This is a genomic window from Pseudoalteromonas sp. PPB1 (assembly GCF_015356275.1).
Classification (GTDB): Bacteria; Pseudomonadota; Gammaproteobacteria; order Enterobacterales; family Alteromonadaceae; genus Pseudoalteromonas; species Pseudoalteromonas rubra_D.
On the sequence record NZ_JACEQV010000007.1, the window covers coordinates 56,660 to 172,002 of the forward strand.

General features: G+C 46.9%; 86 protein-coding genes, 2 pseudogenes and 1 riboswitch (1 of these 89 cut by a window edge). Of the genes and pseudogenes, 57 read left to right on the forward strand and 31 right to left on the reverse strand.

The features are described from left to right. Positions 1-209: 209 nt before the first annotated feature. Positions 210-815: a DUF998 domain-containing protein gene (locus IY568_RS08995; RefSeq protein ID WP_125561607.1), complete on the forward strand. Its 606-nt coding sequence runs from the start codon at positions 210-212 to the stop codon at positions 813-815. Positions 816-859: 44 nt separating this feature from the next. Here the strand turns inward: IY568_RS08995 and IY568_RS09000 are convergent, their stop codons facing one another. Beyond that, a complete protein-coding gene (locus tag IY568_RS09000; protein ID WP_194867366.1) occupies positions 860-1,447 on the reverse strand; it encodes a class I SAM-dependent methyltransferase in 588 nt (195 codons plus the stop codon). A gap of 215 nt (positions 1,448-1,662) precedes the next feature. Here IY568_RS09000 and IY568_RS09005 point away from each other — a divergent pair, with 215 nt between their 5' ends. Then, the gene (locus IY568_RS09005; protein ID WP_194867367.1) at positions 1,663-2,502 is read left to right on the forward strand and encodes a DUF6279 family lipoprotein; all 840 of its coding nucleotides are present in this window, start codon (positions 1,663-1,665) and stop codon (positions 2,500-2,502) included. A gap of 47 nt (positions 2,503-2,549) precedes the next feature. Here the strand turns inward: IY568_RS09005 and IY568_RS09010 are convergent, their stop codons facing one another. From IY568_RS09010 to IY568_RS09020, 3 genes are all read right to left on the reverse strand, one after another. After that, positions 2,550-4,733, reverse strand: a complete 2,184-nt coding sequence (locus IY568_RS09010; RefSeq protein WP_194867368.1) for a DUF6359 domain-containing protein — start codon at positions 4,731-4,733, stop codon at positions 2,550-2,552. Between the two features lie 261 nt (positions 4,734-4,994). Further along, positions 4,995-7,181 (reverse strand): bifunctional 2',3'-cyclic-nucleotide 2'-phosphodiesterase/3'-nucleotidase, encoded by a 2,187-nt coding sequence (locus IY568_RS09015; RefSeq protein WP_194867369.1) that lies wholly within the window; start codon positions 7,179-7,181, stop codon positions 4,995-4,997. A 377-nt stretch (positions 7,182-7,558) separates the two neighbouring features. Next, entirely contained in the window at positions 7,559-8,512 is a 954-nt protein-coding gene (locus IY568_RS09020) for a LysR family transcriptional regulator (RefSeq protein WP_010381740.1), read from the reverse strand. A gap of 129 nt (positions 8,513-8,641) precedes the next feature. Here IY568_RS09020 and IY568_RS09025 point away from each other — a divergent pair, with 129 nt between their 5' ends. The 5 genes from IY568_RS09025 (at position 8,642) to IY568_RS09045 (ending at position 15,676) form a co-directional block, all read left to right on the forward strand. Then, positions 8,642-9,805 (forward strand): efflux RND transporter periplasmic adaptor subunit, encoded by a 1,164-nt coding sequence (locus IY568_RS09025; RefSeq protein WP_138539595.1) that lies wholly within the window; start codon positions 8,642-8,644, stop codon positions 9,803-9,805. A gap of 9 nt (positions 9,806-9,814) precedes the next feature. Continuing rightward, entirely contained in the window at positions 9,815-12,982 is a 3,168-nt protein-coding gene (locus IY568_RS09030; protein WP_194867370.1) for an efflux RND transporter permease subunit, read from the forward strand. A gap of 154 nt (positions 12,983-13,136) precedes the next feature. Beyond that, positions 13,137-14,144 (forward strand): zinc-binding dehydrogenase, encoded by a 1,008-nt coding sequence (locus IY568_RS09035; RefSeq protein ID WP_125561591.1) that lies wholly within the window; start codon positions 13,137-13,139, stop codon positions 14,142-14,144. Between the two features lie 249 nt (positions 14,145-14,393). Beyond that, a complete protein-coding gene (locus IY568_RS09040) occupies positions 14,394-14,834 on the forward strand; it encodes a hypothetical protein (protein WP_125561589.1) in 441 nt (146 codons plus the stop codon). A 551-nt stretch (positions 14,835-15,385) separates the two neighbouring features. Next, positions 15,386-15,676: a hypothetical protein gene (locus tag IY568_RS09045; protein ID WP_194867371.1), complete on the forward strand. Its 291-nt coding sequence runs from the start codon at positions 15,386-15,388 to the stop codon at positions 15,674-15,676. A gap of 1,294 nt (positions 15,677-16,970) precedes the next feature. Here the strand turns inward: IY568_RS09045 and IY568_RS09050 are convergent. After that, complete coding sequence (locus IY568_RS09050) at positions 16,971-18,440, reverse strand: glycosyl hydrolase family 28-related protein (RefSeq protein ID WP_194867372.1); 1,470 nt, start codon at positions 18,438-18,440, stop codon at positions 16,971-16,973. Between the two features lie 364 nt (positions 18,441-18,804). Between IY568_RS09050 and IY568_RS09055 the strand changes: the two genes are divergently transcribed. Together IY568_RS09055 and IY568_RS09060 are read left to right on the forward strand one after the other, a co-directional pair. Further along, positions 18,805-19,143: a hypothetical protein gene (locus IY568_RS09055; RefSeq protein ID WP_194867373.1), complete on the forward strand. Its 339-nt coding sequence runs from the start codon at positions 18,805-18,807 to the stop codon at positions 19,141-19,143. A 630-nt stretch (positions 19,144-19,773) separates the two neighbouring features. Continuing rightward, a complete protein-coding gene (locus IY568_RS09060; protein WP_194867374.1) occupies positions 19,774-20,307 on the forward strand; it encodes a hypothetical protein in 534 nt (177 codons plus the stop codon). Between the two features lie 215 nt (positions 20,308-20,522). Here the strand turns inward: IY568_RS09060 and IY568_RS09065 are convergent, their stop codons facing one another. Next, entirely contained in the window at positions 20,523-20,729 is a 207-nt protein-coding gene (locus tag IY568_RS09065; RefSeq protein ID WP_194867375.1) for a hypothetical protein, read from the reverse strand. 284 nt (positions 20,730-21,013) lie between these two features. On the opposite strand from IY568_RS09065, the gene IY568_RS09070 reads away from it, so the two are divergent. Genes IY568_RS09070 through IY568_RS09080 form a run of 3 tightly spaced genes read left to right on the forward strand, consistent with a single transcriptional unit; the run spans position 21,014 to position 23,415 of the window. Continuing rightward, complete coding sequence (locus IY568_RS09070) at positions 21,014-21,451, forward strand: hypothetical protein (RefSeq protein WP_194867376.1); 438 nt, start codon at positions 21,014-21,016, stop codon at positions 21,449-21,451. Between the two features lie 10 nt (positions 21,452-21,461). After that, on the forward strand, positions 21,462-21,935 hold the full coding sequence (locus IY568_RS09075) for a hypothetical protein (protein WP_194867377.1): 474 nt from the start codon (positions 21,462-21,464) through the stop codon (positions 21,933-21,935). After that, entirely contained in the window at positions 21,919-23,415 is a 1,497-nt protein-coding gene (locus tag IY568_RS09080) for a hypothetical protein (protein ID WP_194867378.1), read from the forward strand. Before IY568_RS09075 ends, IY568_RS09080 begins: the two co-directional genes overlap by 17 nt. Positions 23,416-24,283: 868 nt before the next feature. Here IY568_RS09080 and IY568_RS09085 read toward each other — a convergent pair. Further along, positions 24,284-26,647 (reverse strand): TonB-dependent receptor plug domain-containing protein, encoded by a 2,364-nt coding sequence (locus IY568_RS09085; RefSeq protein WP_194867379.1) that lies wholly within the window; start codon positions 26,645-26,647, stop codon positions 24,284-24,286. 301 nt (positions 26,648-26,948) lie between these two features. Beyond that, complete coding sequence (locus tag IY568_RS09090) at positions 26,949-27,473, reverse strand: acyloxyacyl hydrolase (protein WP_125563925.1); 525 nt, start codon at positions 27,471-27,473, stop codon at positions 26,949-26,951. Positions 27,474-27,708: 235 nt separating this feature from the next. Here IY568_RS09090 and IY568_RS09095 point away from each other — a divergent pair, with 235 nt between their 5' ends. The 15 genes from IY568_RS09095 (at position 27,709) to IY568_RS09165 (ending at position 47,851) form a co-directional block, all read left to right on the forward strand. Then, a complete protein-coding gene (locus tag IY568_RS09095; RefSeq protein WP_138539583.1) occupies positions 27,709-28,320 on the forward strand; it encodes an MlaC/ttg2D family ABC transporter substrate-binding protein in 612 nt (203 codons plus the stop codon). Positions 28,321-28,605: 285 nt separating this feature from the next. Continuing rightward, positions 28,606-29,205 (forward strand): recombination mediator RecR, encoded by a 600-nt coding sequence (gene recR / locus IY568_RS09100; RefSeq protein WP_125563929.1) that lies wholly within the window; start codon positions 28,606-28,608, stop codon positions 29,203-29,205. Positions 29,206-29,374: 169 nt separating this feature from the next. Then, the gene (gene htpG / locus IY568_RS09105; RefSeq protein WP_194867380.1) at positions 29,375-31,291 is read left to right on the forward strand and encodes a molecular chaperone HtpG; all 1,917 of its coding nucleotides are present in this window, start codon (positions 29,375-29,377) and stop codon (positions 31,289-31,291) included. A 759-nt stretch (positions 31,292-32,050) separates the two neighbouring features. After that, positions 32,051-34,750: a TonB-dependent receptor gene (locus IY568_RS09110; protein WP_125563932.1), complete on the forward strand. Its 2,700-nt coding sequence runs from the start codon at positions 32,051-32,053 to the stop codon at positions 34,748-34,750. 143 nt (positions 34,751-34,893) lie between these two features. Continuing rightward, complete coding sequence (locus tag IY568_RS09115; protein ID WP_194867381.1) at positions 34,894-36,435, forward strand: tryptophan halogenase family protein; 1,542 nt, start codon at positions 34,894-34,896, stop codon at positions 36,433-36,435. A gap of 86 nt (positions 36,436-36,521) precedes the next feature. Continuing rightward, complete coding sequence (locus IY568_RS09120; RefSeq protein ID WP_049866574.1) at positions 36,522-37,232, forward strand: SapC family protein; 711 nt, start codon at positions 36,522-36,524, stop codon at positions 37,230-37,232. Between the two features lie 123 nt (positions 37,233-37,355). Further along, on the forward strand, positions 37,356-38,396 hold the full coding sequence (locus IY568_RS09125; RefSeq protein WP_194867382.1) for an isoaspartyl peptidase/L-asparaginase family protein: 1,041 nt from the start codon (positions 37,356-37,358) through the stop codon (positions 38,394-38,396). Positions 38,397-38,493: 97 nt separating this feature from the next. Then, positions 38,494-38,922 (forward strand): CBS domain-containing protein, encoded by a 429-nt coding sequence (locus IY568_RS09130; protein WP_125563938.1) that lies wholly within the window; start codon positions 38,494-38,496, stop codon positions 38,920-38,922. Between the two features lie 164 nt (positions 38,923-39,086). Beyond that, positions 39,087-42,971 carry an ATP-dependent RNA helicase HrpA gene (hrpA, locus tag IY568_RS09135; RefSeq protein ID WP_194867383.1) on the forward strand — a complete coding sequence of 1,295 codons (3,885 nt, stop codon included), beginning with the start codon at positions 39,087-39,089 and terminating at the stop codon, positions 42,969-42,971. 87 nt (positions 42,972-43,058) lie between these two features. Further along, a complete protein-coding gene (locus IY568_RS09140; protein WP_010381687.1) occupies positions 43,059-43,457 on the forward strand; it encodes a response regulator in 399 nt (132 codons plus the stop codon). Between the two features lie 42 nt (positions 43,458-43,499). Continuing rightward, a complete protein-coding gene (locus IY568_RS09145) occupies positions 43,500-43,793 on the forward strand; it encodes a PilZ domain-containing protein (protein ID WP_010381684.1) in 294 nt (97 codons plus the stop codon). Positions 43,794-44,147: 354 nt separating this feature from the next. After that, the gene (locus tag IY568_RS09150) at positions 44,148-45,746 is read left to right on the forward strand and encodes an ATP-binding protein (RefSeq protein ID WP_194867384.1); all 1,599 of its coding nucleotides are present in this window, start codon (positions 44,148-44,150) and stop codon (positions 45,744-45,746) included. A gap of 73 nt (positions 45,747-45,819) precedes the next feature. After that, positions 45,820-46,494, forward strand: coding sequence for a response regulator (locus IY568_RS09155; protein ID WP_125563945.1), 675 nt, complete (start codon positions 45,820-45,822; stop codon positions 46,492-46,494). 4 nt (positions 46,495-46,498) lie between these two features. After that, complete coding sequence (locus IY568_RS09160; RefSeq protein ID WP_194867385.1) at positions 46,499-47,371, forward strand: kinase; 873 nt, start codon at positions 46,499-46,501, stop codon at positions 47,369-47,371. A 48-nt stretch (positions 47,372-47,419) separates the two neighbouring features. Beyond that, on the forward strand, positions 47,420-47,851 hold the full coding sequence (locus tag IY568_RS09165) for a cupin domain-containing protein (protein WP_125563949.1): 432 nt from the start codon (positions 47,420-47,422) through the stop codon (positions 47,849-47,851). A gap of 44 nt (positions 47,852-47,895) precedes the next feature. Here IY568_RS09165 and IY568_RS09170 read toward each other — a convergent pair whose 3' ends face one another. Beyond that, positions 47,896-48,957, reverse strand: a complete 1,062-nt coding sequence (locus IY568_RS09170) for a DUF6765 family protein (protein WP_194867386.1) — start codon at positions 48,955-48,957, stop codon at positions 47,896-47,898. Positions 48,958-49,105: 148 nt separating this feature from the next. Between IY568_RS09170 and tmk the strand changes: the two genes are divergently transcribed. The 8 genes from tmk (at position 49,106) to IY568_RS09210 (ending at position 58,868) form a co-directional block, all read left to right on the forward strand. Further along, a complete protein-coding gene (gene tmk, locus IY568_RS09175) occupies positions 49,106-49,759 on the forward strand; it encodes a dTMP kinase (RefSeq protein ID WP_194867387.1) in 654 nt (217 codons plus the stop codon). A 13-nt stretch (positions 49,760-49,772) separates the two neighbouring features. Continuing rightward, the gene (gene holB / locus IY568_RS09180) at positions 49,773-50,678 is read left to right on the forward strand and encodes a DNA polymerase III subunit delta' (RefSeq protein WP_194867388.1); all 906 of its coding nucleotides are present in this window, start codon (positions 49,773-49,775) and stop codon (positions 50,676-50,678) included. Between the two features lie 8 nt (positions 50,679-50,686). Further along, a complete protein-coding gene (locus tag IY568_RS09185) occupies positions 50,687-51,013 on the forward strand; it encodes a PilZ domain-containing protein (protein WP_010381666.1) in 327 nt (108 codons plus the stop codon). 8 nt (positions 51,014-51,021) lie between these two features. Beyond that, positions 51,022-51,810 carry a TatD family hydrolase gene (locus IY568_RS09190; RefSeq protein WP_010381663.1) on the forward strand — a complete coding sequence of 263 codons (789 nt, stop codon included), beginning with the start codon at positions 51,022-51,024 and terminating at the stop codon, positions 51,808-51,810. Beyond that, entirely contained in the window at positions 51,800-53,668 is a 1,869-nt protein-coding gene (locus tag IY568_RS09195) for an alkaline phosphatase D family protein (RefSeq protein ID WP_194867389.1), read from the forward strand. The genes IY568_RS09190 and IY568_RS09195 overlap by 11 nt, the downstream gene beginning before the upstream one ends. 69 nt (positions 53,669-53,737) lie before the next feature. Then, positions 53,738-57,430 carry a two-component regulator propeller domain-containing protein gene (locus tag IY568_RS09200; protein WP_323744738.1) on the forward strand — a complete coding sequence of 1,231 codons (3,693 nt, stop codon included), beginning with the start codon at positions 53,738-53,740 and terminating at the stop codon, positions 57,428-57,430. A 359-nt stretch (positions 57,431-57,789) separates the two neighbouring features. After that, entirely contained in the window at positions 57,790-58,230 is a 441-nt protein-coding gene (locus IY568_RS09205) for a GNAT family N-acetyltransferase (RefSeq protein ID WP_125563961.1), read from the forward strand. A 74-nt stretch (positions 58,231-58,304) separates the two neighbouring features. After that, positions 58,305-58,868 carry an NADAR family protein gene (locus IY568_RS09210; RefSeq protein WP_125563963.1) on the forward strand — a complete coding sequence of 188 codons (564 nt, stop codon included), beginning with the start codon at positions 58,305-58,307 and terminating at the stop codon, positions 58,866-58,868. Between the two features lie 53 nt (positions 58,869-58,921). Here the strand turns inward: IY568_RS09210 and metG are convergent, their stop codons facing one another. Then, on the reverse strand, positions 58,922-60,958 hold the full coding sequence (metG, locus tag IY568_RS09215) for a methionine--tRNA ligase (protein WP_194867391.1): 2,037 nt from the start codon (positions 60,956-60,958) through the stop codon (positions 58,922-58,924). A gap of 241 nt (positions 60,959-61,199) precedes the next feature. On the opposite strand from metG, the gene IY568_RS09220 reads away from it, so the two are divergent. The 3 genes and pseudogenes from IY568_RS09220 (at position 61,200) to IY568_RS09230 (ending at position 65,676) form a co-directional block, all read left to right on the forward strand. Continuing rightward, positions 61,200-62,282, forward strand: coding sequence for an Mrp/NBP35 family ATP-binding protein (locus IY568_RS09220; protein ID WP_194867392.1), 1,083 nt, complete (start codon positions 61,200-61,202; stop codon positions 62,280-62,282). A 3-nt stretch (positions 62,283-62,285) separates the two neighbouring features. Continuing rightward, positions 62,286-62,872 (forward strand): annotated as a pseudogene (gene dcd, locus IY568_RS09225) (dCTP deaminase). 293 nt (positions 62,873-63,165) lie between these two features. Further along, positions 63,166-65,676, forward strand: coding sequence for a putative bifunctional diguanylate cyclase/phosphodiesterase (locus tag IY568_RS09230; protein ID WP_194867393.1), 2,511 nt, complete (start codon positions 63,166-63,168; stop codon positions 65,674-65,676). Here the strand turns inward: IY568_RS09230 and IY568_RS25280 are convergent. Both IY568_RS25280 and IY568_RS09240 read right to left on the reverse strand, forming a co-directional pair. Further along, complete coding sequence (locus IY568_RS25280; protein WP_194867394.1) at positions 65,627-66,430, reverse strand: CLCA_X family protein; 804 nt, start codon at positions 66,428-66,430, stop codon at positions 65,627-65,629. The two genes, IY568_RS09230 and IY568_RS25280, sit on opposite strands and share 50 nt — an antisense overlap. Beyond that, complete coding sequence (locus IY568_RS09240; RefSeq protein WP_194867395.1) at positions 66,420-67,028, reverse strand: tRNA-uridine aminocarboxypropyltransferase; 609 nt, start codon at positions 67,026-67,028, stop codon at positions 66,420-66,422. Before IY568_RS09240 ends, IY568_RS25280 begins: the two co-directional genes overlap by 11 nt. 129 nt (positions 67,029-67,157) lie before the next feature. Between IY568_RS09240 and IY568_RS09245 the strand changes: the two genes are divergently transcribed. Next, positions 67,158-67,502, forward strand: a complete 345-nt coding sequence (locus tag IY568_RS09245; RefSeq protein ID WP_010381640.1) for an Hpt domain-containing protein — start codon at positions 67,158-67,160, stop codon at positions 67,500-67,502. Positions 67,503-67,871: 369 nt separating this feature from the next. Then, positions 67,872-69,089 carry a pyridoxal phosphate-dependent aminotransferase gene (locus IY568_RS09250; RefSeq protein WP_125563975.1) on the forward strand — a complete coding sequence of 406 codons (1,218 nt, stop codon included), beginning with the start codon at positions 67,872-67,874 and terminating at the stop codon, positions 69,087-69,089. A gap of 19 nt (positions 69,090-69,108) precedes the next feature. Here the strand turns inward: IY568_RS09250 and IY568_RS09255 are convergent, their stop codons facing one another. From IY568_RS09255 to IY568_RS09285, 7 genes are all read right to left on the reverse strand, one after another. Further along, complete coding sequence (locus tag IY568_RS09255; protein WP_194867396.1) at positions 69,109-69,789, reverse strand: M15 family metallopeptidase; 681 nt, start codon at positions 69,787-69,789, stop codon at positions 69,109-69,111. Then, the gene (dapE, locus tag IY568_RS09260) at positions 69,786-70,925 is read right to left on the reverse strand and encodes a succinyl-diaminopimelate desuccinylase (protein ID WP_194867397.1); all 1,140 of its coding nucleotides are present in this window, start codon (positions 70,923-70,925) and stop codon (positions 69,786-69,788) included. The genes IY568_RS09255 and dapE overlap by 4 nt, the downstream gene beginning before the upstream one ends. After that, on the reverse strand, positions 70,922-71,272 hold the full coding sequence (locus IY568_RS09265; protein WP_125563981.1) for an ArsC family reductase: 351 nt from the start codon (positions 71,270-71,272) through the stop codon (positions 70,922-70,924). Before IY568_RS09265 ends, dapE begins: the two co-directional genes overlap by 4 nt. After that, on the reverse strand, positions 71,269-71,775 hold the full coding sequence (locus tag IY568_RS09270; RefSeq protein WP_125563983.1) for a PTS glucose transporter subunit IIA: 507 nt from the start codon (positions 71,773-71,775) through the stop codon (positions 71,269-71,271). The genes IY568_RS09265 and IY568_RS09270 overlap by 4 nt, the downstream gene beginning before the upstream one ends. Further along, the gene (locus IY568_RS09275; RefSeq protein ID WP_010381627.1) at positions 71,775-72,155 is read right to left on the reverse strand and encodes an ACT domain-containing protein; all 381 of its coding nucleotides are present in this window, start codon (positions 72,153-72,155) and stop codon (positions 71,775-71,777) included. Before IY568_RS09275 ends, IY568_RS09270 begins: the two co-directional genes overlap by 1 nt. 146 nt (positions 72,156-72,301) lie before the next feature. Continuing rightward, on the reverse strand, positions 72,302-74,449 hold the full coding sequence (pta, locus tag IY568_RS09280; protein ID WP_194867398.1) for a phosphate acetyltransferase: 2,148 nt from the start codon (positions 74,447-74,449) through the stop codon (positions 72,302-72,304). Between the two features lie 3 nt (positions 74,450-74,452). Continuing rightward, positions 74,453-75,652, reverse strand: a complete 1,200-nt coding sequence (locus IY568_RS09285; protein ID WP_125563987.1) for an acetate kinase — start codon at positions 75,650-75,652, stop codon at positions 74,453-74,455. Between the two features lie 326 nt (positions 75,653-75,978). On the opposite strand from IY568_RS09285, the gene yfbV reads away from it, so the two are divergent. Further along, positions 75,979-76,422 carry a terminus macrodomain insulation protein YfbV gene (yfbV, locus tag IY568_RS09290; RefSeq protein ID WP_125563988.1) on the forward strand — a complete coding sequence of 148 codons (444 nt, stop codon included), beginning with the start codon at positions 75,979-75,981 and terminating at the stop codon, positions 76,420-76,422. A gap of 30 nt (positions 76,423-76,452) precedes the next feature. Here the strand turns inward: yfbV and rlmA are convergent, their stop codons facing one another. Genes rlmA through xthA form a run of 3 tightly spaced genes read right to left on the reverse strand, consistent with a single transcriptional unit; the run spans position 76,453 to position 78,709 of the window. Further along, complete coding sequence (rlmA, locus tag IY568_RS09295; protein ID WP_194867399.1) at positions 76,453-77,271, reverse strand: 23S rRNA (guanine(745)-N(1))-methyltransferase; 819 nt, start codon at positions 77,269-77,271, stop codon at positions 76,453-76,455. Further along, positions 77,268-77,894 carry an energy-coupling factor ABC transporter permease gene (locus IY568_RS09300; RefSeq protein ID WP_125563991.1) on the reverse strand — a complete coding sequence of 209 codons (627 nt, stop codon included), beginning with the start codon at positions 77,892-77,894 and terminating at the stop codon, positions 77,268-77,270. Before IY568_RS09300 ends, rlmA begins: the two co-directional genes overlap by 4 nt. A 5-nt stretch (positions 77,895-77,899) precedes the next feature. Continuing rightward, entirely contained in the window at positions 77,900-78,709 is an 810-nt protein-coding gene (gene xthA / locus IY568_RS09305) for an exodeoxyribonuclease III (protein ID WP_125563993.1), read from the reverse strand. Positions 78,710-79,029: 320 nt separating this feature from the next. Between xthA and IY568_RS09310 the strand changes: the two genes are divergently transcribed. Beyond that, the gene (locus tag IY568_RS09310; RefSeq protein WP_125563995.1) at positions 79,030-79,464 is read left to right on the forward strand and encodes an exonuclease III; all 435 of its coding nucleotides are present in this window, start codon (positions 79,030-79,032) and stop codon (positions 79,462-79,464) included. Positions 79,465-79,690: 226 nt separating this feature from the next. Beyond that, entirely contained in the window at positions 79,691-82,357 is a 2,667-nt protein-coding gene (locus IY568_RS09315; RefSeq protein WP_194867400.1) for a TonB-dependent receptor plug domain-containing protein, read from the forward strand. Between the two features lie 68 nt (positions 82,358-82,425). On the opposite strand, the gene IY568_RS09320 is transcribed toward IY568_RS09315, so the two are convergent. The 4 genes from IY568_RS09320 to IY568_RS09335 form a co-directional block, all read right to left on the reverse strand. Next, positions 82,426-83,007: a DUF4136 domain-containing protein gene (locus tag IY568_RS09320; protein WP_125563999.1), complete on the reverse strand. Its 582-nt coding sequence runs from the start codon at positions 83,005-83,007 to the stop codon at positions 82,426-82,428. 104 nt (positions 83,008-83,111) lie between these two features. Next, entirely contained in the window at positions 83,112-85,889 is a 2,778-nt protein-coding gene (locus tag IY568_RS09325) for an ATPase (protein WP_194867401.1), read from the reverse strand. Then, positions 85,886-86,437: a condensin complex protein MksE gene (locus IY568_RS09330; protein WP_125564001.1), complete on the reverse strand. Its 552-nt coding sequence runs from the start codon at positions 86,435-86,437 to the stop codon at positions 85,886-85,888. The genes IY568_RS09325 and IY568_RS09330 overlap by 4 nt, the downstream gene beginning before the upstream one ends. 8 nt (positions 86,438-86,445) lie before the next feature. Further along, positions 86,446-87,702, reverse strand: a complete 1,257-nt coding sequence (locus IY568_RS09335; protein ID WP_194867402.1) for a hypothetical protein — start codon at positions 87,700-87,702, stop codon at positions 86,446-86,448. 157 nt (positions 87,703-87,859) lie between these two features. Between IY568_RS09335 and nhaD the strand changes: the two genes are divergently transcribed. The 7 genes and pseudogenes from nhaD to rdrB all read left to right on the forward strand — a co-directional run bounded on the left by nhaD (position 87,860) and on the right by rdrB (position 99,359). Further along, on the forward strand, positions 87,860-89,107 hold the full coding sequence (gene nhaD, locus IY568_RS09340) for a sodium:proton antiporter NhaD (RefSeq protein ID WP_125564005.1): 1,248 nt from the start codon (positions 87,860-87,862) through the stop codon (positions 89,105-89,107). A gap of 117 nt (positions 89,108-89,224) precedes the next feature. Continuing rightward, positions 89,225-89,398: riboswitch (Lysine riboswitch) on the forward strand. A gap of 84 nt (positions 89,399-89,482) precedes the next feature. Continuing rightward, positions 89,483-90,829 carry a lysine-sensitive aspartokinase 3 gene (gene lysC / locus IY568_RS09345; protein ID WP_125564007.1) on the forward strand — a complete coding sequence of 449 codons (1,347 nt, stop codon included), beginning with the start codon at positions 89,483-89,485 and terminating at the stop codon, positions 90,827-90,829. A 90-nt stretch (positions 90,830-90,919) separates the two neighbouring features. Then, a complete protein-coding gene (locus tag IY568_RS09350) occupies positions 90,920-91,450 on the forward strand; it encodes a DUF924 family protein (RefSeq protein ID WP_194867403.1) in 531 nt (176 codons plus the stop codon). Positions 91,451-91,632: 182 nt separating this feature from the next. Beyond that, positions 91,633-92,957: pseudogene (locus IY568_RS09355) on the forward strand (sodium-dependent transporter). Between the two features lie 240 nt (positions 92,958-93,197). Next, positions 93,198-93,986 (forward strand): hypothetical protein, encoded by a 789-nt coding sequence (locus IY568_RS09360; RefSeq protein WP_125564012.1) that lies wholly within the window; start codon positions 93,198-93,200, stop codon positions 93,984-93,986. 2 nt (positions 93,987-93,988) lie between these two features. Beyond that, positions 93,989-96,811, forward strand: coding sequence for a hypothetical protein (locus IY568_RS09365; protein ID WP_194867405.1), 2,823 nt, complete (start codon positions 93,989-93,991; stop codon positions 96,809-96,811). Further along, on the forward strand, positions 96,795-99,359 hold the full coding sequence (gene rdrB / locus IY568_RS09370; RefSeq protein WP_194867406.1) for an antiviral RADAR system adenosine deaminase RdrB: 2,565 nt from the start codon (positions 96,795-96,797) through the stop codon (positions 99,357-99,359). The genes IY568_RS09365 and rdrB overlap by 17 nt, the downstream gene beginning before the upstream one ends. Positions 99,360-99,431: 72 nt before the next feature. On the opposite strand, the gene IY568_RS09375 is transcribed toward rdrB, so the two are convergent. Further along, positions 99,432-100,409: a 2-hydroxyacid dehydrogenase gene (locus tag IY568_RS09375; protein WP_125564017.1), complete on the reverse strand. Its 978-nt coding sequence runs from the start codon at positions 100,407-100,409 to the stop codon at positions 99,432-99,434. After that, positions 100,375-100,890 carry a glutathione peroxidase gene (locus IY568_RS09380; protein WP_125564019.1) on the reverse strand — a complete coding sequence of 172 codons (516 nt, stop codon included), beginning with the start codon at positions 100,888-100,890 and terminating at the stop codon, positions 100,375-100,377. The genes IY568_RS09375 and IY568_RS09380 overlap by 35 nt, the downstream gene beginning before the upstream one ends. Positions 100,891-101,022: 132 nt before the next feature. Here IY568_RS09380 and IY568_RS09385 point away from each other — a divergent pair, with 132 nt between their 5' ends. Next, positions 101,023-101,907, forward strand: coding sequence for an NAD(P)-dependent oxidoreductase (locus IY568_RS09385; RefSeq protein ID WP_125564020.1), 885 nt, complete (start codon positions 101,023-101,025; stop codon positions 101,905-101,907). A gap of 84 nt (positions 101,908-101,991) precedes the next feature. On the opposite strand, the gene IY568_RS09390 is transcribed toward IY568_RS09385, so the two are convergent. Further along, positions 101,992-103,338 carry a dicarboxylate/amino acid:cation symporter gene (locus IY568_RS09390; protein ID WP_194867407.1) on the reverse strand — a complete coding sequence of 449 codons (1,347 nt, stop codon included), beginning with the start codon at positions 103,336-103,338 and terminating at the stop codon, positions 101,992-101,994. Positions 103,339-103,516: 178 nt separating this feature from the next. Between IY568_RS09390 and IY568_RS09395 the strand changes: the two genes are divergently transcribed. The 3 genes from IY568_RS09395 to topA all read left to right on the forward strand — a co-directional run bounded on the left by IY568_RS09395 (position 103,517) and on the right by topA (position 111,328). Next, positions 103,517-104,674 (forward strand): hypothetical protein, encoded by a 1,158-nt coding sequence (locus tag IY568_RS09395; protein WP_194867408.1) that lies wholly within the window; start codon positions 103,517-103,519, stop codon positions 104,672-104,674. Next, positions 104,671-108,432: a hypothetical protein gene (locus IY568_RS09400; protein WP_194867409.1), complete on the forward strand. Its 3,762-nt coding sequence runs from the start codon at positions 104,671-104,673 to the stop codon at positions 108,430-108,432. Before IY568_RS09395 ends, IY568_RS09400 begins: the two co-directional genes overlap by 4 nt. A 253-nt stretch (positions 108,433-108,685) precedes the next feature. After that, on the forward strand, positions 108,686-111,328 hold the full coding sequence (gene topA, locus IY568_RS09405) for a type I DNA topoisomerase (RefSeq protein WP_125564027.1): 2,643 nt from the start codon (positions 108,686-108,688) through the stop codon (positions 111,326-111,328). 72 nt (positions 111,329-111,400) lie between these two features. On the opposite strand, the gene IY568_RS09410 is transcribed toward topA, so the two are convergent. Beyond that, entirely contained in the window at positions 111,401-111,649 is a 249-nt protein-coding gene (locus IY568_RS09410) for a hypothetical protein (RefSeq protein WP_194867410.1), read from the reverse strand. Positions 111,650-111,869: 220 nt separating this feature from the next. Here IY568_RS09410 and IY568_RS09415 point away from each other — a divergent pair, with 220 nt between their 5' ends. The 3 genes from IY568_RS09415 to IY568_RS09425 are packed head-to-tail and all read left to right on the forward strand — an operon-like array spanning position 111,870 to position 115,232. Next, positions 111,870-113,363 carry an alpha/beta hydrolase gene (locus IY568_RS09415; RefSeq protein ID WP_194867411.1) on the forward strand — a complete coding sequence of 498 codons (1,494 nt, stop codon included), beginning with the start codon at positions 111,870-111,872 and terminating at the stop codon, positions 113,361-113,363. A 1-nt stretch (position 113,364) separates the two neighbouring features. Then, positions 113,365-114,099 (forward strand): ATP-binding cassette domain-containing protein, encoded by a 735-nt coding sequence (locus tag IY568_RS09420; protein WP_125564230.1) that lies wholly within the window; start codon positions 113,365-113,367, stop codon positions 114,097-114,099. Further along, complete coding sequence (locus tag IY568_RS09425; RefSeq protein WP_138536401.1) at positions 114,096-115,232, forward strand: ABC transporter permease; 1,137 nt, start codon at positions 114,096-114,098, stop codon at positions 115,230-115,232. The genes IY568_RS09420 and IY568_RS09425 overlap by 4 nt, the downstream gene beginning before the upstream one ends. 38 nt (positions 115,233-115,270) lie before the next feature. On the opposite strand, the gene IY568_RS09430 is transcribed toward IY568_RS09425, so the two are convergent. After that, a protein-coding gene (locus tag IY568_RS09430) for a hypothetical protein (protein ID WP_125564233.1) crosses the window boundary here: on the reverse strand, positions 115,271-115,343 show its 3' end. 173 nt of this gene lie beyond the right edge of the window; only the last 73 of its 246 coding nucleotides appear in the window; the start codon falls outside the window, past its right edge; its stop codon occupies positions 115,271-115,273.

Here is a 115,343-nt window from a genome sequence, read left to right on the forward strand (position 1 = left end):
TTAAATATTTTATTTTGTTTTGTGAATTTTTATACCCTGGACGTGGTATCGTCGGTTGCGTGGTGTAGCCCATTCTTTTGCAATTTGAGTCGTTAATGGGTACATTGTGTTAGCACTTAGTATACAAGTTGTTTTTTATATTGGTGCAGAACAATAAAAAAAGCGTTTAACCGTCATCTACAGCTTTACCTGAAACAAGGAGCAAGCAGATGTTTGAATATTTTGCAGCGTTATTAGGCCTGGTCGCAACCGTGTGGATAACATGCGGTGTTTATATAGCGGGTCGATTTTATCCAAACTATGATCATTTTAATCAATTTTGTAGTGAACTGGGGGCCGCCGGAAGCCCAACTCAAAAGCTATCGCCCTGGATTAATAATTACCCATTGAGTGTGATGTTTGTGATTTTTGGCTGGCATGTCACACAGTTACCTGAGGTCAGTATCGCGTTTTACATTACCGGGATGCTGATTGTTTTTCATGGCATTGGTACCTGGATTGCGGGTTATTTTCCAATGGATAAAGACCCTTATACACCAACCCCCAGCCGCCACTGTTTGATCCATTCCACTGCCGGCTCGGTCGTAATGTTAACCTTATTACTGGCCCCGGTCTTTGTGGCTATTAGCCCGAGCTCTGAACTGGTTTCTCCCTGGTTTCGTGTTTTTTCTATCCTGATAGTCTTAATTTCGATGTTTTTTACGGCCAAACTGGTCAAGGCATTTCAGGTTAAGCACGGTGCGGGTTTGTACCAACGCTTGTCCTACTGGACTCAATTGATCTGGCTGAGTGTCTTTTCTCTGGTACTGATGTAATGATAGTCGCCCGGACATAAAGCCGGGCGCTTTGTTTAGCTGTTTTATGACGGCTTAAGTGCTTCAATTATCAGAAATTCACCTTCATGACTGCGATGGACTTTATGTGATAGCTGGGTAAAACCAGTGTGTTGCAGCAGTCCTTTAACGCCGTTAAGTGTCTTCAATTCAGTGTGCACCTCTGTATTTCCTTCGGTAGGTGCATTCAGATCCTCGCATAACCAGATCTTACCGCCGGGCTTAAGTGCGCCGTAAATCAGTGCCATAGCTTGCTCCGGGCTTTGCCAGTGGTGGACAGAAAATGCAGCGATCACTAGGTCCTGAGTGTCTGCACTGACATCCAGTGCCTCTGCACCGGCTTCAAAAAACTGTAATTGAGCGTGTGAAAGGTTTGTTTTGCGTTGCCGCGCCTGCGCCAAAGCAATCATTTTAGGGGTTGGATCCAAAGCTGTTACACGTACGTTTACAGCAGCCTGTGCCAGGCATAAGCTCAGATACCCGCCACCGCAACCCAGTTCGATAATATTGAAATTAGATTGTACGCCTGCAAGTTCAGGGATCTGCTGGTGGAACGCCAGTTCCCCCCATTTGTTGTCGTAGCTGATGGCATCTTCATCATTCCAGTGGCTCATAAGTGTTCCTCGTGTATTGTCTTCTGGGTATCAGTATGCAGGTAAGCTATCGTGCGAGGCAGGGCTCAGATTTTGCGATAATCGGCTTATTATTAGATTTTGAGGTTGGACGGAGTTTGTAACGAACGAAATATTTACAGACACTTTTTTAGTCCACTTTTTGTCGAATTCCGTATTAACTAAAGAGACTAATAACACGGACTATGGATACGACGATGAGAAAGTTCTTTCTGGTGCTGGCATTGCTGACGATGACCGGCTGTTCAACTAAATTTATCTATAAAAATGCCGACTGGCTGAGCTATTGGTATCTTGATGACTACATTTCGCTTACCGATGAACAGGAAGCACAGTTTGACGAGCGTTTGCTTGTCTGGCTGGACTGGCATAAGTCACAAGAGCTGACACGGTATGCCGAGCAGCTCACTATGCTGAAATCAGATATAGAAAATGACAAAATTACGTTGGAGCGCATTGGCTACCACCGCACACAGATGCTTGAGCATTGGCATCGCCTGCGCAACAAAGTGGTGCCAGATCTGGTCGAAATGGCCCCGATGCTCAGTGAAGCACAGGCCAGTGAATTATTTGATGAAATTGCTGAAGGAGAAGCTGAGCGGGCAGAGGAAAGGGCAAAGCGTTCTGAGCAGAAAAAGTACAAGCGTTGGCTAAAAGAGCGCAATAAGAACCTTAAGCGCTGGATAGGCAGATTGTCTGCTGAGCAGGAAAGTCGTATTGAGCAGTTATATGGGCAACTGGTCAGTACCTCAGATTTATGGTCAGACTATCGTGCGCATTATCAGGCGGAGCTCAGAGCCTTGTTTGCTCAGCCTGAGCGTGGAGATGCATTTAAGGCGAGGTTGTCCGAGTTGCTGATGGCACCTGAGGTATTCCGCTCTGAGCAGCTCAACCTGGCCAATGAGCAAAATAGCAAAGCCAACCATCAGTATTTACTGGATGTGTATCAAAGTTTCAGTGATAAACAGAAAAAACGTTTAATATCAGAGTTAGAAGAGCTGATTGAGGACATTCAATCACTTGCAGCAGAAGACTAATGAAAAAGGCGACGCGCAATGCGTCGCCTGACTTCAAACCCGTTGGTTTAGTCTAGTAGAGTCAGTGCGGTGACGTTACGTACACCCGGCTGGCTCATATAGTCATTTTTAACACCGGTTACACGCAGCTTTTTACCCAATAGAGAAGGGTTTAGCTGAGGGCTGTATGTCGCGCGCTGTGATGATTCCAACTTGATATACAGCTTGTTACCTGGCGCGTTTGGATCGCTCAGTTCCAGGGCATAAATGTTGTTGATGGCAGAAGTTATGGTACCGGCCACAACAACGGGTGTGCCATTGCTTTTTGCCAGTACTTCGCTGACGGTCATATCCAGATTTGGATCCGGATCTGGTGAAGTCGACGACGCCTTGGCAATTTCAGAGACGTTACGGATCCCCGGCTGGCTCATGTACGAGTCGCGCTTACCGGTGATCACTAAAGTCTCATCCAGAATGCTCGGGTTCAGCTGCGGGCTGAATTCGGCGCGTTGGCTTGACTCAAGCTTGATGTTGATGGTGGTGCTGTCGTCAGATAAGTCTGACAGGACCAGAGCATAGATGCTGTTCAGCGGTGCTTTGACCTTACCGGTTAACGTGATGGTTTCACCCTGTGCGGTGGCCAGCGCCTGAGAGACGGACAGTGCGCTTGGTGCGATAACCAAATCCGTGACGTAACGGATCCCTGGTTCACCCATGTAGCTGTTACGCTTACCGGTTACCAACAAGGTTTTACCCAGAATTTCAGGGTTCAATTGCGGGTTGAAGTCGGCACGTTGATTAGACTCTAATTTGACATTAATGCTGACAGCCGGGTTATTTAAGTCAGTCAGTAACAGGCCATAGATACCATTGACGGCGTCAGTCACTTTACCTTGAACAACTAACTCAGTACCGGTTGTCGCTGCCAAAGCGTCAGCAACGGAGACCGCAGTACCAGGTGTCGGATCAGGATCCGGATCAGGATCTGGGTCTACCTGGCCCTGGCCATAAGGTGCATTGAAAGAGTTGTCTTTATAGGTATCAGTATCCCATGGGTTGAAGCCATTGCTTGGGTTGCTCCAGGGCTGGCCATTGTTAGGATCGAACATCTCCTCTGAGGTCATCGGCACTGGTGTTACGCGACCTGGTGTGCGGCCATTGGCACCATCAAAATGGGTATAACTCTCTGGCGTAGCCAGCCAGTTGACGATGTTAATTGACAGTACGGATGCGTGGCCCGGATCTGTCCAGCCTGGATAAGTCTTCTTAGTGTTGCCACTGTCCTGACGACGATACTTAGGTGTTGCATCTTCAATTGGTGAAGAGTCACCAATGAAGGCTGCTTTACCAGCGCCTGATTTAGCGATTGCTACATAAGGGCCTTCAGCTTCTCCGCCAAAATACAAACCTGAGTCTTTCGCATGTCGCCACTTAGTTGGATTATCGGTTTCAGCAAAGTAAACCAGTCCTTTGGCTTTTTGGCCGTCGACGATAGCCAGGGTTGCACCAGCAGCCATTAGGATAGGCGCGACACCTTGTGTCAGACCTTCGGTCTGATAAGCTGGTTCAACACCGCTCACGCCTTGTTTGTAGTCAACACCGTTAAAGCGAAAACGAATTCCGAAGTTTTCTACTAACCAGCCTTGTTGCGCGCTTTTTGGGTTACGCCAGTCACCATAAACGCCACCCATATTGTACTTGCTCAGATCAGAGCGGTTGTAACCGTTGAAGACTTCAGTTGCATCCCAGGTATTGAGGTTGCGATCCGCATCATAATGGTCGGCGATAAAGAAAATACCTTTACCCGCGGCTACGAAGGTTTCGAGCGCCTGTTGCTCTGCCAGGGTAAATGGACGGTTAGTTTCTGCCAGGACAAACACGTCAGCATGTTTGATGGCGTCATAAGTAATGATGGCTTCGTTTGCCTGAGTTGAGAAGCTGCGATCATCAAAAAAGCGAATTTTACCATCGTTATTCAAATCGACGCCGCGATATTCCTCAACGCGGTAACCTTCAGCGACCAGGGCGTCGGCGAAGTCTGAAAATGCGCCGTCGATAACCCAGTCGGCATTACCTTCAACGCCACCGTGCGAGACGTCGAACAGAACGGTTTTGCCATTGTTTTGTTGTGCACTCGGTACTTTGACCGGTGCGGTATTATTCCAGTTATACGGTGTTGCAGCTTGCAAAGCGGTTGCGCTAAGCGCAAGCGTTACACCAAGGCCTAAAACTGTGAGTTTAGATAGTTTCATTATCAATTCCCGTTGTGAATATCAACCTGCCTGACTACCTTTGCTAAATGAGCGCATTAACTCAGTGCGTAAACCGATTGCGAACTAAGTTAAGCTCGCTGAATAGCCAAGCTTCCCTGGCAAGCACACAATCCTTTGGCCTCAAAATTGCGCGTTCAGTTCAGCAAGTTGATATGAAATTGCCGCATACTGCCTGTGATTACGGCGCGATATAAAAGCCACGCAAATGCGTGGCTTTTAATTTGTTTATCGCTCTGAAGTTCAGTTAGCAGACTGAGTCAGGTCGATTTGATAGATTGCAAAACCATCATCAGTGGTTTTGTTCAAAGGTGTGATATGGGCAAAGCGCGCACTGAATGCGGCAGCTTTATCGGACGGAGAGCTGTAAAATACCACGTTTGCGCCCTCTACCGGTGCGAATGACCAGTTACCATCCGCGCTTGGATCCATGCCGGTTTCAGGATTCTTGTTTGACTGAAGTGCAATGTAGTCGGCGACGACCTGACGGTTTTCGTTGGGAGAATCAACCACAATTTTCTCACCTGAGATCCCCGGGAAGTTACCGCCACCTGATGCACGATAGTTATTCGTTGCAACCAGGAACACCTGTTCATCCGTTACCAATTCGCCCTGGTAGGTGAGGGCTTTAATGCGGTTACCATCAGAGACTTTATTGCCTTTGGTGTCGTATCGAGCAGGCTCGGTCACATCAATTTGATAGCTCACACCATCCAGCACATCAAAGTTATAAGAAGGGAAGTCGGTATTAACCAGAACCTGAACATCTTCACTGTTTGGCATGATTTGGTTAAACTGACCCGCAGACATTTCCAGCCATTGCTTAACTTCAGCACCATTGAGTTTAAGGACTTTCAGTACATTTGGGTAAATATACAGGTCGGCTACGTTGCGATAAGCAATGTCTCCTTTATCGACCGCTGTAAAGTCGTCTGGGCCACCACGTCCTGCTCTGAACGGCGCGCCTGCAGATAATACAGGTAGACCGTCTAGTTCAGTCCCTTTGACAATTGTTTGCGTATACCAAAGCTGAGCATCGGTAACGATTTGAATTGACGGATCGTCGTTAACGAGTGCGAAATAGCTGTTGACCTCATCAGCAATCTTAGCAAACGGCTCGTTTACCCAGGTTTTGGTTTCTTCATGTGCGGTCATTGACGCGTTTTCGACCTGAGCATCGTTAACTGCTAAAGACGTGACGGTGCGATCTGGGTTGGTGATAGAAATCGGTTGCAGCGTAGACTGAGAGTCTTTTACCTGCCACCCATCTGCACCGTATTCTAACGTCATGTCTATGATACCTAGGTTATTACCCCAAAAACCAGGCATCACGGCAGCTACGCCATTGATGGTGCCCTTCTCATTGTCGACACCATGTTCTTCAAGGCCTGCATAGCGCGAACCCGGGAAATTAGCATGGGCATGGCCAAACATGATGGCGTCAATGCCGTCGACTTTTGACAGGTAGTAGCTGGCATTCTCAGCCAGAGGTTTCTTTTCAGCCGTTTCCAGTCCAGAGTGAGGAATAGCAATGATGATGTCCGCGCCTTCTTCTTTCATCTTAGGCACATAGTGATTGGCCATATCGACGATGTCTTTGGCAATAACCTGACCTTCCAGGTTTGCTTTGTCCCACTGCATGATCTGAGGTGGAACAAAACCGATGTAACCGATTTTCAGGGTTTGTGTGTCACCATTTTTATCAATGACTTGCTTCTCTTTGATCAGATATGGAGTGAAAAGTGGTACGTCATTGCTTGGGTCATCGTCACCGTCATCCTTAAATACGTTGGCAGAGATATACGGGAACTTGGCGTCGTCGATGGCCTCGTCCAAAAACTCCAGACCAAAGTTAAACTCATGGTTACCGATATTCGCTACATCGTAATCCAGCGTGTTCATCGCCTCATAAATGGGATGTACATCACCTTCTTCAAGGCCTTTGACTTTTGCCATATAGTCGCCAAGCGGGCTGCCCTGGATCAGGTCACCATTGTCAACTAATACAGAATTCTTAACTGCCTCACGCGCCTGGCGGATCAGAGTTGCGGTTTTGACCAGACCGACTTTGTCATCTGCTTTGTTCGAGAAGTAGTTGAAGTTCATTAGGTTAGCATGCAGATCAGTGGTTTCCATGATGCGCAGCTCAAGCAGTGTACCTTCAGCAATCACGGGCTCATCAGGCTGCTTATCGTCATCCGTTGGCTTATCGTCGTCTGTTGGCTTATCGTCGTCCGTTGGTTTATCGTCATCTGTCGGTTGCTTGTCGTCGTCAGTTGGCTGCTTGTCATCTACAGGCTGCTTATCATCGTCCGTTTGCTGCTCTTTAACCGGCGGTTTGATTGGCACCTCATTGTCATTATCAGAACAACCAGTGAGTAAAGCGGCACTGCCGCAAAGCATTGCAAGTGTTAGTAATTTTAATTTCATAATCCTGACTCTGTAATTGTTTCAGGGGCAGTACTATAGAAACCAAAAAAGACAAAGAGGCTAAGAATTCATGGCATCTGTGTGCCATATATATGGCTAACAAATGACTTTAGTTTGGGTGTTAACATCTCGGAAAACATCCTGTTTTAAACTGTATTACTATGAAAAGTATAGGCTTTCTCTGTTCTGATGGTGTGTATGTGTGACTCTTTGTGAAATAACATTATTGATGTACGCGGAGTTGAGTTAAACCTGAAAAACGCTCTTTCTCTCGAGTTTTTGCGCTTCACAGCGCACAGAATGTCATTATGACTGTTATTTTATCGTTGTCATTATTGAATATTTTGTATGAGTATAAATATACCCATACAGTGCAATTATTTATTGTTAGCTTGGTAAAGCTGATCAATACCGGGAATATTCAGCTCCCAGCGCGGTTTATGCTCGCCGATATAGTGCCGTGCAGCATCCAAAAATAATCGGGTTCTGACCGGCAGATCCCGGTGTGGATAGACGGCATACACCGCGCTGTAGTCGGGCAGGTTGACATGCGTCAGCATCGGGACCAGCTGATCGGTATCGACACCATCGGCAAAAAAGAAGGCCGGTGCGGTAAAAAATGCGGTATGTGATAACACTTTGGACATCAGGGCTTCGGCATCATTGGAGCGAAACACAGGTGTAATGGGCTGTTCCTGAGGCTTGCCATTTTCGTCGATATAGCTGATGGACTCAAAGCGCAAATGGGAGCTGCTGTAGGAAGCCGCAGGTAAGTCGGCCAGATCAGCCATGGTTTTGGGCTCGCCATAGGTGTCGATAAAGCGCTGTGTTGCCAGGATCAGCATTTTGTTTCGGGCTATCTTGCGGGCAACCAGAGACGAGTCACGTGGCTCACCAACCCGAAAGGCCAGATCATACCCTTCAGAGATCATATCAACGACCCGATCATCCATGCGTATCTCAACACTGACCTGAGGAAAGCGCTTCTGGAAGTCATTGATGACTGGCATCAGGTAATGTTGGCCAATATAACTCGATGCGGTAATGCGCAATAACCCTCTGGGCTCCTGGTGATAGTTTTCAGCCAGTTGCACGGTATCTTGCAATAACAAGCGCAGATCTGCTGCCTTTTTTACCATTTCAGCACCGGCCGCAGTCAGGGAAAAGGATCGGGTGGTGCGATTCAGGAGTCGAACCCCCAGCTCTTCTTCGAGCTTGCCTATTTGTTTGGAGATCACTGAACGGTCTATATTTCTCAGTTCAGCGGCCTTAGAAAATGACCCCTGCTCAACAACTTCGAGCAACATAATCAAGCGGCTGGTGGTATCCATAATCTGTCCTTTCAACACAAAGAAAAGTTTATTGGTGCCATTCTGGCACTAATGTTTTTAAAAAACTACCATTTTTCTTCACGGTAATTCTTCGTACCATCATATCAACTCATACTGTCGGAGAATGTCATGAATAAAATTAGCTATACACTCAGTGCGGTCGCACTTGCTTTAGTGCTTAGTGGTTGTAGTCAGCCAAGCGCACAGGAAGGGCAGCAGCCACCGCCACTGACCATTGATGTGGCACAGGTCAAAATGGCGCCGGTCCAGTCCTGGCATACCTTTACTACGCGTTTGCAGGCACCAGAGCGGGTTGTGCTTAAGCCGCGTGTGTCTGGCCAGGTGGAGCAGATGACATTCAAAGAAGGTGAGCGGATTGAGAAAGGTCAGATCCTGTTCAGACTCGATCCTCGTCCGTTTGAGGTGCAGGTTGAAACCCTGAATGCACAACTGGTGAGTGCCGATGCAGCCCTGATGCAGGCCAAAAGTGAAGCGCGTCGTGCTAAGCAGCTGGTGGCTGAGAAAGCCATGTCAACCGAGCTGGCTGAGCAGCGTGCGGCGACATTGCGTCAGGCACAAGCTAATCGTGATGCCATTGCGGCGCAACTGAAAAAAGCGCGTCTGGATCTGGAGTTTAGTCAGGTTGAAGCGCCGATCAGCGGGGTTGTATCTCGTGCTATCGTGACCAAAGGTAACTATGTGAGTGCGGGCGAAACCACACTGGCAACCATAGTGTCAGATCAGCAGATCTATGCTTATTTTGATGTGGACGAACGCACCTGGAGCGACAAATTTGCCGGTGTTGATGCTACCGATGCGGTCACGGTGCAATTGCAGCGTATTAATGGTGGCGCATCTGTACCTGGCGTGGTCGATTTTATCGACAATGAAATTAACCCGAATACCGGTACGTTAGGTGTTCGCGCAGTATTTGATGCGCAGCAGCATGGTCTTAAGCCGGGTGCGTTTGCTCGAATTTCTTTAGGCGCCGCCGATGCGACCACAATGCCGTTAGTGCCTGAGCGTGCCATTGGCACTGATCTGAAAAACCGCTTTGTGTTGACCGTTGATGCTAACAACACCTTGCAATATCGCCTGGTGGAGTTGGGCGAGCGCTATGGTGCATTCCGCGCGATTAAATCAGGCCTGGAAGATGGGGATAAAGTGGCGGCCAATGGCCCTGCTCGTGTCGGCCCGGGTATGCCAATTACGCCAAATATGGTCACGCTCAACCTGGATGACACCCGTCTTGTGATTGCACAGCGCGACATTCAGCTCAGCGCTGCAAACTAAGAGGCCGTTATGAACTTTTCTCACTTTTTTATCAGCAGGCCGATTTTTGCGGCCATGCTCTCGCTGGTGTTTGTGATCACCGGTGCTATTTCACTGTTTCAGTTGCCGGTCAGTGAGTATCCGGAAGTAGTGCCACCCACGGTTGTGGTGAATGCCAGCTACCCGGGCGCAAACCCCAAAGTTATTGGTCAGACTGTTGCAACGCCCCTTGAGCAAGAACTGAATGGCCTCGAAAACATGTTGTACCATTCATCTCAGGCAACCAGCGATGGTCGTTTAACTTTGACTGTGACGTTTGCCTTGGGTACCGATCTGGACCAGGCACAAGTTCAGGTGCAAAACCGCGTGAATAACGCCTTGCCTCGCCTGCCGCAGGAAGTTCAGCGGCTGGGTGTGACAGCACAAAAGTCATCACCTAACCTGGCGTTGGTGGTCCACTTGGTTTCTCCGGATGGTCAGCAGGATACCTCTTACATGGCCAACTATGCGGACATCTATATTAAAGATGAGCTGAAGCGTTTGCCAGAAGTAGGCGATCTGCAACTATTTGGTGGTGCTAAATACTCTATGCGTGTGTGGTTAAACCCCGATGCGCTGGCTGCCCGCAACTTGACAGCAGGTGATGTGATCAGCGCATTACGTGCGCAAAACCAACAGGTAGCAGCAGGCTCTCTGGGGGCTCAACCTTCACCGGATGAAAACCAGTTTCAGGTATTGTTAAACGTAAAAGGTCGCTTAACTCAGATTGATGAATTTGAAGAAGTGATCATTAAAGTGGGCGAGCAGGGCCAGATCACACGCTTAAAGGATATTGCCCGCGTTGAACTGGGTCAGGAAAACTATGCGCTACGCGCCATGCTGGACAATCAGCCTGCGCTGGCCATGCCTGTCTTCCAGCGCCCGGGCTCTAATGCCATTGCCTTGTCAGATAACGTACGTGCGACAATGGCACGTCTGTCTAAAGACTTCCCGACGGGCATGACCTACGAAATTGCCTATGACCCGACTGTATTCGTGCGCGGCTCAATTGATGCGGTTATTCAGACCTTGCTAGAAGCCATCCTGCTGGTTGTTGTGGTTGTGGTGGTATTTTTGCAAACCTGGCGTGCGTCAATCATCCCATTAATTGCTGTGCCGGTGTCACTGATTGGTACCTTCGCCGTAATGCAGATGCTGGGCGTGTCTATTAATACGCTGTCATTGTTTGGTCTGGTACTGGCCATCGGTATTGTTGTGGACGACGCCATTGTGGTGGTTGAAAACGTAGAACGTAATATTGCTGACGGATACAGTCCGTTCGAGGCAACTAAAATTGCCATGACCGAAGTAACCGGTCCAATTATCGCGATTGCCTTTGTACTGTGTGCGGTCTTTATTCCGACGGCATTCATTACCGGACTGTCGGGTCAGTTCTACAAGCAGTTTGCTCTGACCATCACGATCTCAACCTTGATCTCTGCCTTTAACTCACTGACCTTGTCGCCTGCGCTTTCAGCCTTGTTGTTGAAGTCGCATGATGCGCCTAAAGATGGTCTGACTCGTGTACTGGACAAACTGTTTGGTGCCTGGTTGTTCAAACCGTTCAATCGCATGTTCGACAAAGGTGCACAAGGTTACGAGAAGCTGGTACAAAAACTGATCCGCATGAGCGTTGTCGTGGGTGTGGTTTACTTAGGCCTGGTTGGGTCAACGGTTGGTCTGTTTAACTCAGTGCCGGGTGGCTTTATTCCTCAGCAAGATAAGCAATATCTGGTTGCGGTAGCACAACTGCCAGATGCCGCCAGTCTGGACAGAACAGAAGCCGTTGTCAGACAAATGCAGGCGATTGCGCTGGAAGTACCAGGTGTTGCCCATACTGTGGCATTCCCGGGTCTGTCGGTAAATGGCTTTACTAACAGCACCAACAGCGGCATCGTGTTTACGCCACTGGCTGATTTCTCGGAACGTCAGGATCCCAGCCTCTCGGCCCACGCGATTGCGATGCAGCTGAATATGCGTTTTGCTGAAATTGATGAAGCTTTTGTTGCGGTCTTCCCGCCGCCACCAATTCTTGGTCTGGGTACCACAGGTGGCTTTAAGCTGCAGCTTCAGGACAGAGGCAATAAAGGGTTCGAAGCCTTGTTTGCGGCACTTCAGAATACCATTGGTCAGGCTCAGCAACATCCGGCACTGACGGGGCTGTACTCCAGCTTCCGTATCCAGGTACCACAGATGGACATTAACGTTGACCGTGAGCAGGCGTTATTGCAAGGTATTCCGCTGGATGAAGTGTTCAGTGCACTGCAGGTTTATTTGGGCTCTGTATATGTGAATGACTTTAACCTGTTTGGTCGCACTTACCAGGTAAAAGCACAGGCCGACGCTGAGTTTCGTGCTAAGCAGTCACAGATCAACAACCTGAAAGTACGCAATGCCGCTGGCAATATGGTACCGCTGGGCTCGGTAGTTACGGTGACACCCACCACAGGTCCGGATCGGGTAATGCACTATAACGGTTATATGACGGCTGAACTGAACGGCAGTCCAGCGCCGGGTTACAGCTCAGATCAGGCCAAAGAAGCGATTGAAACTGTACTGGCCGAGAGTTTACCGGAAGGGATCAGTTATGAGTGGACTGAGGTAACCTATCAGCAGATCCTGGCGGGCAATACCATGGTGTATGTGTTCCCTCTGGTTGTGGTGTTGGTCTTCATGGTACTGGCCGCACAATATGAGAGTCTGCGTTTACCGCTTGCCATCATCTTGATAGTGCCAATGACGATATTCTCTGCACTGGCGGGTGTCTACATGCTTGGTGGTGACAATAATATCTTCACCCAGATTGCGTTGATTGTACTGGTGGCACTGGCCTCGAAGAACGCGATTCTGATGGTTGAATTTGCCCGCGATAAGCATAAAACCGGGGCGACCCATCTGGAAGCCATTATGGAAGCGTGTCGCTTACGACTGCGTCCTATCCTGATGACCTCAATTGCGTTCACAGCTGGTGTAGTCCCTCTGGTACTGGCGTCAGGGGCAGGTGCTGAGATGCGTCAGGCAATGGGTAATGCAGTGTTCTTTGGTATGATTGGAGTAACGGTATTTGGCTTGCTATTTACGCCAGTGTTCTACCGCCTGCTTACCTTAAACGATGGCTCAAAGGACAGTGCGAACGAGCCTGTTATAGAGAAAGAGTAGTTAACAGGATTTAAACACCTGTCACAACATTGAGTTGTTTGACAGAGACCAAGATGGTTTAATAGCAACAATTGCGAAGTTTTGCCCATAATCGGAAAGTTAAAATTATGGGCAACCAGGCCTCAAAATGGCCGAAAAGCGGAGAAAACCACTCATGTCAGTCGAAAAATCCACCATGCGAGCGCTGGAACTGCGTCAATGTGGCGCCGAGTTTGACTTAGCGATGGCAGAGCACGCTATGCCAGTGCCGGGAGACAACGAGTTACTGGTTGCCATTGATTATGTGGCACTGAATCACCTGGATGCACGGATGGCAAAAGACGGATTTTGCCAGTGGCAGTATCCTCACGTTTTGGGACTGGATGCCGTCGGAACTGTGGTCTCAGCTGCTAAAGGGGTATTTCCGCCTAAAGGCAGTCGGGTGTTGTTTAATGCCAGTCTGGCAGAGCAGGGGATGCTCAAAGAGTACGCAGTTGTACCCAGCCACGCCGTGTCGGAAGTACCGGATGGCATGAGCGGCGAAGTAGCAGTGTCCTTACCCAATGCGGGGATGGCAGCACTGCTTGCACTGGATAAAATGCAGGTGCAGGACGGCGACTCACTGGCCATAAACAGCGCGCAGGGTGCCGTAGCTCACTTTGCAGTGCAATATGCCAAACAGCGCGGTGCTCAGGTGTTTGCTTTTGCACAGAAAGAACACCACAAGAGACTGAATAAACTTGGTGCAGACTGGGTGTTCGATTGCGAATCTGAGTCAGTATGCGAACAGATCAAGCGAGAAATGGGACCAGGTGGTTTTGACTGTATCCTGAATACACAAGGCGGCGACTCCTTTTTGAATGACCTGCGTCATCTTAGGTTCTGTGGCCGGATTGCCTGCCTGAATGGATTTGGCACCATTCCCGAAGAGCTCCTCTTTGAGAAAGCGCCTAATATTGGGGTAGTCTCAGTCGCCGGTGCCTGGATGGCCAATAGTTTGTGTGCCCAGCAGCATTTGTGTTTTATGGGCCGACAGCTGCTCGATGATGTGAGCAATGGCCGAATTAAGGCTCCTGAGGTTAAATTGCTCGACTTTAGTGTTGATACCGTACGCGATGCACTGAGTTGCCTGTTGGGCAAAACCTGCCAGCAACGCCCGGTGATCCGCATTACGCGCGATTAAACCGAAATGATATTTATGAGTTGTAAAGCCCGGCCTGATAGTCGGGCTTTTTTAATTTTTGTCCGAGTATGTTGTTACGCTCCATTTTGTCCAACTTTTAAAAAACACCTGTCTTTGGTAACCGCAACCTTATGTTTACTTTGGGTTTATTCCGTGGGACTATGGAATTAGTTATAAAGCCCTTTTTTTGTCGGATTGCATTCCGACATTTTGGCGTCGGGTAAGTAGTTATGTTACAAGGAAGCTTTGATGAAGATTGATTTGCAAAGTAAAACACGAGTCGAGAATGGAGTTATTGAGTCATATTGGTTTGAAAATAAGAACATCGGGTTATCAAAGACTCTTTTTCATAGAGTAATACTCCCTCTTGCTGCGTTTGATTCTGGCCTTGATTGTGATGTGCAACCAACTAAAACTGAAATCGTTCTAGATTGGTATGAATTGGATTTAACTGACCCTTCTAATTTGGATGGCGTGAATTTGAGTCATTCCGCTTATACAGAGGCTGAAGGATCTGTATATATCGGCTGCGTTCATAATTGGTGTGATGTTAAAGAGTTAAATATTTATAAAAACCAGGATGGTAGTTTCAAGGTGTCTGGAAGCATTTCCGTTGAGTTTAACAACGAGGGGGTTGCTGAAAATGAAGATTTTTCATTCCAGACTTGTTGTAAGTACATTGAAACTTAGTACATACATCAACATGTGGGCTAGTAAAGCTGGGTGGCTCATATCTTACCTATTTTTAGCTAATCATTCTCCTATTCCATATGGTGCATTGTAAGTAAAGAATATGTCGAGCCGTACTTATCTTAAATTTAAAGTTCTGATAATTATAAATTTTATTCTTTCAGTAGTGGCGATAATGTCAATTTATGGGTGTTTATCAGATGGTCAGACAGGGGATGGACCTTGTGCTATAACCTTTGCTTTCAATGTACTGTCTCTTTTCGTAATTAGCATACTGGTTAGTTTTATATGGTTTGTTTTTTCCTTCAAAAATTCAAAGGAGCAGGCTGGCTACTTTGCTTTAGTAATTTTATTATTATGGCTTGCTACGTATCTTTTTATGTATGCAAAGATAAACAGTCTCTTATGACAGGCCAATTATCAGAGCTGCATGCTAGATTGCAATGTATAGGTTTACCTGTTCGAGCAATCAATGCTGTTATTGATTCGGAACACAAATATCTGAGGTTTCTCAGGTACGGGCGTCATATACAAAGGGGAAACAGGCTACTATGAAAATTCAAATCACAAATATATCTGGTCATCAGACAAGCAAAGTGTTCGCAATTACGTTAGCAATTTTAATGTTGCCGTTTAGCTTTATATCCATACTTTTCTTCTTAATGACTCCAGAAATGAAGACCAACAATGGAGAACAAATCCCAAACTTTCCATTTTTATTTTTCGCTTTTGCACCCGTATTTTATGGGGTTATGTTTTACTTTATGCAGCGCTTGTTTTGTTGGGTTTACAACTTGGTCGCCAAAAAGGTAGGCGGCTTTGAGTTTGAAACCTCCGAGTAATTGGTACATAACAGGCGCCTAAAAAAGTAAAGTTGTTTAGGTACTCAGCGTAAGCGGTTTAGTAATTGGGCCTTATACGGGAATGGTTGTGGCGTCAGAGATCAATAAAAAAACTTGGTCTAATTTGGCTATCAAAAGCGCTGCAACCTACAGGGGTAAAACAGAAGGCTTGCGTTTTGTTGTTGCTAATTTAGTCTGATATTTTGAGTTGGCTAAGCGATCGCTATGTGTCTTGTCTGAAAATGAAGATTTAAATGAACTCCTTACTCCTTCTAAGTTTGATTATTCTGGGTGCTTTTATAGGCCTCAGTAATTGGTATGCGTACTTCTCCGCTATTTTTAGAAATGGTAGCACTTCATTTGTGCCCTATGTTGGTGCAATTTTATTGTTTCTGGGATTGTGGTTTGGGCCATACAAGGCATTTTGGCCGTTAGCGTTCGTGCTAGACTTCACGGTACTACCCATGTTGTTGGTGGCAGTTTTCGGTGCATTAAAGCAAAGCCGTAAAAACACCGGGTGATTGTAACTACGAGCGAGCGTCTGCCAATAACTGGACGTCGCACATGTCTCAATTATGATGATAGAAGGGGACCGAGTAGTAACCCAGGATGTAAATGCTCGCGGTGTCACTTCTGCGTTCGAACGCACCTAATGGTTTACGTACACGCAAACCTGCAAAACACCTTTTGTCAAATCAATATTGATCACTGTAGTATTGTTCATAACTGTATGGCTCCAATCATAAAAGCTAGCTGGCAATAAGCATTGCAGGAAGGACGGAGTCTAATGACTATGGCGTCAATAACCAAATTTCAGCAATTGGCGCTTCTCACATTATCCCGTCTCTAAGCCTCGAGTTCAAGGTAACGACCATCTCACTAACACAGGTAACCAGGGTAACTTTTTTGGCTTTCCTGAGGTGAACAGCTGTTCATATTGTGCTTTGAAAAAAATGACCTATTGCAGTATGAATTAATTCAAAAGAATGCTTTTTCTTTTGCTGATGAAGGGCTCTATGTCAGACACAAATCTAGGTTTACATTTGCTAACCAGCTTCAATGTAGTAAAAAAGAGTTCATTGTATTTAGAGGCGAAAAGATGGCAGGTAGAGCTTTATCTAGTTTACTTTTTGCTATGGGCACTTCCAGAACCTTAAAGTTCTATGTCAACGGGTGTACAAACGACTACCCTTTAGCTGTGAGCATAATGGTTAAGAACTGATGCATGACTCGCCTTTAAACTGACAGGAACTAAAGTCACCCAAAGTGATTTTGGGTGACGTCTTTCAGGGGGCTAAACTCGCCTGATTACAAATGTTTGAGCGACCTCAGTTGAGGCAAAGTCATTCGCTGTTGAGTTTGCAATTCGGTATTTGACTTGTCCGGGGCTGGAAACCCAAGCTTTTAGGTCAAGCCCCTGGCCATCAATATTCCATAACACAATACACTCATCGCTGAAGTCGGCCTGTCGGATACTGATTTGTCCTTCATATCTCTCACCTGCCAAAAGCGCTGGTAGCTGGATGCGCTCCGTAACCTTTACTTTAATGCCATTAACCGTCACTGTGTCGCTGTAGTTAATCACTTCTCCCAAAGCTGTGCCCATAATTGAGTTGGCTTCAACATTACCATTGCTGCAATTTGCATGGACGTAAACACCGCTGGAGGCAGCTGCGTGCGCATAACATTGGTTAGCAACCACATTAAAGCGATCAACTCCTCGTAAGTCGATGAGGTTTGCGGATGTTCTGGCCGCATAAATCGTATTTCCAGTAATGTTGACGTCGTTTAGCTTGAAATCGTTTACCTGTGAATTGATTGATATCGCGGAGCCATCGGTAGCGGCGAGATTAAGCTGATTGTTGGCGATAACGATTCGACCAAACTCCCGAGCAGCTGTATCTTCAGGATAAACAAAAAAGCGTATGCCTGTATTTGTTTGGTTCTCTATACTGTTACTATTAATTAATACGACAGAAGAGCTTTGATTGGGGCTGATATCGACACCAATTAACCCACCATTTACTTTGTTACCAATAAAGCGAAGCCCGCCAGCTTTGTATCTTACACAAATCGCATTCGAATATTTTGGTGAAGTAAAAAAGTAATTGTTTATAAAGCCATTATCACCGTTGTCGGCAAATGTTTCATTATTCATGTCAGAGTGAATACCGAAATCTCGAAAGTTGACGAAATAGCAATTTTCAATATTCATATAAGAAACAAGCGACGTTTTGATACAGGTTGAGAAATTTCGTATAGTTACATTTGATATATAAGAAGTATAATTTTCAACTGGGTTACCATCAGATAATTTTGATGGCGTGAGGTTAATACCGATGCCATTTTTTTGTTCATTTTCATAGCGAAGTAAAAAATCTCTAAACAGCGCGCCTCTTTCGTTAATGAGTACGCTGTCAGGATCCTCAAGAGTGTGCGTAATTGCGTGTTGCTCTACAGAATCAGTACAGGTGAGGATCGTATTCTTGCCTTCACCTATGATCCCTCCCGTTCGCATTTCAAGAGATGTAAATCTATATTCACCCGCGGGATAATAGACAATCCTTCCGGTTGCATGTGCCGCTCTCATTGCTTCTGTATCATTCGTTTTGCCATCACCTGTTGCACCGAAGTCAATGACATTTACAATCTGAGAGGTATCGTAGGTACCAGTCTGTAACTCAGTAGCATGGGCTTTTAAGCCTAGCATTCCCCCTGTACCAGCAATCGCAGCTACGCTAGTTATAAAATCTCTGCGTTTCAAAATCTATATCCCTTATTATTTTAAAGTGAGTGAAACAAGCGTCCGACAATGATTTAGCGACGACAATGAAAAGTGACGCATAATTTTCATATGGATAGCATCTTTAAAAGGTACAAATGTTATCTGGTTTTGTTGCTCAAATCCAGGTAACCATATGTTATTGATGTTTTATGGCACTGTTCAGTCTTATGATGCGAGAACGCTCAAGTATCTATGTGCCAGCCTATGCCTTTGAAAAAAATTCTATGAGGTGGCTATTTTTATTTTTAGGGTTACACTGTTTTTAATTATGTTTTGAATGGCTTTGGTGACCGGAATTGGCCCATATAAAGCCAATAGGTTATTATTTTTTTGGGGAGTACAAATGAAAAAACTGTCACTTTTTTCACTTTTTATTTTATTGCCTTTCCATTCACTGGCTGGAGCAAGTTTTACGGGTACCATTAAACAAGTGGTTTGCCATACAAAGCACGTTTCTCCATTATGCCAAATTCAAGTAAATGGGAACGTTAGTAATCAAACATGTGGTACACAAGCATGGAAGTTCAGTTTTGATGCTACGACTCCTGAAGGCAAAAATATGCTATCAATCTTGTTAGCAGCTCAAATAGGTAAACAACAAATAACACTAGGTGGTACCGGTAGTTGTTCACTTGCAACTGCCTCAGAAGATTTGAGACATGCTTACATTACTACAAACTAAAAACAACAGGCCAGCTCGGCGGAAAAAGACTCGCCACACTTTTATCTTCTGCTGGTTGAAGCATTAACACATAGGATGTTTATGCAGAGGAAAGCAGGCGATACCCTCCTAAAAATGGCGTACTTTTGCAACGATGTCTACGCTTAGAACGTGCTCAAAGGGTTGAGGCTAATAGACTATGCCAACTGCAAGGAAGAAGCTGGTCAGCTTAACCGGTACTAGATATCATCACTGTATATCCCGGCGTGTTTGCCGGACATTTTTGTGTGACACAGACCGTGTAACAGGCGAGTCATATTTATATCGGCGAGATTGGATCGAGGGTAAGTTATTGAGCATTCACGGGGTGTACTGGAAGAGTAGAAGAGCGCAGGGTCCAATTGTCTTGCATTTCTATATTATCCCTGTCTATATTGGTCTGTGAATTTACGGGTGGATGCCTCTGATAAATTCAGCTTTTCTAGGTATACCGTATAGGATGGTGGTATCTCGCAGGGGTTTCTATATGGTGAATTTTTTGCGAAATAAATTAGAAGAAGCAATGTTATGTAAAGCTATCATATTGAATTGAAAAGTAAATATATCGGGGATCCTTAGAACAAGCCGCTAGTTATCAATCAAGGAAAGATAATGAAAAAGCTTTTTTTTGTATTTGTAGCACTATTTTTGTTTGGCTGCTCGAGCATTCCGATCTCGACAATGCTTAAATATCGCAACTTTGATGAACAAAGTTTTGCCGCGCTAAACCCTTCGCAAATTCGCTCGAAAATTTGGTTGTCAGAGCCTTTTACGTTAAACATGGAAAAAATTAATCTAAGCCTCAGTTTAGTGAATGAAAGAGGGCATAGTAATTTTACATTTCCACTCATTCTTGTAAAACGGGATAAGATAGCTGCGCAAGAAGGCTTTTTTTCGTCCGAACCTGCAAAAACAGAATACACATTCAGACTTTCAGAACTTGCAGTCAATAACTTCCAGAAAACACAAAACTTACTATCACAAGAAGTACATCAAAAGCTATCTTTCTCAATTGGTGCGGGCTTTAACGAAGAGCCTGAAGACGGGGAAACTGTTTATATCTCAATATCGCTTCAACTTGAAGATAAGGAGGGGTATTTTACACTTATCAATGAGGCTGAGGTCGATTTTAGACAAGGCGGCTGACAAGAGAATGTAACTTCACCCTTAACTGGCGTACGGAAGGTACACCGTCTACATTTATTCAAATAGTACTCAAAGGATTGAGGGGAATAGAATATGCGAACAGCAAGGAAGAGGCAGTGCAACCAATCGGATATCAAATATTACAAAGGTGTAGGTTGTTGTGAGTGGAAAGGTTTGGGGGCAGGTGTTTGAACGACATCTACGCTAAAACGCTGTCATAACTTTGGAGTTAGCATGCGATATTGTGTTTGTTTTCTTTTACCATTAATTTTTTCAGGTAATGCTTTAGCTACATGTAGTGGTGTGAGTTGTACTGGGGTTAAAGTTACAAGAATCGTTGTTGAGTCTGATGGCGGTACGACAATAAGCACTTCTGGAGATGAGTCAAAATTATCATGTGACGCTGGTAGTAATGGATACATTAAACTAGATCCGAGCTCTAAGAATTATGACTCTGTGTATTCACTTTTGCTAACCGCTCACACAACAGAACATCCGATTTGGGTAAGAACTACAGATAGTGGTGTGTGTAAGTTGATTTACGCCGTATCTGACAAATAGTTTTAACAAGACATTCAATCGGACAATATACCCTTGGCTTCTTTCTTTAAGGGCGCACTTATTTTTTGCGACTATTAATGGCCGTTTTAGTTGGAGTTATGTTTACTCTAAGTAGAGTTAAAAGGACAAAGACAGCGAGGGCAGCATGCTAAATAAAGTATTAATGAAAAATATTTCTATGTTTTCTTTAGCCTTAATTCCAATCGTCTCTGTAAACGCTAAAGCAGATTCAATTATTAACGAGCTTGCTGGATCATCTGAGAAAATTTGGCAAGTGCAGGCGTTTGATATCGACCTGGGAACTTCAAGTAAATGCACAGAGGGTCTTCAATATATTTTTGATATCAGCGGTACACTGACTATACGCTTTTGCAACAATGCTAAAGTCGAAATCAGTCAATATCCTTTTCATACTGAGGCTGACGGGATAGATAAGTTCATCTTTTATAATGGACAGAAATATCGGCTAGTTTACTCGAAAAAGACAAATTATTTAGGGCTGGAAGAGGAAGAGTTGGTGATTCGTGAGGATGGGTCTAAGCAGAACGCTACAATTGACATCATCATGATTCATATTCCTTGAGGGACAGAGCATGGAACGAGCGGAGCTCCTGAATTTTCGGATTAGCATAGTTAGTACAGTGATTGCTGGATTCAGCGTCATATCTGGCGTGGTCATATACATCCATGGTTTGAACGAATCGATTGAGAAAGAACAAGCTCTTATCAACATGCGTTCTAAGGTTGAGTACCAACGCAAGCTGTGGGATGAACGTCGTGAAAGCTACAAGGCACTGGCGGTTACTCTCGGAAGCATTGCAGCGGAAATTGATATCGACAAAAAGATATCGTCGGAATCTCTGAAATCATTTTCGGAGGCTTATTGGGGTTTACTAATTTTGGTGGAAAACGAGTCCGTAAAGTCTGAACTGGTTAAGTTGAAAGACGATTTGCGGGATTTAGAGAAAAGTCGCATCTCGGCTAACAAGATTAAGTTGCGTATAGAGCGAATAATTTCTCTGAGTAAAACCCATATAGATGAGGCGGTAGATGCACAAAAATTTTAGGTTCTTTGCCCTACTTGTATGCTTCTATTTTTGTTTTTGGCCGGCATGGGCGACAAGTGCACAATTCGATAAGGTTCACTTACTCTTAGTCAGTAACGGTCATTATGTTGATAAGTCCAGGGGTGACAAGGAGCGTGATGCTGCAGCCCTCGTCGATTTCAGTGGTGCTCACGTTTCAGCAATGGTTGTTCATTCTCTACTCGATAAACACTTAGGGTTGGCTTCATCCACTTTGCTGCGCTCTGATAACCGTCGTATCGTCAGTAAGGATGACGTTTTCAATGTGCTGAATTCTCTTAAACGAAAGATCGACACGAAAGGTCAGAATGAATACCTTATTGTTTACTACGTGGGGCACGGTTTTGGGGAAGGCATTGCTTGGAACTACTTCCTTCAACCTGGGAATGTCGAACTCCCTGGTAGGATAAATTCCTTTGATATAGAAGCCTTAGCCAATCAACTTATTTACGTGGGAAGTTTGAACGATAAATTGATAGAACTTGGTCTTCCTTACACATTATTGATTGACGCATGCTATGAAGGCAGCGCCGTGGATTTAGCTGGTGTATCGCTTTTATCGGATAAGGCCAAACAAAACCTCAAAGATGTCTCTGCTCATTTAAAGTTCATGAACCAATTTCGAGGAGTCAACCCGGTTGTTTTCTCGGTGCAACCGGGAGGCACTGTTCGCACCGTCACTCACCCTCTTAATCCCAGTCTTTCATATAATATTGGTCCTCTGGCACGCCGTCTCGTCTTGGGAGCGCGTCAATGGCCATCAAATAGTGCTGTATCACTTGAGCAGATTATCCGCTCGATACAATCCCCGCAACTAGATGAACGGACAAAAGCTGCCGTGTCTTTCGCAGATTTTGGGCCTGGTTATTCTTTTCATAGGACGCACAGTGACACTCGTGTAATGGTCGATAGGGTTTGGGGTTCGGCCAAATCAACTGATTTACATCTACTACAAGAAACATACCCAAACAATGAAGCATCAACTAACGCAAACTTAGGCGACTCGATTGAAATTGAGTTCGCCACAATAGCTATCTTGGGTAATTCTGGTGAGTACATATCTGATGGTAAGGATTATGTCTTCACCACTGGAACCGAAAAAATAAGCATCGAGACTTGGACTGAAGATGAGCTTGTCTTGCACATGGAATTAGAGGGTGAGAGCTGGTCATTCTCTATTGCAGCCCCTGAGGGGGAGCGATTTGAGGCTAAGCATTACAAAAATGTCCACCGACATCCTTTCCAAGAGGGCGTACAAGCGGGTTTGGAAGTATCTGGTGCCGATCGAGGATGCAACGAAATTTCAGGCGACTTCGAGATAGATTCGATTAGCTACACAGGTGGCATACCAAGTGCCTTGTCCTTGTCTTATAGACAGTTCTGCGAGAATGAACAGCACCCTATCAGAGGAACGGTAATAATTGAAATTCAAAAGGCGAAAATGCTTATGACAGGCTCCTGATGGAAATACTGGATACTTTCAGTTTATCCAGAGACTTGAGTTAGTGACCGGGTAACAATTTCATGCATTCGAACAGCAAAGTATTGCACCTCGTTAAAGTGTTTTCTGTTAGTAAAAATTCTAATCAGGAACTGTTTATAGGGGAATTCCAGGCCACTTTTCGGTTTCCAAAAGCCACCTGTTTATCAAATTTCGACTCGACTACTGGCTTAGCTTACATAGAAGTAGTGCTTGGGGATCGCGGGCCCAGTTTTATTCTCTGTATTCTATAAATCGTCTTCGTGCGGTTGCAGTAAGTACTATATTGATAGAAAGAGACAGGCACTTAGTGTGCTTGTGTATTTGCTAAATATAGTGTTCCGATTGGTGCGATCTTGAGCGAGGATGAAACGATGAGAAGTATGATTCTATGGTTGTTGGTTGCATTTGCTTCAGCGAATGTGATGGCGAAGAATATCTGGTGTAATGGTAAAATCACCAATATATATTGATGCAAGCAATAATGTCATCATTAATGGTAGTTGGAGAAATCACTATACAAGAATATGTAATACCGCAGGCACACCTGAGGTCAGTGTTGTAACCTGTTCCTTATGGACTTCACTGGCAACTACCTCTTTAACAAACGATTTGCAGGTAACTTTAATGTACGACGAACAGGGCGGGACAATGACCTGCGCTAATATCCCTACTTACACGGGCGCACCCAAGCCTCAGTACTTAATGCTCCTTAAATAGTGTATACGCATAGCACATTCTTTGTTCTATTTACTCAATAAGGCTAATAGTAGTTTCGTGCAAAAGGGGGCTGGGACCGCGTGTTGTGGTAAAGCCGTTGGTTAGACAGATTTTTAATGTCAGGAGCTATCTAAAACTGCATATTCACAGATAGCATAAAGCTGCGTTTGGGCTGAGGGATCAGGGAGTTGGCCCAGCCTTGCGAACGCTGCTCAAAATCATCGCCACTTGCGGCGGCTTCTGCGCCGGAATGGTAATAGATTTCATTAAAGAGATTTTTTACCTTAAACGCGACTTCAATCGATTCGTACCGATAAATGATGTTGGCATCTAGTGTTAAATAGGCGTCATTTTTTCTGTCTTTAGCGCGCAGTGTATTTCTCAAATACAGCGGTTTACTTGAAACCCAGTTGGCTCTGACGTTGACATTGAGTGCTTCATTGACTGGTACATTTAGCCCGGCACTAACTTTGTGTGGAGCTATATCTCCCAGCTCTGCATCCATATCCTGGCAAGGATCATAAGATAATGTGTGGCTCTGGGCGATGTTCTGACAATTTTCTATCCCCTGACCAACCCACAGATCCAGTGTGTGGTCGTAACTGACACTGCTTTTGGTTTTTGTATGGGTGTAATACAGATAACCGGAGATATTGGCAGCGCCTGGGATAAAGTTACTGAACTCAAATTTACCTCGATATTCCAGCCCATAGGTGCTGCGCTTTCCGGCGTTTTCTGCTTCTTCTTTCACAACGTCGTCGTATCTGGCGGTAAACAAGGATAGGTCATGCAGCCAGTTGTCCTGCTGATACATATAGATGAACTCAAAATTCTCGGCTTTTTCTGGTTTCAGGTCTGGGTTGGCAGAGCGGCCGCTCCAGCCTCCCCACAGTTGTATCGGGGCTGGTTCCTGAAAAGCCGTGCCGTACAGCATCTTAATGGTTGATTTATCTGAGAGAAAATAAATTGCGGAAGCTCTGGGGTTAGTGGTACTGCCGTACAGACTATTCTTGTCGTATCTTACACCGGCGTTGACCCGCCAGTCATTGATATTCCAGATGGCCTGAATGTATGCGCCTCTGTCGGTCAGACTGGCGAGGTTTTCGTCTGGCATCCGACTGAGTGTATCTGGCTGAATGTTGATGGTGCTGTCCCTATTGCTCGCAACCCCGTCACCGGCGGTCTCAGGCGTATCTGATGAGCAAAAGGTTTCGGGAAAATAGCCGCAGGCGTCGTAAGCTTTGGTGAGTTCTTTATCCTCAAATTTAATGCCGCCGCTGAGCTTTAACTGCTCAGAGTAATCAAACTCGTAGTCTTGCTTAAACAGCCAGCTCTTATTACTTGTTCGCCAGTGTGAAATGGTCAGTGTTGATACCACATCCGGACCGGTCAAAGCGGTAGAGCCGGGGAAGGATTCGACCCAGTAACCGCCATTGCCACTTTTTCTGCTCAGCAGCAGGGTATCTACCTGTAAGTTATTTTTAATTGCGCTCGTGTGTCGCAGGTAATATTGTTCAGAGTTTCGATACCACTGCGCCGCTGGCTGCGCTCTGTCATGAGGATATTGCGGACCCCAGCCATGGCGCATATCCCATTCTATGATCCCTAAGGTCAGGTTTTTGAACCCGACATCGGCAAGAATGCCCCATTCCCGTTGTGGGTCGTGATAGGCACCAAACTCATTGTATTTAGAGCTGTGGGGACAGCCATCCGCCTCGCAATTAGCGGACAGGGCAGTGTCATAGATGACAGGTCCCCAGATATCGCGGTTGCTCAATAGTTCGTTACTGACAAACCCCCAGGGCGCCAGATCATCTATGTCGGCTTCGTCACTCGAGTAGTATTTAGCTGACAGATTATAGGTCAGGTTGCTATGGTTGCCGCCCGCGGCAATATCAACACTTTGTGTGTCATAGCTGCCAGACTGAATATTCACTTTAAAAAAATCATTACTCTCATGTGTCTCTTGGGCATTGGACGTAACCAGGTTTATGATCCCCAGAAATGCATTGGGGCCGTACACTGCACCTACCGGGCCATACAGCACTTCTATCCGCGCTATATTCGACAATGGATAATTTTTTGACAAGGTGGCTTCGTGATACCACAAGTGATTATCGACTATACCATTGACCAGCATTAACGTGCGCTGGGTGAGCGGGGTACGATAGCCGCGCTGATAGGTGATAACGCCACCATTACCATTGGTGACTGTGCTATCAAACCCGGGAAGATCAAGGATCACTTCATCAATGCTGGTATAACCGCGTTGCCTGATATCTGCTGCAGTAATGATCACCATAGCCGCAGGAGCATCACGCAGTGTTTCTTCAATACCGGAAGCGGATGACACGGTGACATCGAGCAAGTCTTCTAAGCTCAGCTCCATTAGTGTATCAAGTTCATCATCTTGTGCTGCGCTGTGCGAACTGATGAGTAGAATGGATGATAGCAAGAACGCTGTTGACGTTTGGCCGGGGAGTTTACTGGTCATAAGTCTCCCTGAGCCTACTGATTGTAGTGCGCCAATGACGTGTTTCTCTATCAAAACGCTGATATGACATGGTCAGCAACTAACTTACTCTAATCTTTGGAGGTTAGAATAAACTGCCTGTTTGTCAAGGTTGGCTGGCTCTAATATGGGGAACCAGAAGGCACATTCGGGTCAGTGGTAACTAACCCTGGTTGATAAAGTTAATTCGTAGCGACTTTTCTTCGTAGGGATCAGATGATTGAACCATCCCATTTTCGCTATTTGAGCTACAGCCCAGTGAACAGTGCAGGGCATAAATTGCTTAAAAATACGCTGAGTAGGACAGGGAGAGAAAATCCAGCCCGGGGTTGGGGCTTTTAAATCCTGCATTGGAGTAATGCATATAGCGGATAGCAACATTGGCTTTGTCCATCTGATACACCAGCCCTAATCTGTCTTCAAACTGGTAATGGGTACTGACGTCTTTACCTGCAAACTGGGTATCATCCAGTAAGGCCAGGCCAATGCCAAATTCTAGAGCCACCGGGTGACCGTTAAAGGTCGTGAATGGATAGCGGATCACGGGGGAAACCGCCAGAACAAAATTGCCATCATGATGGTTCTCTTCCCCATACTGCCAGAAGTTGATACTGCTTTCGAAGTGTACATCAAAGTGACGCCAGGCTTGTGGTAAGTCCAGCTCCGGATGATATTGGTAAGCTAATTTGATCCCGTCGACACTGCCTTCGCCATGAATATAGTGAACGGCATAACCATGCTGCTGCGCGTATACAGGTGCAGTAATAATAGTAAGTAGTGACAGCAGAAATAGAATTGCTCTGATCATAATGAAATCAAACCCAGTAGAATTGAATATCCTTATTGTCTGGATGTCCGTTGCTTTTAAAAAGGCATCAAATAGAAACTAATTGATGCCTTTTTGACACCAAAAAACTAGGTGTTTGATTTTAATAGAAAATTCAATTGATGCCAAAGTGGCACTAATATGGTGCTAATTTGTGTATTTTTCATCTGCAAAGTTAGCGCTAAACTAGCTTCATTAACATAGAACGGAGCGGATCATGAAAAAACTACTGCAACTTATGCTGGTGGCATTGCTGGCGTTTGGCAGCCTACAAAGCGTTGCTGCGACGGATACACAAAGCGATCCTTATGGCTTGATCAAGTCGGTTGGTGATCAACTGTTTGTGGATATCAGCAAGCTAAATACCCTGGAAGAAGCGCACAAGAAAGCTGAGCTGAAAAAATTGGTACGGGAACAGTTGATGCCGCATATCGACATTAAATATGTGTCTTTTAAGCTGTTGGGTAAACATGTCCGTGAGATAAAGCGCGAGCAGGCGGTGACGTTTATCGATGCCGTCGAGCAGTATCTGGCAAACACGTATGCAAATGCGCTGATGAGCTATAAAGGTCAGCAGGTCAATTTTATTGAACCGGTTGTCAGTGCCGACAGTAAATTTGCCTCAGTTAAGTCTGAGATAGTTGAGCCCAATGCCCCAACCATCGACATTGTATTCAAGTTTCGCAAAAACAAAGCCGGAGAGTGGCAGGTCTATGATCTGGTTGCTGAGAGCATCTCATTGCTTAGCGCAAAGCAAAAAGAAATTACGTCTCGGATCAGCGAAGTAGGTATCGATCAGGTAAGTAAAGAGCTGGTTGCTAAGAGTTAATTGGCACGAATTAAAGAGACAATTTGCGTCCTTCAGGCGGGTATTCACTCTTACCCATGAGATCCAATCTTCTCCGATTGCCCGCCTTTTTCTTTTTACCTAACGTGCTGTGATACCTAATTCGTGATTTATCTTAGGCTTGTCGCTACTGTGCCAGGCATAGTAAGATGGCTACCATTGAACGACAATGAACAGTGTCATAGATAGCCGTCGTACTGGTGTTATGTCATCGAGTGTCTGGTTACCATTGTGCAACGCTGTCAGCAAATTTAAGAACGCTTTATTATGCAATTATCCCCCTCACTTTCCGCTTTGGTTGAAGCCTTGCGTTGTTTACCCGGCATTGGACCTAAATCAGCACAAAGGATCGCCTTTCATCTGCTTGAAAGAGACCGTAGTGGCGGCACTCAGTTAGGCCAGAGTCTGTTACAGGCGATGGATAAGATTGGTCATTGTGAGTCTTGCCGAACATTTTCAGAAACTCCGGTATGTGATATCTGCAGCAACGTTAAACGTCAGGATACCGGGTTGTTATGTGTGGTTGAATCCCCGAGCGATGTACTGGCAATTGAACAAACTGGTCAGTACCAGGGGTTGTATTTTGTTTTGATGGGGCACTTGTCACCGTTAGATGGGATTGGTCCAAACGAAATTGGTATGGATGTTCTGGAAAAAACGCTCAGCAATGGCAACATCAATGAAGTGATCCTGGCAACCAATCCGACGGTTGAAGGAGAGGCCACAGCTCATTTTATTGGTGAAATGTGTCATCAACACAATGTGACGGCCTCGCGGATCGCACACGGTATGCCTGTTGGGGGTGAGCTGGAACTCGTCGATGGTATGACTTTGATGCATGCGTTTAGCGGCAGAAAAGCGATTTAATGAATGCCCGAGAGGGCTTTCTCCTTGCTCCGAATATATACAATTCGCAATTTTTTTACTTTATCACTCTTGAAAAATATCTCCCCAGCACAATATACCTCAGCATAACGCAAGTTAACTGATTAACTATGTACTACTATTGTGTACCAAATAAGTTAGGGTGTACCAAATGACTACCGAAAATACCAAAGAAAATCATTCATTTAGTGCCAACACTAAGCAACTACTACAGCTGATGATCCACAGCTTATACTCAAACAAAGAGATCTTTTTACGTGAGCTGGTATCCAATGCGTCGGATGCCGCTGATAAGCTGCGCTTCTTAGCGCTGCAAAACGGTGACCTGTATGAAGGGGACGCCGACCTGCGTGTACGTATCAGTGCCGACAAAGACGCAAAAACAGTGACCATTTCTGACAATGGTATTGGTATGACCCGCGACGAAGTGATCAGCTCTTTGGGTACCATTGCAAAGTCAGGCACTGCTGAATTCTTTAAAAACCTGACCGGTGATGAGGCAAAAGACTCTCAGTTGATCGGTCAATTTGGTGTGGGTTTCTACTCAGCGTTTATCGTTGCCGACGAAGTGACAGTGCGTACGCGCAAAGCGGGTGAAGCGCAGGCCGTTGAGTGGCAGTCAAAAGGCGAGGGTGAATACACGCTGGCAGATATCGAAAAAGCAGAGCGTGGTACAGAAATTATTTTGCACCTGCGTGATGAAGAGCTGGAGTTTGCCGATGACTTCCGCCTGCGTTCAATCGTGACTAAGTATTCTGATCATATCTCTATCCCGGTTGAAATGTTCAAAGCGCCAGTACCTGAATCTGAAGGGCCGGACGGCGAGAAAATTGAAGCTCATCCTGGTGAATGGGAAGGGATAAACCGTGCTACGGCGTTGTGGACGCGCGATAAGTCTGAGATTAGCGAAGAAGAATATAAAGAGTTTTATAAGCATGTTGGCCATGACTGGGAAGAACCACTGACCTGGGCACACAACAAAGTAGAAGGTAAAACGGAATACACCAGCTTGCTGTACATTCCTAAAAAAGCACCTTTCGACATGTGGAACCGTGACCGTCAGACAGGTCTGAAGTTGTACGTACAACGTGTATTCATTATGGATGACGCTGAGCAGTTTATGCCAAGCTATCTACGTTTTGTAAAAGGTCTGTTGGATTCTAACGATCTTCCACTGAACGTATCTCGTGAAATCTTGCAAGACAACAAAGTTACTCAGGCAATCCGTAAGGGCTGTACATCACGTATCCTGAAGATGCTTGATCGCATGGGTAAGAATAAAGCAGAAGACTACCAGACTTTCTGGAATGAGTTCGGCCAGGTTATCAAAGAAGGCCCGGCTGAAGATGCAGCAAATAAAGAAGCGATTGCTAAACTACTGCGTTTCAGCTCGACACATACTGACGAGAGTGTGCAAAATGTATCACTGGAGCAGTATATCGAGCGTATGACTGAAGGTCAGGACAAAATTTACTACGTGGTGGCAGACAGCTTTGAAGCTGCGAAGAGCTCACCGCACCTCGAGATCTTCCGTAAGAAAGGCATTGAAGTACTGTTGCTGTCAGATCGCGTTGACGAGTGGATGATGAGCCACCTGACAGAGTTTGCTGAGAAATCATTCCAGTCAATTACTCGTGGTGATTTAGACCTGGGTGATATGGAAGACGAAGAAAGTAAAAAAGCGCAGGAAGAGAGCGAGAAGCAGGTAGAAGGTTTGGTTGAGCGCATCAAAGAAGCGCTGGGTGATAAAGTAAAAGAAGTACGCTTTACGCACCGTCTGACAGATTCTCCGGCTTGTGTGGTTGTTGATGACCACGACATGAGCTCACAAATGCAAAAGCTGATGGAATCAATTGGTCAGTCTGCACCTGAGTCTAAGCCAATTTTTGAACTTAACCCGGAGCATCAACTGGTTAAACATCTGAACGTTGAGCAGGATGAAGATAAGTTTGCTCAATGGTCAGAGGTACTGTTAGATCAGGCATTGCTTGCAGAGCGCGGCAGTCTGAAAGACCCGGCAGGGTTCGTTGCTCGTCTGAATAAGCTAATGCTTGATCTGAGTAAATAATTCAACGCAGTTATTATTGTGTTTTGAGAAGCCCGGCGAGTAATTCGACCGGGCTTTTTTGTTGCCCTTAATGGCACAGTGCAGGAAGCGAATCAAATAGGGTGGTACATTGCTCATTTGTTTTAAGCACGTCTGCCCGTTTGTAATCAAGGCACATTCCTCTGTGAAAGCGCTACATGAGCCTCATCATTTAATTGGCGATGATGCATATCTAAATTAAAAAGAAAGGGTAGTGACAAATTTTCATTCCCGTTACTCAGTTTAAGTACTTGTTTTGCAGTGATGAAATGCCCTACAACACCGAGTTTAAAGGCTTCTTCGCAAATTTGTCACACAAATATACTGGACAAAGTAATGATGAAAAAGATAAAATGACAGCGTTGTCATTGAGATCTATTATCACCTTGAATCCGCTTCTGCCCGAACGTTTATGGAATAATCAGACAGCACAACTTGCCTAAATTAGATTAGTTTATTAATTAGGTCCAATTCTTCTACATAACTCATCGCAACTGCTGTTAAAAAGTGCATAGCTTGTGATATATTCTTCTCGTTTGTAACAAACTATAACCACAAAATTATTTATTCTATCTATTTCAGTGGCTTAGGATTTTGTTGAAAAAATCTTATGTAAGCCACAAAAAAAGATGTAGCGAATCTGTAATTTTGGGTGTATGGTTTGTTATTAGATGACAGCGTTGTCATCATCACTGGGCAGAAGTGATTTAAAAACCAACAAAATGATTCAAGGGGAATCCTGTGTTAGCTAATAATTTTAAAAAAAGCTTACTGGCAGCTAAGGTTGGCCTCATCCTAAGTACGGGTGTGACAGGCGTGGCGTTTGCTGAAGATAACCAGACTGGCGTTCAAGAAAACGTTGAAGTCATTGAAGTGCGCGGTATCCGCCGTTCATTGGCCGAAGCAGTTAATACTAAACGATTTGCAACCAGCGTTGTAGATGCGGTATCAGCAGAAGATATCGGTAAGTTTCCAGACAGTGACGTAGGTGAAGCACTGGGTCGTATCCCAGGCGTAGCTGTTAGCCGTCAGTTTGGTCAGGGCCAGCAAGTATCTATTCGTGGTGCGTCTAGCCAGCTAACTTTGACAACTCTGAATGGTCAGAACGTTGCTTCAACAGGTTGGTACACAGAGCAAGCAATTGACCGAAGCTTCAACTACACATTGTTGCCACCAGAACTTATCTCAGGTATCGACGTGTATAAGTCTTCACAAGCAAACATCGTTGAAGGTGGTGTTGGTGGTACGGTTAACGTAAAAACCCGTAAACCATTAGACCTGGATTCCGGAACCGTTTTCGCTTCTGTAAAGAGCGTATATTCAAGCCAGTCTGAGCAGTGGGATCCTGCTTACAGTGGCCTTGCAAGCTATAAAAACGATGACGAAACATTTGGTGTACTTGCTGCATTAGCAGTACAGGAAACTGACTATGTTCGTCGTGGTAACGAATCACTTGCTGGCTGGAATGGTGCAGTTTCTGCAAACTACTTCCTACAAGAGCGTGAAAGAACAGCAACTAACGTAGCGTTCCAGTACGCACCAAATGATGAACTGTCATTCGATCTGACTTATATGAACCTTGAGTTAGAAGCGAACAACAACAACAGCAGCTTCTGGATTTTCCAGGCTGGCGCAAACTGCCTGGGCGAAAACCCGGATGGCGTATGTATGTTGTCTGAAGCAACGGCAGCAACACCTACAGATAACCCATCTTGGCTACAAGCCTTTGCACGTCGTGCGAAGATGGAATCTGAAACGGTTGATTTTGGCTTTGAATTCAAACGTGACACGTTCGAAATTTCTGGTCGTATCGGTCGTTCAGAAGCAACGGGTGGTACAGAAGCGCAAACAAACTATGGTGGTTTGATTGGTTCTCATGAAGATCGCTACGGCATGATTGACATGACGGGCAAGCGTATCAAGATCCAGCTGAAAGAAAATGATTATCGCGTTGGTCACTGGAATGAGGGTAACCCAGGCGTAGCAGCATGGGCAGTACGTAATCAGCCGAATACAGATGAAGAAACGTACGCACAACTTGATACTAAGTTCATGCTTGACCATGACATCATTACTGCTGTTCACGTTGGTGCTCGTTTCACTAACCACAAGGTTGAAGAAGACAACTTTAAAGGCCTGGCAAACATTCAGCGTAATGCAGATGGTACGCCTGTGCTAAGTGATCCAAATAACCCAACTAGTGTAATTGCGGACATTGCTGATATCGCACCTGCTCAATTATATGGCAACGGTGTAAACGAAGCTGGTTTTGAATACATCACTATCCCAGGTCCACACCTGGACGCGATGTTCAACCATACTGCGGAGAACTTCAGCGAATACGTACGTGACCGCAGTGGTTATGCCGCGCTTGAAGAAGAAAACTTTGCGTTTTACGTAATGGCTGATTTCAGCGGTGAAAACTACCGTGGTAACTTCGGTCTGCGTTACATCTCTACAGATGTAAACAGTGACTACTATGGTTCAGACATCACCGTGACAGGTATCACAGATTCAGGTAACTTCTACGGCGGTAATGCACTGAAATCTAAGACTCTGTCTAACAAAGAAGCGGATTACTCAGATATCCTGCCAAGCTTCAATATCGCGTACGACCTGGATGAAGACACAATCCTGAGAGGTTCAATCGCACAGGTTATCAGTCGCCCTAACTACCAGGATGTGTTTGCACGTTCTAGCCTGAGTGGTTACGACAACGAAAACCCTAACGACCAGCAAGAAGTAACTGGTAACCCAGGTCTTGAGCCGTTCAAAGCAACTCAGTTGGACGTGTCTTACGAGTACTACTATGGTGACAGCAACTTCGCAAGTGCGACGTTCTTCTACAAAGACATCGAGACATTCGTAACGTCATCAACCACGCCAAATCAGTCTATCGGTATTAATGACCCGGCATGTAACTGTGACGTGTGGAATATCGTTAACCGTGTTAATGGCGACGGTGGTGACGTAATCGGTCTTGAACTTCAGCTTCAGCACGCGTTTGACAATGGCTTCGGTGCGATTGTTAACTACACGTATGCAGACAGCTCATCTGAAGAAACAAACTTCGATGACCGTATCGGCCGTTTCTCAGACAGTTCTGACCACACAGTTAACCTGGTTGGTTACTATGAGAATGATGACTTCGGTGCTCGTCTTGCTTATAACTGGCGTTCTGAGTTCATGATCCGTGAAACGGGTTTCTACTCTTCACGCGAGCACATGGACTTCGGTACTTTGGATTTCACTGGTAACTACCAGGTGAACGACAATATCAGCCTGACGCTTGAAGTTGTAAACATTCTTGAAGAAGACAGCTACCAGATCGGTATCTCTGGCTCTGACGGTCTGTTGAAAGAAGAAACGAAACACAACTTCCCTGCATGGAGCTATGTAGGTGAGCGCAAGATTGCACTGGGTGCAAACTTACGTTTCTAATTTTGTTGTTTGGAAAAGCCCTGCTTAAATAGTGGGGCTTTTTTATGCCCGTTTTATGGCAAGATCGAGACAGGTGTAGTTTGTATGTATCAATAGTGGCATGCCTGTCCGTGGTGGTCTTTACAGTGGTTGTGAGGTGAATTGTGCAAAATGCAGAAACCAAAATTAAGCGTATCGTCATTGTCGGTGGTGGCACAGCGGGTTGGCTGGCTGCCAATCATTTGGCCGCAGATGCGTCCGAGGATGTGAGTATTACATTAGTAGAGTCTCCTGACATTCCGACGATTGGTGTCGGAGAGGGGACTGTCCCGGTGATTGTCGATAGCCTGAAGAAGTTTGGCATCCGTGAGTCGGACATGTTTCGCCTGTGCGATGCTACGTTTAAAAATGGCATTCATTTTGTTGGCTGGAATAAGCCAGTTAACGGACAACCCCATTGCTATTTTCATCCATTTGACGACCCAAATGTTAACGGGGTTAATCTGTTGCCTTACTGGTTGCATCAACTGCCAGAGGCCAGGGCTCGTTTTGACCAAAGTGTTTCCATTCAGGCCCATATCGCACTCGAAAACAAGGCGCCTAAGCTGATCACGAATGCTGAATATGAGCGCATGATTAATTATGCTTTTCACCTGGATGCTGGCAAGTTTTCGGCATTGTTGTCAGAGCATGCGATTAAAAACCGTCAGGTTAACCACGTGCTGGATGAGGTAGAATCGGTCAAGCTCGCACTGGATGGGTCCATATCGGGATTACAGCTGAAACAAGGCGGGTTGCTTGAAGGCGACTTGTTTATTGATTGCAGTGGTTTCCAGTCTTTATTGCTTGGCAAAGCGCTTAATACCCCGTTTATTGATAAGAGTGACGTCCTCTTTGCCAATCATGCTGTGGTGACGCAAGTCCCTTATGAAAATGAGCATGAGGTGCCGCCTTATACTATTTCAACCGCTCAGCAGGCTGGCTGGATTTGGGACATTGGCCTGCAAACCCGCAAGGGGGTTGGTCATGTGTATAGCGATCAGTTTACGAGCCATGAACAGGCGCATCGCGACCTATCTGCTTATCTCGGAAAGCCAGAAGACACCGTCGAATCTCGGCTGATTAAAATGCAGGTGGGTTATCGAGCGCAAGCTTGGGTGAAAAACTGTATTGGTATTGGGCTGTCCCAGGGCTTCGTTGAACCACTTGAAGCGACAGGGTTGTTAGTGTTTGATTTGGCAGCCAGAATGTTGTCAAAGCGCCTCCCTGGTGAACGTCAGGAAATCCCCGCCATTGCACAGCAGTTTAATCAGCACATGACACATGCCTGGCAGTCAATCGTTGACTTTATTAAACTTCATTACTGCATTTCTAATCGTGACGATAGTGAGTTTTGGCGTATGAACCGTTTGCCAGAAACGATCCCGGAATCACTGCAACATAAACTGGCATTATGGCGTAGTGACATTCCTAATGAGTATGATTTTGTCAGTAGTTTGGATGTGTTCAGATTGGAGAATCATCTGTACGTGTTGTATGGCATGAATTATCCAAGTCAATGCAATTACCCGTCGCCACAAAAACTGTCACAACAGGAAGCTATGCTGAAGCTGGTGGCCCAGCAGCAACAAAAAGCTGGAGCAATGTTAGAGACGCACAGCGACTTGGTTGCAAAAGCAGCAAGATATGGCTTTCAAAGAATTTAACCACAATATTTCTTTTCTTTTACCTTGAAAAGCTATAGCCTTGGACGCATATAAATAACAACTTTATGATAAAACGGAGCAGTATTATGGCGGAGCAACAAGTGCAGCCTTTACACAACGAGAAACATGCCAACACTAAAGTAAAAAATGGCATCAATGTAGAATTTTTAAAATCTCAGCACTTGATCCCGGTCGTTGCACACGAGTTTGCACGTGTTGCAACAGAATTCCCGATGGCATTTGTTAAGAACACAGAGAGCGGTCAATATCAGGCGGTTGCTTTATTTGGTCTTGAGCCAGGTGAAAACCTGTTTGTACAAGATGGCGAGTGGACTGCGGGTATCGCACCTCTGGCTGCATCTCGTTACCCATTTGGTCTGGTTAAGCACCCAGAGCAAGATCAGTACGGCATCGTGATTGATGAAGCGAGCCCGCTGGTAGGTGAAGAAGAAGGCAATGCTTTGTTCGAAGACGGCAAAGAAACTGAGTACCTTGAGCGTCGTAAAGAAGCGCTGGTTAACTTCATCGAGTTCTCTCGCGTTACTGAAGCGTTCACACAATACCTGGCAGAGAAAGATCTGCTGGTACAACAGACTCTGACGGTTGAAATCGCTGGTGAAAAGAAAGACATCAACGGTATCTACCTGGTAGACGAGCGTAAGCTGAATGAACTGAGCGACGAAGCTTACCTTGAGCTGCGTAAACGTGGCTATCTGGCACCGATTTTCTCTTTCCTGACTTCTACACATCAGGTTGGTCGTCTGGCACGTCTGAAAGCAAAGCGTCAGGCAAGCTAAGTCACGAGTGACTATGAATTGCAAGAAAGCGCCTTAAGGGCGCTTTTTTTATCGCTTTTTTTTGTAACAAGAATTTATATCCGGCACCTTAGTTCAACAATAAAAGAACAACAGGAATTCGACATGCGCCGTTTATTAGTTACTTCATCTTTACTTGCTGCATTAAGCGCAGCATATCCCGTTTTTTCAGCTCCAGCTCATTCACCCATTGCTATCGCAATCCATGGTGGTGCAGGCACAATTGAGCGTACCAAATTTACGCCAGAGCAGGAGCAGGCTTACCGACAAACTTTGCAATCAGCTGTTGAGCAAGGGTATGCGGTTTTGGAACAAGGCGGCGAGAGCCTGGATGCAATTACGACCGCAATTAAGGTGCTGGAAAATTCCCCATTTTTTAACGCCGGAAAAGGTGCGGTATATACCTATGACGGCACGCATGAGCTGGATGCGTCAATTATGGATGGCCGGGATCGCCAGGCTGGTGCAATTTCCGGAGTGACGCTGATAAAAAATCCCATTGAGTTAGCCAGAGCAGTCATGGAAAAGTCGGTGCACGTGATGTTGAGTGGCGAAGGTGCACAAGAGTTTGCAAAGCGTGAAGGGATTGCGTTCGCCAATAAGGATTATTTTGATACACCTCATCGCTATGAGGCCTGGCAAAAAGCGCGAAAGAAATTGGAGCAGGCAGAGCAGGGGACTAAGGATTATCAGGCACTGCATCAACAGTTACCACAGCAATACAAAATGGGCACTGTGGGGGCCGTCGCACTGGACAAACAGGGCAACCTCGCGGCAGGCACCTCTACAGGTGGCATGACGGCGAAACGATTCGGTCGTATCGGTGATTCACCGATCATTGGCGCAGGTACATTCGCGGATAACGATTCGTGCGCAGTCTCTGCGACCGGACATGGTGAGTATTTTATTCGTTATAACGTCGCGGCGGATATCTGTGCGCGGGTACAATATCAGGGAAAAACAGTGGCACAAGCGGGACAGGATGTTATTTTTGGCCCAATGCTTAAAGCTGGGGGCACCGGCGGAGTGATCATTTTAGATGCCGAGGGCAATATCAGCATGCCATTTAATACCAAAGGGATGTATCGCGCCAGCAAATCTAACACACAACCTACCTATGTCGGTATTTTTGACGACACAAAGTAACCCTAATTAATGTGCTTAAGGCCTGTAAACTTGGGCAATTTTTGTAACGCCAGCTACTATTTAATATGAAGCTGGTGTTTTTTTAGGGGAATGAAATATGCAATCTGTCAAAGTAGCAGACTATCTTAATCATCGTCCGGTTACCTTTAAAGCGGACATGCGCATCGAATCGGCAGTGGAAAAGTTACTACAAAGTGGTCAGGCCGGAGGCCCCGTGATTGATGACATGCAACACGTCGTGGGATTTCTGTCTGAGCAGGACTGTATTCGCACTATGCTCGAAGCTACTTATCAGAACGAATCACACAGTATCGTGGCTGATGTGATGAATACCGAACCTTTGTGTGTTAGCCCGAACGACAGCATTTTGAAGCTGGCTGACAGAATGACGGCCGATAAACCCAAATTATATCCCGTGTGCGATGACGATTGCCGTTTGGTAGGGGTGATCAGCCGGACTAATGTGCTGTATGCAATTGACAAGCACCTTCATGATACCTATGAGTCGGGCAATCGCTTTGTTTAAGCGCTGATCAGGCCTCAGTATACCGGCAAGCGTGTCACATAGAGTTTACCAGGTTAAGCCTGCCTGTCGGTATTTAGTGCGCAGCCCCTGTCAAAGGGACTGGGCTGTACTCATGCTTTTTGCTAGACTACGCGACGATTTTCTCAGTAACAAGGTGTCGTGTAGTGGATTTGCAGTCGTTGTATTCGAACATAGCGGATTGCCTCAAAAAGGATCAGTTTCTCTTTAAAAAGCGTCTTCAGGGCGTCAAAAAAATAAAAGATGAAGCGAAACAGCAAAAGGTAATCACACAGATAACGCGTGACATAGCGCACAGCCAAACGCTCAGAGTAAAGCGCCTGGCTGGCCTGCCGAGTGTGCAATACCCCGAATCACTGCCTGTCAGTCAGAAAAAAGACGATATTAAAAAAGCCATTGCTGAAAACCAGGTCGTCATAGTGGCGGGTGAGACTGGTTCAGGTAAAACCACTCAGTTACCTAAAATTTGTCTGGAGCTGGGTCGTGGCGTCGATGGCTATATTGGCCACACTCAGCCTCGTCGTCTGGCTGCACGTAGCGTGTCCAACCGTATTGCCGAAGAGCTTAATTGTGAGCTTGGTCAGGAAGTGGGTTTTAAGATCCGCTTTAGCGATCAGGTTTCTGACAAAAGTTATATTAAATTGATGACTGATGGTATTTTGCTGGCTGAAATCCAGCAAGACAGATATCTGAATCAGTACGACACAATTATTATCGATGAAGCCCACGAACGCAGTCTGAACATTGACTTTATCCTCGGTTACCTGAAAAACCTGCTCCCTAAACGGCCCGATCTGAAAGTGATCATCACCTCAGCAACCATAGATCCGGAGCGTTTTTCCAAGCACTTTAATAACGCACCAATCATAGAAGTCTCGGGACGTACTTATCCGGTAGAAGTGCGCTACCGACCGGTGATTGACGCCAGTGGCGATGAAAGCGAAGCTGAAAACGATCAATTACAGGGCATTTTCGATGCTGTTGACGAGCTGTGCGCTGAGGGTCCCGGTGATATTCTGATTTTTATGAATGGTGAGCGGGAAATCCGCGATACCGCGGATGCATTGAGCAAGCGCAATCTCAAAGGGGTTGAGATATTACCTTTGTATGCTCGCCTGTCGAATGCGGAGCAGAATCGTATTTTTGCCGCGCATAGCCACCGCCGTATTGTCCTCTCAACCAACGTTGCTGAAACCTCTCTGACGGTACCCGGGATCCGCTACGTTATTGACCCGGGTACTGCGCGGATCAGCCGCTATAGTTACCGAACCAAAGTACAGAGGCTACCTATCGAGGCCGTCTCTCAGGCCAGTGCAAATCAGCGTATGGGTCGATGCGGCCGGGTTGCTGCGGGGGTGTGTATCCGTTTGTATTCAGAGGAAGATTTCCTGGGTCGCCCTGAATTCACAGATCCTGAGATCCTGCGCACTAACCTGGCATCGGTCATTTTGCAAATGTTAGCGCTGGGTCTGGGCGACATTAAGCGCTTCCCGTTTGTTCAGGCACCAGATAACCGCAACATCACAGACGGTGTCAGTTTGCTCGAAGAGCTGGGGGCGGTTAAGCCTGCTGCCAGACGTGAACAAACCTCATTGACTCAGACCGGCCGTAAACTGAGCCGTTTACCTATCGATCCTCGCCTCGCGCGTATGGTCCTGGCTGCCGCACCTTTAGGGGCGCTACGTGAAGTGATCATTATTGCAGCTGCTTTGTCTATTCAGGACCCCAGAGAGCGACCGCAGGAAAAACGCGGCGCAGCGGATGAAAAACATGGTCGGTTCGAAGATGCTGATTCGGATTTCATGGCGTTTCTTAACTTGTGGCAGTATCTGGAAGAGCAGCAAGAGGCGCTGAGTCGTAGCCAGTTCAGAAAGCAGTGCCAGAAGGACTTTTTGGCCTATATGCGGGTGAGAGAGTGGCAGGACATTGTTTACCAGCTAACCACAGTCTGCACTGAGATGGGATTAAAGGCGTCTGGTAATGAGGCGAGCTTCGAGGCCATTCACCAGGCGTTATTGAGCGGGATGCTAAGTCACATTGGTCAAAAAGACGAGAAGAAATTCTACAAGGGTGCACGTAACAGCCAGTTTCATATTTTCCCGGGGTCAGGTCTGTTTAAAAAGAGCCCCAAATGGGTGATGGCAGCGGAATTGGTGGAAACCAGTAAACTGTACGCCCGTATTAACGCCAAGATTGACGTGAACTGGGTTGCACCATTGGCGGAGCACCTGGTTAAGCGTAGTTACAGTGAACCACACTGGGAAAAGAAACAGGGCTGTGTCATCGCATTTGAACAGCAAACCCTGTATGGATTGATCATAGTGGGTAAAAAGCGCACTGTGTACAGTCAGATTGAACCCGTTCTGTGTCGTGAATTATTCATCAAAGAAGCGCTGGTCGCCCAGCAACTGGGGCAAAACGAAGCCTTTTTACAGCACAATCAGGCCTTGATTGAAGACATTCAGGATCTGGAAAACAAAGCCCGACGCCGTGATATTCTGGTTGATGAGCATATGATGCAGGCCTTTTATGAAGCGCGCATCCCGGCTGATGTTAATAATCGTGCTGCCTTCAATCACTGGTGGAAAGACAAGAAAAAAGCCGATAAACGATTTTTACACATGGACCGGGATGCCTTGATGCAGCACGAAGCGTCGCATATTACGGCGCTAGATTATCCCGATGTATGGCAGCAGGGTAACCTGATGTTGCCATTGAGCTACCACTTTGAACCGGGTCAGCCGGTTGATGGTGTAACGGTAAATATACCCCTGCCATTGCTCAACCAGGTCGCCTCTGAGGGCTTTGACTGGCATATCCCGGCACTGCGCCATGAATTGATCTGCTCATTGATTAAGAGCCTGCCAAAAAGCCTGCGACGTAATTTTGTTCCTGCACCTAACTATGCTGATGCAGTGCTGGCTGCGATTGAGCCGATGCAAGGGGGTTTTCTGGAGGCGTTGGCCAATCGTTTATTGCGCATGACGGGTGTCAAAGTTGACGCACAAGCATTTGATTTAGGCGCACTGGAGTCTCATTTAAAAATGCAGTTCCAGGTGCTTGACGAACATAACAAGGTCATTGCTCATGGCTATGATCTGGATGTGCTCAAAGCCAAGTTACAAGGCAAAGTAACACAAACGCTGTCTAAAGTTGCTGAAAAGGGCATTGAGCAAGAAGGGCTCACCGAGTGGTCGTTTGGTGACTTGCCCAGGGAGTACACCAAGAAGCAGGGAGGGTATGAGATCAAAGCATTCCCTGCGTTGGTGGATAACAAGCAAAGTACGTCAATCAGTTTGTTTGACCACCCTCTGAAGGCGCAGCAGGCACATCGTCTTGGTTTACGCCGACTGGTAATGTTGAATGTGCCCTCGCCGGTGAAGTATTTGCAACAGCATTTACCCAATAAAGCCAAACTGGGGCTTTACTTTAACCCGTTCGGTAAAATTAATGATCTGATTGATGATTGTACCGCAGCGGGGATTGATGCCTTGTTGGGTGACTATAGTGCGATTCGTTTAGAGCAGGACTTTGAACAAGCCAAAGAACATGTCCGGGCAGAACTTGGCGATAAAGTGGTGGAAATCGCATCTGCGGTTGAGCAGGTGCTGAGCATTGCACATGGTATCAATAAGCGTATGAAGGGACGTGTGGATTTGACCATGATCACGGCGCATGGTGATATTAAATCTCAGCTTGAGAGCCTGATTTTTAAAGGATTCGTTAGTCAGCATGGGGCGCATAAACTGCCAGATTTGCTGCGTTATATGAAAGCCATTGAAAAGCGTCTGGAGAAGCTGCCTGTTGACCCTAACCGGGACCGTTTATGTGTTCTGGAGCTTGAAAAAGTGGCGGCTGCCTATACCGATAAGTGTAACAAACAGCCAAAAGGGATCCCGATGCCAACAACACTTGATGAGATTTTCTGGATGCAACAGGAACTTCGGGTGTCATTGTTTGCTCAAACACTAGGAACACCTTATCCGATTTCGGCAAAACGGATCACCAATGCGTTAAATGAGATCGAATAGTGTGTTTTGACTTGCAATTTGCATTAGGGCAATTACCTTATTAAGAGGAAATTATTTTTGGATTGTGAAAAGGAAGCGGCATTGACTATGTCCACACAGGGGAGCAGGATGAAAACGCCGCATGTGCTAGTGGTTGACGACGAGTATTTCAATTTTGAGATGCTTTCAATGGCTTTGTCAGACGCATTTAAGTTTAGCTATGCTGAATCGGGCAAGAGCTGCCTGTCGAATGCGATTGCCGATCCGCCAGATGTGATCCTGCTCGATGTATGTATGCCTGGGCTGGATGGGTATGATACTTGTCGGATGTTGAAAAATACGCCTGAAACTCGTGATATTCCCGTGCTCATGGTGTCGGGCCTGGAGTCGGAGCAGGAGAAACAGGCGGGCTTTGATGCTGGCTGTGATGCCTATGTGGTTAAGCCCTTTTCCATGCAATCCTTATCAGAGAAAATAAAAAATATGGTGCAAATTATTCCAAGGTAATTTTTTGCAGGCAAGCAATGATAACAAAGAGTGGAGCACGCCATGATACATGAGGATAAGCGGCGCTTTATGCGCATGATGGTCAATACCCAGGCACAGTTAACCGTGTTGTCCTCGGGGCATAAACTGCACGGTACCTGCCACGACTTAAGTGCCACGGGATTATCAATCATTGTTGAGGAACCCCTGGAGATCAATGAAATGCTGGATGTGTTTATTGACAGCCATGGTGGATCGGTTCCTCCTCTCAACGCACATGTTAAAGTTATCCGGTGTGGTAATAACAGCGAAGGCGAGGGCTACATGCTTGGCCTGGAAATTGTGCAGTTTAATTAGTCATCCTACTTGAGTTAGAAACCCGGCTCGCCTGACTTTTGGTGGGCCACTCACACAGAGCAGTTGCATGAGGGTGTTCCTGCTTTGGCAAATTTTGTCACTACTTCCACACTGTTTGCACATTAACCTTACATACTGACTAGCATCGGGTCTTATACCAATTGGCTTAATTAAGCGTTCTATTTTGAGGCGAGAAAATAGGGTCGGTAACCAGCCAAGAATCTTGCTATTTAGTTGTTCTAAATAAGAAATCTTTAACACCGTTAGCGTCATATTTGCTCCTTCAAATTGACCGGGTATTAAGTACAATTGGTATGCCATGTTTTGAATTTCGTTCACAGGGGTAGCTACATTATGAAACTGACAATACGGCACAAGCTGCTGGCTATTTTGCTGTTGGTCAACACCGTATTGATCATGGCGATCTACTTTGCTAATCAGACTGCTTTTGAAAAGAGCTTCCAGGACTATATTCAGCAAAATAGCCGTGCCCGCTTAGTCGCTTTAATGCCTTCTATTCGAGATAATTACGCACGTTATGGCGAGGAGTGGGTGTTTACTCGCCATCCGGCCTGGCATCAGCTGGTAAGCGAACTACGAGGAAACGCGCGAAGTGCCACTTCGCCCGCTGCGACTCCTTCTTATGACAGTTACGACAGCCCCTCCATGCAGCGGCCGCGCAGATCTGAGCGGGGACCTGAGCCGGGTCGGGATGGTCGTGGCATGCGTAATGAGCAGGGCACTAAGGCGCAGTATCAAACCGACAGACGTCCAAAGCCCGACGCTGATCGCCCACCCAGAGGCGAGCGCGGTGCCCACCCTCATCAAAAGCGTAGACCTCCCAGAGGACGCTCAGATAGTATGGGCGGTCGTCTGGTGTATAAAAATGCGGCCGGTGAGCAAGTGATTGGCTCGCTTACAACAACCAGAACTACTCTTTGGGTCCCTGTTCATCAGTCTGACAAGGCCGATGCGCCTTTGCTTGGGTATGTAGGGCTTGAGGACGGTCTGGTGGTTAGCAACCGGTTCGATAGCTTATTTGCCGAGCGTCAAAAAAATTGGTTTATGTACATCGCTATCACCGCTTTGATTGCGTCCAGCTTATTGGCCATTCCGTTTAGTCATTATCTGGTTGCCCCTGTGCTGGCATTACGGCGTGCAGCACAAAACCTGGCAAGCGGTGATTATCAGAGTAATTTAAACACGGACAGTAACGATGAGTTGGGCATGCTCGCCCGGGATCTGAACACCCTGTCTGAGACCTTGCGAGAAAACCAGCAAGCCAGACAACAGTGGATCGCCGATATTTCTCATGAATTGCGCACGCCAATCGCTGTATTCAAAGCCGAATTAGAAGGCATGATCGATGGTGTGATAGAAACGGATCCCGCGCAGTTGCAGTCGTTACACGAGGAGATTGGCCGGCTGACTCAGTTAGTGGATGATTTGCACCAGTTATCCATGTCTGACAGAGGCTCGTTAAGCTATCAAATGGCACCACATTGTCTGGGCGAGCTGGTCGAGCAAACCTTTGGCAATCATCAGGCACAGCTTGCCAATCGTCATTTTGAATATCAGCTGAAAGGAAACACGCAGAGTTTGATGGACTGTGATGACAGGCGCATGGCACAACTATTCGGTAACCTGATGCAAAACACCTTGCGTTATACCGATTCTGATCAGGACAATCCAGGCCGAATACTGGTCACGATCGAACAACATGGGGAGCAAATTGAGATAGTTTGGCAGGATAGCTCGCCCGGGGTAGAACCCGAGCTGTTAGACAAGTTGTTCGATCGATTATATCGAGTAAAACAGTCCAGAGATCGCGCCTCGGGTGGTTCAGGCCTGGGGCTGGCAATCTGTACCAGTATCGTGCAGGCGCATAATGGCACGATTAAGGCTCGCGAAAGTGAACTTGGTGGTTTAGCTGTGGTGATGCGGTTTTCTTAAAAGGGTTGTAAATTCAAGCGATTTCACTTAATTTTGGGGAGGAGAAGACCCAAGGTGAAAGTGAGCGCCTAAGATGCAAAAAGTACTGATCATAGAAGACGAGAAAAAGCTTGCGGCTATTTTGGGCAAGTACGTCACTCAGGCGGGCTATGAATTACAGATGGTCCATGATGGCGCCCAGGCTTTAGCCGCTGTTGAGAACTTTGAGCCAGATATCATATTGCTCGATTTGATGTTACCTAATGTCGATGGCATTGTTATCTGTCGGGAAGTTCGGCGCAACTCTATGGTACCCATTATCATGACGACCGCCAAAGTTGAAGAGATAGATCGCTTGCTTGGTCTTGAAGTGGGAGCCGATGATTACGTGTGTAAACCTTACAGCCCACGAGAGGTTGTGGCACGGGTCAAAGCCATCTTGCGCCGGGTGGGTGCCAGTGCACCACAGTCAGAGCAGCTGCTGCTTGATGAAAACACCTTGTTTGTAACCTACCAAAACAATTCTGTTGAACTGACACAGGTGGAATTTGTGTTGTTGCAAACTCTGGTAGCACATCCCGGACGCATTTATAACCGTTCGCGTTTGATGGACAATATATACGATGATGACCGCATCGTCAGTGATCGTACGATAGACAGTCATATCAAAAAAATTCGCAAAAAGTTGTCCCAATTGTCCCCGAACAGCGAGTTCATCCACTCTATTTATGGCGCAGGTTATAAATATGAATTGACCGACAATTCATAATTCAATGAATGACTCCTTTGTTATGGCGCCCTGGCAACGCCAATTTTGTAGAAAGCATGGGCTGACAGCACACTACATTCAGTCGTTGGCGCCTGTGACAGGCTGGTTGGCGCAACAGGTAGCGCAGCAGACACCTTTGTGTCTGGGGATTAGTGGGTCTCAGGGTAGCGGCAAATCGACACTGGCAGAGTATTTAAAGGCTGACCTGACACAGCGCGGGTTGCGTGCTGACAGCGTGTCTTTGGATGACTTCTATCTGAGCAGGTCGGAACGCGCGCAGCGTGCCGCTGATATTCATCCCTTGTTTCAAACCCGGGGTGTACCTGGTACACATAATACGGCACTGGCCGAAGAGATTCTGGCGCAATTCCGTGCCTGGCAGCCGCTCATATTACCCCGATTCGACAAATCCATGGATGAGCCGTTTGCACCTGAACTGTGGACCCATACCCGCACTTTGGATGTGCTGATCCTGGAAGGTTGGTGTCTTGGGGTTGAAGCACAGTCAGCTGAGCAGCTAAGCTGTCCTGTCAATCAGTTGGAACAAAGCCAGGATCCGGATGGGCGTTATCGGCATGCCGTCAATCAATTTCTCAAAGCGGACTATCAGAGCCTGTTTAGACAGGTGGATAAGCTCATATTCCTCGACGCAGGGTGTTTTTCTCATGTTGCCCGCTGGCGCTTTGAGCAAGAGCAGAAACTTAGTTTGTCTGGTACACAGTCTCGCCGCATGTCGCAACAAGAGGTTGCGCACTTTGTCCAGTTTTTTCAGCGACTGACGCAATGGGGGCTGGAAACTTTACCTGCTCAATGCGATATCGCCTTACGACTGTCGCCACAGCGCGATATTGCAGCGTCGAAAGAGATCCACAATTAAAACACATTAACGTTTTAGGATACGCAAAACTCTTATGGATTATCACCTATGAACAGCACTGTATTTTCCTTATCGGCTTTATGGTTAGTGAGTATCGCGAGCATCAGTACAGCGCAAGCGCACAGTACTGAACAGATCAAGGTAGAAACGCTGACAAAGCAGCAACATAGCTGGAATGGTGCAGTGTTGCCAGCTTACCCAAAAGGCCAGCCAGAGGTGCGGATTATGCGTTTTACCATCCCTTCCGGGCAGACTTTGCCAATTCACAAACATCCTTATATCAATGCAGGGCTGTTGTTAAAAGGAGAACTTCAGGTTGAGACACAAAGCGGGGAAACGATCCACATCAAAGCGGGTGATACCCTGGTTGAGGTTGTTGACACCTGGCACTGGGGGAAAAGTGTGGGTAAAGAAGCCGCGCAGATAGTGGTGTTCTACGCCGGCGTCAAAGATCAGCCTGTCACACTAAAACAAGACTAGCCGTTATTGCACCGCATCAGATTCTGATTACGGTGCAAACGGGTTTAACTGACACAGATCCCGTATCTTGGCAAGATATCGACTATGATACTTTGGCGATGTTTTTTCGCCGCATCATGGAAATGTTTCCAGTCACTATGCAGAAAGTCCGGATGATACTGATAGCAATCTTCATCGCCATCCGCCAGCGTGGTCCCCAGCGCCTGATGTTTCCAGGAACCTGGGCCTTTGGCGATGTAAGTCAGTTGGTGTGCACCCAAGCCAAAGCGATCAGCGGCGATGGCATCCAACCATTGCTGGTGGCGTGTTGCGCCGTTATCACTGACAAACTGACTAAAGCACTGGGCAATTTCTCGCTTTACGTCGGGTGACAACCCGGTGATGGGCCTGACCAGGTAGGTCTGAAATACTTTACACAGCGCGTTTGCTGCTTGCAAAAAGTCAACCGGATTATTGCGTTCAACAGCTTCACCAAGGCCATTTTGATAAGACCAGTGCTGATGTGGCAGATCAGGGTGGGACAGCGCCTGACCATGGCCCAGGCTGGGAATATTGTCCTGCAGAATATTGGCAAAGTAATCGCTGACTTTTGCGATGAGCGTCTCGTGGGTCTGACCATTATGATCTTTGATGTCGCGAACGTGATTGACTGGGTGGTCGACCCCTGCAAAGCCCCGATGTCCCCAGGTATCGATAAAGACGTGTGCGGTGATCCCCAGGCGATGTAATGAATGAGGTCGGTCTTTATCCGCTAATACTTCAGCTACCATGTCTTTTGCCACAAAAGAGTCTGGTCGGCAAACAAGTTTCTGAATAAAGCTACCCGCAGGATTTTCACCAGCAGGTAACCCTCCGTTGCCAGGCAAAAAATGAAACGGTACCCACACTTTCATGTTTTTCAGGCTATCCAGATTACGATACTCAAGCATTTTATGCGCAGTCGCAATACGCTCGTAAGCGGCACCATTCTGAAACTTGATATGACCATAGTTGGTGGCATCATCTACATATTGTGCCGCATGAGCAATGGTGGTGGCCTGGGCGGGTGAGAACCCAGCGTCTCTGGCAACTACCCAGGTCATAGCGTGATGAAGATCAATTTGCATTACTTTATCCCTGCGAAAATCGATTGATGCACTAAACGGTACACTATTCAAAGAATTAATCCTACTGATAGCGACGTGAAACCGCTATAATGTCAATTATTTTTTAGATAACGGTACAGGGTACCGAGCGGTACGTCAGAGAGAGTGTATGAGTAAAGGTTTTATGTTGGTTTGTGATGGCAGTAACGGTGCTGGCAAGACAACAGTGATTCAGGGCATTGCCGACTATCTCGAGCAGCAGGGATTTGAAGTAGTACTGACCCGCGAGCCCGGAGGCACTCCGATTGGTGAAAAGGTCCGTAGCGTAATATTGGATCCCAGTACACCAGAAATGAGCTCAATGACCGAGCTGATGCTGTTTGGTGCAGCCCGGGCACAACACGTAGAAGAAAAAATCCGCCCAGCCCTGGAGGCCGGCAAGGTTGTTATCTCGGACCGTTTTGACGCTGCAACTTTTAGTTTTCAACATTACGCGCGCGGTATTGATCTTGAGACCATAAAGACCATTAATGAACTGGCGCTCGGCGGATTCAAGCCCGACATGAATCTCATCTTAGATTTAGACCCTGAGCTGGGGCTGCAACGCGTCAATCAACGAGGCGAAGGGCTCGACAGACTTGAGGATGAGAAAATGGAATTTTTGCATCGCGCACGAGAGGGCTACCTTGCTCAGGCAAAAGCTGACCCTGAGCATTTTAGTGTGATTGATGCGTCGGAAGATAAAGAGTCTGTATTGTCAGCCTGCCTGAGGGTCGTTGATTCTGTGATTGCGGCCAGTCGCCGTGATAACACAAATCGTTGACAGGTCTGTTGATATGTACCCGTGGTTAGAAACGGTTTTTGCGCAGTTGCAGATGAGTTTTCAGCAACAGCGCTTTCATCATGCGCAGATGTTCCATGGTATGACTGGCGTGGGCAAACTGGAGCTGGCGCAGTCGCTCACGGCTGCATTGTTGTGCAAGCAGGCAGGTACTTCGTTGCGCGCTTGTGGGCAGTGCAAAAGCTGTCTATTGGTAGACGCGGATAATCATCCGGACAAACTGTTGATCACGGCTGAATCACACAGTATCAGTGTAGAGGCGATCCGCAGCTTAAATGATTTCATATTCCACTCTGCACAGCAGGGGGGCAACAAAGTGGTGGTGATTGATGGCATAGAAAAGCTCACAGAATCTGCTGCTAATGCGTTACTGAAGACCCTCGAAGAACCCGCAAAAGGGCGCTATTTACTGTTGCTATGCAACGATACTGCGCGTGTTACTGCGACCGTTTTGAGTCGCTGTAACAAGATGAATGTGGGGGTTGCTGATGTTAATAGCGCTGAATCCTGGCTGGCACAGCAAGGGATCCACAGCGGACAATATCCTTGGGTCGCTCACTTTATCTCCCAGCCGCTATTATTACTTAGATGGGCGCAAGCGCAGCAGCTGGGTGCTATTGATAACCTGTGGCAGGAAGCTCAACGTCTTGGTGAAGGCGCTGACGCCGATGCATTAGCCAAAGCTTTGCAAGCCGACACCAGCCTGGTCAAGGTATTTTGTGGCTTTGCTCTGGCGGCAATCAACACTAAAATAGCGCGTGGTGAACTGACATTCGGCAAAGCGCAGGCCGCAATTGTCACGCTCAGGCGGTTTTCAGTAGACCAACACACTGTATTAGGCTTAAACTTGTCCCTGAGTCTGTCACGATTGTGCTTTCAGTTGCAGCAAACCTTAAGATAGGAGTCAAGGTGCAAGAGTTACTAGTTGATTTTGAAGACATTGACGAGCTATATCGTAGCTACATGCCTTATCAAAAAAGTGGTGGTTTATTTGTACAAACCAATAGCCGCTATGAAATGGGTCAGGCGCTGACGCTGCGTATTACCTTACCAGATGCGCTGGAAGAAGATGTTGTCACGGGCAAGGTGGTCTGGATAACACCACAGGGCGCACAGAACTCCAACCCGCCAGGGGTAGGGGTAGGCTTCGAGACCGAAGACGAATTGCTGAATGATAAAATAGTAAAAATATTGGGTACTAAGCTGAATTCAGGCAAACCCACCTACACCATGTAAGAGTTGTTATGATTGTAGATTCTCACTGTCACCTGGACAGACTGGATTTTGATAAAATTGGAAAAACGTTGCCCGAGATCTTGGGCGATGCCAGAGCTAAACAGGTTGAACACTTTCTGTGTGTGAGCGTGACGCTGGCACAGTTTCCTGCCATGCTGGAAAAAATTCTGCCCTTTGATGATGTGTCGGCATCTTGTGGCGTGCACCCGCTCAATCAGGAAGACGCGCTGGATCCTGCACTATTAAAGGAACTGGCGCAGCACCCAAAAGTGGTCGCGGTTGGTGAAACGGGACTGGACTACTACTATTCAAAAGACACGCATCAGGTACAAAGAGACAGCTTTGCGCAGCATATCGATATTGCCAATGAGCTCAATAAGCCTTTGATCATCCATACCCGCGATGCCAGACAGGATACGCTGGATATTATGCGCGCGCATCAGGCTGAGCAGTGTGGCGGTGTCTTACATTGCTTTACTGAGAATTGGGAAATGGCCAAACAAGCCATTGATATGGGGTTTTATATTTCCATCTCAGGGATTGTGACTTTTAAGAATGCCGTTGAGCTGCAAGAAGTTGTAAAGCGCCTGCCACTTGAGCGGCTGCTAATTGAAACGGATTCACCGTATCTGGCACCTGTGCCACATCGAGGCAAAACCAATCAGCCTGCCTATGTACAGGACGTGGCTTATTTTATTGCGGATTTAAAAGGCATTAGTTACAAGGAGTTAGCTAGCGCGACAACGGAGAATTTCTACCGTTTGTTTGGCCTGGCTCAGCGTGGTAATGCCAGCTAATCGTTCTGCACTTCCCTATGTATTGCTCGGCCCTATGGTGCGCCGGGCAGAGCCTACACAAATTTGCCTGCAATTTGTTACCACGGACGTTCCTGAGTTTGAAGTCGCAATTGATGGCTTCGAAGTGTCGTCACAGCTGAGTGAAATACGCCTGGGCACCTATCTGTATCTGTGCTTTGTGCTGGTAACACCTAAAACGGGTAGCTTCGAGTGCGATACCAACCTGAGCTATCGTGTTAAAGCTGGCGGGCAATGGCTTGATATGAGCAGCCTGAGTTATACGGATGCGCCTCAGTTATTGATACCAGACAGGTTGCGCAGTGTGTTGCATGGTTCATGTCGTAATCCTCATCATCACAGCCGAGACAGCCTGGCAAGCGCCGACGACTATCTGCGCCAAACCCTTGATGAGAGCGCCAAACGACCCGCCTTATTGTTGATGTCTGGCGATCAAATCTATGCCGACGATGTGGCTGGTCCAATGCTTTTAGCCGTTCATAAGCTGATTTCACTACTGGAAATTTATCCTGAGGACAACCTGACACTGAGCTTGCCTGAATCACTGGAGCAGCAACTTTATCAGCGCCATCACTGGTTACCCAAAACCCCTTGGCAGGAACGTAGTAAGTGGACAATTAGCCATTGGCTGAAAAAAGATGAAGCCCATTTTTCCAGTGTTAAGGCTGGCAATCACCTCATTACACTTGAGGAGTTTATTGGCTGTTATTTGCTTAACTTCAGTTATCAGGCCTGGCAGTTGGTTGACTTATCGCAGTTACATGGTCAATCACTGAGCCACCCACAGGCACTAGAGTTTGCAGCCGATAAGCGAGCGCTGGAGGGCTTTATAGAGACGCTGCCTGCTGCGCAGCGGCTTTTTGCAAATGTGTCTACTCTGATGATGTTTGACGATCACGATGTGACTGATGACTGGAATCTGACCGCTCGCTGGGAGCAGAATATAGCGAATTCGCCGGCAAGCCGGCGGATCATTGCCAATGGTCTGATCGCCTATTGGCTGTTTCAGGGGCTGGGGAATGATGCCCTGACGGCTTCGGGTAAGCTGATTGAGGGTTTTACACAAAGTCTCACTGCTCATAACCGATGGGCTCTGACCAGCTTTGATAAAACCTTGCACCGTTTTACTCAGTGGCATTATTGCCTTGAAACCCAGCCGAAAGTGGTGGTGTTAGATACGCGCACGCACCGCTGGCGCAACGAACAGGACTTTAACGAACCCAGTGGACTCATGGATTGGGAAACACTGATGGAATTGCAGGAGCAAATGCTGGAACAGGAGAGTGTGCTGTTGGTCAGCCCGGCGCCGGTTTTTGGGGTAAAGGCTATTGAGACTATACAAGCGGTATTTAACGCATGTGGTCAACCTCTGGTGGTCGATGTTGAAAACTGGATGGCCCATGAGGGCGCAGCGAAAAAGCTGATCGATATTTTTAAACGTGAAGATACGCCCTCTGAGACGATTATACTCTCGGGCGATGTTCACTATTCATTTTGTTTTTCGGTTGCTGCGCGATTTGGCCGTCATGACAATCGCATTTGGCAGCTTACCTCTTCGGGTATTAAAAATGAGTTTCCAAAACGCCTGCTGCATATTCTGGAGAAGCTGGACACTTGGCTGTTTGCTACATGGAGCCCGTTTAATTTATTTACCAAACGCTGGCAATTATCGGTGCGTAAACATCACAGCAATAGCCCCGGCAGGCGTTATCTGGTGAGTGCTTCCGCCATTAGCCTGGTTGAATTGGAGCAGGGACGTTTAAGTCGCTATCGGTTGTTACAGGGAGATGGCCAAATGACCGAGTTCTCATTGTCCGAACATGACGAATCACCAGGCTAATCCTGCAAACGACATCTCAGCCGGATTGTAAAGTTTTGCTATAGTTACAACAAAGAGCCTGTATAAAAGGTGATAGGGTTGTATCAGCAGCAGACAAAACAAACAAAGTTAGGTGCCAGTATCCTCATATCGCTCATGATCTGGCTATACTCTGCAATCGCGTTTGCCGTCCCTGTGTTTTCGGATACTGCACAGGTGATGCGTCATTATGATTATGAATCAGGTCTCAGTCAGGTCAGTATTACCGCCATTGAAGAAGATCAGCTGGGCTACATCTGGATAGGTACTCAGGCTGGCCTGAATCGATTTGACGGCCATTCTTTTAAGCAATTTATTAGCCGCCAGCAAGATCCCTTTGCGTTGGCCGGGGCATTTATTACAGCCCTGTGCCACAGTGGGGAATCTCTCTGGATTGGCACCAGCACCGGGCTGAGTGTCTACCACACTGTGACAGGACGATTTCAAAGCTTTTTGAGTGATTTTAGCCCTTTGGTCCTATCAGATCGGGTGCAATCAATTGGCTGCCAGGGCGCCGCAGTGTCCGTGACCACGGAAGATGGTTTTTATTATGTAATTGATAAGGCTACGTTGGAGCCACAGGAAGTGGCGCTGGAAGGGGATTTTATACGCTATGTGACCGTGTATAAAAATTTGGTTTATTACCTTTCTGATGAAGGGTTAATGGTCAACAACCGCCAAACGGGCATAACAACCCTGTTGTTGGATGGTGATTATAAATCTCTCATGGTTAGTGGCGAGCGCGCTTTTTTAATCAGTAAAGATAACCAGCTTACCGCCTATGATACGCTGTTTGAGCGCGCGTTATGGCAAAGCGCAATTACACCCGATGCCAAGTTGGTGCTGCACTCGGTTTTTGCGTCTGCTGGTGAGCTTTTTGTCGCAACCAGCCATGGTGTTTACTTGCTTGATATGAAAGGGGAAATTAAAAAGCGTTGGTATAAACGTGGCAATAATAAATCGGGTTTACAGGATAGCAGTATCCTCTCGGTATTTCGCGATAGCAACAGCGACCTGTGGATAGGGACAGAGACTCGGGGTTTGCATTTTATTAGTCAGCTCAGCGAAACCTTTGGTCATGTGGGCGAGTATAATTATCCACACTCTCCGCTAACTAATTCAGATGTGCGCAGCTTCGCGCTGGATGAATCGGACAGGCTGTGGGTCGCAACTTCCAGTGGTGGTTATATTTTTGAGCAGCAAAGGTTTGTGAAAGTGGAGCAGGTTTATCCTCAGCTAGCCCGTTTTTCCAATACTTTTATCACTAAGATACAGATTGTCGGTGAGCATGCCTGGCTGACGTCGCGTGGCGCCGGAGTCGCACGGTTAAACCTGATAAGCGGTGAAGTCACCTATTTTATGCCTGATTTTGGCAACGGACCCGAGCTGAGCTTCAATGATATCACCGTATTTAAACAGCTGGTTTTGCTTAGCTCGCGTACTTTGGGTTTGCTTTATTACGACGAAGCCCAGAAAAAGCTGTTGCCCTTCTTTGCGTCATCTGTGTCGGCACCCAATCATGTCTCTTCATTGCTGGTAGACGGCGACGGCTTCTACTTCGGAAGTGTTGGTGATGGTTTATTTCATTACGATGGCCAAAATATCAAATCTCTTACGACCAACAATGGGCTGGCATCAGATATTGTGTTCATGTTGTCCCGCGACTCGCTCGGCGCTGTCTGGGTGGCCAGCGAATCCGGTGTCAGCATTCTCAACAAGCAGTTCGAGGTGGAAAAAGTACTCAAAGTGACCGATGGACTGGCCAATGAAGCGGTCTGGGCCATGGTCTTTGATCAGCAGGAACATATCTGGCTCGGAACCAGCGGCGGTCTGAGCCGGATTAATATTCACGATCATAATATCGATAATTTCCTGGTTGTAGACGGCGTACAGGACAATGAATTTAATTACAATGCAGCCTGGTTAGCCCCTGATGGTCGGGTATTTATTGGCGGTGCTAAAGGGTTCAACCAGTTTTACCCTGAACAGATCCGCATTGCGTTTGGGATCCGTCCCTTACTGATCTCCAATATCGAGCTGCTTGGCGAAGTCTTACATCCTGAAGCCAGTAGCGAACTGACACTGGCGCCTGAGCTGACTGAAAAACTGCTGCTTAATTACAATCAGGATATCGTTTCCTTACATTACTCCAGCCTGGATTATGGCTCTGAGCGACTGAATTTCTTTTATCGTATTGTTGGGTTGAGCGACCAGTGGTTGAAACTCGCAGATGGTGTCAGGCAAATTAATTTGCTGAAACTGGAACCCGGTAATTATCAGGTACAGACTTATACGGTGAATCGCTTCAACCAGAAGTCCCCTGTGCATCGTTTCACGATCCAGATAAAGGCGCCCTGGTGGTGGGACTGGTACTCTAAAACTTTTTATATTGTGGCCTTAACACTCAGCTTCGCTTTGTGGTTCAGGCAACGCCAGGCACGTTATCGTCAGGTTGTGAATGACAACAGAGTCATGAATGAACTACAACAACGCCTTGAGCTGAGCTTGTGGGCCAGTGGCGACGAACTGTGGGACTGGCATCTGGAGGACAAAAAAGTCTATCGTTACTGCGTAAAACCGCGCATTGACTATGGTAAAAATCAAACCTCTATGACAGTTGAAGACATTGATCAGTTTGTGCATCCAAAAGATTGTATTGCCTGGGAAGAAAAGATCGAGTCATGCCTTGAAGGAGAGCTGGATACCTATGAAATCGCCATGCGGGTCAAAACGTTAAAAGACCAGTGGAGTTGGGTATTGGAGCGCGGCAAGGTGGTGAGCCGTGACCATCATGGCAGACCGCAGCGTATTGTTGGGGCATTGAAGGATATCGCGGAGCTGAAGGCGCATCAAAATGCTTTACAAACCCTTAATGAACAACTTGAAATCAAAGTCGCAATGCGTACGGATGAGCTGTACAAGAAAAACCAGAAACTGGAACAAGCTATGATGGAGCTTAAGCGTACCCAACAAGAGCTCATAGAAAGTGAGAAAATGGCCTCATTGGGTAATGTGGTAGCCGGCATCGCCCATGAGATAAATACGCCACTGGGCGTCGCTATAACGGCGCTGACCTACAATCAGGAGTGTCTGCACAACATCAATGAAAAGCTTCAGGAAAAGCAACTACGCCAGACGGATTTAGAGCGTTTTAATGCCGAGCAGGAGGAAGGGTATCGGCTTATTTTACGCAACCTGGACAGGGCACAAATGCTGATCAGCAACTTTAAACAGGTTGCTGTGGATCAATCCAGTGAAGTTGAACGAGACATCAATGTGAAGGACTATATTGCCGATGTCTTCAGCTCTTTGTTACCACTGAGCAAAGGCAAAGAGATCAGCCTGACCATTACGGGCGACGAAGACATGCTGGTGAATACCTACCCGGGCGCCATCTATCAAATCATGACGAACTTATTCAACAATTCCATGATCCATGGCTTTGAAGCCCATCCTCAGGGCAAGGTTGAGGTATCAACAAGCATGGCTGGAGAGTATTGGTTACTGACCTATCGTGATGACGGCGTTGGCATGCCAAAAGCAGGTCTGAAAACCTTGTTTGATCCTTTTGTAACGACGAAAAGAAGTCAGGGCGGCTGTGGGTTGGGCATGCATATCGTCTATAACCTGGTTACGCAACTGCTCAAAGGGGAAATTTCAGCAAACTCAAGCCCGGGTGAGGGCATTGAGGTGACTATCAGGGTCCCATATTCCCCGCCCAAGGGCGAAGAAATGGTTGGGTGAGGCGAGACCGAAGCAACGCTTCGCAGCTCGCCGAACGCTTTTCATGGATGAAAAGCCGGGAGCCCTCCATAGGGATATGTGTCCACTCGTACCTTTCTGAGACCGAAGCAACGCTTCGCAGCTCGCCGAACGCTTTATCGTGTAAAGTCGTGCTTTAGCGCGGCCTTTGCGCAAGGTGAAATGCACAAAGCACACTGGACCAAATTACTGTACAATACTCTCAACAAATTACTAGATTAGGGCTTTGCGGTGCCTAGGGTAATTTCAACCCTCTGTACCATGCCGGCACTTCAACGGGTTAAGAAACGTTGAACATATAATGGAATTAAGAACAATAACAATCACCCAGGACAGTCCAAATGAAAGTCTCCGACTTATCGAGCGACCATTCAGACATTGAGGTTATCGCTAATTGGTATTACCAGCAATGGGACAGTAAAGACCCAAATGCAACATTGCAAAGCGTGACTGACAAATTATCCTCATCTGATTCGCGAACAGGCTTTGCCGCCTATATTGGCGATGAGTTGGTTGGTGCGGGCGAAATCACGCAGCGAATAACGTCCAGTTATTCAGGCTATCAGCATTGGCTTGATGGTGTGTATGTGCCGACTGAGCATCGTGGCAAAGGCATCTCAACGGCTTTGGTTGAGTTTGCGATTGCCAAGGCAATTAAGCTCAAGTTGCCTGCACTGTATCTTCGCTGTGAAGCTCATCTCGTGAAATTATATGAATCTCATGGATTTAGTGTCATTGATATGGACGGACAGAAGTTCATCATGGCACATACATTAACTTAGTGAGTAATCAGGTGCACAGAGGCGGTGAACAGCCTCTGTGCATGAGTGACACACATTATACATAGGAAGTCTTTGTGGCAATAAGTAGTAACACGCAATTAATCGAGTATATTGCGAAATCAAAAAAGCCGAAGTTTGTTTTTTTCTGGGGTCACCAAAAAGCCAAATCAGGTGTTTCTAAGTCCTGTTTCAGTCAATGGTATCCGGCTTACTTTGAGCAGCATGGGTTGATGTTTAAAACTGCTGAGCATTACATGATGTACCACAAGGCGATGCTATTTGATAATCATGAAGTGGCGCTGCGTATTTTAGAATGTGGTCATCCTGGCGAGGCTAAAAAGCTGGGCAGGGCTGTCACCGGTTTTGATGAAGCCACCTGGAATGCTAAGCGATTCGATATTGTTGTCAGTGCAAACATGCTGAAGTTTGCACAAAACCCTGAACTGAAGGAGTTCTTGCTTTCAACCGGCAAAAGGGTTCTGGTCGAGGCCAGTCCGGTTGATAAAATTTGGGGGATTGGTTTGGCAGAAGATCACGAATTTGCAAGTGTGCCTCAGAAGTGGAATGGACTAAACCTGCTGGGCTATGCCCTGATGGTAGTGCGCGACGAATTGTCTCAGGACACTCAAACCGCTTAACAAAAACGGGCCTGATGGCCCGTTTGTTCAATCTAGCTTAATAGCAGCGCTGATCACATCACGCGCATGCCCGGTTGTGAGCCCTCGTCCGGGTTAAGAATATAGATTTCTTTGCCACCAGGACCTGCTGCCAGAACCATGCCTTCAGACATGCCAAAGCGCATCTTGCGGGGCTTCAGGTTGGCAACCATGACGGTGAGTTTGCCGATCAGATCTTCGGGTGCATAGGCAGACTTAATACCTGCAAACACCTGGCGGGTTTCGCCACCTAAGTCCAGTGTCAGTTTCAGCAGTTTGTCTGCGCCTTCTACGTGCTCTGCGTTGGCAATTTTAGCGACGCGCAAATCAACTTTGGCAAAATCATTGAACTCGATTTCGTCCGCGATTGGTTCTTTGGCCAGTGGGCTGTCCGCCGCAGGCTGAGCGCTCTGACCACCGACTTTTTTCTCCAGGCTTTCTTTAGAAGCATCAACCATAGCATTCACCTTATCCAGTTCAACACGTTGCATCAGGGCTTTAAACTTGTTGATCTCATGGTCAACCAGCGGTGTGTCCAGGCTTTCCCAAGACAGTTGCGTATTCAGGAATGCTTCAACATTTTTTGCCATACCAGGCAGAATAGGCTTGAGGTAAGTCAGCAATGCCCGGAACAGGTTCAGACCCAGTGAACATACCTGGTGCGCACGCTCCAGGGTATCTTCATTTTTGGCCAGTACCCAGGGTGCTTCAGCGTCGATAAACTGGTTCGCTTTGTCGGCAAGGGTCATGATCTCACGAACTGCACGGCTGTATTCGCGGTTCTCATAGTGGCCGGCAATGCTGTCTTTGGCTGCGACAAAGCTGTTTAGTAATGCTTCGTCCATGACTGTGCTGCTGAGCTTACCGTCAAATTTCTTGGTGATAAAGCCTGCGCAGCGGCTGGCGATGTTTACGACTTTGCCAACCAGGTCTGAATTGACGCGCTGTGCAAAATCTTCCAAGTTTAAATCAAGATCTGTTACACCACTATTTAGTTTAGCGGCATAGTAATAACGCAGGTACTCTGGGTCCAGATGTTCTAAGTAGGTACGTGCTTTGACGAAAGTACCTTTTGACTTAGACATTTTTGCGCCGTTTACGGTGACAAAGCCATGAGCAAAAACGTTGTTCGGCTTTCTGAAGTTTGCCCCGTCCAGCATCGCTGGCCAGAACAGGCTGTGGAAATAGATGATGTCTTTACCAATGAAGTGATAAAGCTCTGCATCTGAGCCCTCCGCCCAGAACTCATCAAAGTTCAGGCCCTGCTTGTCACACAGGTTTTTGAAGCTGGCCATGTAGCCGATTGGCGCATCCAGCCAGACATAAAAGTACTTGCCGGGGGCTCCAGGGATTTCAAAACCAAAGTAAGGTGCATCACGGCTGATATCCCACTGTTGCAGGCCATCTGCAAACCACTCGTCCAGCTTATTGGCCATTTCAGCCTGCAAGCTGCCTGAACGTAGCCAGGTTTTCAGCATGTCTTCAAATGCTGGCAAATCAAAGAAAAAGTGCTCTGAATCTTTCAAAATTGGCGTTGCACCAGACATCGCTGATTTAGGCTCAATCAACTCGGTTGGGCTGTATGTTGCGCCGCAGGCATCACAGCTATCGCCATTCTGGTCTTCTGCTTTACAGTTTGGACAGGTTCCCGTGACAAAGCGATCAGGCAGGAAAATGCTTTTCTCTGGGTCAAACAACTGTGAAATAGTGCGCTTTTTGATATGACCTTTGTCGTTAAGGCGCGTATAAATTAATTCACTCAGCTCGCGGTTTTCATCACTGTGCGTGCTGTGGTAGTTGTCAAATTCAATGTTGAAGTCAGCGAAATCACGTTGCCTTTCGATACTGACTTGCTGAACCATCTCTTCAGGTGTAATGCCTTGCTTTTGTGCATTCAGCATAATTGGGGTGCCGTGTGCATCATCGGCACAGACATAATAGGTTTCATGGCCTTGTTGTTTCTGGAAACGCGCCCAGATATCAGTTTGAATATATTCCAACAGGTGACCCAGGTGAGTCGGTCCATTGGCGTACGGCAATGCACTTGTTATGAGAATTTTTCTCTTTGTCATAGTTATTCCACGAATATAGAGCGGCTCAGTTTGACTCTGCAGATTTGGCGACTGGCATCACGCTCGGTGCTTATCTGGGCAAAGAACAAAAACTTCGGACCGGTCAGTGCGTCAATTATTGATAAAAGACTGACCAGAACGGCTGGGAAAATCCCGGCAGACGCGAATTTGACTGGTTTTAATGAGGTGAATGTTACATAATTCCAGCGCCCATTTCATCACCTCAAGGCGTTTTATTTGTATGTTTGGTATTGAAAAACTATTTACCAGGAAGGACCCAATCAAAGAACAGATCAAAACTCACCTGCAGCACTACCGCAGTGCAATATTTCCAATGGGAATTGATACGCAGTGGATAACAGAGATCACCCCAGACAAATCGCAGGATGGGCTCTGGCAAGTATCACTGATGTTACCTTTCGCGGCGTCAGGACAGGGCGCTGTTTTGTCCTCACATCTGAGCGATTCTCTCAATACAGATATTCAGGTTACCTGCCAAAGTAAGGTTGCGGGCACAGCTCAATTTAAGCAAATCAAACATATTGTTTTGGTGGCATCAGGTAAAGGGGGAGTGGGCAAGTCGACCACAGCCGTTAATTTGGCTGCCGGGCTTGCGTCCCAGGGCGCACAAGTTGGTGTTCTGGATGCGGATATTTACGGTCCGTCGATCCCCTCATTACTGGGACTGACTGGTCAACAACCCGAGGCAATTGATGAAAAGACTTTAAAACCGTTTGAAAAGGACGGTATTCGGGCGATGTCCATTGGTTTTTTGGTACCGGAGGACGACGCAACGGTATGGCGCGGGCCCATGGCTTCACAAGCATTAACGCAACTACTGAATGAAACAGCCTGGGGTGAGCTGGATTATTTGATAGTGGACATGCCTCCCGGGACGGGAGATATTCAGTTGACCATGACGCAAAAAGTACCTGCCAGCGGGGCAATTGTGGTCACTACGCCGCAGGATCTGGCTCTGGCCGATGCACAAAAAGGCGTCGCAATGTTCAATAAAGTGAACCTGCCCATTATTGGTCTGATCGAGAATATGAGTTATTTTTCGTGTCAGCATTGCGGTGGTAAAAATGCGATTTTTGGTAGTGAAGGGGGCGCCAAACTGGCCGCACGTCATGGTGTTCCTTTGCTGGCTGAAATTCCGCTTGATACTGGGATCCGGGAAAACTCTGAACAAGGTGCGAACATCACAGCTCAGTCGCTGGCGATAAAAGATCATTACATTTATTGCGCGCAGCTGATCAGCAGCATGTTGTATTTACAATCACAATCGACTCAAGGGGTCGAAATTCTAATAACGGATGACTAACTAATGAGACTCTCTGACAGAGACATAAAACAAGCTATAAAGAAACAACACATTCAAATCCAGCCATCGCCGGCGATGAGATGATCTCAGGGGTTACCGTTGACCTGCGCCTGGGCAACAAGTTTCGAGTGTTTCAGGACCATGCTGCGCCTTACGTTGATCTGAGCGGACCAAAAGAGCAGATTAATGCTGCAATGGAATCCATCATGAGTGATGAAATTGTGCTCGAAGATGGTCAGGCATTTTTCCTGCACCCTGGTGAGCTGGCGTTGGCAATGACCTATGAATCCGTGACTTTACCGGCAGATTTAGTTGGCTGGCTGGATGGGCGCTCCTCGCTAGCTCGGCTTGGCTTGATGGTACATGTAACGGCACATCGCATTGATCCGGGTTGGTCGGGAAATATCGTGCTGGAGTTTTATAATTCGGGCAAGTTACCATTGGCACTGAGGCCTAAGATGAAGATAGGCGCACTGAGCTTTGAAACCCTGAGCAGCCCTGCTGAAGCACCTTACAACATGCGAAAAGATGCGAAATACAAAGGGCAGAACAGTGCAATCGCAAGTCGGATCAGTGATGATAATCGCTGATAGCGTGAGCGCAAATTAAATCTACCAGCGAGTAAGTAGCGCACCTCCAAACGCCACTTACCGCTGTCTTACTTGCCCCTTCTTATGCCAGCAGCAGTGAGAATATTTTAACTTGATACTGGCAATTCAAACTTCAGCTTCCATACTTAACATTACCGCTACATCGCGATGTGCAAAATTGAATACGCGCACAGTGGTGTTGGTACTTATCTGAAGTCAGCGAAACAAGCCTCTGCTGCAACTGGTTCGCTGATCGGCTGAGCTATATATACCACTTGCTCAAGGAGGTTGGGATGTGGTCAGGCGTGATACGCGTGATAGCAGTATTGTTGATTGTAACGACAGGCCTGATTTTAGAGAGCCATGCTCAGCCCAGTGATCTATTCGCAGGCAATCAGGCGCCAATTTCGCTCACAACTTATAATGATGCGACAAATCAACTGACTCTGGCGGAGATCCGTCAAATGACGGCGCAAATGTCAGGGTCAAATCAGAATATTAAATTGCAGCGTGGCATTGCAACTTGGGTACGCGTCGAGATTCCGGCCAATACACAAGGTGAGCAAGTGATATATGCTCAGCCAATCCAGGGGGTTCTCAGGTTCTATCTTGAGCGCTCAGGTAAGCTGATCCAGTATACACTGATTGCTCCGGCAAAAGAGCTTGCCTCACCTGCTCAGGCGGTACTGCCGCATATTAAAGTGCCACGAAGTGAGCTGAGCGCGCAGCTTTTTATTCAGGCTCAGGGCACGCATCCCCAGGTATTATCCATTTCTATGGCGTCAGAACCCGACTTTGTGCAGTTATTTAGTCACAGAGTATTCTTGTTTGGTGTTGAGACGGGCAGTATCTATTTTGTTGCTTTTTTTCTTGTCATGATGGCTGTTTCGCAGTTCCGGCCTGGGTTACTGGCCATTGCGGGCTACGTCATACTGATTGCGGTTATCAGTGGCGCTGAGAGCGGAATAAATGTGTTGTTGTTCCCGACAGTGATGAGTGGTGCACTGGTGACATACAATAGTCAGTTCTTCTTACTTTCATTGGCTTGCTTGCTGTGTTTCTTCCATTATTTTACAGCCCAAAAGCGCCTCAATGAGCAGCATAAGTATTATCTATGGCGTTTGCTGTGGGCGCTTTTGCTGGTGGTGTGTATCAGCGCGCCACTGCATGCCAGTTACCAGCTGTTGTTTCAGGTGATGGCCGCGTTGGTTGTGACCGCTTATGTGGCCTATATACTGTGTGTGCAGCCACCCCAACATCAACGCGAAGCGCGTTTGCTGGCCCTTGTTTTTACGCCCGCATTGGTGTTACTGGTGATCCTGATGCTGGGTCAGCTGGGTGTGCTTGCCAGTTCACGCTACTACCTGCTCAATCATGCTTTACTGACGGGGCATGTGTTATTGTTGGCTTATTTCGTCTATTGGCATGAAAGGCAGAAAAAGCTGCTGTTACTCCAGTATGCAAACCATGATAAAGAAACCGGGTTACCTAATCGACATATGCTACAAAAAGCCCTTGATGGTTTGCAAAGCACGCATCAGCATCACACATTGGTGATGTTTCGACCAAAGGTACTGAGCGTGATCAGACTGAATATGGGCTGGGATTATGCTGCGATTCAGCTCAAGTCTTTATTGAAAAAAGTACAAGTGCAGTTGGATACCTATGGCCGGGTGACAATCGCCGCTGAGCCGAACAGCAAAACGCAGATCTATCGGCTGGATGACACCCTGTTTGCTATTGTCTTGCGTGGCAAGTTAGAGCTAAGCCAGGTTGAGCAATATGCATGCTTGCTGGCTTCAATTTTTGAAGAAGGGATCAATTTTAAAGGAGAGTTACTTGTTGATCAGCTTGAAATAGGCGTAGCCAGTAACCCAGTTCATGCACAATCCACCGAAGCATTAATGCAACGTGCTTTACAGGCGATATCGGCACGGCCGCTGGGCACGCAAAAATGGCAGTTGTTCGATCATAATGACTCTTTGTATTTGGAGCGGCGGGTTAAGGTGGCGTCTTCGCTGAAATATGCGGTTTCGCAAAATCAGTTTACCTTGTATTTCCAGCCTCAGGTTAAGTTGCAGCAAGGGGAGGTATTTGGCGCAGAGGTGTTGTTGCGCTGGCATCATCCCGAGTTAGGTGTTATTCCGCCGGATGAATTTATTCCTATTGCTGAAGCCTCTGGCATGATCCCTGAAATTACCGACTGGGTGGTTGAGCAGGCATTATCTTTACAAGCCGAGCTGTGTAGCATTTATTCGCAACATGTTTTGTCACTCAACGTCTCGGGCAAAGACATTGGCCGAAAAGATTTGGCGGTACAATTGATAACCCTAATCAGTCAGTTAAATTTGGCACCATCTCAGCTTATGCTGGAAATCACAGAGTCCGTAACTCTTGCTAATGAAGTCGACCTGAATGAGATCATTGATGGTTTTAAGCGCCTTGGTGTCAAAATGGCCATAGATGATTTCGGCACTGGGTATTCTTCACTGGCTTACCTGAGCCAGCTTGGAGTTGATGAGATAAAGATAGATAAGAGTTTTGTGATGAATATTGCCAGCTCAGCGACTAATCAAACGATTTGCAAGGCGACCTGTGATATGGCACACAATTTGGGCTCTATGGTAGTTGCTGAAGGCGTTGAAAGCGTGCATTGCTACCAAATGTTGAAAGCGTTTGGCTGTGATATTGGCCAGGGGTTTTATATTTCCAGACCACTTCCGTTTGAAGAATATAAGGCGTGGTTAACACAATTCATTGCGCTTGACGATATAACGCAGCACCTAGCATCTGAAAATAGTTAGTTGTGGCTGTGAGCGTTGCTGCCGCGATGCTGGGGTCGGGAAAGCCGCCCTGGAGCTGTAATGTGGAGTCGAGTACGTCGTCCACTAAAAAAGCATTATGGATCTGGGGGTGATTCGCGATGACCCATTCAAATGCGCGTGCGGTTAGCTCCTGTGGTCTCGCATAATACTGGCCACCACGTGCTTTATCCAGCAACACCGCATGTTTAAAATAATCACTCGGCTCGTTTGCGCTACTGCTCAGAAATAACAAGCGAAATAATGCATCGAGCTGCTCATTAAGCGGGTGTGACAGTATAGGCGGCTGCACCAGCCAAAGTGCGGATGCAAAGTCGTGCGCGCGCGCCTCATGGAACATGTGTTTGGCAATGTAGTGGTCAAAAGCATGCCACCATTCGTGCGCGAGTGCACCGCCTCCTGCGTTCTTAGCCAGTGCCAGGGTACGCTTGTTGCTGTCATAATGGGCCTGCACACCGGCCTGTCCACCGCTACCGAAGGCCAGGTTCAATGTACCTCGTAAACCAATCGCAACAGGGGGCAGTGACAAGATCTGAGTAAGATCAGCCAGCGCATCGTAGAGCAGGTTAGCTGCTATATACTGCTCTTCCTTACTCACCCAGGCGCCTAAGGTAATGGTTTTAAAACCGAAAGTGGTTTTGATTTCATCAAAACTGGCTTGATCGCCAAAGCGATAATCCGGACCATTACGGAAAAACTGGCGTTTTAATCGGTTAGTCGACCTGTTATTCGTCACTCAGATACCTAAGCTTTACGTGATCTGGCATGTGTCTGGTCTGTTGCCCAATCATACCAGCCAGCGCCTGATAGAAAGGGGCTGGTGAGATCTGTTCATAAAGGTGTAAAAAATGGGCGGTCGCTTCTAGGGTCGAGAGGCTGAATGCCTGCTCAGCTTTACGAATATGATACTGATTTTCAGGCAAGTTCGCGAACGACACATGTGACAGGCTCATCAACCAGGGATTAAGCATGAGCATTTTGTGTACCTTCTTCCAGGTACCGTCTAGCACGACCAATGTTTCTATGTTTGGCTGCTCTTGCTGAACTCTCGTTTCATCGAGCGTCATTGCGTTTTCAGAGGGATAAAGCAGGGCACAGACTTGCGACTTCAGTCGGCTACGGATATCGCTAAAGTCGGCTTCAGATTCCCCTTGAACGACCTCGATATTACTGAGTTGTAGTGACAGTAATCGAACGGTGTTTTTGGCTACTTTGACCTCACTGGGGTGTTGTAATACCACTATCTTACAGCGATTGTGAATGAGGCTGCCCAGGAATGGGCAAACGCATGTCCGTAATGGAAAGTGGCAGTGGTCGCAAAAGGCTCGTTTCATCGCATTATTTTACTGTTTTTTCTGTTACAGATCATATCATAGTTTGCAGTTTAGGACCCTCTTAGCTAGCATTAACAATATAGAGAGGCTTTTGCTGGGTTTGTTAGCCTGATAATGAAAAGGACTAATATGAATGTAATAATTGATGAAGCTTGCCTGGATACGATGCAGTCCCTGTTAGGTGAGCAATTTTCAGACACCTTAGTATTTTGCATCAGTGAATTTGAACGACTGGAACGTGAAGTCCGTGAGTCGTTACCTGGAGATCTGGAGGCAGCGACACGCAATGCGCACAGCCTAAAATCGAATGCGGCACAGTTTGGTGCAATGAGTTTGTCTGACAGTGCCCGTGAGATTGAGCTGTTTCTGCTTGAGGGAGATGTCAATTCTGCCAAAGAGTCGTTAGGCAACTTATCTCAACAGGTAGCTGGCTCTACTGTAAAATTGCAGCAATGGTTGATGGCCAATGCATAGAATGATGTGCTTCGCTCGCGTACGAGCGTTGCTCCAATAGGCAGCTCACTACTCATGATGAGCTGTTTTTTTCGTTACTGGCAGCTTATACCAATTTCACTTAATACCTGTTCTATTTGAAGGAGCAAATAGGACGCTAACGGCGTTAAAAATTTCTCATTTAGAACAACTAAATAGCAAAATTTTTGCCTAGTTACCGACCCTATTTTCTTGCCTCAAAGTAGAACACTTAATTAAGCAAATTGGTATTATTCTTTTTTTGTAAAATCACTCTACTTTCCCTTAAACCTTGTTTTTATCTTCATCAAGAAATCTCCTTTTCTTCCAGTCATTGGGGCGCTATTCTAGTAGGCTGAATGGGGAGAAATAATGATAAAAATTACTAAAAGCAGCAAACTCAATGGGGTGTGCTACGACATTCGTGGTCCTGTGTTATCGCAGGCAAAGAAAATGGAAGACGAGGGCACTAAGGTTCTCAAGCTGAATATCGGCAATCCGGCTGCCTTTGGCTTTGATATGCCTGAGGATATGCACCGTGATATCATTCGTAATTTGTCAGACGCTCAGGGTTACTGTGATTCTAAAGGGCTTTATTCTGCGAGAGTGGCCGTTTATCAGCATTATCAGCAAAAAAATCTGCCAAATATCAGCGTAGATAATATTTTTATTGGTAATGGCGTCAGTGAACTTATTCAGATGGTCACTCAGGCACTACTAAATGATGGCGATGAGGTACTGATCCCGGCCCCTGATTATCCGTTATGGACCGCTTCTGTTAAGTTGTCAGGGGGGAAGCCGGTACACTATTTGTGTGACGAAGCGGCTGACTGGTTTCCGGATTTGGCTGATATACGGGCCAAAATTACCCCCAATACACGTGCGCTGGTACTGATCAATCCGAATAATCCAACCGGCGCTGTGTATAGCAAAGCTTTGCTGGAGGGACTCATTGATATTGCCAGAGAGCATAACCTGTTGCTGCTCAGCGATGAAATCTATGAAAAGATCCTTTACGATGGTGCCCAGCATTGGTCAATTGCTTCATTGTGCGATGATCTACCCGTGATCACCTTTAATGGTCTTGCTAAGACGTATCGGGCAGCAGGTTTACGTATGGGCTGGATGGTGCTGAGTGGCAAAGTCTCCGCCATGAAAGACCTCATCGATGGCTTGAATATGCTGGCATCCATGCGTTTATGTGCCAATGTGCCGGCGCAATTTGCAATTCAGCAGGCATTGGGCGGGGTACAGTCGATAGATGCATTGATCCAACCTGGTGGGCGGTTATATGAGCAACGCCAGATTGCGTGGCAAGGGCTGAATGATATGCAGGGAGTATCTTGTGTCAAACCCATGGGGGCGTTGTACGCATTCGCTAAAATTGACACGCAACATTTCAATGTGAAAAATGATGAGCGAATGATGCTCGATTTGTTGCGTGAAGAGAAAATTCTGCTGGTGCATGGAAGAGCGTTCAACTGGCCCCAGCCGGACCATTTCCGTTTGGTGTTTTTACCGCATATGGATGAGCTGGAGCCTGCGATGGAGCGAATGCAGCGGTTTTTTGAACACTATCGTCAGCAATAACGAATTCTGTATTGCTGATTTAGTCACATATGTTGTCAACGTACTGGTCGTACAGCGTTGGCAGCATAGCCAAAATTGTTTCCTTCGCTGCAACGTCATGAGTACTGATAACAGTTGTCAATGTTTCCAACGATAACGCCGTCATCATTTCTGTCGCACGACTACGGTGACTGATATGCCAGGGCTCAGCCGCAACACCGCCCTGGTAACGCTGATAGGGTCGAAAGAACCCAAATTCTGCCAAATGTTCGCTCAGCCAGACATTAAATTCGCCAAAAGGTCCATCTCGCTCATATTCCCAGGGTTCGAGTTGAAGCTGCTGTCCGTCAGGCAGACAGTTGCGCGCGTAAACGTCCAGATCGGTGCCAAAGTGATGTCGGCTTGCCCCTGGCAGCGCCGAGTAGAGCATGATTGCGTGAACACGTGCTTGTGGCGATAGCAAAGACAGGTCAACTGGTTCATTTTGATTGTTCAATACCGGGCGTATGCCTTTAATCTTGTTGTTCCAGATCAGGCACTGACGATGAAAGTCACGATGTGCCGAGGCGATACTGAAAGCAAATCCAGCGCGCTCGGCAGCTTTGCTAAGCGCGCTGAGATCACGTTGTACGGCACTGTGCACATACACATTATTGAACTCAACCAAATGGCTGGTGGAGAGGCCAGATGCCTGTGAGGCAAGCGTGCTGAGTTGGCTCATGTAAGTAGCTTTTCCAGAATTAACTCATAGATTTCCGCAAGCTGCTCGAGCGATTCCGTACTCACACATTCATTGACCTGATGGATAGTGGCATTCACTGGGCCCAGTTCAATCACTTTACAACCAGTTTGCGCGATGAAGCGACCGTCCGATGTTCCGCCAGTGGTTTCCGGGTTCGAATCAATCCCGGTGACTGTTTTGATGGCGTCCAGGGTTACACTCAGTAAGGGTCCTGGCTCTGTCAAAAAGGGCAGACCGTTGAGTGTCCAGTGAAGCTCATAGTCAAGGCTATGTTTGTCGAGTATCTCGGTCACACGTGCCTTGAGTTGCTCTGCGGTGACTTCGGTACTAAAACGAAAATTAAACTGCACATCCAGGCTGCCAGGGATGACATTACCGGCTCCGGTGCCGCCGTGGATATTCGAGATCTGAAAACTGGTAGCCGGGAAAAAAGCATTGCCCTGATCCCATTGCGCTGTGCTGAGCTCAGTCAGTGCGGGTGTACTCAGGTGGATTGGATTCTTGGCTAAGTGAGGGTAGGCAACATGGCCTTGTACTCCTTTAATGGTCAGGTGTCCCGTGAGCGAGCCACGACGGCCGTTTTTAACCACATCACCAAGTTGGTCCCTGGACGACGGTTCGCCAACCAAACACATGTCTATTTTTTCATTTCTTGCTTCAAGCAGATCCACTACCTTGGTGGTGCCATTGACAAAGGGGCCCTCCTCGTCAGAGGTTACTAAAAAGCTGATCGACCCTTTGTGGTCTGGAAAACGCGTGACAAAACGTTCAGTCGCCACCACCATAGCAGCCAGTGAGCCTTTCATATCGGCAGCACCACGGCCATGCAGCATACCGTCGTGGATTTCACCTGAAAAAGGCGGGTATTGCCAGTCACGTTCGTTGCCAACGGGCACCACGTCGGTGTGGCCTGCAAAGCAAAAGTGTGGCCCCTCATCTCCTTTGCGTGCCCAGGTATTGAGCGTATCAACGAAGAAGTGCTCTTCGACATTAAACCCCAGCGCACTCAGGCGAGCATTAATCATTGCCTGACACCCGGCATCCTCAGGGGTGACTGAAGGGCGTTGGATAAGTGCCCTGGCCAGTGCGACTACGTCACTGTGTGTCTCACTCATAGCGAGAAAATTTCCTGATATTGCGGCGCTTTAAAGCCCAGGTGATATTGGCCTGCGTGCAGCAGAATAGGGCGCTTTATCATGGCGGGGGCGGCTAACATATGTGTTTGTGCACTGTCAGCGTCCAGGTTTTGTTTGTCTTCATCGCTGAGTCCACGATAGGTAGTACCACGTTTGTTCAGTACGTTTTCCCAGCCCAGTGCCGCAACAAATTCAGCTAGCATTTGCGCGTCGAGCCCGTCTTTGCGGTAGTCGTGAAAGGTGTAATTGATGTCGTTTTGTTCAAGGAATTTCTTTGCTTTTTTAATCGTATCGCAGTTGCTGATACCGTACATAATGGTGGTCATAAATTACATGCTCTGGATAATGTGATAAGCGGATCTTTACCCGCAGTGACTTGATTTAAAGGATAATAACATGGTCCCAGTTTGTCTGCATTGAGCAATAACAGGGTGCCCAGCACATCAACATCGCTCGGTACATCGAAGTAGCACAAGATATCTCCCATCGCGACGTGCTTTTTGCCATAGCTGTGCTGGATGAGATGTTCTGTTCTACGGTACTCTGCCGGGATCAGAAGGTGCAATAGCAGGAGCAATCCCGATTTTGTTCTCAGGACAAACTCACAGCCATGTTGACTGATTTTTTCTACCTTGGCAGGGCAGGGTGCCAGCATCATCGCCGAATTCAATTTTACACAGACACCGGGGCCCAGCATACCGCTTGAAAATAACGCCTCTGGGTGCCGACTTGCAGGGTGGACCTTGCCCGTAAAGGGGCTGGCAATATGCATGATTGGGTTAGCAATTTGGGCAATGGGGGCGTAATTAATTTGCTGTGATAAATGCATCAGACAAACAGGTATCCGTCTTTTTTGAGCGCCTTAATAGCGTCAGGAAGTTGGGCTTCTTTAACCAGAATATAGTCAGTGTCGTAGGTGGAAATGGAAAAAATGGAGACATTGGCACTGGCCAAGACGCCAGATATATTGGCCATGATGCCTGTGAGTGAAAAACCAAGTGGGCCAATGACTTCCAGTGCGCGCCAGTGTGGCTCAGTGGCGAAACTATTAAAAACCAGGTCGCTGGGGCAGACAATTGAGAGTTCTTCAGAGGTTTTGGCGATGAAGAAGATCTCAGCTGACATTACTTCGGCGGGCACAGCCTGATCACTATCCAGACTATGGATGGTAAAATTGTGTGGCAATACCTGTAATGTTTGCTTCGACATATCCGAGTCCCGACACCTGTGACTCTGTAATAGTATAGTCAAGCATGGCCAAAAGAAACCTTTTTCCGTTGGCTGCACAGCCTGTCAGGTTATAATTCGGGAAGTAGGCGAACTTCCCGAATTATACTATGGGTAATCCGGAGATGTTAGTGGTCGTTTTGTCCCGCCTGGATTGCGGTCAGTGCAATGGTATACACGATATCATCAACCAGTGCACCACGGCTAAGGTCGTTCACGGGCTTACGCATACCTTGTAGCATGGGTCCAATACTGATCAGATCGGCACTCCGCTGAACGGCTTTGTAGGTGGTGTTACCAGTATTGAGGTCCGGGAATACAAACACTGTCGCCTTGCCTGCAACTTTACTGTTCGGCGCTTTCTTACGTGCCACATTTTCCATGATAGCAGCGTCGTACTGTAGCGGTCCGTCAATATCGAGATCCGGGCGTTTTTCCTGCGCAATGCGGGTTGCCTCACGTACCTTGTCTACGTCAGCCCCCTGTCCAGAAGTACCCGTACTATAACTGATCATGGCTACTTTGGGCTCAATGCCAAATGCGGCGGCAGACTCAGCAGATTGAATCGCGATATCAGCCAGTTGCTCTGCGGTTGGATCAGGGTTAATGGCACAGTCACCATAAACGAGGACCTGATCGGGCAGCAGCATAAAGAACACGGAGCTAACCAGGGATGAATCCGGGGCCGTTTTGATGAGCTGAAGTGGCGGACGGATCGTGTTTGCAGTGGTGTTGACTGCACCTGATACCAGGCCATCGACCTTATCTTCAGCCAGCATCATAGTTCCCAGTACCACATTGTCTTGTAACTGCTCAGCAGCGACCACTTCAGTCAGGCCTTTGTTTTTGCGCAGTTCAACCATAGGTGCAATGTACTTCTCAACTTCTTCCTGCGGGTCTAGAATGGTGACATTGTCGTTGAGCTCAACACCTTGTTGTGCAGCGATACGTTCTATCTCTTCGCGCTCACCCAGTAGTACCGTTTTAGCAATCCCACGCTCGCCACAAATTGCTGCCGCTTTAATTGTACGAGGCTCGTTACCTTCCGGCAGTACTATGGTCTTGTTTGCTTTTCGCGCAGAATCGGTCAATAAGAAGCGAAAGGCTGGCGGCGATAATTTTCGTGTTCGGGCTACACCCTGAGCCAACGAATCCAGCCATTCAGCATCAATGTTATCAGCGTTATGCTGCTTTACTTTGTCGATACGCTGTTCATCGTCAGCAGGCACTTCCATGTTGAAATTGTGCAGCAGCAAAGATGTTCGCCAGGTATCGGCTGTGGTCGCCAAGATAGGCAGGCCAGTTGCCATAGCCTGCTCACACAGCTCCATGATTTTGGCTTCTGGTTTGAAACCACCGGTGAGCAAAATGGCACCCAGCTTAGTGCCGTTCATGGCACTCAGACAGCCAGCAACGAGAATGTCAGAACGATCACCCGGCGTAACCAAGAGTGCACCTGGCGTAAAATGGTTCAGGATATTTGACACTGTTCTGGCACAAAAGGTCACGCGTCTTAAACGTCGGTGCGCCATGTCTCCTGCGTTTATCACTTCTGCACCCAGGTAATTACTCAGATCAACGACACGTGGCGCCACAAGATCAAAGTCCCAGGGGATAGCGCCCAGCAACATAAATGGGTGTTTACGGAAGACGGGTAACGAGGCGAGCCTGTGCAGTTCATTTTCAAGCTGCTCGGGCTCATGTTGATCAACCAGATCTGCGCGCGCTCGGCCATCTTCGTCCAACGGTGCGTTTACTTTGTTAAAGATGCAACCCAGTACCCGCGGATGGTCGACGCCACCATAGTTACCGGCGGCAATCTCCAGACGATCCTCAAGTTGATCATTGCTGTCATTACCCGGGGTGAGCACAAATACGATGTCCGCACCGAGCGTTTGCGCGATTTCCCGATTGACACGACCTGCATAAGGCTGACGGCGGGTAGGGACCATCCCCTCGATGATAGCTACTTCACCCGGGTTGATAGCGCTTTCAAAGCGCTCAACAATTTCTTCCAGTAAATCGTCGCCTTTCCCGTCACCGATCATTTGCTCTGCGTAGCTGAGCTCAAACGGTTTTGGTGGAGAAATCGAAGAGCCTTGTTGTACGATTAAAGTTGATTTTTCAGGGCCGGTGTCTTCTTTTCGTGGTTGTGCAATCGGTTTAAAAAAGTTAACCGCAACGGCTTTTTGTTCTAGTGCACGGACTATCCCAACTGACACTGACGTTAAGCCAACACCGGTGGAAATAGGGATTAACATAATACGACGGCTCATGGCTTATTGCTCCTGTGCCAGTTGCGCTGCATCATGGGCAATCACCCACTCTTCATTGGTAGGGATGACTAATGCTTTGGGGCCAGTACCTGTGCGTGTAATTTCGCCCTGTTTGCCAAAGCGAGCATCCAGGTTTGCTGTCTTATCAATGGTCATACCCAAGAATCCGAGTTGCTCGACAACTTTTGCCCGGATCACATCTGAATTCTCGCCAATACCGCCGGTGAACACCACGGCATCTACGCCACCCAGAGGCACGGCAAAACTGGCAATTTGTTTAGCTAAGCGATAACAGAACATCTCCAGTGCCAGCGTTGCTTGTGGGTGTCCGTCCGCTGCCGCTTCTTCAATGGTACGGCAGTCATTAGACAATTCGCTGATCCCCAACAGGCCACTTTGTTTGTTTAGTAACGTGTCGACTTGCTCAACGCTGTAATTAAGCTGATTAACCAGATAGGAGAAAAGCCCCGGATCGATGTCGCCACTGCGAGTGCCCATGATCAGACCCTCCAGTGGCGTGAGCCCCATGCTGGTATCGACGGATTTTCCGTCTTTTATCGCACACACTGAGCACCCATTACCGAGGTGCGCAGTAATAATACGAGAACTTTTCTGCTCAAGCCCTAATGCTTTGATGGCCTGAGTCGATACAAAGTAGTGGCTGGTACCATGGAAACCATAGCGACGAATACCATGGGTTTTATACAGGTCATAAGGCAAAGCGTACAGGTAGGCACTGGGAGCCATGCTCTGATGGAACGCAGTATCAAAGACGGCAATTTGGGGTAAGTGGCTAAATGCCTGCGTTGCTGCGTCAATACCCAACAGGTTAGCTGGATTATGCAATGGCGCCAGATCCGCTGTTTTAACGATGGCCTGATGTACTGTGTCATCTATCAGTGCGGATTGTGTGAAGTGCTCACCGCCATGTACGACGCGATGACCCACGGCAACCAGTTCTTTGTCCAGACCCAGGGATTTGACCAGCTCGACGAGTTTGTCGATAGCAATTTGATGTGCATCGCCTGCATTGAGTGAGATGATGTGTTTTTCGCCATCGTGTTTATATTTAATTTGTGGGCTGTCTTCGCCAAGGCGTTCAGCGAGGCCAGAAAGGTGTTCCTGAGTGGTTGTTGGGTCTATGATTGCGAACTTGAGGCTGGAGCTGCCACAATTGAGTACCAGAACATGGGTAGATGACATAATGACTATCCGTTTTGACAATAACTGTTATTGCGTATTAAGCTAAATGAAAAGGCGCGTTTAGCTTAATATTAGACTAAGGTATAATTGACGAGTATAAAGTTAATTTTACCCGATTTTTTTGAGAAACGTTAGGCCATCGATATTGGTTTATCGTGTTTTATTGCGAGTTTTATTGATTGTTAAGCAAGCGCTAGTCGATGGCAGGTAAGCAATGGGTTAATGGTGTTGCTTGGTTTCCTGGAATTGACTAAATGTAAGTTGCCCGTTGCGGTTTTAAATCAATATAATGCGCAGAGAGTTTTCCCTCGCACCCGGGAGTTATGATGCAGAAAAGTCTTATTTCACAAGTGCAACTTGGACGTCAGTACGCCAAAGAATGGCCAATGCGCAAGGAATTGACGCTGTTATTTCCCGAATTCAGAGTGATCAAAGCCACTGAGTTTGCCCTTCAGGTGATGCCTGCGCTGGCGATTATTTCGGTCTTTATCCAGACTTCATACTTGGGAATGGCTTATTTACCTCAGGCTATTACGATTGCGTTGTTCTTCTTGTCTTTGCCTGTCCAGGGGTTGCTCTGGCTGGGTAAGCGGGCTGATACACGGTTGAATCCGGCTTTGAATAGTTGGTATAAGGAGCTTTATCACAAAATGGTGGCTAATGGGTATCAGGCCGATGCTGCACGAGACCCCAAGTATCGTGAATTGGCGAAACTGCTAAACGATATGTTTGAGAAAATGGACAAAGCATTTGCAAAAGAAAACCTCTGATATGTCAGAGGTTTTTTTGTTCTAAAAGGATTAATCAGTCAACTGTTCAGATTTTTGATAGCGAGTGATCAGAAAAGAAAACGTCACTTCATGGAAGTTTGCCTGCTCTAATGTCTGGTAATGGCTTTCTTTAAACTTCCACGCAAAAGGCGTCATTTTGATCAAGTGCTTAATGACGTCTGTTGAGACTTTATGCGTCTGTTCGAGGTGCTCCTGAACTACTTCAGTAAAGCCCTGTGGGCAATCCGGTGCGTCATGTAATCTCACTTCATCGTAAATATGTGTTTTAAGCTCGTACAAGTGCTTAGGACCAGGGCTGACAACCAGCAACTGGCCATCAGGTTTGAGTAAACGGGCCATTTCATCAGCAAATACCGGCGCAAAAACACTCAGCAACACATCTGCTTCATGTTCCACAAACGGTGCATCTTTGATCGAAGCAACGCTGAACTGGACCTGAGGGTAGCGTTTTGCCGCATAACGGATAGCCGGTTTTGAGATGTCTACACCAAATACCTGGCTGGTTGCAGGCAGGGCGTTGGCAATTGCCAGGGTATAAAAGCCCTCTCCACAGCCCATATCGATAACAGATCCACAGGGCAGCGCGGCTATGGTGCGCGCCAGATGAGTTTGTAAAAATTGATAGTGCTCGGTGGCAAAAAAGTTTCGCCGAGCCTGAACCATATCCAAATTATCACCCGGCTGACGGGATTTCTTAAACTGGACCGGGAGGAGATTAACATACCCTTCTTTCGCTACATCAAATTGATGATTGTGCTCACAATGCAGCGTTTTGTGTTGCTCAGCCAAAGGCGCTGAGCAAATGGGGCAGCGATAATGTAGCGTCATTTATCTAAGTAATCCCTATCATAAAAAGTTTTAACCCAGTGTGGGCGGTAAGTGATCAGTAAGGTGATGGCCATGCCATTAAGCATGGCTTCCGGGAACCACATGATGATCGCATAAAAGATATAATTGTCGACCAGCACAGGCCAGTCATAAAGGCCGATACTCAGGTAATATAGTGCACTTATCGCTATTTTACTGGCTGCAACCAGGCCTCCGCACAAAAATGCACAGACAAAGATATAGACAAAGAAATGGCGATTGAGAAAGTGATAACAGAGTAAAAACAGGCCGTAGCTGAGGTAAACCGGAAGTAGCGCGGTAAATAGCCAGAATGTCCACAAGTTATCGATGGGCATGGGGCCAAAGAAATAACTGAGCAAAGTTGCGAGCGTGGTGGATAACAGGCCCATATGCCAACCGAGCGTGAGAGTTGCTGCAGTGATCCCCAATATATGGATGGACAGGTGTGGCAAGATGCCAGCCTGGATCTGCCACAGCAACGCCAGCACCAGAGCACATGCGAGTACGCCGGTTTGTCTTGCCGGTGTTTGTAGCAATGCCTGGTACTGCTGTTTGTTGAAGCTCAGGGCGAATAAGCCCATGGCCATGAGTGCTGTGAACATGTCAGTTACAGGTCAAAAGTCGCCCAGATTGGCGCATGATCTGATGGTTTTTCGATACCGCGCAGCTCATAGTCGATGTCACTTTCAACACATTTGGCCATCAATGGCGCAGTGGCAAGGACAACGTCGATGCGCAGGCCGCGGTTGTCGTCAAACCCTTTAGAACGATAGTCAAACCACGAGTACTTTTCGCTTGCATCCGGTGTTAGCTCACGGAAAGTATCTTTCAGGCCCCAGTCGAGTAAGGTTTGCAGCCATTCACGTTCTATGGGCTGGAATGAACACTTGCCCGTTTTTAGCCAGCGCTTACGATTAGGTTCACCGATGCCAATATCCAGATCGACAGGAGAAATATTAATGTCACCCATTACAATTAAATGCTCACTGTTATCGGCAGTGTTTTCCAGGTGGGTCATCAAATCCACATAAAATTGACGTTTATACGGAAACTTGGTTTCGTGGTTAATGTTGTCACCCTGTGGGAAGTAACCATTCATAACCGTAACATCTTCACCGCTATCGCTTTCAAAGGTGCCGATTATCATGCGCTTTTGTGACTCTTCTGTGTCTGTTGAGAATCCCTTTTGGATCTGTTTAGCCGGCTTTTTTGAGAGCAGTGCTACACCATAGTGGGCTTTTTGACCGTGAAAATAGACGTGGTAGCCCATCGCTTCAACGTCAGCAACTGGGAAGGCTTCATCATGGACTTTAATTTCCTGCAAACCGATGACATCAGGTTGATGCTTGTCGATCAGAGCCTGGAGTTGATGCAGGCGGGCACGCAGACCATTTATATTGAATGAGATAACTTTCATAGTTGTTGTTCTTTAATGTGCAGAATAAAGTGATGGTAAGTCTATCACTTATGTCTGCGTGAATGGAGAGGGTAGTGCGATTTTACATTGTTAGTAATTGGGCTTGAAGACAGCTTATCTGTGGGTGTTATTTGCGTTCCATAAAGCGGTATTTATGATGCGTTGATTTGTTAATGAACGCGAAAATTGTAACCGCTTTAAAGCGCCTGATTAGGGAGTTGTGAATAGGCTATTAAATGATCAGGAAAGTTTGTTTTTACCATTTACACGGAATATCTTGTATATATAATGCGCACCAATTCGTTCATTTGGGGTAAATTATGTTTAAGTCTCTCTCTCTTGTTACACTGATCTCGATTGCATCTTTTTCTGCTTCTGCTGGCGCACAGGTTGTGAGCGGTAATGCATCACCAGAATCTAAAGTATGCGCTATCGCGGCAGAGCAAGGTCTGAGTGCTGCACGTGCGTATGGTTCCAAGCACGGTGTATTCGTATCACGTTTTTCCAAAACACTTGAGTGTAACGGCGAAGACATTCGTTCATTTGCCAAGCAAGTTAAAGCTGAGTCGGCGAATGAGCAAGCAAAAGTAAAGCTTGTGGCTAAAAATGGAACGGTTGCAACTGAATTATGTCTTAAGGCGGCTAAAGAGGGACTATCTAGCCTGGATAAATACCGTCATCAGGCTCGTAACCTGAAGTGTAACGATGTACCTGTTAAGCAGTTTATTAAAAATATCAATAATACTGCTATCTAAATATTTGCTATCAATGCAACTAAAAGCCCGGCCTGGTATGCCGGGCTTTTTGATCTCAGCGAAAAATTCACTCTTGGGCCGTGAAAATCTAGTGTTTGCTTAATCTATAACCTTTTTTGTTTTTTTAAGTTTGATGTTTTGTATTTATGTGTTCTTAAGTTGTTTTCTGTGTGTTATAAAATATTTGCAATTACAAATATAATTAACACTATGGAGAAGAGGAAGAATGAAAAAGGGGATTACACTCACTGCACTGGCAGTTTCAACAGTACTTGCAGGTAGCCTACAAGCAGCGAAGGCTGAAGAGGGTGAAGTAGAACGCATAGAAGTTACAGGTTCGCATATCAAGCGCTCTGATATGGAAGGACCTTCGCCAGTACAAAGCATCTCTGCGGCTGATCTGGCCGCAACAGGTTCAACCGACCTGATAGGTGCGTTACAAAAGTTGCCAGTCGCAGGTACTGGTACTTTTAGTACACAAGGAAACTCGAGTGATGATACGGCAAACGGTGGCTCCAGCGTTGCGCTTCGTGGGCTTGGGGCATCATCTACTTTGGTATTGATTAACGGGCGACGGGTTGCGGTCAGTCCGTTTGCAAAAGACATTGAAACGTCATTTGTTGATTTAAACACTATACCGGTTTCAGCAGTAAAGCGTGTTGATGTGTTAAAAGACGGGGCATCGGCAACCTATGGTTCAGATGCGGTTGCGGGGGTGATTAACATTATCCTGCGCAACGACATCGATGGTTTTGAGGTGGCGGCTAAAATTTCTGATACCTCAGACGGTGGCGGAGAAGAGCAAAATTTCACTTTATTATGGGGTAACTCAACCAGTAAAGGTCATCACAACTTTACGCTTGACTACTTTAAGCGCGGCGATATTTTTTATTCAGACAGAGATTATACGGCAACGGCTGATCAGACTTTCCGGGGCGGTAATAACTCACTGAGCTCGTCTGGCTTCCCTGGCAGCATTGAAGTAGTACGCAGTATGTTGACAGATGAGCAGTGGGAACGGCTGCCAGTAGTGCGTACCGAGGATGATGGTACTCAGGTTCGTCAAACTTTGTTCGCTGACGAGTGGGGAAATGATGTTTGCCCGGCTGATATGATCATAAACGAAGTTTGTCGTTATGATTACGCACCACATATGAGTTTAGTGCCTTCAACTGAGCGAGTTACTTTTAACTATAATGGTGTACAGGAGATCATGGACGGTGTTGAAGGTTTTGCGGAATTTTCAGCGCAACATGCCTCAACCTTTATCCAGGGGGCCGGTAGCCCAAGCTTTACGGAGCTGAATATGGCAGGTGATAACCCTAATCACCCCTTAGCTGATCAGCCCGGTCATTACCTGCATGGTGTAGATATCTCAATGCGCCGTCGTACCGTAGACATTGGTAACCGAAAGAAAGACGTCGACTCAGAATACTATCGCGCTGTGATGGGTATGCGAGGTCAGTGGCAGGACTGGGAGTGGGAGTTTGCGTATTCCGCGATTCGTTCCAGTGCTGTCGAAAAAGGCTTCGATGGTTTCCCGAACAAATTGCGTGCCCAGCAAGCAATTGATACAGGGCTTTGGAACCCGTTTGAACCCAGCACGAATACACAGGCAGGGTTGGATTTCTTTGAGACCACTACAACGCGTTACGGCTCATCCACTATGCAGTCATTAGACGGTACTATTTCTGGTGAATTGTTTGAATTTGGGGATGGTTATGTGTCGGCGGCATTTGGTTTTGAGCACCGCTATGAAAAAATTGAAGATAACCCGGATAGTCAGTATATCCGAGGAGAGATCTTTGGTACAGAAGCCACTCAGGCGAATGGTGACCGCGATAATACCGCAATATTCGCGGAATTCAGTGCCCCGTTACTGGAGAACTTAGAGCTTCAACTTGCACTACGTCATGAAGACTATAGCGATTTCGGTAATACGACCGATCCTAAGGTGGCATTTCGCTGGACGCCCATCGATTCTGTGGTAGTTCGCGGCTCCTGGGGAACAGCATTCCGTGCACCTTCGCTTGTTCAGTTACATCTGGGCCGCACTGATGAATCACCAAGCGTGATTGATAAAGAGCGTTGTAAACAAACAGGTGATGATGCCGATTGTTCACCGACTGAATATACAGCAATCGTCGCAGGTAATAAGCAATTGCAGCCAGAAGAGTCGGAAAACTTCAATCTGGGCGTGATTTGGCAGGCGACGGATACCTTCAGTATTGGCGTGGACTATTGGAACTATGATCAGGAAGATTTGATTAAGAAAATTGGTGCTCAGAAATTGGTTGATTGTTGTGGTACCGATCCGAATCTGGTGGTGCGTGCACCGAATCAGGGAAGTACCTTAGGTCAAATCCTGACAATCAACGATACCTTTGTGAATATTGGTGGCCGAGAAACGGATGGTTTAGATCTGGACATCGAATATTTGCTGAATACGTCTGATATGGGTGAGTTCCGCTTCAATTACAATCTGACTTATACGCTGAATTTTGAAGAGCAGTCATTGGAAAGTGATGACGCCGGTAATACCAGCACCGTCGTAGAAGATCTTAATGGTGAGTATCAGCACCCGAAATACCGCTGGACAGCAGGGGTTGATTGGTCAATGGATGACTTTGTTGCCAACCTGAGTTTCAATTATGTCGATAAGAATTTAGATCTGGCAGACAGCAATGGGAACAAGTATGAAATTGACTCCTGGACGACGGTTGATACCAGTGTCAGTTATGTCGGTTACGACAAACTAACAGTAACCTTAGGTGCGTCAAATTTGTTGAATGAAGAGGCGCCGCTGGCTCCATCTGAGTCGATGGGGATTGATAACAAAACCCACAGTGCTCTGGGTCGTCAGGCCTACCTGAAGTTTGGTTATAAATTCTAACTGAACCTGGTTTGGACATTATATAGCCGGTGATATCGTACAGATAACACCGGCTTATGAATGATGATTTAGTGCTGGATTTCAGGTGGGAAGTTAGCCAGGATTTCAGCAACGGTTTTGTTAATAGACTCGGTACGTTGCTCCGGCGTTTGTTTAGCACGTATTCTGCTTTCTTTGGCACCGCGCCAGACCAGCTGATTAGAAGTGCGGTCAATAATGTCTACCACAAGTGTGCCTACCTTGTACTCTCTTGCTGTCGTATGGTGGTCTACGCCCCAACCCCAGTAGCTCCAACGCGCACCATAGCTGACTTTAAAAGTATCCACTTCCAGTTTTTTATCAACTGCGACATGATAGTTGATCAGTATATCAGCCACTGTGGCATCAACCAGCTTGAATCCCTGATTTGCCATTTGCTCAGTAATGGCATTACGAATGCGTTTTTCCATTAACCCGTTGATCTGATAATTTTGCGGCCGAGCTTGCAGGCTGGCTTCTGCTGACCAGGCATAGGTTTTGTAGTTTGTAAATTCAACAGACTTGTCGTAATCCCAGTCCGGGGTGGTGCCACAGGCACTGAGCATCAGTAAACTTGCCACGACGGCAAAGGTCCTGGTGCTGACAAGGTATTTTTTAAATTGGTTCAGCATGGTTTACTCCTTAAAAACAAAAAATCTAACGCTTACCTTAGTATACGACAGTTAAAGCACGAAGATCATCACAAAAAAGGGCACTCAATTGTGCCCTTTTGATATTAATTGTGTTCGACTTCGATCCAGTCTTTTTCGTCAACCCAGTTCTGGCTGCCCTGATTGACGCTGCGGATCGGCACCAGATAATCACAGCTTATTTGCGGTTTAACCGAGGCGAAAATCGGCACAAAGCCAAAGCTGAGGGCGGTTTCGATGATCGCCTTTTGGTTCTGCGGGTCAATATCGGCTGCTTCATCAATATAGATGGGAATGCGATACATTGCCTGCTCCTGATCTGACAGTAAGTAACGGATAAACAACATACCGCACAGGAGTTTAATGGTGATCCGAGTACCATTTGAGCCGGCAGAGTCAATTTTGTCAAAATGCTCCGTATCGCCAGCGCGGTTTACCACTTCAAAGCGAATATCAAATAGATCGGTGAGTGTTAGACCAGCTTTGTCGCTGGCTAGCTTGATAATGTGATCTTTGGCTTCGTTGACTGCATTGCTGTCGGCGGGTTGCTCGCTGAGCAAGTCAAAGCTTTCACCTTGTTCGTATAAGTCGGATGTTGCGATGATGGTATCTATACTCTCAACTAGCATCTTTCTTGGGATCACGTTGATCTTAAATGCCTTGAGGTTTGAGATGCGATGCTGACTGATCCCTTTATTAAAGCTGTTCATTTCCCGGCGCAGGCGATCTAAGTCTTCACGCAGACCTTTGATGGTTGCGGCGACTTCAGTGAGTGCTACCCGGGCCTGACGTTCAACTGCATCACGCTCATTATCTATGTTGTGATAGGCGCTGATGAGCTTAGCGTATTTGGTCGCATCGTCTGTCTCGTTGTCGAACTTAGTAATACCGGCGTTGTAGATGTGCAGGTAAGTATTGCGCACATTGACATCCAGGTTACGTAGTTCCTGACAGTCTTTGTTAAATTGATGGATCACTTCGGCCAGGTTGTCGAAGTCCAGCTTAATCTCAATCGGGTAAGGTGTTTGTTTGCCACTATATAAGTCAAGCGAATGATCGATGCGTTCAGACTTTACTTGCTTCAGGCGATCCGCCTGGCGCAGGATCAGATCTTGCTTGCTCTTGATAATAGAGCGGCGATCTGAAATTGACCCGGCATTACGTTGCACATCCTGTAAATAATCGTCTACCTGCTCGCGCTCAGCTTGTAGCTGTTCCTGTAATGCCTGCTGGGCTTCAGCCGACTGTGCCATGGTCTGAAATTGCTCAAAGCGCTTTAATGCCGCTTCGGTGGCCATTAGTTCATCGTAGAGTGCATCACGCTCTTGTTGTTTTTCGGCCACATTGGCAGATACTTCGCGCTGTTGTTTAAGTTCTAGCAGTGACTGTTGCAGTGCGTCCAGCTGCGCCTGTAGCTGGGTTTTGTTTTCGCCGCTTTGCATTTGCACCGGTGCCAGCTTTTTAAGCTTAATGGTGGCACCGGGCAGCTTAAGTTCACCGCCTTTGACTGCCGCAGATAATTGCGCAAGGAAGTCGCCAAAAGCGTCGTCATCACTGATCTCTACTTCGCCTTTCCCTGTAGTGGCAAAAGACAAAATATCTGGGTTCAGAATCCGAGAGATCTCTTCTACTTCTTTCAGTGACAGGTCTTCACGCATGCGGGTAAAGAGGTTGAATTCCAGGTTTTTCAACTGAAGTTTCAGACTCTTGACTTGCTTTTGCGTTTCGCCAATACGGTAGTCCAGTGTGTGGAGGCTCTGGCCTTGTGCACTGTTTATCGAGAACGACAGCTGTTCGTACTCTTTTTTCAGTAGCGTCAGGTTGGTTTTTAGCGTTGCATAGTTGGTGAGCTCGAACTCAGATTTGAGCGCGTGGTAGTCAGTAAACCATTGCTCTATCTGTGTTTGCTTTCGCTCGATATCACGTGACTGTTGCACATAGAGCTGTTGCTTTTCCTCAAATTCGCGTTTTTCCTGCTCAATATTCTCAAGTTGATCATTGAGTTCGCTAATCTGGCTCTGCTGATACTCATCGAACTCCACTATGGCTTTATCGAGCTTAGGTGCGTAGGCGGCAAGTTTGCCTTTGAGGGTCGCTTCGCCCTCAATCATTTGTTCCAGCGCGGCAATGGGTTCCTGCATGGACTCCAGGGCATTCAGCTCACGGCGAGAGCGGTTTACTTTATCAAACGCACGGCGCCACACTTCATAAAAGTCGACTTTGGAGTTGGACATATGACGCTCAAAGACTTTGAGCATAAAGCGTTTGACATCATGGGCACCCAGTTTATGCAGGTTCAGAATTCGGCGGAAGATCTCTTTGTATACCGCGGCATCCTGGACGTTGTTCAGCGGGATCATCTTGAGGTTGATGTCACCATCGTACGGCGTTGCTCCACCCGTCAGCAAGGCATTCAGTTCGGCCGCTTTAAGCTCAACGGGCTTAAAGCCTTGTTCCTGCAAGTGATTAAACAACTTGGTGTATTTAATGATGCTTTTTCCCTGGGTAAAGTCATCCAAGTTGAGTTTGCCGTTATAGCAAAAGAACTGGTGCGCATAACCGGCAATTTTGCCTAACCCTGCAACGCCGATGACGACGTCTCCATGAGGCAGATTCGCTTCTAGCAGAATGTAAGACTGATCACTTGAAAAGTAGAACTTGCGGGTTTCTTCCAGGTCGTGACCATCCCACTCGGTCAGGCGTAAATCATTGATAAGCGGGAATTGCAGCGCATTGATCACTGAACTCTTACCTGTGTTGTTTGGGGCACAGATAGAGGCACTTTTATTCAGCGGGATCACACACTTGGCATAGCCTGCGGTGTTGAGCAGGGCGAGTTTACTGAGACCATACAGCTTGTTCATACTTCTTCCTCAAGTGTGTCGTAGTTATCTTCGTTCACTTCCATCAACGCGTCGATATAGCGATATATCGGTGCCAGCAGCGAGAAACCTTGCTCTACTTCGCGAGCCAGGCCCAGGCGAACCATACGCAGGCACACGTCTTTGCGAAGATCGGACCCTGAGAAAATCTCAAGCTGATCAAACAGATGTTTATTAAGTTGAACCAGAGTCTGCATTAGCTCTAAATCCAGTACTTCGTCAAACAAAGCACGTAGCGGGTCTTTACCTTGGTTGGCAAAGTGCTCGATCAGGATAAAGACAGTCAGGGCAATGGCACGGGAGATCTTCCCCATGTTAGGTGTGCTTTCATCGCTGGCCAGATAATAGAAGCCACGACTGTCGTGTTGTAGGTCGTGGCCAAGGGCGCTGAACAGTGCCTGATACGACTCTATGTGTTGATCCAACTCTTGCCACTGTGTCGTGTCCTGCTCGCTGATATGATAGCCACTGACCAATTTCTTATTGATCGCCTGTAACTGACTGAGTTCGTCTAAATTAATGTGTGTCATGGTATGTACTAATTCTGGTTATCTGATTGCTTGTCCGTTGCACTGAACGGATAAAGTCGAATGCGGGTATTGGCGATTTGCATTGTCTGTTGTTGCTCGTCTTGGGCGATATCGAGTTCTGGATCGCTGATCAGCTTTTGGTACAGGAACAGCATTTCATCCGCTTCCAGTGCCGGATATTGATCACTCAAAAAGCTAAGCAAGGCGGTACGCTTTTTACCGGACCCTTTAAACGATTTACGCACGTCCGAATAATCCGGAATATTGGGGCTTTGATATGCAGGCACATCCTGCTGATCCGGCAATTGATATTCCTCGTGTTCGAACTCGCTAAGGCTGGCCATATAAGCCACCATATGACGTTGCTGACCCAGGCTGAAACGCTGTATGTCTGAGACAAAGTAGGGCTGCACCGGGCTGAGCATACGATCAACGCCATTTTTACGGACCAAGCCCAGGACTTTTGCCGCCTGGCGGGTAATGAGTGTGTTGCGTCTGAGTTCTTCGCGCAGTGGCATCAGCATATCGGCACTTTTACCTAAGCTCTCACGCCCGATCAGGTGCATATCGAGGATCCGGGTACGCAATTGCTCGAGCATTCGTTTGTCCTGTGCACCACGGCCAAGTTGTTCGATTTGCGCGATCTGTTCACTGATCTGATGCTCTATAGTCGTAAAGCAGGCTTGGAAGGGCCCGTGGATATCGACCATTTCCAGCATTGGCTCGATATATTCATCAAATGCTTCAATCACGGCGCGATAGCGTTTCTGCAAAGACAGATTACCTTGATCTGATTTGGCCTGTTCCACCAGGTTCATGATGGCACTTTCATTATGATGATACAGCTTGACGATTTTGCGCACGCGCTCATCCATAATACGACTAAAACGACGCAGCTCACTGTGATCACCTTCATCGCCTGCCTGGGCCAAGCGCTGTCCCAGTCGTTGCAGATCTTTAACTAATACTGTGATTTCTTCAGCCAGGCCAAGGTGTTCTTCCTGCAATAAAAAACTAGCGAAGTCGGCCACGGCTCGGTTAATTTCGAGTTGCGATGATTTGGCCAGAGGAATAATTATTTCCTGGTTTAGTAACCGATTGGTTTCTCTATAAATACGTTCACTTGACCAGTTTGGGTTTTTCAATTTGATGATGTTTTGCACATCTTTTAGGCTGAAATCGGCCATCTTAAAGCGTTTAAAAAGCAGCTCCAGGACGCCCCAGTGTTCATTCAGCGTATTTAATACTTTTTTGGCTGGGATCATAGCTTTCCAGTGTGTATCAATTTTGTGACGGTATCAGGTAAGAAAATTGTCATAATGTGTAACTACTCATGGCACAGTGTGCTGCTAAGTGTTAGACTCCGCGCCGATTACGTTACTCTTCACAATTTTTACTTTTAATTACAGGTTGTTTACGCATATGGTCACGCCCATTATCCTAACCCTGATAGCGGTCGCTTTTGTGCTTATCGTTATAGAGGATATTATCCATGTAAACAAGGCCAAAACGACCCTTTTTTTTGGCACTTTATGTTGGATTATCCTATTTATCTCTCCGATCCATGGCGAAAGCTCAGAAACTATACAACATCGGCTCGATCACAACATTCTGGAAATCGCCACATTGTGGTTATTCCTGATGGCTGCGATGACCTTTGTTGCTTACCTTAATTCCAAAGGTTTTATACAAAACATTGTGCATCGTGTGATGCCAACTCAGATCAGCGAACGTAAAATGATGTTCCTGGTTGGCGGTTTTGCTTTCTTGTTTTCTTCGATTTCTGACAACATTACTGCGACACTTATCTCGCTCGCTGTGGTCATGTCACTCAAACTCGACCCAAAAAAGCTGATTAAGTATGCCACACTGATCATCTTTAGTGTTAACTCAGGCGGTGTATCGCTCATCACCGGCGATGTCACGACACTGATGATTTTCCTGGCTGGCAAGGTCACCATTCCCGATCTCCTGCTGCTGGTTGCGCCTTCGATTGTCAGTGTGTTGCTGCTGGCTACGCTGTTGTCCATTGGCATGAAAGATCAACTGGTATTCGAAAAGCAAGCACTGCGTCGGATAGAGAAAACGGACATTACGATTGCCGTTATCTTTATGACTACCGTACTCACCACGCTGTACCTGAGCGTGCAATATCAAGTCCCACCTATGCTGACTTTCCTGTGTGGCCTGTCGGTGATGTTTTTGATGGCGCAGTTTCTGATGCGCAAGAAAGACGTCAACAAAAAGATCATCGATTATATTCGTGAGATAGAGTACGACACTTTGCTGTTTTTCGTCGGTGTATTGTTGCTGGTTGGGGCACTGAAAGAGGTGGGTGTCCTGAATATGTTTACCCAGTTGTATGAATTCATTGATCCTCAGTATGCCAGTTACCTCGTTGGCCTGATGAGTGCTGCGGTAGATAACGTACCTCTGACGGCTGCGTTGTTAAAGGCGGACATTGTCATGAGCCCTCAGCAGTGGCTGACTTTTACTTATGCAACGGGTGTCGGTGGCTCCATGCTGATTATCGGCTCTGCCGCGGGGATCATTGCCATGAGTAAAGTAAAAGCACTAACTTTTACTAGCTACTTAAGAATGAGCCTGTACTTGTTAATTGCCTATACGGCGGGCTATGCGGGCGCCTATTTTATGGGGCAATTTATTTAAATTTTGGTGACAGGGACAATTTTGTGCTTGACACCTAGACGTCTAAAAGATACCTTTTTCAAGCCCGCTTAAAATGCGGGCTTTTATTTTGCCAGGATTCAGTTAAACCCCGGCAAAATAAACAGAAGAGGCGCGATGCTTAGGTAGCTGATGTGAGGTGACGATTACCCGTGACCATCAGTGAGGGAAGTACTCGCCGAGAAAAGTCAGGTTGCGTCAGCGTGATTTTTCGGTCCTTGAGGTTGAATCCTCGGGACTGTCACCGTTTTCAGGTGGAGAGCTTCTGGCAGAGGTCATTTCTTTATGGTTAGTCCATCCTATTGCCAAGTTCTCCTTATTGATGTTGATCACCCAGTGTGATCCCAAGGAGATAAAATGAATTCCCAGTATGTCGTTGCTAAATTTGGTGGCACCAGTGTTGCAAACTTCGAAGCCATGCAGCGATGCGCCACGATAGTCCACGATGATCCGAATGTCCGTGTTGTGGCCGTGAGCGCGAGCGCCGGTGTGACGAATCACCTGGTAACCCTGACGCAGCAAAAAGTCGACGCAGAGGCACGCCAGGCACTGTTTCAGTCTGTTATGGATATTCAACAGAGTATTCTGGCATGTCTAACGCTCGATGCTGATCTGGAAGCGGGGTTTAATGCAACACGGGATGCCTTTCACGCACTTGCTCAATTACCTGCGCTGGATGCACAGCAGTGTGACGAAATGCTGAGTTTTGGAGAGCGCTTTTCATCTTATCTGTTTACTCAGGTACTGAGAGATTTAGGGGTCGCCTGCAGCCGATTTGATGTGCGACAGGTGCTTAAAACGGACCGCCAGTTTGGTAAGGCAGTGCCAGATATTGACGCAACACGTGAAGCCGCCGAGGCTCATTTAATCCCCTTATTGCAGGAGCAGGTGGTGGTCACGCAAGGGTTCATAGGCAGTGATAATCAGGGACAAACCACCACGTTGGGACGTGGCGGATCTGATTACAGTGCGGCGCTACTGGCTGAGGCAATTGCAGCACGCAGTGTACATATCTGGACGGATGTCGTAGGTATCTTCAGTACAGATCCGCGTTTGTGCCAAAAAGCGCAGCCAATTGCCCGGCTGAGCTTTGATGAAGCCGCAGAAATGGCAACCTTTGGTGCTAAAGTGCTACATCCTGCAACGATATTACCTGCCAGCCGCAGCGGAATATCAGTGTTTGTGGGCTCAAGTAAAGACCCGCATGCTGGTGGCACCTGGATTGAAAAGAACAACCGCTCGGAACCTGGGATCCGTGCAGTTACACAACGTAAGAATCAGATCCTCTTAACACTGAAGAGCCCGGAAATGCTACTTGCAAGTGGTTTTCTGGCACGTATATTCACCATTCTGAGTGCATATAATATTTCGGTTGATTTGGTAACCACTTCTGAGATTAGCGTTGCATTGACGCTGGACAATGCGCCAAATGCCGCACGCCCCGAGCTGGCGCAGGCTTGCCTGGATGAGCTGGGAGAGTTTTGTCAGGTCAGTGTCGAAAACAATTTGACACTGGTGGCTATGATAGGCTCTGAGATCCAGCTGCGTCATGGTGAAGCGAGTCTGATGCAGGTACTGGCAGATTTTAATATTCGCCTGATCTGTCACGGTGCAAGTCGCCATAATCTGTGCTTTTTGGTTGAGCAAACGGAATCGGATGCAGTTGTGCAGGCGATCCACAGCCGATTACTGGAAGCGGCATAAGATAGGGAACTGGTAAGTCAGACTGGACACTTTATCGGGAGCGGGTAATACTCGCTCTGATACCGAAATCAATTACTCACAGGTGTGTCCATGGAATATCAGGAAATTTATCAGTTCTGGTTTGTCGAATGTCAGGAACAGGATTGGTGGCAAAAGTCGATACAGTTCGACAATAAAATCACGGCGCGGTTTGCCCACATACACCAGCAGGCTGTGGCCGGAGAATTGGCTGAATGGCGAAAGACTGCGGTGGGCGCGCTGTGTGAAATCATTGTACTCGATCAGTTTTCGCGCAATATGTTCCGCGACACGCCGGCAGCGTTTGCCAGCGATCCGCTGGCTTTGTGTTTAGCGCAGCACGCCGTTGAAAAAGGGTTTGATCAGCAACTAGAGAAAACCCAGCGCACCTTTTTGTATTTACCCTACATGCACAGTGAAAGTCTGAGCGTACATCAGCAGGCGGATGCCTTGTTTAAATCATTACCAAACTATGAGTTTGAGCTGGCGCATAAAAAAATCATTGAACAGTTTGGCCGTTACCCCCATCGCAATGCCATTTTAGGGCGTGAGTCGAGCGCTGAAGAATTGGCTTTTTTGAAAACCCCTGGTTCGAGTTTTTAAGCTTTGCTGAGCTGTGCTTTCGAGCTTGCTGTACCAGGTTAAGGCCGACAGGCCAGCTCTGTTCTGGGGGCATAACCCTTGTCACTGTTGGCTGTTCCGATTTGCCCGAACTGACACTCGCAATTTGTTTACAAGTGCGTATAATCGCCAGTCTACAACAATAATTAACTTGGCATTCGATTATGGCTCAAGTGCGTGAAGGTTTTCAAAGCCGTCTGGGCTTTGTGTTAGCGGCAGCCGGTGCGGCAGTCGGACTTGGTAATATTTGGGGATTTCCCACTCAGGCAGCGAACCACGGTGGTGGCGCGTTTTTGCTGGTCTACTTTATCGTCATATTCTTACTGGCATTACCTGCTTTGTATACGGAGTTGTATCTGGGTCATCAGGCGCAAGCCAACCCCGTGAAAGCGCTCAAGCAGGCGTGGCAGGAAAGGCAGCCTAAAATCGGTGCGTCTGCAGGTTACATCGGTCTTGCCGGTGCCATTGTTATGCTCAGTTTCTATTCTATTGTTGCTGGCTGGATGTTGGCGCATTCTCTTGAGCCGCTCGCACGTTTGGCTGGCTGGGATGCCGCCAGCCAATTTTTGTCGGGTGATTCAACCTTACGGAACTTTATCTTTACCCCTTTGATGCTGCTGTTGACCGCTGCGATTATTTTGCAGGGGGTGAAATCCGGAATTGAGGCCTGGTCTCGCCGTTTAATGCCGCTATTGCTGCTGTTGCTTGTTGCCTTGATTGCTTACATGGGCACGTTAGAAGGCGCTGCGGCAGGCTTCAAAGCCTATCTGGTGCCAGACTTCAGCAAAATTGGTGATCCTGAATTAATCATTGCAGCAATGGGGCAGGCATTCTTTTCTTTGTCCCTGGGCGTAGGCTGCATGATGATTTATGGCTCTTATCTGAAACCAAATGAGAACCTGCCTAAACTGACTTTCAGCGTGGCAATGCTGGATACTGGCGTAGCATTTCTGGCTGGGCTATTGATCATCCCGGCTTTGTTTATCGCTCAGAACAATGGGGTTGAAGTTTTTCAAAATGGTAAACTGGTTGGCGAAGGTAGGCTTATCTTTGCGATTCTGCCAGAGTTATTTGCGACCATGGGCGAGATTGGTTTATTCGTCGGGTTGACTTTCTTTGTGCTGATGTCGATAGCGTCGCTGACTTCAACCATTTCATCCACCGAAATTCCGGTGTCATTTTTGGTCGAAAACCACGGTTTCAAGCGCTCACAGGCAACTTGGATGGTGACTCTGGTGCTGTTCGTCTGTTCAGGCACCATTATCATGAATTTTGATTGGTTATTTGGTCTGGTCATACAGGTATTCACCCAATATCAGCTGCCATTGATGGGCCTGTTCTACTTTATTACTGTCGGTTGGATATGGCGTCGTGGTAACCAGCTTGCTCTGGAGTGCAGTGGAAAAATGTACTGGTTTGCCCAGTATGTGCGCTTTGTTTGCCCGGTGCTGATGACTGCGTCTTTGCTAATGTAGCGTTCTTTAAGTAACAGTGGCAAATTGAGCTCTGAATAGCCCGGTATTGCCGGGCTTTTTTGTATTTAAACACATAGGGTTAGTGTTTTATTCAATCGAGTAGTGACCAATTCAACCGCACGCTAGAAACAAATGCAACTTTGATCGCGATTAGTTGCTAAGCCGCTTCAACCTGTATATCTTGTGACGTTAATGTATCAATTTGATGAATCTTGTTTATCAAATTGATGTGTATTCATAGGAACAAGGATAAGATGGAAAACTGTGTAGTCAGCGGGAGGCTTCCCCCAAAAAGCCCTCAGGATCCGGTGATTAGTGAAATTAACTGGTTTATCAACAACATTTATCAGCCCGCATATCTCAAATATCAAAAACTTAGCAAGTTGACCCGCACTATCAGTGCAAACTCGGCCATTCTTGCTTTTGTATTTTTGAGCTATTTTGGGCTGAATGCGGCATTCCCAAAGCTCAACCTGTTTGCGATACAGACACTCCATGATGGTTATGATCTCAACATGGCCATTGTGTTAGGCCTGCCCGTATTTCTCGTCGCATTGATAGTGTGTACACGTCAAAAGTTGCACCTGCGCCATCTTTGCTTAGCAATAATTTTAGGCCCAAGATACAACCCTAAATTTGCATATCGTAAAGAGAATTTGCTTCATACCTTACCCTTTTTGCAAGTTGTTTTGTTTTTGTCATTGTTCCTATTTTGCTTTACACCGCAAATGGTTGCGGTTGCGGGAATAATAAACGTGATTATCTTTGTTGGCACTTATATGGTTAATCGGCTGTTCGGATATACCTCTGCAACGACGCGAAATCAAATCATGATTCATAACCTTAAACGATTGCAGCGAGAGTATGAAATAGCGAGCTTTAACTGTGGCAGGTTTGAGCTGGAGCGCGTGCAGGCAGACGCGTTTGCGAGTTTATTCCAACTGGAAAAAGACAATGTAGCGCGACTGGATAAAGAGATCATGGGTGACCATTACAAAGTCCATGACAGCGCATTTAATATCATTAAAGGGTTAAGGAAGTAGTAATGAGTGAAGGTTATGTGTTTGATTTAAACCGGGCTGAATTCAATGATGATTTTAGTTCGTCAACTGGCAGTGGAGAGCTTTGGCAGGTATATGCCAGGCAACAGCTGGTTAGTAACTTAACCGCGATTTTAAATGACGCAGAGCAGTATGGAAGAGGCAGGGCAGTTAACCCAAGGGAAACCTGGTTATCGCACAATGCAATTCTGGTTACCAGCCCCAGGGGCTCAGGAAAAACGGTGTTTTTGCGCAATTGCGAAGCAATGTGGCGTAGTGAAAACAGTGATAAGAAAGACGCTCTGTTGTTTCTTGACGTGATAGACCCAACCATGTTGATGGCACAAGACTCCTTTGCAAATGTCATCGTGGCGCAAATATATCAGGCAGTTAACAACAAACTTGAACGCTCTAATTGCTGCGATGAGCAATCCCGAAATGATCGCGATGACTTCCACCGCCGATTAAAAAAGCTGGCAGATGCGATGGGTAAAACCTGTGAATTTAACGGCGCAATCGGGATAGACAAAATCCTGAAATATAGCTCGGGTATTCAGCTGGAAAGCTACTTTCACTTGTTTGTTGAATCAGCCATAAAAATATTAGGCTGTAAGGCCATTGTGGTTTCAATCGACGATGTAGATATGGCAATGGAGCGGGCTTTTGAAGTGGTTGACGACGTTAGGCGTTTTCTGGGCTGCCCTTATTTGATCCCGATAGTCAGTGGTGAAATTAAGCTGTATGAGCATATGACTCAGAAGCACTTTGATGACAAAGCCTATGACAATCGCTGCCAGGACACAAAGCTGACGGACAAAGGCAAGGAGCTGAGTGAACATTTAACTATGGCTTATCTGACCAAGGTCTTTCCTTCGCCAATGCGAATTAATCTGTTCTCGGTGGAGCGCCTGCTCAATAAAATGCAGCTCAAATATGGACCAGACAGTGCGCTCAGCATTTCATATCTGGATTATCAGGAAAGCGTGCTCAATCAGTTTTACTTTCTTTGTCGCAACCGTGATGCCAGGAGGAACTGGACCATGCCGGAGTCGGCCCGGGAGCTAACCCAGCTGGTTCGCTCTTTGCCGCCAACATCACTTGAGCAGTCTGAAAAGGATGCTGATATCAGCAACCAGATTGTGCTGTACAACAATTTTAAAAATTGGGCCATGCAGAAGAAAAATGGCGAAGCCCTGGTCTTTGCCGAGTCTGCTTTGTCGTTACTACACGACAGCGAAACGGTCTTTGATATTCGCAAAATTCTGGCATTTAATATCGCGCAACAGAGTGATACGAGTCTTTATCCATGGGCAAAGTATGACGTACTGGAAGAACAGAGAGAGAAGCTTGGAGAGTTATTTAAGCAGGGTGGGGAAAAGTTAAAAAACAAAGAGCTGCTTGAGAGTGCTTTCGGTGACGTAACGAAAGCTAATAGGTGCTCTTTAAAATCAATGCCCCCATTGGAGTTTTTAGTTGATAAGCTATACATAACACAGAAAACTATCAACGAAGCGAGCAGTTTTGGTGAAGAGTATAAGTTAGAGAACGAAGGGTTGATAGAAGCAGCTTGTCAAAATGGATTGTATAAAAAAACAGGTGGCAATAAGTCAGGTTTGATTTATAAAAATGAAGATCTAATTTTGGATATTTATACGGAGTCTAGTTTCTACTCAGCTCTTTCTAACACATATAGGTATGTTTTCTTTAGTCGAGCTTTTGAGCTTTTGGTCTACTCGCTTACCTGTCAAAAAGATGATGGGGCACTAATTAATGATGTTCACAACATATTAACAAGAAAGCCATTTTATAGTTTGCCAAGTTTAGTTGATACGAAAATTGCACTTGAAGGTGAGGATTATGAAGGTGTTGATGAGCACAATACTCTCACAACGAGTACTTTAGTAATATGTACTAAGATACGGGAGTGGCAGGATGAAAACAAAGAGCTGCTAACAAAACTAAAGGATTATAAGTTAGTTCCCTTTCTATCGTATTGCTTCAATAGTACATTCACCGCTATGAATGTTGTCAAGTCAAATTATGGGAATAATAAGTTGCCAAATGAGCATTTGACAGACATGGTTGTTCGCTTTAAATATAATGTTATAAATTCTATTATTCGTAGTGGTATTTGTGGTGAGGCAATCTATGCAAATGTTTTAGTTGGTGCTAAAGCTTCAACTGTCCGAAAAGAGCAGGATATAGCGAAATATGAGCGCGTTTATCAAAGAAATATAAAAATACTAACGCAAGAGTACATGGCGGAAAAGGGAGGTGCTGCAAAAGAAAAAGATATTAATTTTCTGACACTATTAAACAATGCGGTTGTGAGTAACCCTATATTTACTATTTGTACTGTTGTGAAAGGTGAAACTATACCTTTGCTTAAATTGGGCAGTGGGTTGAGAGGAACGCATTTAAAACAAAAGGCATACAAGCCAAGCAATGACGATGATGTTGAAAAGGTTCGCTATAAATCATTGGAAAACTCTTTGGATTTTTTAGCCTCATTTTTACCTGAAAGAACTAACCCGAAAAGAGTAGTAGAGTCATTGGAATATATTCTGCTTACGCTTATAGATGATGGAAGGATTAAAGCAGAACACACAATTATCGATATTTTAAAGCACTCTTTAAGTGTGAAAAGTAATTATAGTAATAGCGAGCGAGTTGGTTTATACCGTAGACTACTAGGTATTAAATCTGCGATATATGAACTCGGCCATGAATTTTTTGATTCCGAAGTGTTTGAGCAGCTAGACGAAAAATTACAAAATCTAATTAGAGCAATTCTAAAGCTGGATCTGGGCGATGTTCAAGGTAACTGATAGCACCGCGGTGCTGGCGGCGTTTTTATCCTCCGACAGGTTGGTGTTGCCAGATATATTACCGGTAAAGTCACGTGTTCACGATATTGAATTGCTTACTCAGGCAATCCTCGATTACCAGCCTTATGTGCATCGTAAGCTGCGTACAGATGATGTACAGGCGATGATAAGTTTGTATCAATTATCAAACGGCAATACCACGCTACGGCCTTTGTTGTCGTCATTGGCAAACGAGTATCTGGACTGGCAGGGCAACTGTTTTGTTGTAAAACCGCAACGCTTGAGTGACTGGCTAGCTTTACTGTCGTTGCTTGACGGCAGCTGGGTCATTGCCCAGGCCTATGCGGATCTGCACGTCAATTTTGAGTTCTCGGTGTCTGAATTAGCGCATTGTATTGAGTCATTTCAGTGCCCATTTGCACTGCCAAGGCGAATGAGTAAGTCGTTTGCTGACAATCACGTGCATCTGGGTGGGCATGGTTATCTTGGCCCAAGCTTACTGAGCTTTTGCCTGTATGGCGCTGAAATTAAAAACAAGTTTCACTGGCCTGTAAGACCTGAATACACTGTGTATGAAAGTGGTTACTTAAATAAACAAGATATTGCTACTCAGTGCTGCCTGATTGGCGACGCGCTAGCTCATGGTGTATTTACCAATGACAAAACCATTCAGTATCGTGACAACACCACATCGGGCGATAAGTTTGAGCACAAAACGCTGGATGCGATTAAGTGTTACGAAGCAGAGACAGCGCCACAGCAATTTATTGCCAAAGCCACTTGTGAGTCTCAACCCTCGGCAAAGCGCTGGTTGTTGTACTTAACTGGACTTCTGGTGGAGTCACGCATCGAGTCAGGATCTTTGCTTTTGCTCGCGCGTCTGACAAATATTTTGCGAAATTATATGCTGGTGTCGGGAGTCGGTTTATCTCAGTTTGTTGAGGTGTCTAGATTTGGCGCTCGATATCAGCGAGGCGAAAGCCATACGCTTGGCGCTGGTGTTGTGAATGAATCACTCGAAGCTGACCTGGATAAGGGGGTGATGCGAGAGTTCAGGACAACACCCAACACTTTACTAAAAGGGAAAAATCAAAAAATAAAGCCCGATGCATTTTTTGCCTCGCTAAAGCAGTTGTATCTGAACTCGTTTGCCGAAAATACGCACTTTGTGTTGCACTTTACGCGTTCGGGCAGCCGAGAAGACAAACTTCAGGAAGCGCGTCGTCATGCCCTCAGACAGCAGACGGAACTATTACAGGACTTTACGCATTCGGTTACCTTTTCTGAGCAAGAGTGTGAGACGATATCAGGACTTGCGAAGTTTACATACCTGGACCTGCGCAAAGCGATCCGTGGTTTTGATGTGGCTGGAAATGAAAACGAGTTACCTGTGGAAGTTTTTGCGCCAGCACTGCGGGTGCTGCGTGATAGTAAATATCCAACTCAGGGTGTGAAGTTTAATCGCTTACCTAAACCATTTATTACAGTCCATGCTGGAGAGGACTTTAGTCATCTTTTATCTGGTATGCGAGCAATAGATGAAGCAGTCGTATTTTGTGATTATGGTGTGGGCGACCGATTAGGTCATGCACTGGCCATGGGTGTTTGTCCTAAAAAGTGGGCCAGCAGGCAAGACAGGGCCTATCTGTCCGTGGGTGAGCATTTAGATAACTTAGTCTGGTGCCATCAAAAGGCCCTGTCGGTCATTCAATCTGTACCTGAGATGGTCGGTGTGTTGCCTCTGTTGCAGGAGAAAATCCACTATTGGAGCGAGTTCCTGTATGGCGAAGCCCAACCACCCAAACGTTTATACGATGCCTGGTTGCTCAGGCGCAATTGTCCCATCATTCTCAAATCAGATACGCAGCAGGCACTTAAATTGCCTGAAGTTGGACAGTTTGACCCGAGATTGAGCGGCTGGGTTATGGACTTTGGTGCACAATCAAAAGTGGCAGGCCATACAAAACATATACAGCTTTGGGAGAAGTATCTGTTTGCAAACCGAGACCCTGAATTTAGTCAAAGAAGAGGTACGCTGTTAAGCGTAGGCTGTTCCGCTCAGCAAAGTGCACAAACCTTTGGCTTTAGTCATGGCCGGTACTTTGACTCCGTATCTGCGGCAGAACTGACGCTCTACGAAGCCATTCAGGATTGGCAGATGGAACACTATGCCGCTTTAGGTATCGTCATCGAAGCCTGTCCAACGTCTAACATCTTTATTGGCCGGTTTGAGCATTACAAAGAACACCCTATCTATCGTTGGGATCCACCGAATAAAAACTGGTTAAAAAAGGGAGAAAAATTTAATCAGTTTGGGTTACGAAAAGGCCCGGTAGCAGTTTGCGTCAATACTGATGACGCGGCACTTATGCCAACTACCATAGACAACGAGCACCGGATCCTTGAGCAGGTCGCGGTACATGATTATGAGGTAGGTGCAATGGTTGCCGAAGACTGGGTAGAGCGAATAAGGCAAAGAGGTTTGGAGCTGTTCAGACAAAATCACCTGGACTGGTTCAGTGAGGCTGACAAAACAGCGCTGACGTAACGCTGTTTTATTATCACCACACCAACTCTATTTAACTGCGCAGAAGAGCTGGTGTGGTGAAGAATGAAATAATCAAACCTGATTTTCCAGCGTCTGCCCAGTGCGAATGGCGTTTAGGTTAGTCACTGTGGTGTGGGCGATTTCGGTTAAGGCTTCTTTGGTGAAAAACCCCTGGTGTCCGGTAATGAGCACATTCTGAAAGCTGGCCAGGCGCATAAAAACATCGTCCTGAATCACTTCATCACTGCGGTTTTTAAAGAACAGTTCAGATTCCTGCTCATACACATCCAGGCCAAGGTAGCCGAGCTTTCTGGATTTCAGCGCGCGGATGCAGGCCTTGCTGTCTACCAGAGCACCGCGGCTGGTATTGATCAGCATTACACCTTGCTTCATTTTGTCAAACGCAGCGTCATCGATCATGTGATGCGTGGCATCTGTGAGTGGGCAATGCAGGGTAATGATGTCGCTTTGCTCAAGCAACATATCTAATGATACTTGCGTATAAGAGCCTTCCCCGATATTTGGGTCGTAGACCAGCACATGCGCGCCAAAGCCGTTGAGAATGGCCACCAGAGCCTGACCAATTTTACCACAGCCGATGATACCGACGGTTTTGTTGTGCAGGTTAAAACCCAGTAAGCCGTTGAGGTCAAAATTATCTTCACGTACCCGGTTGTAGGCTTTATGGGTTTTACGGCTCAGTGTCAGCATCAGGGCAATACAATGCTCGGCTACGGCTTCAGGACTGTATGCAGGGACACGTACTACTTTGATCCCCAAGGCGTGCGCTGCCTCTATGTCGACATTGTTAAAGCCTGCACAGCGTAATGCAATACTTTGAACACCTAACTCAGCCAGTTCGGCTAACACATTGGCATCAACCTGATCGTTCACAAACACGCAGATGGCATCGAACCCCTGCGCCAGTGCAACAGTCTTGTCGTTTAGTGCTTGCTCAAAAAATTCAAACTCAATATCAGGAAACTGGGTAAGTGCATGCTCAAAAAATGGCAGCTCATACTTTTGCGAACTGAATAGGGCGACTCTCATTGGACACTTGACTCTCTATAATCGATTTTAAGGTTTCGGGCTTTGTCCTGGGCGCATAGCGGGACAATAAAACGCCCTCTGAGTTTACTAAAAACTTAGTAAAATTCCATTTAATAGCGCGGTTTTGCGCGATCCCCCGTGTATTTACCTTGAGGTAATTAAAGAGTGGGTGAGCATCCGGACCGTTCACCAGTATTTTTTCTGAAATGTGAAAGCTCAGATTGAAGTGCGACTGGTAAAACTCCCTTAGCATTTCGTTTTCCAGTGGCTCATTGCGGCCAAACTGATGGCAGGGAAAGGCAATAATCTCTAATCCCATAGGGTGGTACTTTTTGTATAACTTTTCTAATGCGCTCAGCTGCGGTGCAAAGCTACATTTACTGGCAATGTTGACGATCAACACGGGTCTGCCTTGTAAGGATCTGAGTGCCAGCGTCTCGCCGTTAAGTAGTTTCACGCTGAAACGATAAATGTTCTCCATCCTGTCAGGCTCCTTGATGTTTTTTCTTTTTAATCACTTGATTCATAGCTGGTATTTTTCATTTGCCATGGCTAGATGGCTCAGGTATAACAACTCCATCTTTCTAGCTTAACAGCCAAATAGGACAAATTTATGTCAGTCAAAGTTGCATTCATCGGATTGGGGGTGATGGGCTATCCCATGGCCGGTCATTTACAACAAGCGGGTCATCAGGTGACCGTTTACAACCGTACAACCACAAAAGCAGAGTGCTGGGCGCAGCAGTATCAGGGGGCATTTGCTGCAACACCCAAAGAAGCCGTTACAGATGCTGAGCTGGTATTCATGTGCGTGGGCAACGATGATGACCTGAGATCCGTTGTGTATGGCGATAATGGGGTTTTGGCTGGTATGAAGCCGGATACCGTTTTGATTGACCACACGACAACCTCGGCTAAGGTAGCACGTGAGGTTGCGCAGCGAGCTGCCGAGCAAAACGTTGCATTTCTGGATGCGCCTGTATCAGGTGGCCAGGCTGGCGCTGAAAATGGGGTATTAACCGTGATGGTGGGCGGTGACCCTGAAGTATTTGCGCGTGTGCAACCCGTAATGGCGGCCTTCAGTCGTTTTAGTCAGCTCCTCGGAGAAGTGGGCTCAGGTCAGTTGTGCAAAATGGTGAATCAGATTTGTATTGCTGGTGTGGTACAGGGGTTGGCTGAGGGGCTTCACTTTGCGAAACAGGCTGGCCTGGACGGTGAAAAAGTGGTTGAGACAATTGCCAAAGGTGCAGCGGGTTCGTGGCAGATGGAAAACCGTTATAAAACCATGCTAGCGGGAGAGTATGACTTTGGCTTTGCCGTTGATTGGATGCGCAAGGATTTGGGCATTGCACTGGACGAAGCGCGCAGCAATGGCTCTTCATTGTCACTGACTGCAATGGTCGACCAATATTATGCCGATGTACAAGCACTCGGGGGCGGTCGCTTTGATACCTCGAGCTTGTTAGCGCGTCTTGATGCCATTCATGACAAGAAGTAGTTTGTTGTCTCTGTGAGGCGAGGCTGACAAATAAAAAAGGCAGGTGCTTAAGCAACCTGCCTTTTTTGGTATTTATTTACTCACTTAAGCTTTTTTCGACAGCTTGTCTAAGTCGATGTCTTCTTCCAGTGCTTTGGCTGCATCGGCATCATTGAATACTTCGGTATCCAGTTCACCCTCAGACTTGGCCACCACACAAGTTACCATACAGTCACCGGTAACATTTACGGCGGTACGAGTCATATCCAGTAGACGGTCAACACCCATTATGATGGCGATCCCTTCAACAGGCAGGCCAACCTGATTAAGGACCATAGCCAGCATGATTAGGCCGACGCCTGGCACACCTGCGGTACCAACTGAAGCCAAAGTGGCGGTCAGAATGACCATCAGATAGTCACTCAGGGTTAAATCTACAGCGAAGACTTGTGCGATAAAGACAGTTGCAACCCCTTGCATGATGGCGGTGCCATCCATGTTGATGGTTGCGCCCAGAGGTACGGTAAAAGAGGCGACCGAGTTATTAGCGCCTAGCTTTTTGGTGGCCGTTTCCAGTGTCACAGGCATAGTGGCACTTGAGCTTGATGTGCTGAATGCGAACATACAGGCATCTTTCATTTTTGCCAGGAAGGTGAGTGGGCTCAGGCCTGTCAGCACTTTTAGCAAAATACTGTAATTGACAAAAGCATGGATCAGCAGGGCTGCAACAACAACGAGGAAGTATTTACCCAGCTCGACAATCAGGTCCATTTCAATACTGGTAAATAGTTTGGCCATCAAACAGAAAACACCATAGGGTGCCAGGTTCATCAACAGGGTTACCAGCTTTAGCACTACGGTATTTAAATCTTCGAATACTTTTGCACAGCGCTTACCAGCATCACCACTTAATGCCATAGCGATACCAAACAACAGTGCAAACACAATAACCTGAAGCATATTGCCACTTGCCATTGCATTGATCGGGTTGGTCGGGAACATCCCGATAATAACCTGAGTGAGTGTGGGTGCTTGTTGAGCATTAAATGTCGCGGTAGTTGGAATTTCAACACCACCACCTGGACTAACGAGCAGAGCAAGTGAGATAGCCACTGTTATTGCGATAGCCGTAGTGGATAAATATAGCAAAATGGACTTACCACCCAGACGACCGAGTTTCTTTGGATCGCTCAGACTACAGGTGCCGACAACGAGAGAAATAAAGACCAGAGGCACAACCAGCATTTTTAGACTAGCGATGAAAATTTGTCCGCCAATGTGGAACAGACCATCAACGAAAAAGCCTTTGACCGGCAAATCGAACAGGCCCAGAGGGATTGAAACTTCAGGCTTATCGCCTAGTATGGATTGTATTAACAGACCCAAAATAACACCCAATACCATGCCCAGCATAATACGGGTTGTTAGGCTCATTTTTTTGTTTTGTGACATAGCCTTTGACATTGTCCTAACACTTCTAATTTACAAAATCGCTATAGCCTAACAGGATAGTTGAAGATGAACAGAAAAAATCGATGACGGCCGCTAAAAATTTGTGATTTTAGATCCACAATTGGGTTAACATGGTGAAAATAACTCAAAATTATTAGATTGCAAGGGAGAATCGAAAATGTCTCTGATGCGCTGGTTTAGTATTACTTTGCTCAGCTTGCTGATGATCGCCTGTGGTGGCGGTGGTTCGATTGAAAAAGACACCTCGGGAGGTGGCGGTACAAATACCGACTATGAATTGGTACTTACTACTAGTTCCGCGAGTGGGGGAAGCCTGAGTATCAGCAACCCTATTACTATTACGGCCAAGCTCACCAATGATGGTGCGCCCATTGCAAATAACCTGGTTAATTTCACTAATGATGAGTTTTCAGACTTTGCTTCTGTCAGTTCTCAGTTAACTGATAGCAACGGTGAGGCCAAAGTGACCATTATTGCCAATCGGGCAGCGGGAGCAGGTACTATTTCTGCCACCGCAGATGTGGGTGAAAATACCGTGACAGGCTCGGTGCCATATGCTGCTGATGGTGATGGTGGTATTCAGATTGCGATGACCATCACTGGTTCAGATGGACTGGCAATCGATGCGAGCAATCCAATTGCTGGTTCAGAAATCGCCACTGTTACTGCGATTCTCACGGATAATGGTACACCTCTGAGTGGTCAGGTGTTGGAGTTTTCAAGAGAAGCGGATAGTGAAAATCTGCTGGTTACCAATGGTAACTCTAACGTGCAAACTGATGCAAATGGTGCCGCCCGCCTACTGGTACAAGCCACAGACGAGGTAGGGGCCGGCTATGTGCAGGTTACATACAACGAAGATATTAATGCACGTATCGGTTTCGAGTCTGCAGGGAACCCTTTTTACGACAAAGAAATCTATGATCTGAGCGTTCAGCTGGTTGATGCAAATGATCAAACCTCTTCAGATCTCTCTTTAGCGACACCATTAACAGCAAAAATTCAGCTGACTTTAAATGAACAACCTGTTGCGAATGCTGACATTCTGGTCGAGGCGGAAGAAAGTGCGCGCTTTGCCAAGCCGACAGAATCAGTCAGAACGGATGCCACTGGTCAGGCTGAAATACAGCTCTTTGCAACGAGCACAGCGACGGTTGCGCAACAACTCGATGCTTTTACCGCGACATACATGTTAGCGGGTGAGGAGGCTGCAAGAACGGTTGCCAGCTATGTTGGTGCGGGCGATGGTGGTATTCAGCTGACCGTGAGTGTCGAGGATGCCCAGAATGAAGAAATAAACAAAGAGAATCCTTGAGTCTTGGTAAGGAAGGATTCCTTAAAGTTAATTTGAAAAAAGATGGTCAGCCTTTGGTCAAGCAATTGGTTACTGTGAGTGAGCTGGTGCTGGCTGATATCACAGACAATGGCACCGCTGAGACTGACAGCAATGGTGATGCTGAGCTGACATTGAGTGTCAACGATTCTCGTGGATGGGAGCAGTTTACAGTAACCTACACAGAAACAGACACGACCAATACAATAGTGAGTTCTGGCCGCTATTACTCAAATGGTCTTGCAGCAGGGGCTGGAGTGCAGTTGACGGTGACTGTTTTAGACCTTAATGGCAATGCTATTAATGAAGGCAATCCGCTCAGTGCGACAAATCCAGGTCAGGTCGTTGTGACCTTGCGCGAAGATGACACACCGCTAAGTAATGAATTGATCACTGTATCAGGTGGTTTAAAGGCGGTAACCTCTCCATCTGATGGCGTATCTAATACAAACTCAAGCGGTGAGGCAAGAGTCACCCTGATCCCGAATCAAGAGGAGGGTTGGGCTGAGGTCACCGCTTCGTTTGGTGACGGTGGCGCAGCCGTAACGAAAACAGCCCGGTATTTTTCAAGCGGCGATCCTAATTTCGGTGCAAGTGGTTATCAATTGACACTGGTCGGTAAAAACGCCCAGGGTGATGAGTCAAATTCACTGTCAGCGCAAATGCCGCTGACCATTGAGGCACGTCTTACGTTCAATGGTAATGTACAGGAAAATCAAAATATTCAATTGAGTGTGAATGAATTTGGTGTCCTGGACCCTGAGTCAGGCTCGGTACTGACTAATAACGAGGGGATCGCAACCATTCAATTATTAGACAATTCTATTTCAGGAGCAGGACGTGTAAGTGCACGTTATGAAGCCAATAATGGCGTTATCGTTACTCAGAATTTTAATTTCAATAGTGCCGGAGACGGCGGGGTAAATATTTCCATTGTAAGCATTCTGGATAGTGACGGAGATGCCATTTCTACTCAGCTTTCAGGTGGAAATAAACTCGCTGAGGATCATAATGGTATTGCCACTGTGCAGCTAATAGAAAATGGTCTGCCCTTATCCGGAAAGTTAGTGACGTTTACTACAGATTCGGTTGCTACTATGAACCCCCAAAGTGGCCGTGCTGTCACTGATGAAAATGGCTTTGCGAGTGTTGAGCTACTTGCGACCAATACTTCAGGGATCGGTGAAGTGTATGCAGAGTATCTGACATTCTCAACGCCTCGCGTCACCTTTGCCTCTGATGGTGCAGTGATTGTTGATGAGGGTGAGTATAAGATGGTTGTCCGGTTACTGATCAATTGTCAGGATGATTGGGATAGTAACCGAGATGCAACAGGGATAACGGACGCAGATCTGGCAAAGTGTGATGAAGTGACTAATGTCCCTTCAACTGAATTGGCCGAAGTGTATGTTAAATTGACACCGACTGCGAACCCGGATAAAGGCATTGAAAATGCGATTGTTAGTGTCCAAACCAACAAGGGGCAAATTCTACCTTCTTCTGGCCAAGTTCTGACTGATCTGCAAGGCGTTGGCTTACTGAAACTGCAACCGGGTGACTCAGGTGGTGCCGGTACGATTACAGCGAGTTACCTTGATGAGAGCGATACGAAAAACTTCTCTGTTGGTATTCAGGATCTGTTCTTAAGCTTAAGCAGTGAACTGGATTCCGGTGGTAATCGCGACAGTTTGGCCGCCGGTGACAGCTTTATTCTGACCGCGACGATTTTTACTGATGAGGCAGACCCGGATAATTCAATATACGGTCAGCCCGTCGATGTGGAGTTTACTTCGACCTGTGCTGATGAAGGGTTGGCAACCATAGATGGACAGGTGCGCTCTAAAGACGGTAAAGCATCTTCAACATATCGTGCTCAGGGTTGTAGCGGCAATGATACGATTGTGGTTACGGTGACTTCAGGCGGCGGTGTGAATGACCCGGAAAGCTATGTGTTTACGGTTGACGATGCGCCAGTACAAGCTATCCAGTTTATTGAAGCATCTAATGCCTTTATTGCATTACCGCCCGGCTTGGGTGCCACACCCACCACCTCAACGGTGAAATTTAAGCTACTGGATACGGATGACCGACCGTTAAAACAGAAGCAAATTGAGTTTAGACTGGCGGACTTGACCGGCTCTGCTGACCTTACCAACTACAAAGGCAGTACAGACAGTGAAGGATTTGCGCAGACAACCGTGCAATCCGGAGTTGTGCCTGGTGCCATCGTGGTTGAAGCCTGCTACATCTCTGATGAGGTTATTGCGTCTTATGCCACTACGAATGAGTATCCGACTTGCTGGCAATCTGTTATAGATCAATGTGCCGCAGACAATACTCACCCGAGATGCCCAGATGTGAACGATAACTTGACGCTGCGCTTGATCCCCGTTGCAGATCAGGTCAATGCTGTCTCTTCAGGTATCGTATTATCGTCGGGTGTACCAGATCAGAATAGCTTTGATATTGCTGCTGATAACCTAGTGTTAAACGCATTAAACTACGTAGGTGTGACGACCAATATTTCTGTTTATTTTGGTGACCAGTTCAACCAGTTAACCGGTGATAACCTGGTGGCAAGTGTCACAGCCGAAGCGGGCGTGGTCGGCAGTATTGATGGTACGGGCGGTTCTCCTTCATATCAGTGTGCGATTGTGGATGGCGTGTGTACCGTGCAATGGCGCAAGCAAGGTGAGTTCCCGTACAACGACACAGATACCTGGCGTAACACCATTGGCGATGTCTGTGATACATATGGTGGTCAACCTGTTCCCTGTATCAATGGTTTTCCATCTGTCTATCGTTATACCGATGCTGACGGTAATTTCTTGCAAGATCAAGATGGTAACGATATGACCGAGGTGGTAGATGGTGTTACGTTACCTGCTGAGTTGCCTGTGGTCAGAGGTGGACGGATCACTGTATTGGCCACTGCTAAAGGTCAGGAGAGCTTTATAGACAAGCAAAGCAGCGCAGATATTAGCAGAACGAACGGGATATTTGATGAAGGTGAGTTCTTCAGCGCGTTTGACTTACCGGAAGCCTTTGTAGATCACAACAAAAATGGCACATTTGATGCCATAGATTGTAATGATGCGGCTGAAGCACATAAATGTACGTTCAGGTTCAGTGATGGCGGTCACAATGAGACCTACCTGGATGGCAACAACGATCTGTCTTACACCAGTGAAGACAATAAATATAATGGCCTGTTATGTGGTGAACAAGCTTTGACAGGTGGCCATTGTACGCGTGATTTGGTTGATGTACGCCGAGATCTGGAGTTGATCATCGCAGGCGATGTACCTTACGCGCGCTTCGTCATCGCCAGCAACTTGATTGGCGGTGCCGCCTGTACGGGCACAATCAATGGTTTCAGTGGCCTGGAGCAGACGGAAGACGAGGATTACTGTGATTTGAATGTCGTTGATTTAACCATTGTTGAGTCAGCTGATGTTGAGATCTATTATTCAGATCTGTTCGGTAATGCATTTCCTACGGGAACTACTGTCAGTATCACAGCAGATAATGGGGAAATTTCGATTAGTGAAGTCAATACTATTGTCAGTGCCACTGATATCTACGGGATCAAAAAAGCCGTGGTGAAAGTCTCCCGGGAAACGGCCGCAAACAGTAAGACAACGGGTAATCTGACGATTACGTTTACCATTCCATCGCCGTTTGAAGGGCAAGATCCGACGATTGTATCAAAAAGTATGCAAATTATAGACGCGGGTTAATAGACTTAAAAAAGGGCCAAATCATTGGCCCTTTTCCTTTACCCCTTGAAATTCCTTTTATATCCGCTATATTCGCCCTTTCCATCAAGCAATCTATACGCCTGGGTAAATTAACAGCAACAATTGTTCATAAAATCACTGCTTGGCGAAAAGATCGAATGAAAAGCTTGTAACAATAGGTATTTGTGGATATACCTATATTTAATCGCGCCCAATGAAGGGCAACAACCAGACAGAAGTCAAATAGGCAGCTATGGGCAAATCGCTAGTAATCGTAGAGTCTCCCGCAAAGGCAAAAACTATCAATAAGTACCTGGGTAAAGACTACATTGTGAAATCCAGTGTCGGTCATATCCGTGATCTTCCTACCTCAGGCGCAGGCAAAACCAAAGGTCTGGCAACTAAATCTCCTGCTGAAGTGAGAAAAATGTCGCCAGAGGAAAAAGCTGAGTACAGAAAAAAGAAAGATTACGCGAACCTGGTTGCCCGGATGGGGATAGACCCGGAAAAGGGCTGGGAGCCGCACTATGAAGTGTTACCCGGCAAAGAAAAAGTGGTTCAGGAGCTGGCCAAGCTCGCAGAAAATGCCGACACCATCTATCTCGCAACCGATTTGGATAGAGAGGGAGAGGCCATTGCATGGCACCTGGAAGAAGTGATTGGTGCCGATGCAAGTAAATACAAACGTGTTGTATTTAACGAAATCACCAAAAATGCCATCACACAGGCGTTTGAGGCACCGGGTCAGCTAAACACGGACATGGTGTATGCGCAGCAGGCACGACGCTTTTTGGACCGCGTGGTGGGCTTTATGGTGTCACCTTTGCTATGGCAAAAAGTCGCGCGTGGATTGTCAGCGGGTCGTGTTCAGTCTGTGGCGGTACGCTTGCTGGTTGAACGTGAACGTGAAATCAAAGCCTTTATTCCGGAAGAGTTCTGGGATATTCACGCAGATACCGCACTGGCAGAGCAGGACGTTCGTTTTGCTGTGACTAAGTATCAGGGTGAAGCGTTTAAGCCGCTGAACGAAACGCAAGCCAACAAAGCCGTTACTGAACTGCAAAAAGCGCAGTATCAGGTTGTTAAGGTTGAAGAGAAACCCAGTAAGAGCCGCCCGAGTGCACCCTTTATAACGTCAACCATGCAACAGGCCGCCAGTACCCGATTGGGTTATGGTGTTAAAAAGACCATGATGCTGGCACAGCGTTTGTACGAAGCCGGTTACATTACCTATATGCGTACTGACTCAACCAACTTATCGAATGATGCGGTTGAAATGGCACGTGGCTATATTCAGGATAACTTTGGCGATAAGTACTTGCCGGGTGCCCCCATTAAATACAGTGCGAAAGACAATGCACAGGAAGCGCACGAAGCAATTCGTCCTTCAGATGTGAACATCCTTTCTGGCCATGTTGAGGGCGTAGATGCCGACGCTAAGAAGCTCTATGAGCTTATCTGGCGTCAGTTTGTGGCATGTCAAATGACACCAGCAGAGTATGACCTGACCAATATCACCGTAGGTGCAGGCGATTACACACTTAAGGCACGTGGCCGTGTGTTACGTTTTGACGGTTGGACACGCGTTCAGCCAGCAGTCCGTAAGAAAAATGAAGAAGAGCAGGCGTTACCCGCTGTGGCAGTGGGTGACATCGTTCAGTTGCAGGCACTTGATCCGAAGCAGCACTTTACCAAGCCACCGGCGCGTTTCAGCGAAGCAAGTCTGGTTAAAGAGCTCGAAAAGCGTGGCATTGGTCGTCCTTCAACGTATGCGTCGATTATTTCGACCATTCAGGACCGTGGCTATGTGCGGGTAGAAAACCGCCGCTTTTATGCCGAGAAAATGGGCGAAATAGTTACTGACCGCTTGATCGAAAACTTCGATGAGCTGATGGACTTTGACTTTACGGCCAAAATGGAAAACCGCCTGGATGAAATCGCAGAAGGCGATCGAGTCTGGACTCAGGTACTTGATAAGTTTTACGCTGATTTCTCTAACCAGCTCGATCTGGCTGGTAAAGAAGAAGCGGAAGGTGGTATGCGCCAGAATGTGATGGTTGAGACTGACATTGACTGTCCAACCTGTGGTCGTAAGATGGGGATCCGCACAGCGTCCACTGGGGTATTCCTGGGCTGTACAGGCTACAACTTGCCACCAAAAGAGCGCTGTACCACCACGATGAACCTGATCCCCGGAGATGAAGCGGTTGATGCTGATGTTGAAGACGCAGAAACTGAAAGCCTGAGACAGATGAAACGTTGTCCTATCTGTGAAACCGCGATGGATTCCTATCTGATAGATGAAAAGCGCAAGTTGCATGTGTGTGGTAACAACCCGGGTTGTAGTGGTTACGTCATTGAAGAAGGCAGCTTTAAAATCAAAGGCTATGATGGCCCGGTGATTGAATGTGATAAGTGTGGCTCAGATATGCAGCTTAAGTCTGGTCGTTTCGGCAAGTACTTTGATTGTACCAGTGATGACTGTAAGAACACGCGTAAACTACTTAAAAGCGGTGAGCCTGCGCCACCAAAAGAAGATCCGGTACACTTACCAGAGCTACCCTGTGAGAAATCTGAAGCTTATTTTGTGCTGCGTGACGGTGCATCTGGTATCTTCCTGGCGGCACATACATTCCCGAAATCCAGGGAAACCCGTGCACCAAAAGTGGCCGAGCTAAAGCGTTTCAGAGATCGGATCTCGCCTAAGTTCTATTATCTGGCGGATGCGCCGGAGCAGGACAATGATGGTAACCTGGCCGTTGTCAGATATTCACGTAAAACTAAAACACAGTACGTGATGACTGAAGTGGAAGGCAAAGCCACAGGCTGGAAAGCGACTTATGCGAACGGCAAGTGGGTCGAAGAAGAGAAAAAGCGCAAGAGCGCCAAATCTTAATGAGTCTGCTTGGGTGACAAGCAAGAGATAACAAAAAAGGCCAGCTTTGCTGGCCTTTTTACTGTTTGAGGATCAGATGTCAACTTCAGTCACGGTCAGATAGCCACTGGCAGTTAGCTCTTCGTTAACACACTGCAAAACGTACTGGCGTAGCGCATCGGTTGCCACTTCGTCATCCTGAGCCCATTCAACACACATTTGTGTCAGTTCGGCTATCAGGCTGGCTGGTGCGCTTTGTTGTTGCACATCATCAGCTACAGCGGAGATTGAAGTTAAAGTTGCGGCTAAAACGAAGCTCGCCAGCGCTGAAAATAGTTTCATTGATGTTTCCTTTTGTGTTTAGTGTCACGTTTCGTCACAGTGAGTTTTTAAATCAAAAGACAAAAAAAGAACAACGAAATAAATCACTCCTGAAGATAAGTGAATGTGATTTTGCAACAAATCGAGTGTTTATGATTAGGGAACTGCTGTTCTAACAGTGATATACTTCAACGACTTGACGTATCTATGGCCTTTTTTTAGGGCGATTAAGGACGGAATAATGACCAATTATCGCGGACGAATCCGCACACTGTTCAGGCACAGTCTTATTGCTTTAGGTCTGCTTGGTGCTCCTGGTAGTTACGCGACTGCGTTGGAAACAGCCAATCTGACACCTTGTTATACTAAGGGTCTGGCAGACAGGTTAATGTGTGGCAGCGTTGAACAACCTCTTTCAGAACAGGGTAACGATGAAAAAATCAGGATTCATTTTGCGGTGATCCCGGCCATCAAGCAGGTGCATCCATCGGAAGCCATCCTGGCATTTGCAGGAGGCCCGGGCCAGTCGGCCATTGAGGTTGCAGCCGTATTTGCCCGGATCTTACGATATGCTCGCGAAGATCGCGATATCATCCTGGTGGATCAACGGGGCACGGGAAAGTCCACCTTGTTGCAATGTGATATGGACCCACTTGAGGCACAGTTTGCCTTCAATGATGATGCTTTGCCTATTTTTGAATATAGCCGTGACGAAACCCAAAAGTGTAAAACGAAACTCAATACGGATCTGAGCAATTTTACGACGGTTGCCGCAGCCAGTGATTTTGAAGCGGTGAGACTGGCACTGGGATATCAAAAGCTGCACCTGTTTGGCGCTTCTTATGGGACACGTATTGCGCAGGAATATATGCGCCGCTATCCGCAAGCAGTGGCTAGTGCGACGTTGGACGGGGTAGTGCCTATGCAGCAAAGTCTGGTTGCCATAGGTGAAGCCATTGATAAGTCATTGCAGGCAATTTTTATCGATTGTGCTGAAAAAGCAGATTGCCGTCAGCAGTATCCCAAGCTGGACCAACAGTATCAAACTTTGATAACTCAGTTAGGAGCGCAACCGGCAATCGTTCAGATCCCACATCCCAGAACACATCGACCCATCCCGCTGGTTTTGACACAGAGTAAAGTACGCTCGGCCGTTCGCATGGCGCTTTACAGTCATACTACGCGCGCTCTGGTACCGTTGGCTATCAGCGAAGCTAGCAGAGAAAACTATTTGCCATTGGTGGGCCTGATGGGCAGTGATTCGGCGTTTGGTTCGTTGGCTATGGGTATGCACAGTGCCATTGTGTGCGGTGAGGACTGGCCTGTGCTGACACCTCAAGAACGAGCGCGGTTTTCAGCGACCTATTTCGGTCGCATGATGATAGAGTCGCTCGATGCAAGCTGTCCTGTTTGGCAGGTTGATGCCGTAGACAAAACCTTCTATCAACCATTAACGACTAGTATACCAACGCTATTGTTATCTGGCGGGTTAGATCCCGCAACACCACCTGAGTGGGCAGAGCTGGCGATGGAAAATATGGCTAATGCGCGTCATCTGATTGCCGAAGAAGCAACACATGGTGTGGCTGCACAAAGCTGTGCTGACAAACTGGTCGCTGAATTTATTGATCATGGTGAACTAAAGAGACTGGATGCCAGTTGTTTGAGTAAAACAGCAGTGAAACGGTATTTTATGAATCCCAATGGTCCAGTATTAGTTAAAGAGGAGCCGTAATATGATCACTGTGCATAATCTACAGAAACAAATCGCGTCGGTGAATGCGCTGGACGGACTGAGTTTCAGTGCAGAGAATGGCCAGATCACTGGGTTGCTTGGCCCCAATGGTGCAGGCAAAACAACCTGTCTGAGGACAGTGTTTGGATTATTACAGGCAGATCAGGGATACGCAGAAATAGACGGGATTAAAGTTCATGAGGATCCCATGGCAGCCAAGCAGCAGCTTGGTTTGTTTCCGGACCCGTGTGGTTTGTATGAACGCTTGACACCCAGAGAGTATATTCAGTTTTATGCCGAGCTGAGCGGGATGGCCAAATCACAGGCCATATCGGCCACGCAACGCGTGATTGAGCAGTTGCAAATGATGGACATTGCTGACAGGCGCTGTCAGGGCTTTTCCCAGGGCCAGCGAATGAAAACGGCACTTGCGCAGGCAATCGTTCATCAGCCACGCAACATCATTCTTGATGAACCAACACGCGGTCTGGATGTTATGAGTACCCGTGTACTCAGAGAGTTATTATTGATGCTCAAGGCGCAGGGACATTGCGTGTTGTTCTCCAGCCATGTGATGCAGGAGGTGGCAGCCCTGTGTGATCATGTGGTGGTCATGGCAAAAGGCAAAGTGGTTGCGCAAGGCACACCTACGCAGTTGTGTGAACAAACGGCCAAATCGAGCCTGGAAGAGGCTTTTATTGCTCTGATCGGCAGTGACGAGGGGATAGCGGCATGATGAAGCAAGTCAATATCCTGTTCAAGAAAGAGCTACTTGATGCGTATCGCGATAAACGTTCGGTCATGGCCGGGCTTTATTATGCGTTTGGCGCGCCGATCGTGATGTGTTTGCTGTTTTCAATACTGTTACAACAAATGGCTTCACCTGAAGCACTTAAGATCACCATTTCTGGTGCTGAACGTGCACCTAATCTCGTGCAGTATCTTGACAGTGTCGACATAAGCCACAGTGATGAAGCCGATACAAAACCTATCCACCTGGAGATTGATGATGCATATCAACAGGATATGGCGACAGGTCGCAGTGCAACAGTGGTGATTGTTGCTGATAAGTCTGATAGCAAGCTGATAAAGTCGGTCCGGCGACTGGAAACGGCATTGCTAAGGTATAACAGCGAAGTCGCGGGATTACGTTTGGTGGCTAGGGGGATTGATCCTGGTTTGATGCGTGCCCTGGATGTACAAACGCAGGATCAGGCCACGCCAGATGCCAAAGGCGGTTTGTTTCTGGGAATTGTCACTTTGTCTATTATCATTGCGGTTTTTTATTCGGCGATGAACTTAGGCATAGATACCAGTGCAGGCGAGCGTGAACGTAATTCACTGGCACTATTGCTCAGTCATCCGCTCAGCAGTATGCAGATTGTGCTGGCCAAAGTTGCCGCGATTGCGACTTTTTCGGTTCTGGGTCTGGCCCTGGTGCTGATCGTATCAAAGTTTGCTTATGCCATGGTGGCCTGGGAGCAGCTGGGATTTAGTATTACCCTGGATCAGCGCTTCATGGTGGTTAGCCTGATCATCGGTATTCCAATCGCACTCATGTCTGCCAGTATGCTTATCTTCGTCTCTTTTATGGCAAAGTCGTTTAAAGAGGCACAGTCCTACGTCACTATGGTACTGATGGTACCAGTGGGCCTGAGTATGATGACCAGCTACGATATCGCCACGGAGACAATTCAATGGTTGCCGATTGCTGCACAGCAGTACGCGATGATTGAACTGATCAAAGGTAACGCCTTACCATTGGCACCGCTGGCAGTGGCGTCGGCGTCTACTTTGGCATTGTTTGGGCTGTTCACTTACCTGAGTAGCAGAATGCTGAAAAGTGAAAAAGTGGTGTTCGGTTTATAAATACAGCAACACTTTATCTCCTATCAAGCCGGCAGACCTTAGCCGGCTTGATAGAAGAATAAAAAGACGGGCAGGCAGATAAGCAGTCCGACAAAAAAGAGTTTGAAAAAG

Excerpts from the sequence above, each read along its gene's own strand:
- IY568_RS08995 (WP_125561607.1), top strand. The coding sequence starts at position 210 with ATGTTTGAATATTTTGCAGCGTTATTAGGCCTGGTCGCAACCGTGTGG.
- IY568_RS09000 (WP_194867366.1), bottom strand. The coding sequence starts at position 1,447 with ATGAGCCACTGGAATGATGAAGATGCCATCAGCTACGACAACAAATGG.
- IY568_RS09005 (WP_194867367.1), top strand. The coding sequence starts at position 1,663 with ATGAGAAAGTTCTTTCTGGTGCTGGCATTGCTGACGATGACCGGCTGT.
- IY568_RS09010 (WP_194867368.1), bottom strand. The coding sequence starts at position 4,733 with ATGAAACTATCTAAACTCACAGTTTTAGGCCTTGGTGTAACGCTTGCG.
- IY568_RS09015 (WP_194867369.1), bottom strand. The coding sequence starts at position 7,181 with ATGAAATTAAAATTACTAACACTTGCAATGCTTTGCGGCAGTGCCGCT.
- IY568_RS09020 (WP_010381740.1), bottom strand. The coding sequence starts at position 8,512 with ATGGATACCACCAGCCGCTTGATTATGTTGCTCGAAGTTGTTGAGCAG.
- IY568_RS09025 (WP_138539595.1), top strand. The coding sequence starts at position 8,642 with ATGAATAAAATTAGCTATACACTCAGTGCGGTCGCACTTGCTTTAGTG.
- IY568_RS09030 (WP_194867370.1), top strand. The coding sequence starts at position 9,815 with ATGAACTTTTCTCACTTTTTTATCAGCAGGCCGATTTTTGCGGCCATG.
- IY568_RS09035 (WP_125561591.1), top strand. The coding sequence starts at position 13,137 with ATGTCAGTCGAAAAATCCACCATGCGAGCGCTGGAACTGCGTCAATGT.
- IY568_RS09040 (WP_125561589.1), top strand. The coding sequence starts at position 14,394 with ATGAAGATTGATTTGCAAAGTAAAACACGAGTCGAGAATGGAGTTATT.
- IY568_RS09045 (WP_194867371.1), top strand. The coding sequence starts at position 15,386 with ATGAAAATTCAAATCACAAATATATCTGGTCATCAGACAAGCAAAGTG.
- IY568_RS09055 (WP_194867373.1), top strand. The coding sequence starts at position 18,805 with ATGAAAAAACTGTCACTTTTTTCACTTTTTATTTTATTGCCTTTCCAT.
- IY568_RS09060 (WP_194867374.1), top strand. The coding sequence starts at position 19,774 with ATGAAAAAGCTTTTTTTTGTATTTGTAGCACTATTTTTGTTTGGCTGC.
- IY568_RS09065 (WP_194867375.1), bottom strand. The coding sequence starts at position 20,729 with ATGTATCCATTACTACCAGCGTCACATGATAATTTTGACTCATCTCCA.
- IY568_RS09070 (WP_194867376.1), top strand. The coding sequence starts at position 21,014 with ATGCTAAATAAAGTATTAATGAAAAATATTTCTATGTTTTCTTTAGCC.
- IY568_RS09075 (WP_194867377.1), top strand. The coding sequence starts at position 21,462 with ATGGAACGAGCGGAGCTCCTGAATTTTCGGATTAGCATAGTTAGTACA.
- IY568_RS09080 (WP_194867378.1), top strand. The coding sequence starts at position 21,919 with ATGCACAAAAATTTTAGGTTCTTTGCCCTACTTGTATGCTTCTATTTT.
- IY568_RS09085 (WP_194867379.1), bottom strand. The coding sequence starts at position 26,647 with ATGACCAGTAAACTCCCCGGCCAAACGTCAACAGCGTTCTTGCTATCA.
- IY568_RS09090 (WP_125563925.1), bottom strand. The coding sequence starts at position 27,473 with ATGATCAGAGCAATTCTATTTCTGCTGTCACTACTTACTATTATTACT.
- IY568_RS09095 (WP_138539583.1), top strand. The coding sequence starts at position 27,709 with ATGAAAAAACTACTGCAACTTATGCTGGTGGCATTGCTGGCGTTTGGC.
- recR (WP_125563929.1), top strand. The coding sequence starts at position 28,606 with ATGCAATTATCCCCCTCACTTTCCGCTTTGGTTGAAGCCTTGCGTTGT.
- htpG (WP_194867380.1), top strand. The coding sequence starts at position 29,375 with ATGACTACCGAAAATACCAAAGAAAATCATTCATTTAGTGCCAACACT.
- IY568_RS09120 (WP_049866574.1), top strand. The coding sequence starts at position 36,522 with ATGGCGGAGCAACAAGTGCAGCCTTTACACAACGAGAAACATGCCAAC.
- IY568_RS09125 (WP_194867382.1), top strand. The coding sequence starts at position 37,356 with ATGCGCCGTTTATTAGTTACTTCATCTTTACTTGCTGCATTAAGCGCA.
- IY568_RS09130 (WP_125563938.1), top strand. The coding sequence starts at position 38,494 with ATGCAATCTGTCAAAGTAGCAGACTATCTTAATCATCGTCCGGTTACC.
- IY568_RS09140 (WP_010381687.1), top strand. The coding sequence starts at position 43,059 with ATGTCCACACAGGGGAGCAGGATGAAAACGCCGCATGTGCTAGTGGTT.
- IY568_RS09145 (WP_010381684.1), top strand. The coding sequence starts at position 43,500 with ATGATACATGAGGATAAGCGGCGCTTTATGCGCATGATGGTCAATACC.
- IY568_RS09150 (WP_194867384.1), top strand. The coding sequence starts at position 44,148 with ATGAAACTGACAATACGGCACAAGCTGCTGGCTATTTTGCTGTTGGTC.
- IY568_RS09155 (WP_125563945.1), top strand. The coding sequence starts at position 45,820 with ATGCAAAAAGTACTGATCATAGAAGACGAGAAAAAGCTTGCGGCTATT.
- IY568_RS09160 (WP_194867385.1), top strand. The coding sequence starts at position 46,499 with ATGAATGACTCCTTTGTTATGGCGCCCTGGCAACGCCAATTTTGTAGA.
- IY568_RS09165 (WP_125563949.1), top strand. The coding sequence starts at position 47,420 with ATGAACAGCACTGTATTTTCCTTATCGGCTTTATGGTTAGTGAGTATC.
- IY568_RS09170 (WP_194867386.1), bottom strand. The coding sequence starts at position 48,957 with ATGCAAATTGATCTTCATCACGCTATGACCTGGGTAGTTGCCAGAGAC.
- tmk (WP_194867387.1), top strand. The coding sequence starts at position 49,106 with ATGAGTAAAGGTTTTATGTTGGTTTGTGATGGCAGTAACGGTGCTGGC.
- holB (WP_194867388.1), top strand. The coding sequence starts at position 49,773 with ATGTACCCGTGGTTAGAAACGGTTTTTGCGCAGTTGCAGATGAGTTTT.
- IY568_RS09190 (WP_010381663.1), top strand. The coding sequence starts at position 51,022 with ATGATTGTAGATTCTCACTGTCACCTGGACAGACTGGATTTTGATAAA.
- IY568_RS09195 (WP_194867389.1), top strand. The coding sequence starts at position 51,800 with ATGCCAGCTAATCGTTCTGCACTTCCCTATGTATTGCTCGGCCCTATG.
- IY568_RS09205 (WP_125563961.1), top strand. The coding sequence starts at position 57,790 with ATGAAAGTCTCCGACTTATCGAGCGACCATTCAGACATTGAGGTTATC.
- metG (WP_194867391.1), bottom strand. The coding sequence starts at position 60,958 with ATGACAAAGAGAAAAATTCTCATAACAAGTGCATTGCCGTACGCCAAT.
- IY568_RS09220 (WP_194867392.1), top strand. The coding sequence starts at position 61,200 with ATGTTTGGTATTGAAAAACTATTTACCAGGAAGGACCCAATCAAAGAA.
- IY568_RS09230 (WP_194867393.1), top strand. The coding sequence starts at position 63,166 with ATGTGGTCAGGCGTGATACGCGTGATAGCAGTATTGTTGATTGTAACG.
- IY568_RS09240 (WP_194867395.1), bottom strand. The coding sequence starts at position 67,028 with ATGAAACGAGCCTTTTGCGACCACTGCCACTTTCCATTACGGACATGC.
- IY568_RS09245 (WP_010381640.1), top strand. The coding sequence starts at position 67,158 with ATGAATGTAATAATTGATGAAGCTTGCCTGGATACGATGCAGTCCCTG.
- IY568_RS09250 (WP_125563975.1), top strand. The coding sequence starts at position 67,872 with ATGATAAAAATTACTAAAAGCAGCAAACTCAATGGGGTGTGCTACGAC.
- IY568_RS09255 (WP_194867396.1), bottom strand. The coding sequence starts at position 69,789 with ATGAGCCAACTCAGCACGCTTGCCTCACAGGCATCTGGCCTCTCCACC.
- dapE (WP_194867397.1), bottom strand. The coding sequence starts at position 70,925 with ATGAGTGAGACACACAGTGACGTAGTCGCACTGGCCAGGGCACTTATC.
- IY568_RS09265 (WP_125563981.1), bottom strand. The coding sequence starts at position 71,272 with ATGACCACCATTATGTACGGTATCAGCAACTGCGATACGATTAAAAAA.
- IY568_RS09270 (WP_125563983.1), bottom strand. The coding sequence starts at position 71,775 with ATGCATTTATCACAGCAAATTAATTACGCCCCCATTGCCCAAATTGCT.
- IY568_RS09275 (WP_010381627.1), bottom strand. The coding sequence starts at position 72,155 with ATGTCGAAGCAAACATTACAGGTATTGCCACACAATTTTACCATCCAT.
- pta (WP_194867398.1), bottom strand. The coding sequence starts at position 74,449 with ATGAGCCGTCGTATTATGTTAATCCCTATTTCCACCGGTGTTGGCTTA.
- IY568_RS09285 (WP_125563987.1), bottom strand. The coding sequence starts at position 75,652 with ATGTCATCTACCCATGTTCTGGTACTCAATTGTGGCAGCTCCAGCCTC.
- yfbV (WP_125563988.1), top strand. The coding sequence starts at position 75,979 with ATGCAGAAAAGTCTTATTTCACAAGTGCAACTTGGACGTCAGTACGCC.
- rlmA (WP_194867399.1), bottom strand. The coding sequence starts at position 77,271 with ATGACGCTACATTATCGCTGCCCCATTTGCTCAGCGCCTTTGGCTGAG.
- IY568_RS09300 (WP_125563991.1), bottom strand. The coding sequence starts at position 77,894 with ATGTTCACAGCACTCATGGCCATGGGCTTATTCGCCCTGAGCTTCAAC.
- xthA (WP_125563993.1), bottom strand. The coding sequence starts at position 78,709 with ATGAAAGTTATCTCATTCAATATAAATGGTCTGCGTGCCCGCCTGCAT.
- IY568_RS09310 (WP_125563995.1), top strand. The coding sequence starts at position 79,030 with ATGTTTAAGTCTCTCTCTCTTGTTACACTGATCTCGATTGCATCTTTT.
- IY568_RS09315 (WP_194867400.1), top strand. The coding sequence starts at position 79,691 with ATGAAAAAGGGGATTACACTCACTGCACTGGCAGTTTCAACAGTACTT.
- IY568_RS09320 (WP_125563999.1), bottom strand. The coding sequence starts at position 83,007 with ATGCTGAACCAATTTAAAAAATACCTTGTCAGCACCAGGACCTTTGCC.
- IY568_RS09325 (WP_194867401.1), bottom strand. The coding sequence starts at position 85,889 with ATGAACAAGCTGTATGGTCTCAGTAAACTCGCCCTGCTCAACACCGCA.
- IY568_RS09330 (WP_125564001.1), bottom strand. The coding sequence starts at position 86,437 with ATGACACACATTAATTTAGACGAACTCAGTCAGTTACAGGCGATCAAT.
- IY568_RS09335 (WP_194867402.1), bottom strand. The coding sequence starts at position 87,702 with ATGATCCCAGCCAAAAAAGTATTAAATACGCTGAATGAACACTGGGGC.
- nhaD (WP_125564005.1), top strand. The coding sequence starts at position 87,860 with ATGGTCACGCCCATTATCCTAACCCTGATAGCGGTCGCTTTTGTGCTT.
- lysC (WP_125564007.1), top strand. The coding sequence starts at position 89,483 with ATGAATTCCCAGTATGTCGTTGCTAAATTTGGTGGCACCAGTGTTGCA.
- IY568_RS09350 (WP_194867403.1), top strand. The coding sequence starts at position 90,920 with ATGGAATATCAGGAAATTTATCAGTTCTGGTTTGTCGAATGTCAGGAA.
- IY568_RS09360 (WP_125564012.1), top strand. The coding sequence starts at position 93,198 with ATGGAAAACTGTGTAGTCAGCGGGAGGCTTCCCCCAAAAAGCCCTCAG.
- IY568_RS09365 (WP_194867405.1), top strand. The coding sequence starts at position 93,989 with ATGAGTGAAGGTTATGTGTTTGATTTAAACCGGGCTGAATTCAATGAT.
- rdrB (WP_194867406.1), top strand. The coding sequence starts at position 96,795 with ATGTTCAAGGTAACTGATAGCACCGCGGTGCTGGCGGCGTTTTTATCC.
- IY568_RS09375 (WP_125564017.1), bottom strand. The coding sequence starts at position 100,409 with ATGAGAGTCGCCCTATTCAGTTCGCAAAAGTATGAGCTGCCATTTTTT.
- IY568_RS09380 (WP_125564019.1), bottom strand. The coding sequence starts at position 100,890 with ATGGAGAACATTTATCGTTTCAGCGTGAAACTACTTAACGGCGAGACG.
- IY568_RS09385 (WP_125564020.1), top strand. The coding sequence starts at position 101,023 with ATGTCAGTCAAAGTTGCATTCATCGGATTGGGGGTGATGGGCTATCCC.
- IY568_RS09390 (WP_194867407.1), bottom strand. The coding sequence starts at position 103,338 with ATGTCACAAAACAAAAAAATGAGCCTAACAACCCGTATTATGCTGGGC.
- IY568_RS09395 (WP_194867408.1), top strand. The coding sequence starts at position 103,517 with ATGTCTCTGATGCGCTGGTTTAGTATTACTTTGCTCAGCTTGCTGATG.
- topA (WP_125564027.1), top strand. The coding sequence starts at position 108,686 with ATGGGCAAATCGCTAGTAATCGTAGAGTCTCCCGCAAAGGCAAAAACT.
- IY568_RS09410 (WP_194867410.1), bottom strand. The coding sequence starts at position 111,649 with ATGAAACTATTTTCAGCGCTGGCGAGCTTCGTTTTAGCCGCAACTTTA.
- IY568_RS09415 (WP_194867411.1), top strand. The coding sequence starts at position 111,870 with ATGACCAATTATCGCGGACGAATCCGCACACTGTTCAGGCACAGTCTT.
- IY568_RS09420 (WP_125564230.1), top strand. The coding sequence starts at position 113,365 with ATGATCACTGTGCATAATCTACAGAAACAAATCGCGTCGGTGAATGCG.
- IY568_RS09425 (WP_138536401.1), top strand. The coding sequence starts at position 114,096 with ATGATGAAGCAAGTCAATATCCTGTTCAAGAAAGAGCTACTTGATGCG.